The sequence below is a fragment of the Nocardioides sp. Z43_10 genome, assembly GCF_059766615.1.
Genome location: NZ_JCBAJY010000005.1, coordinates 1 through 112911 on the forward strand (window position 1 = coordinate 1; position 112911 = coordinate 112911).

Sequence of the window (112911 nt, forward strand, 5' to 3'; positions counted from 1 at the left end):
TAGCCGTTGGCACGCTCGACCACGCCCTTGGCTTCGGGATCGCGGGGCCGAGTCTGGTAGATCCGGGTGCCGAGGGTGCCGGCGAACCCACGGGCACCGACGGTGAGCTTGTGGTGCTGGCCGATCCCGGCCTCGTTGTCCCACACCAGCGTCTTGGGCACCGCCCCGAGCGAGCCGGACAGCAGGAGCCACATCCCGGCCAGCAGGTCGCCAGTGGTGCGGCTCGGCAGAAGCGTGGCCATGATGAAGCCCGACCACGCCGCGACCATCGTGAGCACCGGCGGAGCGGCCAGCACGCCGGGCGCCACCGGCACGACCTTCGGGGGGAACCACAGGTCGCACTGCACGATCTCACCAGGGGCGTACTGGGTGCGGTCCGCGGGATCTGCTGGGGCGTACAGCGGACGTAGCAGCGCGACCCTGGCGCGCAGCACTGACGCGGAATGGTGCCATCCGATCCGCTCGGCGATCACCGTGGCCGGCATCGCCGGGGTCTTTGCCAGCAGCGCCCGGATCGCAGGCTCGAACTCATCGACACGTGAGCCCCCCGCCCGACGCTCGTACTTGGGTGGCTCGTTCGCCGCCAAGGCCGCTCGCACCGTGTTGCGGGCAACTCCCAGCTCACGGGCGATCGCCTTGATCGCCATGCCCTCCGTTCGATGCAGCCTGCGGATCTCGGCCCAATGCTCCACGCTGATCACTCCCTCACTGTGTCGGAGGGGGGTCAACATTCATCCGGCACCAGGGGGTCAGTCTTCACGCGGCACTGACAGATGTCATGCCGCCAATGTCGCGGCGCCGGGACGGACTGCCAACGGGACATTCACACGTCTGTGGATAACGACCCGCCCATGTCCGCCGTACGGCGCGAGTTCACGCCGACTCGGCACCCGTACGGCGCGAGTTCACGCCGACTCGGCACCTGTACGGCGTGAGTTCACGCCGACTCGGCACCTGTCCGGCGTGAGTTCACGCCGACTCGGCACCTGTCCGGCGCGAGTTCACGCCGACTCGGCACCCGTACGGCGCGAGTTCACGCCGACTCGGCACCCGTACGGCGCGAGTTCACGCCGACTCGGCACCTGCGGGGGCTGCGGGAGTGGTGAGGTACCAGGTGGTCTCGTGGCGGCCTTGGACGGCTCGGGCGGGGATCTCGTGGGGGTCGCCGCCGGCCAGCGCACGGGCCACGGCGTCGGCCTTGGCCGCCCCGTCCACGACGAACCACACGGCGCGGGTTCGGTTGAGGCTCTCGAAGGTGAGCGAGATCCGTAGCGGGGGCGGCTTGGGGGAGTCCCGCACCCCCACGACCGTGCCGGTGGCGCCCAACCCCGGATGCCCGGGGAACAGCGAGGCCACGTGGCCGTCCGGTCCGAGTCCCAGCATCACCACGTCGAACTCGAAGCCGACGCCGTCCTCGCTCCCGCCGACAGCCTGGCCACGGCCGAGCGCCGCCAGCTCCCGCGCGTACGACGCCGCACCGGCGTCCACGTCTGGAACCTCGGCGCTCGACGGCATCCGGTGGACGCGGGCGGGGTCCAGCGGCAGCTGGTCGAGCATGGCCTCGTCGGCCTGGGCGTCGTTGCGGTCGGCGTCGCCCGGAGCCACGAACCGCTCGTCGCCCCACCACAGCTCCACGCGCGACCAGTCCACGCGCGAGTCCACCGCGCGGCGGGCGATCTCACGGTGGATCTCGACGGCGATCGAGCCACCGGTGAGCACCACCTGCGGCACCCGGCCGGCCTCCTGGACGGCCTCCAGGCGGGCCAGCAGCGTCGAGGCCACCTCACCGGCCAGCGTGGCAGGGTCGGGCAGCACCACGAGGCGGGGCTCGGTGCCGGCCATCTCAGGCCTCCGCCGCGGCGGCCAGGTGACGCACGGTGGCGGCGTACACGTCGTCCTCGTCCAGGCGCCGCAGCTCCTCGGCGAGCAGCTCGGCGAGTCCGCGGGTGCGCAGGGCCGCGGTTCGGTCCGGCTGGCCGGGCGTGCTCAGCGTGGCGGCGTGCTCGTCGCGGCGAGTGATCCGGACCGGGCCGCTGGCCGTCTCCAGGACCACCTCGTGGATCCCCGGCTGCTCGGCGTGGTGACGGGTCACCTCGACGCGCAGTCGATCGGAGAGCCAGGCGGCCAGGAGCTCCGCGCTCGGGTCGTGCCGGGGGGCGGTGACCTCCACAGCCAGCACGCGCTCCTGGTGCTGGTCGAGCGCACCGGCGAGCACGGCGCGCCACGGGGTGATCCGGGTCCAGGTCAGGTCGGTCGAGCCGGGTGCGTAGGAGCGGCACCGGGCCAGCAGCGCCCCGGCGCTGGCCGGGCCGCAGGTGAGGTCGGTGATCCGGCGCTGGGCGAGCCTGCCGATGGGGTCGGCACCGGGCTCGACGGGGGCCCGGCACGACCACCACACCACGACCGGGGAGTCCGGCAGCAGCAGCGGCAGCACGACCGACTCGGAGTGCGCGACGACCCGGCCGGTGAGCCGGATCAGCGCCACCTCCCCGGTCCAGCCCCCGCCGTTGCCGACCCGGGCGGACACCTTCGCCTTGCCGCGGCCGTCGCCGAGGACCACCACCAGCACCCGCGCCGGGTGCTCGTGGGTGGCCTCGCGCGCGGCGTCCATCGCGGTGTCGAGGCTGTCGTCGTCCGCGACCACGACGAGCGTCATCACCATCCCGATCGCGGGGGAGCCGGCGCGCACCCGGGCGCGGACCAGCTCGGCGGCGATCGACGTGGCGCTGGTGTCCTCGAGCTCGATCATGGGCGCCTCCAGGTGCGTCCGTCGCGGGCCAGCATCGCATCCGCCGACGGCGGGCCCCAGGTGCCGGCCGGGTAGGTGTCCGGCTTCCCGCTGCGTGCCCAGTAGTCGATGATCGGGTCGAGGATCTGCCAGGACAGCTCGACCTCCTGGTGCTGGGGGAACAGCGGCGGGTCACCGAGCAGCACGTCGAGGATCAGCCGCTCGTAGGCCTCCGGGCTGGCCTCGGTGAAGGCCTCGCCGTAGGCGAAGTCCATGCTCACGTCGCGGATCTCCATCTGGGTGCCCGGCACCTTGGCGCCGAACCGGATGGTGACGCCCTCGTCGGGCTGGACCCGGATCACCAGCGCGTTGCTGCCCAGGTCCTCGGTGGCGGTGTCGTGGAAGGGCAGGTGGGGTGCGCGCTTGAAGACGACCGCCACCTCGGTGACCCGGCGACCCAGGCGCTTGCCGGCGCGCAGGTAGAACGGCACGCCCGCCCAGCGCCTGTTCTCCACCGCCAGGGTGATCGCGGCGTAGGTCTCGGTGGTCGAGGAGGCCGGGATGTCCTCCTCGTCGGTGTAGCCGGCGACCAGGTGACCGCCCGCCCAGCCCTCGACGTACTGGCCGCGCGCGGTGGCCAGGTCGAGGCGCTTGGGCACCGTGACGGAGGAGAGCACCTTCTGCTTCTCCAGGCGCAGCGAGAGCGCGTCGAAGCTCGGCGGCTCCTCCATCGCGATCAGCGCCATCAGCTGCAGCAGGTGGTTCTGGATCACGTCGCGGGCGGCGCCGATCGCGTCGTAGTAGCCCGCGCGTCCACCGATCCCGATGTCCTCGGCCATGGTGATCTGCACGTGGTCCACGTAGTTCGCGTTCCACACCGGCTCGAACAGGGTGTTGGCGAAGCGCATCGCCAGGATGTTCTGGACGGTCTCCTTGCCCAGGTAGTGGTCGATGCGGAACACCGACTCGGCGGGGAAGACCTCCTCGACCATCGCGTTGAGCTCGCGGGCGGAGGCGAGGTCGTGGCCGAACGGCTTCTCCACGACCACCCGGTGCCAGGCGTCGCCCTTGGGCTCGGCCAGGCCGTGCTCCTTGAGCTGGCCGATCACGTCGCCGAAGAATCGCGGCGGGATCGACAGGTAGAAGGCGTGGTTGCCGCCGGTGCCGCGCTCCTCGTCCAGCGTCTCGAGGGTACGGCGCAGCTCGGCGAACGCCTCGTCGTCGGCGAAGTCGCCCTGCACGAAGCGGATGCCCTCGGCGAGCTGCTGCCAGGTCTCCTCACGAAACGGCGTGCGGGCGTTGTCGCGCACGGCGTCGTGGACGACCTGGGTGAAGTCCTGGTCGGCCCAGTCGCGCCGCGCGTAGCCCACCAGCGAGAACCCCGGCGGCAGCAGACCCCGGTTGGCGAGGTCGTAGACGGCCGGCATCAGCTTCTTGCGGGCCAGGTCGCCGGTCACCCCGAACAGCACCAGCGTGCACGGTCCCGCGACGCGCGGCAGCCGCCGGTCGTCGGGCGACCGCAGCGGGTTCGTGTACGTCGTCACGCGAGCGCCGCACGCACCGAGGCGAGGCCGGAGGGGTTCTCCACGTGCAGCCGGAGCACCGGACGACCTGCGGCGGCCAGCACCTGGCCGTCGCCGACGGCCTGCGCGGTCAGGAACTCGTGGAACGTGAACGGACGGTCGGGGACCGCCAGGTCGGCCTCCGGCTGGCCGGTGATCTGCAGGTAGACCCCGGTGGCCGGCCCACCCTTGTGGTACTGCCCGGTGGAGTGCAGGAAGCGTGGCCCCCACCCGAAGGTGACCGGGCGCCTGGTCCGCTCGGCGAGCGGGGCGCGGACCGCGGCCAGGGCCGCGTCGCGGTGCCGGTCGAGGTAGGCCTGCACCGACAGGTAGCCCCGCCGCTCGTCGAGCCGGCTCAGCAGGGCGGCCACGGCGTCGGCGACGGTGTCGGTGCCGGCCGGGAGCCACCCCTCGGAGGCGTACACGGTGACCGGGCCGTCTACGAACAGCGGCGTCGGGCCGGAGGCGCCCCCGCCGAGCATCTCGCGGGCGGCGGCCTTGGCGCTCTCCACGTCCGGCTGGTCGAAGGGGTTGATCCCGAGCACCCGTCCGGCGACCGCGGTGGCGTGCTCCCACAACAGCAGCTGCGCCCCCAGCGGGGCGTCGACGCGGACCGCGAAGCCGGAGGCGGGGGAGACGTCGGCGAAGACGTCGTCGGGGCCGAACGCGCACAGCACCTCGTCGGGGCGGCTGGGCTGGAAGTCGACGGCGTGGACGTCCTCGACGACCACGGGCAGCACGCCCTGGCCGTCCTTGCCGGTCGACTCGGCGACCAGCTGCTCGATCCAGTCGCCGAGGCCGGAGAACGCCGCGCCGGCGTTGGCGAGCACCAGCTTGTCGACGCCGGCCAGGTTGGCGGCCCCGAGCAGGGCGCCCAGCCGCAGGGACGGGTTGTCCGGCGAGTCGGCCTCGAGGGCGGGTCGAGCCGCCGCCGCCTCGTCGAGGAGCCGGCTGAGGTCGGCGCCGGCCAGGCCGCTGGGCACCAGGCCGAAGGCGGTCAGCGCGGAGAACCGCCCGCCCACCGCCGGGTCGGCGTGGAAGACGCGGTAGCCGGCGTCGGTGGCGCTCTCCGACAGCGGCGAGCCGGGGTCGGTGACGACCACGATGCGTCGGGTCGGGTCGATCCCGGCGTCGGCGAACGCCTTCTCGAAGGCGCGGCGCTGGCTGTCGGTCTCGACGGTGCCGCCGGACTTGCTGGAGACCACCACGACGGTCTCGGCGAGCCGGTCCTCCAGGGCGGTGCGCACGAAGTCGGGGTCGGAGGAGTCGAGCACGACCAGGTCGACGCCCTCCGCGGCGCAGATCACCTCCGGGGCGAGCGAGGAGCCGCCCATCCCGCACAGCGCGACCCGGGTCAGGCCCTCGGCGCGCAGCTCCTCACGCAGAGCCGCGATCTCGGCGAGGAGCGGGCGCGAGCTGTGCGGCAGGTCGATCCAGGCGAGCCGCTTGCCGGCCTCCGCCTCGGCCGCCGGACCCCACAGGGAGGGGTCCTGGTCGGCCAGGCGGGAGGCGACCCGGTCGCCGACCAGCTGCCCCACCACCGCGTCGTACGACGCGGGGTCGGGGCAGGTCAGGTGCAGGGTGGAGCCGGGGGCCGCTCCGGCCCCCTCGCTCTTCACGACGGTCCAGGCGGCCCCGCTCACGCGTCGGCCCCGGCCTGTGCGCCGCGGGCCTTGTCGAGCTGCCCGCTCACCGTCTCGACCAGCTCGGCCCAGGAGGCGTCGAACTTCTCGAGCCCCTCGCGCTCCAGGACGGCCAGGACGTCGTCGAAGTCGACGCCGACCGCGGCCAGGCCGGCCAGCACCTGCTCGGCCTCGCCGGCCCGGCCGGTGACCGTGTCGCCGGTCACCTCGCCGTGGTCGGCGAAGGCCGTCAGCGTCTTCTCCGGCATCGTGTTGACGCTGCCGGAGACGACCAGCTCGCTGACGTAGAGGTCGTCGCGGTAGGCCGGGTCCTTGACTCCGGTCGAGGCCCACAGCGGCCGCTGCGCTCGGGCGCCGTGGGCGGCGAGCGCCTCGAAGCGCGGCGAGGAGAAGACCTGGGCGTAGGCGGCGTGGGCCAGCCACGCGTTGGCCAGCGCGGCCTTGCCCTTGAGCACCTGAGCGGTGTCGGTGCCGATGGCGTCCAGGCGCTTGTCGACCTCGCTGTCCACCCGCGAGATGAAGAACGACGCCACCGAGCTGATCGAGGCCAGGTCACGGCCCTGGGCGTGGGCCTGCTCGAGGCCGGTGAGGTAGGCGTCCATCACCGCACGGTAGCGCTCGAGGCTGAAGATCAGGGTCACGTTGACGCTGATCCCCTCCGCGATCGCCGAGGTGATCGCGGGCAGCCCCTCGATGGTCGCGGGGATCTTGATCATCGCGTTGGGGCGGTCGACCGCGGCCCACAGCTCGTGGGCCGCCTTGGCCGTGCCGGCGGTGTCGCGGGCCAGGCCCGGCTCCACCTCGATGGAGACCCGGCCGTCGGCGGGGGTCTTCGCGAACACCGGGGCGAGGATGTCGCAGGCGTTGCGGACGTCCTCGGTGGTGAGCTCGAAGATCGCTCGGTCGGCGTCGGCGCCGTCGGCGACCAGCGCGCGGACCTGGGCGTCGTAGCGCTCGCCGTTGGCCAGTGCGGAGGCGAAGATCGTCGGGTTGGTGGTCACCCCGACCACCGACGAGTCGCGGACCAGGTCGGCCAGGTTGCCGCTCTCGATGCGCTCGCGGGACAGGTCGTCGAGCCAGATCGAGACTCCGGCGTCGGACAGGGCCTTCAGACGGTCAGACAATGTGCTTCCTCCCAGGTGGTGGAGCGGGGTCGTGGGTGTGACGGTTTCCCGTCGGGCGCTTCGTCAACGCCCCCGACGCTCAGCGGGTGACCGCGGCGATGCTGTCGCGGGCCGCGTCGACGACCGCCTGGGCGGTCACGCCGTACTCGGTGAAGATCCGGGCGTAGTCGGCGCTGGCGCCGTACTGCTCGATCGAGACCATCCGGCCGGCGTCGCCGACCAGGTCGCGCCAGCCCATCTTGATGCCGGCCTCGACCGAGACCCGCGCCTTGACCGACGGCGGGATCACGGTGTCGCGGTAGGCCTGCTCCTGCTCGGCGAACCACTCCAGGCACGGCATCGACACGACCCGGGCGCGGACGCCCTCTTCGGCGAGGAGCGCGTGCGCCTCGACGGCGAGCTGGACCTCGGAGCCGGTGGCGAGGAGCACCACGTCGGGCAGGCCGCCGTCGGTGTCGAGCAGCACGTAGCCGCCGCGGTGGACCTGGGAGGCGTCGCTGAAGCCCTCGGTGCCGCGCGGGAAGACCGGGACGTTCTGCCGGGTCAGGCACAGGCCGGCGGGGCGGTCAGTGTGCGCCATGATCGCGGCCCAGGCGGCGGAGACCTCGTTGGCGTCGGCGGGGCGGACCACGTCGAGGCCGGGGATCGCCCGTAGCGCCGCGAGGTGCTCGATCGGCTGGTGGGTCGGGCCGTCCTCGCCGAGGCCGATGGAGTCGTGGGTCCACACGTAGGTGACCGGCAGGCCCATCAGCGCCGCCAGGCGCACCGCGCCGCGCATGTAGTCGGAGAAGGTGAGGAAGGTGCCGCCGAAGACGCGGGTGCCGCCGTGCAGGGCGATGCCGTTCATGATCGCGCCCATCGCGTGCTCGCGGATGCCGAAGTGGAGCACCCGTCCGGCGAGCGGGTCACCCTGCCACTGGTCGGTGGACCGGTCGCCGGGGATGAAGGAGGGGGCGCCCTTGATCGTGGTGTTGTTGGACTCGGCGAGGTCGGCGGAGCCGCCCCACAGCTCGGGCATCAGCTCGGCCATCGCGTTGATCACGGCGCCGGAGGCCTTCCGGGTGGCGACGCCCTTGGGGTCGGCCTCGAAGGTCGGCAGCGCGTCGGTGAGCCCGACCGGCAGGGCTCGGGTCTGCAGCCGCTCCCAGAGCGCGAGGTCCGCGGACTCGTGCCACTTCTCGAAGGAGGCCTGCCACTCCTGCTGGGCCAGTTTGCCGCGCTCGACCAGGGAACGGGTGTAGGTGAGCACGTCGGCCGGCACCTCGAAGGTCCGGTCGGGGTCGAAGCCGAGGATCTCCTTGGTGGCCGCCACCTCGGCGTCACCGAGGGCCGAGCCGTGGGAGGCTCCGGTGCCCTGGGCGTTCGGCGCCGGCCAGGCGATCACGGTGCGCAGCACGATGAAGCTGGGCCGGTCGGTGACCTGCTCGGCGGCGCGGATCGCGTCGTAGAGCGCGGGCACGTCCTCGGTGTAGGCGGTGCCGTCGTGGGTCCAGTCGACGGTCTGGACGTGCCAGCCGTACGCCTCGTAGCGCTTGGCGACGTCCTCGGTGAACGCCACGTCGGTGTCGCCCTCGATCGAGATCCGGTTGGCGTCGTAGATCACGGTGAGGTTCCCGAGCTGCTGGGTCCCGGCGATCGAGGAGGCCTCGCCGCTCACGCCCTCCTGCAGGTCGCCGTCGCTGCACAGCGCGTAGACGCGGTGGTCGAACGGTGAGGTGCCGGCGGGAGCGTCCGGGTCGAGCAGCCCGCGCTCGCGGCGCGCGGCCATGGCCATGCCCACGGCGTTCGCGACGCCCTGGCCGAGCGGGCCGGTGGTCGTCTCCACACCGGCGGTGTGCCCGAACTCGGGGTGCCCGGGAGTCTTGCTGCCCCAGGTGCGCAGCGCCTTGAGGTCCTCCAGTTCGAGGCCGAACCCGCCGAGGAACAGCTGGGTGTAGAGCGTGATGGAGCTGTGCCCCAGGGAGAGCACGAAGCGGTCGCGTCCTGCCCAGTTGGGGTCTGCCGGGTTGTGCCGCATCACCTTCTGGAACAGCAGGTGGGCGACCGGGGCCAGGCTCATCGCGGTGCCGGGATGGCCGTTGCCGACCTTCTGGACCGCGTCCATGGCCAGCACGCGCGCCGTGTCCACCGCCCTCTGGTCAATTTCGCTCCAGTCCAGACGCGCGGTGTCGCTCACGGGGTTCCTCTCGTTCACGGGTTTGTCCGGCCGGGCCGGAGCACTGTTCTCGGCGTGGAGCCGAGATGGATGCCGGGGGAGTGCAGCCGCCTCTGAGCCTACTCACCCCGAGCGATAGACTCGACCCCGCACCAACCCCACCCCCGCGAGGATCTCTGTGACGTACGTCGGCCGCTCGGCCCCAGCTGCTCCTGACCCTCAGGAGCACCCTGCAGGGCATCTCCCGGGCGGCGCAGCGGGCGACACGGGAGCAACCCCGGAGGGACGGGCCAGCTTCCGCGACGTGGTCGGGGCCTACATCGGCCTGACCAAGCCGCGCGTGATCGAGCTGTTGCTGCTCACCACCGTCCCGGTGATGTTCTTCGCCGCGCGGGGGGTGCCCGGGCTCGGCCTGGTCGCAGCCACCGTCGTGGGCGGCACGCTCTCCGCGGGCTCGGCGTCGGTGCTGAACTGCGTCTACGACCGTGACATCGACGAGCAGATGCGTCGGACCCGTCGCCGTGCCCTGCCCCGCCACATGGTCTCGCCGCGCGCGGCCCTGGTGTTCGGGCTCGCCCTCGGGGTGATCTCGACGGTGATCCTGTGGCTGTGGGTCAACCCGCTCTCGGCGATGCTCTCCGTGGGCGCGAACGCGTTCTACGTGCTGATCTACACGATGGTGCTCAAGCGCCGGACCACCCAGAACATCGTGTGGGGCGGACTCGCCGGGTGCTTCCCGGCCCTGATCGGCTGGACGGCCGTCACCAACGAGCTCGCCTGGACGCCGGTCGTGCTGTTCCTGGTGGTGTTCTTCTGGACGCCGCCGCACACCTGGGCGCTGGCCCTGCGCTACCGCGAGGACTACGCGAACGTCGACGTGCCGATGCTGCCCGTGGTCGCGCCGGCCAACGTGGTGGGGCGCCAGATCGTGATCTACAGCTGGGTGCTGGTGGCCACCTCGCTGCTGCTGTGGCCGGTGGCGGACACCGGCTGGGTCTACCCCGTCGCCGCCACCGTGCTCGGCGCCTACTTCCTCTACGAGGCGCACGCCATGTGGCGGCGTACCCGGGCCAGCGACAACCTGACCGAGATCCGGCCGATGCGGCTCTTCCACAGCTCGAACCTGTACCTGTCGCTGCTGTTCGTCGCGGTCGCGCTCGATCCGCTGCTCACCCGCTGAGGGCCTGCGGCTGGGTGGTGCGCCTCCCAGGCTGCCGTTTGGTCCCCAACGGCGTGATTTCGCGGCCGAGAAGGTCCGTTTCTGACCAATCGGTGGCCCCGGAGGGCTGCCCACGCGAGTTGCGCGGGCCGTCGGGCGTGGCTGGGCGGTGCTGCGGCGTACGACGGCAGTCCCGAGCCGCTGGTAGCGGCCCAGGGGAGTGCGCCGAACGGCCGGATGGAGGCCGGCGCTGGGTCCGTGGCGTAGCCGGGGCCATCACCGCACGGTCAGATCCGGCCCACCGCTACCCGGCCTGGCGTCCCCGTCCCTTAGGACCACGGCGATGATGAGACCGCCGTTTGGTCCCCAACGGCGTGATTCTGCGGCCGAGAAGTCCGTTTCTGACCATTCGGCGGCCCCGGAGAGCTTGTCTTGCGAGCGAGCGGGGCGGGTGGGTTGGTCGTGGGGTGGTTTCGCACCGTACGACGGCAGGGTCGCGCCGTTGGCAGGGGGCCGAGGGGAGTGCGCCGTACCGGCCGGGAAGAAGTCGACGCTGGGTCACTGGAGGGGCCGGCGACCCTCATCGAATGGTCAGAAACGGCATGCCGATACCCGGAATGGCATCCGTTGGGGACCAAACGGCGGCGAGGCGGCGATGCGGTCGGAAAAATTCCGGCCCACCGGGCAACCATCTCGGTGTCCCACGCGTCAGAGACAGGCAGGCGGTGCGGGGCCGGGTCCGTCACGGGGGTGTGGACCCGGCCCCGCACGGCCTGACCACACCGCCCGACCGGACCGCCTGACCGAACGGCCTCGCGCCGCCAAACGCGCACCGCCGGCCTGGGCACGCCAGCCTGAATCCGTCGGTCCGGACTAATCGGCCCGGACTAGTCGGCTGACCCGGTCCACCCGGACCGGCCGAATCACCCGGCCCGGTCCACCCGGACCGGCCGAATCACCCGGCCCGGTCCACCCGGTCCACCCGGACCGGCCGAATCACCCGGTCGAAACCCGGCCAGTTCACCAGCCGGCCAGTCCACCAGCGGTCAGCTCGCCGAAGCCGGGGTCCCGTGTGCGCGCAGCAGCACCCAGGTGACCGCCGCCGAGAGGATCGCGGCGCCCAGCATGTGCAGCCCGACGAGGATCTCGGGGAGGTCGGTGAAGTACTGCACGAAGCCGAGCACCCCCTGGGCCAGCTCGAGGGCGAGGAGCACGCCCGCCGCGGAGGCCAGCGCCCGGGCGCCCTGCCGGTGTGCCAACCAGACCAGGGCCACGGTCAGCGCCAGCAGCAGGTAGACCGCCCAGGCGTGCACGTGGCTCATCGCCTGCGGGTCCAGGCCGTTGCGGCGCGCGTCCACGTCACCGGCGTGCGGGCCGCTGCCGGTCACCACGGTGCCGAGGTAGAGGACCACCCACATCACCGCGAAGACCGCCCAGGTCAGGCGTCGCAGGCCCAGCCCGGGGCGCGCGGTGGCCGGAGCCCGGTCCGCTGCGCTGGCGGGCCTGCCCAGCTCGTCGAGCAACATCACGCACACGCCGATGATCGCCATCGAGGCCAGCAGGTGCAGGGCGACGATCCAGGGGTTGAGCTCGGTGAGCACGGTGATGCCGCCGATCACGCCCTGCAGCGGGATGCCCAGCACCACCACCAGGGCGAGCCGGGTGGCGCGCTCGCGGCCCGAGCGCCAGACCAGGACCAGGCAGGAGACGGCGATCGCGACCAGCACCCAGGTGAGCATCCGGTTGCCGAACTCGATGGCGCCGTGGATGCCGAGCTCGGGGTGGGCGACGAAGGACTCCTCGCTGCACTTCGGCCACTCCGAGCAGCCCAGGCCCGAGGCCGTGAGTCGCACGGCGCCGCCGGTGACGACGATCGCGATGTTGGCGACCAGGTTGGCGATGGAGATGCCCCGCAGCCAGCGGTGGTCGGTGGGGATGAGGCGCTCGAGGGTGTCGGTGGTGTTCACGAAGGTCACTCCCACTTGAAGAAGCGTGAGGCGAGGGCGGTGCCGAGCAGGGCCCAGCCCAGCAGGATGAGCAGCGGCAGCACCGGGGTGGTGCCGTCCAGGAGAGAGGCGCGCATGGCGTCGCCGAGGGCAGCCGAGGGCAGGAACTGCAGGAGGTCGCCGACCGAGCCGTACGACGAGCGCGGCAGCACCACGGCGCCGCCGGCCATCAGCAGCAGGTAGACGAGGTTGGCCGCGGCCAGCGTCGCCTCGGCGCGCAGGCTGCCGGCCAGGGCGAGGGCCAGGCCGGCGAAGGCGGCCGTGCCGAGGGCGGCGCTGAGGATCGCCAGGGCGACCCCGGCCAGGCCGCCGCGGGGGCTCCAGTCCAGGGCCAGCGCGACCCCGCAGATCACGACCGCCTGCAGCACCTGGACGCCGAGCAGCGCGCCGACCTTGCCGGCCAGCAGCCCGCTGCGCGGCAGCGGGGAGGCCCCCAGCCGCTTGAGCAGGCCGTAGCGGCGCTCGAAGCCGGTGGCGATGGCCAGCGAGGTGAACGCGGTCGACATCACCGCGAGGGCGAGGACGCCCGGGGTGAGCACGTCGACGCCCGGGTGCGAGAAGGACAGGTCGAGGCGGCGCGCCGCCAGCACCCCGCCGACCAGGACGATCACCGGGATCACCACCGCGATCAGGATCTGCTCGCCGTTGCGCAGCAGCAGACGGGCCTCCATCGCGGTCTGGGCGCGCACCTGCTGGCGGTACGGCGCGGCGCCGGGTGCGGGGCTGAACGTGCCGGTGGGGGTGGTGCTCATCGCCCGGCCACCTCCTCGGTGCCGAGCTCGCGCCCGGTGAGCTGCAGGAAGACGTCCTCGAGGGTGCGCTGTCCCAGCGTCAGCGACTCGGGGACCACGTCGTGTCGCTGGCACCAGGCCGAGACGACGGCCAGCGTGGAGGCGTCGGCCGGGCCGGTGACCAGCAGGCTGTGCTCGTTGAGCGCGGTCACCTCGGTGTGCGCGCCCAGCGCGTCGGCCAGCGACGCCGGGGCGCCGGGCGGGAAGGGCTCGGTGAGGACCAGCCGGATGGTGGCCGCACCCCGGGTCCGGGTCAGCTCGAAGGGCGTCCCCGACACGATCGCGCGGCCGTGGTCGATCACGTGGACCAGGTCCGCGAGCCGCTCGGCCTCGTCCATGTAGTGGGTGGTGAGCACGATCGTCACGCCGTCGCCCTGCATCTCGCGCAGCAGCTCCCAGGTCGTGCGCCGCGCGGCGGGGTCCATCCCGGCGGTCGGCTCGTCGACGAAGAGCAGCTCGGGGCGCCCCACCACGGCCATCGCCAGGCTCAGCCGCTGCTGCTGCCCACCGGACAGGCGCCGGTACGGCGTGCGCCCGCACTCGTCGAGACCGAGCCGCTCGACGAGCAGCCCGACCGGGAGCGGGTGGGCGTGCAGCGCGGCCACGTGACGCAGCATCTCGTCGGCACGGGCCCCTGACCAGGCGCCGCCGTCCTGCAGCATCACGCCGATCCGGGGGAGCAGCTCGCGGCGCTGGCGGACGGGGTCGAGCCCGAGCACCCGCACCGAGCCGCCCTGGGGGGCGCGGAAGCCCTCGCAGGTCTCCAGAGTGGTGGTCTTCCCGGCGCCGTTCGGTCCGAGGACCGCGGTGATCGAGCCGCGCGGCACGCTCAGCGAGAGCCCGTCCACGGCGACCTTGGTGCCGTAGCGCATTTTGAGCCGGTCGACGACGACGGCGGCGTCGGGACCATCGTCGGGGGGAAGCACGCGCCCAGTCTAGGTACGCCGCCGCGCCGGGCCCGCGCCGGGCATCGCGGTTCGCGGCACTCAGCCGCGGCGTGCCAGCAGCTCGGCCAGCACGTGCGCCTCGTCGCTGATGATCCCGGTCACGCCGATCGCGAGCATCTCCTCGAGCCGGGGGACGTCGTTGATCGGCCAGGTCATCACCACCTCCACGTGCCGGTGCAGGCGGGCCACGACCGCGGCGTCGAGCAGCGAGCTGTGCACCGAGACCCCGTACGGCGCGGGCCGGGGCGACTCCAGACGGGTCAGCAGCCGGCGCAGCTCGGCCCGGTTGCGCGCGGAGAGCACCGGGTGCACGTAGGGCAGGTCGGACATCGCGTCGACCGAGGGCCACCAGCGCCCGCAGACCACCACCGGCTGATGGCGCCCGCTCTCGTGCAGCAGCCGGGCGGCGGCCCGGCCGGCCGTGTCGCGACGGCCCTTGAGGTCGAGCATGAAGAGCGTGCCGTGGCTGTCGGCCTCGAGCAGCTCCTCGAGGCCGAGCCGGGGCGCCGACGCGGAGGCGAGCTCCCAGCGGTCCCACAGGAACGGCAGGGGGCCGGCAGTCTTGAGGTGGCGCACCTCGAGCCGGCCCCGGTACTCGTGCACGTCACACTCGATCACGTCCACGCCCAGGGCGTTGGCGGCGTGCAGCCCGCTCAGCGAGTTGCCGGCGCGGTGGGCGATCGCCAGCGCGCTCATCGGGGCGGTGCCTGCATCTGTCCCGACGGCTGGACGGCCCAGGAGCCGCTACGGCGGCGTCGCTCCAGGGCGAGGGCCGCGAGGTGGGCGCACAGCACCAGCGTGATGCCCCCCACCACGTCGAGCACGTAGTGGTTGGCGGTCGCGACCACCGCGAGCGCCATCAGGATCGGCATCAGCCAGCCGAGCACCCGCAGCAGCACCGAGGAGGTGGCGGCGACGACGGCCATCCCCACCAGCAGGTTCCAGCCCACGTGCAGGCTGGGCATCGCGGCGTACTGGTTGACGAAGGCGGGCGGCTGCAGCACCCGGTAGGCGTGCGAGGTCTCGCTCACGGTGTCCACCAGACCGAGCCCGGCCAGCCGAGGGGGAGCGACCGGGTAGAGCGCGAAGATGAACATGCCGACCAGGCCGGAGATCAGCATCGCGTCGCGCAGTCGCTCGAACACGGGGCGATGCTTCCACAGCAGCCACACCATGGTCGCCACGATCACCGGCCAGTGGCCCCAGATGTAGATCCAGTTGGCGAGCGTCGCCAGCCAGGGCCACCGGGTGAACGGCTCCTGCACCTGCGACTCGACGTCGATGCCCAGCGCGCGCTCGAGGGCGACGAGGTCGTGGGCGTGGTCCACAGCGGTGTGCGGCGAGCCCTCGGTCAGGCCCCGCACGCCGAAGTAGACGACGATGCAGAGCACGATGAGCGCGGCCTGGCCCAGCGCCCAGGCTCCGCGGCCGTGCGCGAGCCGGCGGTCCGGCGCAATGTCCATGAACGGCTCCGGTCCGTGATCGCCCCGTCGAACCCTCCCACCCACTATGCGCGCCGACGGCGCGGCTGTCGTGGGCACTTGGCCCCTTGCCGGGTCAGGCCGCCACCGCGGAGGGCACGCTCTCGCCGGCGCGGCGCAGCTCGCGACGGGTCAGGATCAGGCTGGCGCCGCCGAGCAGCAGCGCCGGCGCCCAGGCGAGCGCCGCCTTGAGGCTCACCGCGGCCGCGGCCGCCGCCCACGGCACCCCGAGGGCGACCAGGGCCACGACGAGCGCGCCGTCGCGCGGGCTCGCGCCGTTCGGGCCGGGCACCGCGCCGGCGATCTGGCTGGCACCGAAGGCGCCGAGCACCGCGAGCGGGGACAGCGAGTAGCCGGTGGCCGCCACCGCGCCGAGCAGGAGCCCGGCGATGCTGAGCTGGTAGCCGGCGGACAGGAGCACGCCGTGCAGGAGCTGGCGGGGCCGCGGCAGCGGGCGGCGGGGCAGCCACTGCGGGCGCGTGCGGCGGATCACCAGAACCGCGGCCACGACGAGCACCCCGACGGCGAGTGCGGCCAGCAGCGTCCGAGGCGGCAGCGCAGTACCGGCGAACACGGTGAAAGCCGCCAGCCCCAGCGCGCCGACCAGGCGGTCCAGCCCCACGCTCATCACCGCGTCGGCGCGCGGCAGCCCGACCCGGACCAGCCGGTGCAGGCGCCACGCGTCCGCCCCCACGTGCCCCGGGGTGAGCAGCCCCAGCAGCTCCGACTCCGCGTAGGCACGCAGGTGCCAGCCCCGGCCGAGGCCGGCATCGGTGATCGCCTCCCAGCGCAGCGGGCACAGCACGTACTTGCCGATCACCCAGGGCAGCAGCCCCCACAGCAGCGGCCACAGGCTGACCTCGGGCAGCCGAGGCAGGGTGACGGCGGGGACGACGAGGCTGAGCGCGATGCCGAGCCAGAGCACGACGCGGGAGTGGAGTAGGGCTCTCAGCCGCACGAGGCCCTCCAGCGGGAGGTCGGGGGTGGGGCGCCACCCATGAAACAGCGCGGTATCCGGACGGGCAAAATTCATGCCCGCGCGGCCGCGGGCATGCGGAAAGCAGGCTTAGGTGACCCTTACTTGAATGCGCTCGGGCATTAACGTCACACTTGTGTTGTGGAATTCTCCCGGACCTCCCTCGCTGCCCCCACCGGGGACGCGTCGACGCGTGCGCGCGTGGGTCGGTCTATCCTCGAGAACGGGCCCTCCACCGCGGCCGCCCTGGCCGAGCGACTGCACTTGACCCCCGCCGCCGTGCGCCGCCACCTCGACCACCTCGTCAGCGAGGGGACGGTGGAGGCGGCCGACCAGCGGGTGCACGGCAGCCGCGGCCGCGGCCGCCCGGCGAAGGTCTTCGGCCTGACCCAGGCGGGGCGCGACTCGTTCGACCAGCAGTACGACGACCTGGCCGTCCAGGCGCTGCGCTTCCTCGCCGAGACCCAGGGTGAGGAAGCGGTCCTGGAGTTCGCCAAGCGGCGCGTCGCGTTCATCGAGCGCGACTACGCCGGCATGGCCGAGCGGCACCCGGAGCTCTCCGCGGCCCAGGTGCTCGCCACGGTGCTCACCGAGAACGGGTACGCCGCCGGTGTCCGCGAGCTGCCGATCGGCGACCAGCTGTGCCAGCAGCACTGCCCGGTCTCCCACGTGGCCCACGAGTTCCCCCAGCTGTGCGAGGCCGAGACCACGGCGATCAGCCAGGTCCTCGGCCGGCACGTCCAGCGCCTGGCGACGATCGCCCACGGCGACGGCGTGTGCACCACCTGCATTCCAGACCTCAACAAGAAGGACGGAGCGTCAGCATGACGACGATCGAAGAGCTCAACCCCGGACTCCAGGGCATCGGCCGCTACGAGTTCGGTTGGGCTGACCGCGACGACGCCGGCGCCATCGCCAAGCGGGGCCTGAGCGAGGAGGTCGTGCGCGACATCTCCGCCAAGAAGAGCGAGCCGCAGTGGATGCTCGACCAGCGTCTCAAGGGCCTCAAGCTCTTCCACCGCAAGCCGATGCCGCAGTGGGGCGCCGAGCTCGGCGACATCGACTTCGACAACATCAAGTACTTCGTGCGCTCCAGCGAGAAGCAGGCAGCCACCTGGGACGACCTCCCCGAGGACATCAAGAACACCTACGACAAGCTCGGCATCCCCGAGGCGGAGAAGCAGCGCCTGGTCTCCGGCGTCGCCGCGCAGTACGAGTCGGAGGTCGTCTACCACTCGATCCGCGAGGATCTCGAGGAGCAGGGCGTGATCTTCGTCGACACCGACACCGCGCTGCGCGAGCACGAGGAGCTCTTCAAGGAGTACTTCGGCACGGTCATCCCGGTCGGCGACAACAAGTTCTCCGCGCTCAACACCGCGACCTGGTCGGGCGGCTCGTTCATCTACGTCCCCAAGGGCGTTCACGTGGACATCCCGCTGCAGGCCTACTTCCGGATCAACACCGAGAACATGGGCCAGTTCGAGCGGACGCTGATCATCGTCGACGAGGACGCCTACGTGCACTACGTCGAGGGCTGCACCGCCCCGATCTACTCCTCGGACTCGCTGCACTCCGCGGTCGTGGAGATCATCGTGAAGAAGGGCGGTCGCTGCCGCTACACGACCATCCAGAACTGGTCGAACAACGTCTACAACCTGGTCACCAAGCGCGCCACCTGCGACGCCGGCGCCACCATGGAGTGGGTGGACGGCAACATCGGCTCCAAGGTGACCATGAAGTACCCGGCGATCTACCTGATGGGCGAGCACGCCAAGGGCGAGACCCTGTCCATCGCCTTCGCCGGCGAGGGCCAGCACCAGGACGCCGGCGCCAAGATGGTGCACGCGGCTCCGCACACCTCGAGCTCGATCCTGTCGAAGTCGGTCGCCCGCGGCGGCGGTCGCACGTCGTACCGCGGCCTGATCCAGATCAACGAGGGGGCCTACGGCTCCAAGTCCAACGTGCTGTGTGACGCTCTGCTGGTGGACCAGATCAGCCGGTCGGACACCTACCCCTACGTCGACATCCGCGAGGACGACGTCTCGATGGGCCACGAGGCCAGCGTCTCGAAGGTCTCCGACGACCAGCTGTTCTACCTCATGTCGCGTGGCATGGAGCAGGACGAGGCGATGGCGATGATCGTGCGCGGCTTCGTCGAGCCCATCGCCAAGGAGCTCCCCATGGAGTACGCCCTGGAGCTCAACCGGCTCATCGAGCTGCAGATGGAAGGCGCCGTCGGCTGATCCACGGCGCCGCGCGCGGCGCCGCCGGAGCCCCCGATCCCGAACCGAGAAAGCTGACGATTAGTGACTGTGACTGACACGCCCGCCGTCGCGGGCGCCCTGGAGACGACCGACAAGGTCTCCAGCCACCTCCACCCCGAAGGATCCTTCGCGGTCGCGGACCACGAGGTCCCGACCGGGCGCGAGGAGATCTGGCGCTTCACCCCGCTCAAGCGGCTGCACGGCCTGCACGACGCCGTGCCGTTCGCCGAGGGCGCGTGCACGCTCGACGTCCAGGCCGCACCCGGCGTGGTCGTCGAGCAGGTCGGCGCCGACCACGCCCTGCGCGGGGCCTCCGGGCTCGTGCCGCGCGACCGGGTCTCGGCTCGTGCCTGGGAGGCGGCCGCGGGGGCGACCGTCGTCCGGGTGCCGAGCGAGGCCGTCGTCGCGGGCGCCACGATCATCACCCACACCGGCACCGGCAGCGACGCTCCCGGCGCGGGCCACGCGGTGATCGTGGCGGAGAAGTTCTCCCGTTCCACCGTCGTGCTGCGCTTCGAGGGCTCGGCGGTCCTCGCCGACAACGTCGAGATCGTCGTGGAGGACGGCGCCGAGCTCACCGTGGTCTCCCTGCAGGACTGGGCCGACGACGCGGTGCACCTGTCCACCCAGCACGCCAAGATCGGGCGCGACGCGACGCTGCGCCACGTGTCGGTGTCGTTCGGCGGCGACGTGGTCCGCCACGACGCCACCGCGACGTACGACGGACCCGGCGGCTCGGTGGAGATGCTCGGCATGTACTTCGCTGACGAGGGCCAGCACATCGAGCACCGACTCTTCGTCGACCACAACGAGCCCAACACGCGCTCCAACGTGATCTACAAGGGCGCCCTGCAGGGCGACGGAGCGCACGCGGTCTGGATCGGCAACGTGCTGATCCGCAAGGTCGCCGAGGGCATCGAGACCTACGAGGAGAACCGCAACCTGGTGCTCACCGACGGCTGCCAGGCCGACTCGGTGCCGAACCTCGAGATCGAGACCGGCGAGATCCAGGGCGCCGGGCACGCCTCGGCCGTGGGCCGCTTCGACGACGAGCAGCTGTTCTACCTGCGGGCCCGCGGGATCGAGGAGGCCGAGGCGCGCCGCCTGGTCGTGCACGGCTTCTTCAACGACCTGATCCGCCGCATCGACGTGGCGGAGCTGGAGGAGAAGCTCACCGAGACCGTCGAGGCGGAGCTCGCGAAGAACGTCCTGAAGGGCCTCTGATGGCCCTCGTGCGTGCCTGCGCGACCGACGAGGTGCCTCACGACGAGGGCTTCGCGGTCGTGCTCGACGGCGTCGAGGTCGCGGTGGCGCGCGACGGCGAGGAGTTCTTCGCCGTGCACAACCTCTGCACGCACGCCGCCGTCGCGCTCGCCGAGGGCGAGGTCGCGGACTGCCAGATCGAGTGCTGGCTGCACGGCTCGCGCTTCGACCTGCGCACCGGCAAGCCGACCGGCCCGCCGGCCGTCGACCCGGTCGCGACCTTCCCGGTCGAGGTCCGCGGCGACGACGTCTTCGTCGACGTCTCCACGACCCTGAACGGCGTCACCCCGGGCTGAGCCCGGCCACCAGACTTCAACACAGAAGAGAGAGAAACCACACGATGAGCACCCTGGAGATCAACGACCTGCACGTCTCGGTCGAGACCGAGGACGGCGCCAAGGAGATCCTCAAGGGCGTCACGCTGACCATCAAGGACGGCGAGACCCACGCGATCATGGGGCCCAACGGCTCCGGCAAGAGCACCCTGGCGTACTCCATCGCCGGCCACCCGAAGTACACCGTCACCGGCGGCACCGTGACCCTCGACGGCGAGGACGTCCTCGCGATGTCCGTCGACGAGCGGGCGCGCGCCGGCCTGTTCCTGGCGATGCAGTACCCGGTCGAGGTCCCCGGCGTCTCGGTGTCGAACTTCCTGCGCACCGCCAAGACCGCCATCGACGGCGAGGCGCCCAAGCTGCGCACCTGGGTCAAGGACGTCAACGCCACCCTCGCCGCGCTCGACCTCGACCCCACGTTCGGGCAGCGCTCGGTCAACGAGGGCTTCTCCGGCGGTGAGAAGAAGCGCCACGAGATCGCCCAGCTCGAGCTGCTCGCCCCCAAGGTGGCCGTCCTCGACGAGACCGACTCGGGCCTCGACATTGACGCGCTCAAGGTCGTCTCCGACGGCGTCAACCGCTTCTCCGCCAACGGTGACAAGGGCGTGCTGCTGATCACGCACTACACGCGGATCCTGCGCTACATCAAGCCCGACTACGTGCACGTGTTCGTCAACGGCCGGATCGCCGAGCAGGGTGGCCCCGAGCTGGCCGACCAGCTCGAGGCCGAGGGCTACGACAAGTACGTCAAGGCAGGGGCCGGCGCCTGATGTCGTCCCCGGCGACCGTCGGTCGAGCCGGTCAGGTCGACGGCCTCCTCGACGGCCTCGACCTGATCCGCGCGGACTTCCCCATCCTCACCAGGACGCTCGCCGGGGACCGCCCGCTGGTCTACCTCGACAGCGCGAACACCTCGCAGAAGCCGCAGATCGTCATCGACACGATGGTCGACCACCTGGAGCGGCACAACGCCAACGTGGCCCGTGCCATGCACCAGCTCGGCGCCGAGTCCTCGGAGGCGTTCGAGAACGCGCGCGACCGGGTCGCGGCGTTCCTCAAGGCGCCCTCGCGTGACGAGGTGATCTTCACCAAGAACGCCTCCGAGGCGCTCAACCTGGTGGCGAACACGCTGGCCTGGGCCCGCGGGCCGCTCGAGGTCGGTGAGGGCGACGAGGTCGTCATCACCGAGATGGAGCACCACTCCAACATCGTGCCGTGGCAGATGCTCACCCAGCGCACGGGTGCCAAGCTGCGCTGGTTCGGCCTGACCGACGACGGCCGGCTGGACCTGTCGAACATCGACGAGCTGATCAACGAGCGGACCAAGGTCGTCTCGCTGACCTGGGTGTCGAACATGCTCGGCACGATCAACCCGGTCGCCGACATCGCCCGGCGCGCTCACGAGGTCGGGGCGATCGTCGTGGTCGACGCCTCCCAGGCGGCGCCGCAGCTGCCGATCGACGTGGTCGCCAGCGGCGCGGACCTGCTCGCCTTCACCGGCCACAAGGTGGTCGGGCCGACCGGCATCGGCGTGCTGTGGGGCCGACGCGAGATCCTCGAGCAGCTGCCCCCGTTCCTGGGCGGCGGCGAGATGATCGAGACCGTCACCATGGAGCGCTCGACGTACGCCGGGCTGCCGCACAAGTTCGAGGCCGGCACACCGCCGATCGTCGAGGCCGTGGGCCTGGGCGCGGCGCTGGACTACCTCGACCACGTCGGGCTGGACAACATCCACCGCCACGAGCAGGCGATCACCGGCTATGCCCTCGAGGGGCTGGCCACGATCCCCGGCCTGAAGGTGCTCGGCCCGCAGGACGCGCAGTCGCGTGGCGGCGCGATCTCCTTCGAGATCGACGGCGTCCACCCGCACGACGTGGCTCAGGTCCTGGACAGCCGGGGGATCGCGATCCGCGCCGGGCACCACTGCGCCAAGCCGGCACACAAGCGGTTCGGCGTGCAGTCCTCCTCGCGCGCCTCGTCGTACCTCTACACGACGCCGGGCGAGATCGACGCCCTCGTCGACGGGTTGGAATACACCCGCTCCTACTTCAAGTTGTCCCAGGGTTAGGAGGGGTGCAATGACCGCGGAGCTCGATGCGCTCTACCAGGAGATCATCCTGGACCACTACAAGAACCCTCACCACGCGGGTCTGCGTGACCCGTTCGAGGCAGAGGTGCACCACGTCAACCCCACCTGCGGTGACGAGGTGACCCTGCGCGTGCACCTGGACGGCGACGTCGTGCGCGACGTCTCCTACGACGCCGTCGGGTGCTCGATCTCCCAGGCGTCGGCATCGGTGATGGCGGACCTGGTGATCGGCAAGCGCGTCGACGACGCGCTGTCGGTGCACGAGGACTTCCTCGCGCTGATGCAGGGCAAGGGCACCGTCGTACCCGACGAGGAGGTGCTGGAGGACGGCATCGCCTTCGCCGGTGTCGCGAAGTTCCCGGCACGCGTCAAGTGCGCGCTGCTGGGTTGGATGGCCTGGAAGGACGCCACCGCAGCCGCCCTCCACGGGGCGGCCCAGACCGAGGAGAGCAAGTGAGCCAGAGCAACGAGACCATCGGGTCCACCGAGAGCGTCGACCACGGCGATCTGCCGGTCGTCGACGCCCCCGGAACGTCGACGGGTCCCAGCGTCGACGACGTCACCGAGGCGATGAAGGACGTCGTTGACCCCGAGCTCGGCATCAACGTCGTCGACCTCGGCCTGGTCTACGGCGTGCACGTCGACGAGGGCAACAACGCCGTGATCGACATGACGCTGACCTCGGCGGCCTGCCCGCTGACCGACGTGATCCAGGACCAGACCAACTCCGCCCTGGAGGGGCTGGTCAACGACGTCGCGATCAACTGGGTGTGGATGCCGCCGTGGGGCCCCGACAAGATCACCCCCGACGGCCGCGAGCAGCTGCGCGCCCTCGGCTTCAACGTCTGACCCGGGACACGTCCCGCACCGACCCGGCAGAGCCCCGACCAGGGGCGCTGCCGGGTCGTCGGCGTTCAGCAGTCGCCGCCGCCGCCGCCGCCGCCGTCGGAGCAGCCCCCGTCGAAGAAGCCCCCGCCACCGCCGCCGTCGGAGCGACCCAACCGGTTGCCGGCGTCGTCCCAGGCCGAGACCCGGCTGACGCGGCGGGCCGGGAAGCTCTCGCCCCGGGCTAGCGCCACGCCCCAGATCACCAGGGCCACCACCGCCATCAGCGCGAGCACCGATGCCGTCGCCACCAGGCCCGCCAGCAAGAACCCCGTCATCTCGTTTTCCCCCGTCTCTCCCGGTCAGGCCCGCCGGCGTCGGGTGCGCAACAGGAGCATGGCCGCGGCCAGCAGGGCGAGCACGCCGGCTCCGGCGGCGCCCACGGCGGCCAGTGAGATGCCGCCCTCGTCGTCGGCGCCCGCGACCGCGGTGTCCTTCGGCTCGTCCTGCTCGGGCGTGGCGCTCGGCTGCTCCGTCGGGGTCTCCTCGGTGCCGCCGATCGGGTTCTCCACGAACTCCGGCGCGCCGGAGGGCTCTCCGCTGACCGCGAGGTCGAGCTCGAACGGCACGGCGATCGAGGGGTTCTCGTCGGTGTCCTCCAGGTACAAGGTCACCGTGTAGGCGCCGGCCTCGGAGCCGGCGAAGTTGGTGACGCCGTCGAGGTTCGCCAGGCTGATGGCTCCGGTGGTGACCGCCGGCTCGGTGGAGCCGTCGGTGAGCAGCAGCACGTCGTCGTTGATCGGCTGGTCGGTGGACGCGGCCTGGGCCGGGGCCCGGCTGGGGGAGTACACGTCCATGATCGTGTGCGGCCCGCCCGCGGCCGCCTCGCCGAGCGGCCCGTCCAGGGCGGGGTAGTGCGCGACGGCGTCGATCTGCTGGCCCCAGTCAGCCTCGACCGCGAAGGTCAGGGTCTCGCCCGGGACGATGGTGCCCTGGTAGCTGCCGGGCGTGAGCACCTCGGCATCGCCGAAGGACGTGCCGCCGGTGACCTCGGTGCGGGCTCCCTTGCTGGGACGCACCCAGGTGGCGGTCTTGGGGGCGGGCTGCAGCGTGTCGACGTTGGTGACGTCGGGCAGCTCGGTGACCTTGACCTCCATCGGCACCTCCTGCGCCGTGCCGCGGTAGGTGGCGGTCAGGATGAGCTCCTCGCTGGTGACGCAGGGGTCGTCGGGACCGGCGAAGACCGAGGCCACAGCGGCCTGGCTCACCAGCCGGTTGCTGCTGCCCACGCTCGTCGCCGAGCCGCAGGTGGCGCCGTCCGGGGTGGTCAGCCGGACGTCGACGTAGTCGGGACCCTGGCGGCTGGTGCGGAAGGCGACGCTGGTGAAGACCGTGGAGCCCTCCAGGGTCCGCTGCACGCGGTAGTGCTTCTCCGGAGCGGCGAGCTCGCCGCGGTCGAGCCAGTCGCCGGGCTCGATCTCGGGAGCCTGCTCGGGGGTGGCCGCACCGGTGACCGGGGTCCCGATGGCGGCATAGGGACGCGCGGCCCGTCGCGCCACCCGGATCAGCGAGTCGGCGAGCTCGTCCGCGCCGTCGACGTCGTAGTAGGTGCCGTTGCCGGCGCCGGCGACGCACTGCAGCTGCTTGCGCGCGGCGTCGTTGACGTCGAGGCCGACGACGTCGATGCGGACGTCCACGCCGTCCTTGGTGAGCTGACGGGCGACCACGCAGGGGTCGGGGTCGCAGGTGGGCTCGCCGTCCGAGACGAGGATGATGTTGCGCTTCCCCTCGCTGCCCAGGTCCTTGCCCGCCTCCTGCAGGGCGTAGCCCGTCGGCGTCTCCCCGTACGGCTTGTAGGCGTTCACGGCCTTGTTGAGCTCGCCGCGGTTGTCGGTGGCCGGCTCGACCACGACCTGGGAGTCGGTGCAGGCGCCGGCGTCGCGGGCGGAGAAGACCTTGGCGCCGTAGACGCGTAGCCCCACCTCCTGGTCGGCCGGCAGATCGGCCACGACCTTGCGCAGCGCCTCCTTGGCCGCCTCGATCTTGCTCTGCCCGCCGGGGGTCGACTCCTTCATCGAGCCCGAGGAGTCGAGGACCAGCATCAGCCGGCCGGGGTCATCCTCGGCTGCGGGGGCTGCGGGGGCTGCAGGGGCTGCGACCGGTGCGGCGGCAGGGGTCTCGGCGAGGACCGGGGCCGTGGGCACGACCATCCAGCCACTGACGGTGAGGGTCGCGATCGCGAGCAGGCGGATGGCTCTCGGAGCAGGCACGGTGGCCCCTTTCGCAGAGTCGAGGCGATTTGCAATAGGAAACTACGGAGTACTGTTGGCTCGCGTCAACCCGTTGCGTGATGCCTCGCCGTCGGGTGACCATCTGGACCACCATCGAGAAGCCAACGAAGAGGTGCCTCATGAACGCGGATGCGGAGGACCATGCTTCCCGGAACCGTGCCGAGCAAACGCGGTTGTACGGCGCGCCGTTGGGGGAGGTGGTCGACTCCCTCACCCAGCGCCTGAGCATCACCCGCGCGGCGTTGGCGGCGCTGCTCGGACTCTCGGCGCCGATGCTCTCCCAGCTGGCATCGGCTCACCGGCTGAAGATCGGCAACCCGGCCGCGGTGCAGCGCCTGCAGTGGCTGATGGAGCTCTCCGAGGACGTGGTGCGGGGCGAGTTGACCGCGCAGCAGGCGATGGAGACGGTCTCGGCCGACACGCCGGGCGGGGTGCTCACCCGCAGCTCCCAGCGGCTGCGCCGCGAGGGCGCGGGCGAGGTGCAGCAGGTGCTGCGGTGGGCGGGCACCCCCGAGGAGCACGAACGCGCCGCAGCGCTTCTCGAGGGGGAGTTCCCGGCCGTCGCCGAGGTCCTGCGCGTCTACGGAGCAGGTACGTCGGCCGATGCGGTGGCGCACTTCGAGCGTCACTTCCCCGCCTGAGGTGCCCAGTAGGACATGTCGAGCTGTGCCAGGATCGGACCCCGATGACGCATGAGCGAGGCGGTGGGTGTGGCTGAGGTGGTGGCGGGACGCTACGAGCTCGTCGATGTTCTCGACCGGGGTGGCGTCGGAACGGTGTGGCGGGCGTGGGACCACCGGGCGGGCGAGTTCGTGGCGGCGAAGGTCCTGCGCGCCTCCGACTCCGACGCGCTGATCCGGTTCGTCCGCGAGGCCAAGCGGCTGGTGGAGCATCCGCACGTGCTCGCGCCGCGCAGCTGGACCGGTGAGGACGACTGGGTGCTCTTCGCGATGGATCTGGTGCGGGGCGGGTCGGTGTCCACCCTGATCGGCGACTTCGGTGCCCTGCCCGAGGGGTGGGTCGTCGAGCTGGCGCGGCAGACGTCCGAGGCGCTGGCGGCCGTGCACGCAGCGGGGTTCGCGCATCGCGACGTGAAGCCCGCCAACCTCCTCCTGGACGCCACCGGCTCCGCTCAGCCACACCTGCGACTGTCCGACTTCGGCACGGCGGGGTCCTTCGACGGGCCGCGGCTGACCTCCAGCACCGCGGTTCTGGGCACGCCGGGATATCTGTCGCCGGAGGCGCGGCGGGGGGCGGATCCGGCGCCCGCGCAGGACATCTACGCGCTGGGGATGGCCATGCGCCACATGCTGGCGGGGTCGCTGGAGCCCGCCCGGCTCCCCGGGAGAGGCGGCGGGGAGCTCGCCGGGCTGATCTCGGCCATGACCGACCCGGACCCCTCGCGTCGTCCGGCCTCCGCACGCGAGGTGGTCGAGCGGCTCCACGAGCTGCCGGCGGCCGGTCGGCTGTCGCTGGGCGCGGACCCCGCCGCCCCGGTGGAGGTCTTCGACCACGTGCCGCCGCTGCCGACGCGGTGGTCCCTGCCCGGGCCCGAGCCCGAGCGCGGGGGACCCGGAGCGGTCGTGGTGCCTGCGGTGGGGCACGCCGCGACGAGTGACCCGGAGTCCTCGGGGCCGAGCGCCGCCACGATCACCATGCCGCGGATCGCCGAGGCGCCACGGGTGACGAGCGGAGTGGGGCGCGACCTGATGTGGGCGGGCCTGTTGGCGCTTCTCGGTCTGTCCCTGCTCGTCGCCTCGCTTCTGCTGGCGTGAGATAGAGGCGTTTGGCGCGGCTTTCCGTGGGTACGCTTTCGCCCGTTTGACGGACTCGCACCGAGGTCGGTCTGGATGAGCGGCGGGGGAACAGGAACTTGGCATCTTTCACGGTAGTCGCGTGCGGCTTCGCGGCGGCGCCTCTCGAGGCTCATCCCGCGCACCGCAAGGTGCTGCTGCTGCCGGACCCCACCTCCGCCGACTTCGTGGAGCAGGGCCTGGCGCTGTTGGCCAGCATCGAGACCGATCAGCCGGTCCTGCTGCTCCACGCCGGACGCCACGAGCAGGTGCGCAAGACTCGGGTGCTGCGCGCGCTGGCGCGCACGGTGGCGGTCCTGGGGGTCCCGCTGCCGGTGCCGCCCACCGGGCTGGCCGCGACGGCGACCTGGATGGCCACCCTGGCCGAGCGCCGGGTCCCCGCCGCGGTCGCCGTCGTACACCTCGAGCGTCAGCCCGCCGTCCTCCCGACGTTGGTGGTGACCACCTCGGCCGCCGGCCTCGAGATCGCGTGCGTCAAGCTGCGCCACCATGCCGTGTCCTGGGTGCCCGGCGTCACCTTCGGCCTCTCCGTGGGCCTCGGTGGATCGCGCATCGCCATCAACGGCGCCCCGGAGGTCGACTTCGGCAAGGACCAGCTCGATCGAGTGGTCCAGGGCAACCCCCAGCTGGGGAGCCGGATCGACTTCTCGCTGCCGCCGGTCGGCGAGACGGTGGAGCTCCCGGCGGGCGACCCCGCCACCTCGTGGTGGGGTCGCAAGCAGTTCTTCGAACAGACCCTGTTGCCCCAGGAGTTCCTGCCGACCCTGCAGCGCCTCTCACGTGAGCGCTTCGGGCGGTGCCCCGAATGTGGCGGCGTGGCGTCCGTGTCCTGTCTCTTCTGCAGTGCCCGAGAGGAAGTCGTGGTCGTATGAACCCCCGTCAACGTAGGGGAGTCCTGTTCCTCGCCGCCGCCATCGTGGGCGCCGTGGCGGTCTTCTTCGCCATCATCAGCTATGTCAACGACGTGGAGAGCCAGGTGGGCAACCGGGTGCCCGCCTACGTCGTCGTCGAGGACGTGGCCGCCTACCAGGAGCTGAGCGAGACCGACTTCGAGAAGGTCGAGATCCCCCAACGGTGGCTGCCCGACGGCACCGTCACGGACCTGGCCGACCTGATCGGCCAGGTGTCCGCGGCGCCGCTCACCGAGGGCACCCTGCTGCAGAACGCGAACCTCGTGCCGCGGCCCGGCCTGGAGGCGGGGCAGCGCGAGATCGCGATCCTCGTGGACGCCGAGACGGGCGTCGCCGGCAAGGTGCAGCCGGGTGACCGGGTCGACATCTGGGCCACCTTCGACGAGGGCATCACCGGCGTCGGACCTCGGACCAAGGTCATCGCCCAGAACCTGCTGATCCTGGACGTCGGGCTCACCGTGGCCCGCGAGAAGGCCAACTCGGCGGGCGGGATGACCCAGAACGAGGCGCTGCCGGTCACGTTCGCCACGGCGGAGGGGCAGGTCAAGGCCCTGACCTTCGCCGAGGCGTTCGCGTCCCAGACCCGCCTGGTCCTGCGTCCTCCGGGCGATGGGTCCGAGGTCGCCCCGGACAGCAAGACCTATGTGGAGACCTTCGAGAAGGGTGCCAAGTCATGAGCGCACGGGTGCTGCTCGGCATCGGGCAGGAGGAGCTGCGCAGCCAGACGGTCGCCACCTTCGCCGAGCTGGGCGACGACGTCGACGTGCTCGGCGTGGCGGAGACCTCCTCGGACCTGCTGCTCGCGGTGGACGCGGCGCAGGACCTCGACGTCGTGGTCGTCCACGACCAGATCGGCACGCTGCCCTACCTGGCGCTGGTGCGGGAGATCGTCACCCGCTCGCCGGACACCGCGGTGATGGTGATGACGGCCAGCCCGACGCTGTCCACCTACCAGGCCGTGATGGATGCCGGAGGGCGGGCCGTCATCGACTCGCCGCCCTCGCACGACGAGCTGTCCGCCCGCCTGCCCGGCATCCTGGACTGGCAGCGCCGGCTGCGTGCCATCTCCGGGCCGCCCTTGGGACTGAGCGGAGCAGACCAGGCGGGACGCCTCATCGCCTTCACCGGGGCCAAGGGCGGGGTCGGGACCAGCACGGTCGCCCTGCACGCGGCGCTCCTCGCCGCGGTGAGCAACCCCGAGCGGCGCATCTGCCTGATCGACCTCGACCTGCAGCAGCGCGGACTGCGTCAGATGTTCGACGTTTCCGCGAAGCGCACGATCGTCGACCTGGTGACGATCTCCGACGCCCTGACCGGGCGCAACCTGGACGAGGCGGTGATCGTTCACAAGAGCGGGCTGCGGGTGCTGATGTCGCCGCAGCAGGGTGAGCAGTCCGAGGACGTCTCGGGACCGGTCGCGCGCCAGATCATCGGCGCCGCCAAGGGCCACTACGACCTGATCATCGTCGATGCCGGCTCCGTGGTCAGCGAGGCCAGCGCGGTGGGCATGGAGTTCGCCGACGCGCTGATCATGGTCGCCACACCCGACGTGGCGTGCATCCGCGCCGTCCAGGACAAGCTCGACATGCTCAACCGCCTGCAGGTGGCCAAGAGCGGCGACGTCCAGCTGCTCTTCAACAAGGTCAACCCGCGCAACGAGGTCCAGCCCGAGTTCGGGGCCCGGATGACCTCCGCGGAGTCCCTGTCGGCGAGCATCCCGGAGGACTGGCGCAAGCTGGAGCCGGCCGCCAACGCGATGGCGCCGCTGGACGTCGCGGACGGGCCCTTCCGCCGGGCGATCCTGGCCCTCGGCCGGGAGCTGAACCTCGCGCTGCCCGCCGTCGCCGCGCCGCCGGTGGCCGCGGCTGCCGCCCCGCGCGGGAAGCTGAAGGTGAAGCCGCGGCGTCGCCGTGGCGACGAGGACGGCCAGGTGACGATCGAGGCCGTGGTCGGCATCGTCGTGGCGATGCTCATCCTGCTCCTGCTCATGCAGACGACGCTGCTGGCGATCGCGACCGTGTCCAGCCGCCGAGCGGCGGACGAGGCCGCGCGCACGGCGGTGCGCGGCGGCACCATCGCGGAGGTGCAGGAGGCGGCCGCGGATGCCGTGCCCGGCTTCTACGACGTCGAGGTGACCAGGATCGACGACACGACCTACAAGGCGACGCTGGAGGGCCCCACGCTCTTCCCGCTCGTCAACCGGCCCATCGCGGCCGATGGCTCGGCATCGAAGGAGGGGTCATGAGACGCGGACGGACACGCGACGAGCGCGGCCAGGCGGTCATCGAGATGATCGGGATCATCCCGATCGTCGCGCTGATCGTCGGCGCCATCATCCAGCTCTTCCTGGTGGGGTACGGCGCGGTGGCCGCCGAGTCCGCCTCGCGGATGGCCGCCCGCGAGGCCAGCAAGGGAACGACCCACAACATCGCCGAGCAGATGGCCGAGGACGACGTCATCGACCTGCTCGGAGCCCGTACCGACGTCTCCTCGGGCAACCTGAGCGAAGCCGGGGACGAGCCGTCGGTCACCGGTGGCGGTGGCGGCGACCAGGTCTCGGCGCGGACCTCGGTCAAGGTGCCGTTCCTCGGCATCGGCGTGCGGGGCCTCGACTTCGAGATCACCCGCTACGCCGTCATGCCGAAGGTCGAGGACTGAGCGCGTGAGCCTGAGAGACCGCAAGGGCGAGGTCCAGATCGACTCGGTCGTCAACAACAACGGCGTGACCTACCTGAAGGGACTCCTGCTCGAGGAGGTCGACCTCGGCGAGCTGTCGGCGCTGACCGAGGAGCAGCGCCGGGCCCGCCTGGAGCGGGTGGTCGGCACCCTGCTGACCCGGGAAGGGCCGCTGCTCACCAACCGCGAGCGCAACATCCTGGTCCGTCGCGTCGTGGACGAGGCACTCGGGCTGGGCGTCCTCGAGCCGCTCCTGCGCGACGAGACCATCACCGAGATCATGGTCAACGGACACGAGAAGATCTTCGTGGAGCGGGCCGGCAACATCCAGCAGCTGCCGCTGAGCTTCTCCTCGGTCGAGCAGGTCTACCAGGCGATCGACCGGATCGTGGCCGGCGTCAACCGCCGCGTCGACGAGTCGAGCCCGATGGTGGACGCCCGGCTCCCCGGGGGTGAGCGCGTCAACGTCATCGTCCCCCCGCTGGCGGTCGACGGTCCCACCATCACCATCCGTCGCTTCCCGCGCCCGTTCTCGATCGCCCGGCTGATCGAGATGGATGCCCTGGACGAGCCCACGTCCCGCCTGCTGTCGGCGATGGTGAAGGCGGAGCTCAACATCGTGGTGTCGGGCGGCACCGGATCCGGCAAGACCACGATGCTGAACGCGCTCTCCTCCTTCATCCCCGCCGACGAGCGCATCGTCACCATCGAGGACGCCGCCGAGCTCGCGCTCCAGCAGAACCACGTCATCCGGCTGGAGACCCGCCCGCCGAACGTGGAGGGCAAGGGCGAGGTCACCATCCGTGACCTGGTGCGCAACTCGCTGCGGATGCGTCCCGACCGGATCATCGTCGGGGAGACCCGCGGCGGCGAGGCGCTCGACATGCTCCAGGCCATGAACACCGGTCACGAGGGCTCCCTGGCCACCATCCACGCCAACACCGCCGAGGACGCGTTGCTGCGCTTCGAGACGCTGTGCACCATGTCGGAGGTGCAGCTGCCCGACGCGACGCTGCGCGACCAGATCAACAGCGCCATCGACTGCGTGGTCCAGCTCAGCCGGCTGCCGGACGGCAGCCGGCGCCTCACCGAGGTGGTCCTGCTCGTCTCGCGTCACCGCGACGACTACAAGATGCACCCGGTGTTCAGCTTCGTGCCCGACCCGTGGCTCGGCGACGGCAAGGTCACCGGCACGTCGACCTACCACTCGCTGCCGCAGCGCTACGCCGAGCGGATCCGGCTGTCCGGCATCGCGGTCCCCGACGAGTTCACCTCGGCGCCGCCGCCTCCGGAGCACGACCGGTGACCATCCTCGGCATCGTCCTGATGCTCCTGGCGACCCTGACGCTCGTCGTGGTGGGCGTCGGCGTGCTGGTCAAGGAGCAGGACCGGCGACGCTCGCTGGCCTTCGTCGTGTCCCAGGACCGCTCCCCGGCCCTGGCACGGCTGCGGCGCGGCCTCGAGCGCCGGGTGCTGCGGACCCGGTTCGGCAAGCGGCTCCGTTGGGGTCTGGACAACGCCGACCTGAAGTGGCCGGTCGCGGACGCCGTCATCATCGGCACCCTCATCGCCGTGCTGGCAGGCGTGATCAGCTACGGAATGGGCGGGCCGGTCCTCACCGTCATCGTCCTGTCGTTGCTGGGGATGGGCGCGCGGGCGTGGCTGAAGCGTCGCGAGGAGGCGCGCTTCTCGAAGTTCATCGACCAGCTGCCCGACCTGGCGCGACTTCTCGCCAACGCGGCCAGCGCCGGGCTGTCGCTGCGGGCCGCCCTGGCCGTGGCCGCCCAGGAGACGGTGGAGCCGACGCGTGGCGAGCTGCACCGCGTCAACGAGGAGCTCGCCCTGGGGTCGTCGCTCGACGACGCCCTCGAGCGGATGGGCAGCCGGCTGCCCTCGCGGGAGCTGGCGGTGCTGGTCAACGTGCTGGTCATCCAGTCCCGGGCCGGCGGCAAGATCGTGACGGCCCTGCAGGGCATCACCGAGGCGCTGGAGATCCGCCGCGACCTCCGCCGTGAGGTCGCCACGCTCGTGGCCGGCTCCAAGGCCACCGTCCTCGCCGTCTCCGCGCTGGGGGGCGGGATGGTGCTCCTGGTGCACAACTCGGTCGAGGGCGGCCTGCGTGGACTCCTCGCGAACCCGGTCGGGCTCTTCCTGTTCGTCTTCAGCCTGGGCCTGTTCCTGTTCGGGATGGTCCTGGTCCGCAAGGCAGCCAAGGTGGAGATCTGATGGCGCTGCTGCTCGGCGCCGTGGGCCTGTGCCTCGTCGCGCTCGCCGCCCGCGGCTGGACCTTGATCCGTGAGCCCGGTGTGGACACCAGCGCCTTCAGCGCCTACGCGGACGCCGCTCCGCGGCGCGAGCGCACGAGCCTGGTGGGGAAGTTCCTGGTCTTCCTCGACCGCGCCATCGGCGGCCGGGTGCTGGGACAGATGCCCGCCGAGTCGCGTCGCAAGGTCAGAGGGGCGATCGCCCGGGCCGGATCCCCCGAAGGCTTCACGGTCGAGAGCCTGATCCAGCGCCAGGCGACCTGGGCGGCTCTGGGCCTGGTGGCCGGGATCATCCTGCTGCTGCAGGGGCAGGTGCTGGGGATGCTGATCCCGGTGCTCGGCTGGTTCTTCCCCCGACTCACCCTCTACACCGCGGCGCGGCGTCGCTCCTCGGCCATCGAGCGCGAGCTGCCCGACTTCCTCGACGTGCTCTCGGTGACCATCAGCGCCGGCCTGGGCTTCCGCTCCGCCCTGCGACGGGTCTCCTCGCTGGTCGAGGGCCCGGTCGCCGAGGAGATGCTGGTGACGCTGCGTCAGATCGACCTCGGGGCCAGCCGGCGGGCGGCTTTCACCGAGCTGCGCGAGCGGACCACGGCTCCGTCACTGCACAACTTCGTCACGGCCTTCCTGCAGGCGGAGGAGCTGGGCACGCCGATCACCGGATTCCTGGAGACCTACGCCAAGGAGCTGCGACGCACCGCGGGCCAACGCGCGCGCACCGCCGCGGCGCGCGCGAACCCGAAGATCAGCCTGATCCTGACGCTGATCATCATGCCGGCGCTCTCGATCTTCATGATCGGCTCCCTGGTGCTGATGGCGTTCTCGGAGGCCTGAGTCGTGGCCACCTTGCAGCTGATCCCGCACTCGGACGAGTTCGAGCGCGTCCAGACCCTCAGCGAGGTCGCCAAGATCCTGCTCGACATCCGGATCGTGTGCTGCCTGCTGGTCACGCTGTGGCTGGCGTGGATCCCCGAGCTGCACGCCGCAGCGCTCGCCCTGGTGGCTGCCAGCGCCTGGCTGCTGATGGTGCTGCTGCGCTGGGAGAGCTTCGGGCTGACGCTGTGCACCCACCCCTTCATCCTGGCCGTGGATGCGATCGTGTGTCTGTTCGTGCTGCACCTCACCGAGCCGGTGAGCCCGATGCTCCTGGTGCTGGGCTCAGGAGCAGTGCTCTCGGGGCTCTGCCTGGGCCGCAGGGGCGCCTGGGTGTTCGCGCCGGTGCTCGCCGGAGGGTGGTGGTTCGTCTTCTCCTTCAGCACCCCCGAGTCGCTGCGCGCCGAGGACTCCTTCAACGCGCTGGTGGTGGTGCCGGTGCTGCTGGTCGGCTCGCTCTTCCTCGGCACCGGCATCAGGGAGGTGATCCTGCGGGCCGCCGAGACCGAGCGCGATCGGCGGCGGCAGAACCACTTCGCCGGCGTGGCCGAGGAACGGGCCAGGTTGGCTCGCGAGATGCACGACTCCCTGGTCAAGACCCTGCACGGCGTGGCGCTGCTCGCGGACACGCTGCCGGCGTGGCTGGAGCGCAGCCCGGACCGGGCTCGTCAGCACGCGGCCGCGATCAGCGAGCAGCTGCTCCAGGCCTCCAAGGACTCGCGGGCCCTGATCCTCGCGATGCGCCGCGCCCGCGGTGAGTCGGGGGTCGCCGAGCAGGTGCCGGAGGCCGTCGAACGGTGGTCGCTGAGCACCGGTCGCCGGACGGCGGTGCAGGTCAGCGGCGAACCCGATCTGTCGACCGAGTCGACCTACGAGCTGGTGGCGCTGCTCAACGAGGCGCTGGAGAACGTCGCTCGGCACACCCCCCCGACCACCGGAGTGGAGGTCTGCCTGGCCGAGAGCCCGGGATGGGTCGAGCTGACGGTCAGCGACGACGGTCCGGGCACCGATCTCGATCTCAACGGTCCCGGCTCGCCACGCCCCGGGCACTTCGGGGTGACCGGGATGCGCGAGCGGGCCGCCCGGGTGGGCGGAGCCCTCAGTTTCACCAGCAGCTCGACCGGCCCCACGACGGTTCACGTGCGTCTGCCGGCTGCCCTGCCCGACGAGGAGGAGTGGTACTAGATGAGCGTTCGCGTGCTGATCGCCGATGACAATCCGGTGGTCCGGATGGGGCTCACCAGCCTCCTGGAGCTGGAGGACGACATCGAGGTGTGCGGCGAGGCCAGCTCCGGTCCCGAGGCGCTCGCGCTGGCCCAGGCGCAGCGGCCCGACGTGGTGCTGCTCGACGTACGGATGCCCGGCGGGAACGGGCTCGACGTCCTCGCCGACCTCCAGGAGGTCAGCCGGGTGCTCATGCTGACCTACTCCGACGAGCCGGCGATCGTGTCGCAGGCGCTGACGGGGGGAGCCACCGGCTACCTGGTCTACGGCACCTTCGACAGCGCCGAACTGGCGGTCGCGATCAAGGACACCGCCTGCGGGAGTGTCCGGCTCTCCCCACCGGCGGCCGCGGTGCTGCTCAGCGGGCCGCTTCGCCGCCCGGAGCCGGCCGCCGCCGACCCGGGCGGCACCGCGGTGGCCACCGTCCTCGATGCCGCGGTGATGCAGCGCTTCCACCTCTCCCGCCGGGAGCGGGAGATCGCCCAGGAGATGGTGTTGGGCAAGACCAACACCGAGATCGCCGCCTCGCTCTACATCGAGGAGAAGACGGTCAAGAACCACATCAACCGTCTCTTCGCGAAGCTGGGCGTCACCAACCGCTCGGCCGCCGTCTCGCTGCTGCTGGGGTTGCGCTCCGTCTAGGCCTCACCCACGGTCGGGGCCCGGATTGGGCCCGGGTGATTGGGCCCGGAATTGGGCCCGCGGGCCCGAGGCGATTCGGCCCTTCCTGCGTAGCGTTCAGGTCGTCAGCAAGGGACGGGCAGCGACTCGGACCACGACGACCCACATCTCTCTCACGACACCAGGAGCAACCATGAACCAGTTCGCAGCCACCCTGCAGGCCACGCTCTACGTCTTCGGCCAGAACCTCCAGGCCCGGCGCAACGAGGAGGGCCAGACCACCGCCGAGTACGTCGGCATCCTGGCGTTCGTCGCCCTGCTGGCCGTCGCGGTGATCGGTTTCGCCACCCCCATCGGCGGCAAGGCCAACGAGATCATCACCTCCGCCTTCGACAAGATCTCCGAAGAGCTCGGCTGATTCATGCGCACTCGCGCCACTGAGGAGGAGGGCCAGGTCTACCCGGCCCTCCTCCTCGCGGTCATCGGCGGGTTCGCCATTGCCGTGACGTTCGTGGCCCTGCAGAATCTTCTCGACCAGACCGGCCGAGCAGACACCGCGGCGGACGCGGCGGCCCTGGCAGTGGGAGCCGAGCACAAGGACCACGTCGAGTCGATGCTCAGGCTGGAGTCGGTCTTCGGCACCGGCGGGAGCCTCACCACCTTCCTCCAGAGCTTCGGATCCGCGCCCGCCGTTCAGGTTGCGGCGCGAGAGTACGCCGAGGCGAACGGTGCCGAGGTCGACGGCCTCGTCTCCTTCCGGGGCTACGACCCGGTGAAGCGCCAGTGGACCTACGAGGTGACCACCCGTCAGCTCGACACGGTCAAGGGCGGCGACGCCGAGGCCCGCTCCCGGAGCCGCTCGAAGGTCGCGGTCGCGATCTCGGGAGGCCTGTGCAGCGATCTGAGCGGCTTCATGATCGGCGGCTCCTGCATCGGGCTGACCGAGTACCTGGAGTCCTGCGTGGAACCACCTCCGCCACCGCCGCCACCTCCGCCGCCGCCGAGCCCCTCGGACCCCCCGGGCCCCGGCGGCCCGAAGGAGACCCAGAAGCCTGAGCCGGAGGAGCCCGAGGAGCCGGAGCCGTTCGAACCGGCCGGCTTCTGCGCCACGAACCTTGGTGATCTTCTGCAGTGGGACATCCACCTCATCCAGTGACACCGGCACCCCAGCGCCACACGGCACACCTAGTCAGGAGACGCACCATGTACCCATTCGGAGGCCGGAGGCGGCGCGGGGAAGACGGCGCGACCACCGCCGAGTACGTCGGCATCCTGGCCTTCGCGGCGCTCCTGGCGATCGCGGTGATCGGCTTCACGACCCCGATCTCGGGGCAGAGCAAGCAGATCATGTCGAGCGCCTTCTGCAAGATCGGCGGGACGCTGGGCGGTGCCGGCTGCTCCAACAGCGAGCTGCCCTCCTACGTCCCCACCAAGTGCACGGTGTCCTCCAACGGCAAGCAGTACGGCGGCTCGGTGTCGGTCATCGCCACCGTCGGCGGCGACAGCGGCTACACGCTGCTGAAGATCCGGGAGCGCCAGGACGACGGGTCCTTCAAGGACACCTATGTCGTGAAGACGTCCGGGGAGGTCAACGCGAACTACGAGTTCGGTCCCAAGGCGGGGGCTGACGTCAACACCGGCGAGGGCGGCGTCGACGCGAGCAAGGGCGCCAGCGTCAAGATCTCCGGGAGCATCAGCACCGGGAGCAACTTCAAGTTCGACTCGCTGGAGGAGGCGCGGGAGTTCGCCGAGAAGAACAAGGACAACTTCGGCGGGGCCATGGGCGGCGTCGAGGGCGGGCCCGAGGCGGAATCCACCTACTACCAGGCCGGCGGAGGCGCTGAGGTCTCGGGTGACGCGGGGCCCCTGAAGGGCTCGGCCGGCGGCAAGGCGGTCCTCGGTGTGGAGACGTTCAAGAACGGAAACACCAAGTTCAAGATGGCACTGACCGTTGACGCAGCTCTCAAGCTGGGCATCCCCGTCCCCTCGGAGATGATCGCGGCGAGCGCCTCGGGCAAGATGAGCCTCAGCGTGATGACGGACGTGACGTTCGACAAGGACGGCAAGCTCGTCTCGATGGCCGGCGAGATCTCGGGCCAGGCCAAGGGGTCGGCGAACGTCCAGCTCGGTCCCGGCCACGGCAAGCCGGAGCCCGGCACCACCAACGACGTGTTCAACCTGCCGAGCCTGACCCTGGGAGCCGGCGGCAAGGTCTCCCTCGGGTTCTCGACGACGTTCGACGACGAGGGACGCAGCCAGCTCTCCGACGCGGTGGGGAACTTCGTCACCGGCGGCGGGCTCGACGAGGACGCCCAGGCGGCGATCAACGACCAGTTCCGCAACCACTCGCAGTACACGTTCACGCAGGGCACGGTGGACGAGAGCCGAGAGGAGTGGGGCGGTAAGGTCAAGGTGATCGCAGTCACCGTCGGCGCCGAGGGGCACGTCGTGACCACCGACGAGACGACGACCGGCGGCTGGTACTACAACCCCGTCACCGGCACCTGGGAGGAGAACCTCGCATGCGGATGACCTCGAGGGCACGTGCGCTGCTCGGTGCGGCTCTCGCGTCGCTGGTGATGCTGACCGGTTGTGGTGGAGAGGACGTTGAGGTGTCGGACGCATTGGTCTCGACCGCCCCCGATGAGTTCCGGATCGTCGAGGAGGACGGAGCGTCCTACGCGGCGGGTCACGGGATCGTGGTCAAGATGGCCGATGACTGGGTCGACTACGACCCCGAGATCGAGAGCGTCGAGGGCACTACCTGGGAGTGGGCCGTCGGCCAGCCGATCGAGACGACGCCGTTCCCCGCCGGACTGCAGTTCTCGATGGGCCAGCCCGACAAGGGCGCTCAGCTGGATGCCGGGATGGCCACCGCGGCCGAGAAGATCGCCGAGCTCTCGTCCGGCTACGAGCTCCTGGACAAGGGCGAAGCGGACGTGCCGGGTGCCGAGGCAGCCGAGTTCCTCAGGTTCCGACGGAACCTGGACTACAACGGTGAGGAGTACCCGGTGGAGCAGGTGACGCTGATGATCCAGCTGTCGGACGACACCTCCTCCAGCATCCGCTTCATCGCCCCCGAGGGGGAGTGGGACTCGCTGATGAAGAAGGCCTACGACTCCGTGAAGGTCACCGCGGGATGATCACGCGCCCGATCGCGGTGACCCGTGGGGTGCTGGCGGCAGCCGCCATCGGCGTGGTCGGAGCCGGGATCGTCATCCTCGGCTTCTCCGTCGCCGGGGCGGATCGGACGATCAGCGACGTCCAGGGCGTCGGCTCCCGGGTGAACGTGCTGTGGTGGGGCTCCACCGCCTTCGTGGCCTGTGCCGCGATCCTGGCCGGTGTCATCGCCGGTGGGATGGCGTTGACGGGGGCGGGGCTGTCCTCGCCCGGACAGGCGGTGCTCACGGTGGCGACACCCCTGGCGCTGCTGACGGCGGCGAGCGTGGGGACCGCCTCCGGCCTCGGCTGGCTTGCCGACCGCACGGCGATGCCGGTCGGGGTGGGGTGCGCCATCGGCTTCGTGGGGGGCGCGCTCTACGTGATCCAGCGAGGCGTCATCGACCAGTCCTCGCAGTTCTCGACCCACCAGGAGCTTCCTCCCAGCAGAGCATGGGGAAGTCGCTGAGCGTGACGAGACGAACGTGCCGGTCACCGTGGCCGCGGTGAGCCGCCGAGACCGCCGGCGGCGCCTGCTCGTCTCGGTGCTTGCCGGCCTGCTGGTGGCGTTCGGGCTGGTCGCCCCGGGTCGGGCGAGCGCGCCGACCGACGCGGACCTGCGGGTGCTGGTCGTGCTGGACGTCTCGGGATCGATGCAACGCGACGGCGGGCACGGGCAGTCGCTGCTCGACGGCGCACGCCGGGCCCTCTCGGAGCTGGCGTTCTCGCTTCCTCGCGCCTCGAGCATGGGGCTGCGGGCCTACGGCTCGGACTACGCCGGCGACGACCGGGCCGAATCGTGCCGCGACTCGCGGCTGCTGGTGCCGCTGGCCCCGACCAGGCCGGCCCGGGTGGTCGCCGCGGCCGGTCGCCTGAGCCCCACCGGCGACACCCCGATCGGGTACGCCCTCACCCGGGCCGCCGACGACTTCACCCAGGGCGCCGGAGCGCGGGACGTGATCGTGCTGATCAGCGACGGCGAGGACAACTGCAGCACCCGTCCGCCGTGCGAGATCGTGAAGGACCTGAAGCGCAACGGCCTCGAGGTGCGCATCGAGACCGTCGGTGTCGCGCTCGGCCGGACCGGCAAGGCCCGCAGTCAGCTGCGCTGCATCGCCGACGCCACCGGCGGGGACTACTACGACGCCGAGAACTCCGACGCGCTCAGCGCGGCGCTGCGGCGGATCAGCCAGCAGGCGACGGGCCGGCTCGGGACCGGGCGTGCCGTCGAGGCGAGTCCGCGACGGGCGAAGGCCAGGATGATCACGCCCGGGGCCTACCGGATCACGCTGGCGCCGGGTGGCTCCGCCTGGTTCCGGTTCGACGCGCCGGTCGGCGCCCGGCCCCGGGTCCTCGCCACCATCGAGGGCGGTGAGCGGACGACGATGCCGCGAGAGCTCAGCAGGTGCCCGTCCTGGCGCGCCGAGCTGCGCAACCGGGCCGGCGAGGGCTACGTGTACCCGCCGTACGGCAACTCGGGAGTCTTCGACGGCGTGGACTTCGGCTCGACGGGAGCCTCCACCTCCCATCCGCTCGAGGAGAGCTCGACCGGCATCGACTACGCGGGCCCGTGGACCATCCGGCTGGCGCTGGGCGTCGACCGGGAGAACGAGCTTCTCGAGTGTGCCAAGTACCTCGCGCCGCGCCGGTACAACGTCCGGTTCTCGCTGGACTACGACGGCCTGGATCCGCAGTCCGAGCAGTCCGAGCAGCCGGTGGACCCGGGGGAGCCGGTGACGCCTCATCCCGACCCGAGCACCGCGCCCGTCCCCTCGCCGAGCGTCCCGCCGGCGTCACCGGGGCCCTCGGCTGCCGACAAGTACCGGCGGCCCGTCTCGGAGTCGGAGGCGCCGACGTGGCGCGCGCCGGTGCTCGCCGGCTTCCTGGCCGTCGGCACGATCGGGCTGGGGGTGCTGCTCTACCGGATCAGACGGCGTCGCGCGCGCGGCTGGTGAAGTCGATCCGGGACCCCTGGGTGAGACCCCAGGTCTCGAACGCCCCGGCCTCGGCCTCCAGGACGCCCTTGCTGCGCCATGACCACGGTCCGAGCCGTCCCGGCTGCATGGTGGCGACATGGATGGCGACGTGCTCCTTGTCCAGGTAGGCGACGTCGATCGCGAACTTCATCCGATAGGTGTGCACCTGCCGCGCCGGGGCCAGCCACAACGCGCCCTCCAGGCCGGTCCGGCCCAGGAGGCCCTTGCTGCGCGTGCGCGCGGTCGTGGCGAGCTCCACGAAAGCGACGTCACGCCCGTCGACGGTGAGGCGGTGCACGAAGAGTCCCCCTGCTTGGTGTTGGTCGGTTCCGGCTGGTCCTCTCGCTCACGGACCGCTGGTGTAGTCCGTGGTGCCGCCCGTCCAGTTGGCGGTGTCCGAGTGCGACGGATCGTGACGCCAGTCGGATTGGGGGCTGCGCCGCACCAGGTCTCCGCGGCGGATCCGCCGGAAGACCGAGACGAACAGCGCCAGCACGCAGCCGGCGACGACCACGAAGACCCCGGCGATCAGGCCCACGATCCCAACGACACTCAAGTCCATGGCCAGTCCTCTCGTCACGGGTCAGTGCGCACAGGCTACGGGCAACGCGCTACTTTCGGGCGGTGAGCGTCGAGGTGTTCGTGCCGGTCGAGCGGATCGGGCGGTGGGTGGCCAACTTCGGCCAACGGCACGGGACCACCGCGCTGGCCTGCTCCGACGGTGCTCTGCGGGGGGTGGCCGAGGACGGGTCCACGTTCGCGGCGCGCCTGCCCTTCGCCGCGCCGTACGACGGGGAGCCGGGGGCCGAGGGCCTCGCCGAGGCGTGGCGCCCTCCCGAGTCGTGGGGGATCCTGCTCGTCCGCAGGGGCGGATTCGCCGTCGCCCGACTGGCCGGGGACAGCATCGTCGCGTCCAAGGTGGGCCAGCGCCACGTCCAGGGGCGGACCAAGGCGGGCGGACAGAGCCAGCAGCGCTTCGCCCGCCGGCGCGACAACCAGGCCCGCCAGGCCTACGAGGCGGCGGCCGAGCATGCCGCGCGGCTGCTGGTCGCGGTGCCCATGCTGGTGACCGGAGGGGACCGTCCGGCAGTCCGGGAGGTGCTCGAGGACCCGCGCCTGGCGCACCTCGAGGTGGTGGCGCCCTGGCTCGCCGTACCCGACCCGCGGCGCGGCGTGCTGGAGAGCGCGGTGCGCGACGCCTGCGCGATCCGGGTCGAGGTCACCAACCGCGGCTGAGAGTGCCGGGACAGGCCGGCCTCCGTCGTGGAGATCTGCGGCGATCCGAGGCCGCGTTCTGTCAGGATGTGCCCATGTGGCAGCCCGAGCCCGGCTGGCGCCGCCTCCCGGCGGGCCCCTCCGCGTCGACGCAGGGAGTGTGGGCGTTCGACGAGGCGGGCCGGGAGCTGGTCGCCAAGCGGCTGCGCGCCCCGGGCCCCGACGACCCGGCTGAGCTCTCGGACCCGCGCCACCCCGCCTACTGGCGCCGCGAGGCCGACGCGGCCCTCGACCGGGGGACCGAGCGGACCCCCGGGCTGCGCAGCGCGGCGGCGCTCCGGGTGGACGAGGACCACGAGGGCGTCACGCTGGTCCACGAACTGGTCGAACTGGCGGACAACCCCGGCCTGTTCACGGCCCGCGCCCTGGGACGGTTCGCCGGTGCGCAGCTGGGGGAGCGGCCCTGGCTGAGCCGGGGACAGCTGCGCAGCCGGCTGCGTCCGGTGGAACGCCGCGGCGGTTGGACGGTCCTCGCCCGAACCACGGTCGCCGACGTGGCCCACCATCTGTGGTCGCGGCGCGAGGTGCTCCTCGCGCGCCTCGACGAGCTTCCGCAGGTGGCGCAGCACGGCGACCCGGTGCCGGCGAACCTGCGCGGGCGGCACGGTGACGACGTCATCGCCATCGACTGGTCGGCCCTGGGCCAGGGACCCGTCGGCGCCGACCTGGGCTACTTCGCTCTGTCCACCCGGGAGTCGCTCGAGCCGCTGCTCGCGGCGTACCTGGACGGGCTGCCGAGCGGGCTCGCCACCGCCGAGCAGGTGCTGCTGGCGGCGCGGGCGGTGTCGGTCTTCACGGTGCTCACCCGCGCCGACTGGGCGCTGTCCCGCGCGGCCGACGGCGAGGGCGCGCTGGCCGGGAAGTTCCGGCACCCCTCGGTGGCGCCGGCGCTCCAGGCCCTGCAACGGCAGGCGGCGCACATCGAGGCGCTGTTGTGAGGGGCGCCGTCCCTGTTGCTTTCACGAGTTAACTCGTGAAACCCGCACATCCCACGTGAAGGAACACGTGGGAAGTGCGGGTTTCGTGTGGCCAGTGGCCTCGAGCGGGAGGGTGCGGCGACTAAGGGGTGCGCACGGCCCAGGTGTCGCAGCTCTCGAGGGTGCCGCGCTCGTAGCCGGTGCGGAACCACTTCATCCGCGACGCCGCGGAGCCGTGGGTCCAGGACTCCTCGTTGGTCTGGCCCTGGGTCTTCTGCTGGATCCGGTCGTCGCCCACCGCCTCGGCCGCCTCGATCGCCAGGCGGACGTCCTCGTCGGTGACCTCGGCGAACAGCCGGGACCCGGCCGCGTCCTCGGTGGAGGTGGCGGCGGCGGTCCACATCCCGGCGTAGCAGTCGGCCTGCAGCTCCAGGCGTACGGCGTCGCTGCGCGGGCCCTGCTGGGTCCGGACCCGGCCCATCGTCCCGCTCAGGTTCTGCAGGTGGTGTCCGTACTCGTGGGCGAGCACGTACGCCTCGACGAAGCCGCCGTCCGGGCCGCCGAGCTGGCGCTCCAGGACGGTGTCGAAGAACGCGGAGTCGAGGTAGATGCCCTGGTCGGCGGGGCAGTAGAAGGGGCCGACCGCCGAATCGGCGCGACCGCACGCGGTGTCGACCGCGCCGGTGAACGTGGCCATCGTGGCGGGCCGGAAGGCCACGTCGCCCTGCCGGGGCAGCGTGTCGGCCCAGTAGTCGTAGAGCGAGTTCTCGATCGCCACCCGGGCACAGTCGGCGCTCTCGTTAGCGTCCGCGCCCGTGGTGCAGCCGGCGTAGCGCTCCCGGTCGGCCTGCGCGACCCGGCTGGTGTCGACGCCCGACGTCGCCGTACCGCCCCCACCCTCGCCGCCGCCGACCAGCTGCAGGACGACGAAGACGATGATCAGCACCACCACGCCGCCGATGCCGCCGCCGGCCACCCCGCCGGGGATCGGCAGTCCGCCGCTCGCGCGGGCGGAGCGGCCACCGCCGCCGCGGTTGGAGACGCGGCCGGTGTCGAGACGGGCCTTGGGGTTGAAGCGCATCTGCGCATGATCGCACCCCGCTCTGGCGATGCGGGACGGGCCCGCGCCAGCGCGTAGGGTGGAGACGATGATGCGCGCGGGCCGATCGGCCTCCCGATGGCCCCGCATCCCTTCCCAGCCTGCAGAAAGCTCACATGATCACGGCTCAGCAACTCGAGGTGCGCGCCGGTGCGCGCCTGCTCATGGAGAACGTCAGCTTCCGGGTCGCGGCCGGTGACAAGGTGGGTCTCGTCGGGCGCAACGGCGCCGGCAAGACCACCCTCACCAAGATCCTCGCCGGTGACGCGCTGCCCGCCTCCGGCCAGGTGCTGCGCTCGGGCGAGATCGGCTACCTGCCCCAGGACCCGCGCATCGGCGACCCCGAGGTGCTCGCGCGCGACCGGATCCTCTCGGCGCGCGGGCTCGACGACGCCGTACGGCGGATGCGCCAGTCCGAGGAGCAGATGGGCAGCGACGACCTGAAGGTCCGCGAGAAGGCGATGCGCCGCTACACCCGCGCGGAGGCCGACCTGCACGCCGGTGGCGGGTACGCCGCGGAGTCCGAGGCGGCCCAGATCGCGAAGAGCCTCGGCATCGAGGACCGGCTGCTCGGCCAGCCGCTGAAGACCCTGTCCGGTGGCCAGCGCCGCCGCGTCGAGCTGGCCCGGATCCTGTTCTCCGAGGCCGAGACGCTGCTGCTCGACGAGCCGACCAACCACCTCGACGCCGACTCCATCGTCTGGCTGCGTGAGTTCCTGCGCACCCACAAGGGCGGCCTGATCGTGATCAGCCACGACAACGGGCTGCTCGAGGCGACGGTCAACAAGGTCTTCCACCTGGACGCCAACCGGGCCGAGATCGACATCTACAACATGGGCTGGAAGGCCTACCTCACCCAGCGTGAGACCGACGAGCGACGTCGCAAGCGCGAGCGGCAGAACACCGAGCGCAAGGCCAGCACGCTGATGGACCAGGCGAACAAGATGCGGGCCAAGGCGACCAAGGCCACCGCCGCCCAGTCCATGCTCAAGCGCGCCGAGAAGATGATGGCCGGGCTCGAGGGCGAGCGTCAGGCCGACCGGGTGGCGAAGATCAAGTTCCCCTCGCCCGCCCCCTGTGGCAAGACCCCGCTGATGGGCACCGAGCTGTCGAAGTCCTACGGCTCGCTGGAGGTCTTCACCGACGTCGATCTGGCCATCGACAAGGGCTCGCGGGTCGTCATCCTCGGCCTCAACGGCGCCGGCAAGACCACGATGCTGCGGATCCTCGCCGGCGTCGACCAGCCCGACACCGGCAAGGTCGTCCCGGGCCACGGAGCGAAGCTGGGCTACTACGCCCAGGAGCACGAGACGCTGGACGTGAACCGGACGGTGCTGGAGAACCTGCGCACCGCCGCACCCCAGCTCGCGGACGCCGAGGCACGCTCGGTGCTGGGCTCCTTCCTCTTCTCCGGCGACGACGCCAACAAGCCGGCCGGTGTGCTGTCCGGTGGCGAGAAGACCCGTCTGGCCCTGGCCATCCTGGTCGTCTCCAGCGCCAACGTGCTGCTGCTCGACGAGCCCACCAACAACCTCGACCCCGCTTCGCGCGAGGAGGTGCTCGCCGCCATCCGCAGCTACGAGGGGGCGATCATCCTGGTCACCCACGACGAGGGTGCGGTGCGCGCCCTCGAGCCGGACCGGGTGCTGATCCTGCCCGACGGTGAAGAGGATCTCTGGAGCGACGAGTACGCCGACTTGGTCAGCCTCGCCTGAGCTGAGCCGGGCTGAGCTGAGCCGGGCGGGTGCGGCGCGGGCAAGGTGAGCCCAGCCTGACCTGCGGCCCGGTGAGGGGGCTTCCTAGACTGCGGCCCATGACTCCCGAACAGCTCACCTCCGCCGGCCTGCGTCTCGAGATCCAGGGGCCGGTGGCCACCCTGACGCTGAACCGGCCGGAGGCCCGCAACGCCCAGACGCCCACCATGTGGCGGGCGATGGCGCAGGTGGGGGAGTCGCTGCCCGAGGACGTCCGGGTGGTGGTCGTGCGCGGCGAGGGGCACAGCTTCTCCGCGGGTCTGGACCGCAAGATGCTCGACCCCGCGGGCGGGGACGGCGAGGAGACTGTGGCCTCGTTGCTGGCGCTGCCCGACGAGCAGATCTCGGCGACCATCGACGACTACCAGCGCGGCTTCACGTTCCTGCGCGACCCTCGCTTCGTCTCGATCGCCGCGGTGCAGGGATACGCCATCGGCGCCGGCTTCCAGCTGGCCCTCTCCTGCGACCTGAGGGTGCTCGCCGACGACGCGCAGCTGTGCATGAAGGAGTCCGCGCTGGGCCTGGTGCCGGACCTGACGGGAACAAAGCCGCTGGTCGAGAGCGTTGGCTACTCGCGAGCACTCGAGATCTGTGCCACCGCACGGATGGTGGGGGCCGCCGAGGCAGCGGCGATCGGGCTGGCGACGGCCGTCGTGCCGGCGTCCGAGCTGGACGCGGCGGTCGCGGACCTCACCGCCGCGCTGACCGCACCGATGGCGGGTGCGGTGCGTGAGACGAAGACCCTGCTGCAGGGGGCAGCGGACCGGAGCCTGGACGAGCAGCGCCGCCTCGAGCGTGAGGCGCAGGCCCGCAGGTTCCGTGAGCTGGCCCAGATGATGCAGGGATGACGACACCGGCCTGACCAGACCGGCTAGACGAAGCAGCAGGGCTGTTCGCGGCCCGGAGGAGGGGCCATGTCCGGCATGCAGGGGATGGGCCCGGCGTTCCGCAACCTGCGCACCGATCGCAGTGTGGCCAAGGCCAAGGTGGAGCGGGGCACGGTGCGCCGCATCCTGCAGTTCGCGCGCCCGCACCGGCGACTGATCGCGCTGTTCCTGTCGCTGACCGTCGTCGACGCCGGCCTGGTGGTGGTGACCCCGCTGCTGGTGCAGCGGATCATCGACGACGGGATCCTCGGCCACGACAGCACCCTGATCACCGTGCTGGCGCTGGCGATGGTGGCCACCGCGGTGCTCAGCGCCCTGCTGGCCGTGCTGTCGGGGTTCCTCTCGGCCAGGATCGGCGAGGGGCTCATCTACGACCTGCGCACCCAGGTCTTCGCGCACGTGCAGCGCCAGTCGCTGGCGTTCTTCACCCGCACGCAGACCGGCGCCCTGGTCTCGCGCCTGAACAACGACGTGATCGGGGCGCAGCGCGCCTTCACCTCCACCCTGTCCAGCACCGTGTCGAACACCATCTCGGTGTTCGTGGTGGGCATCGCGATGTTCGTGCTCAGCTGGCAGGTCACGCTGCTGTGCCTGGCGACGTTCCCGATCCTGCTGATCACCTCCCGCTGGGTCGGCAACCGGCTGGCCGGTCTGACGCGGCAGCAGATGGACGGCAACGCCGACCTCGGCAACGTCATGACCGAGCGGTTCAACGTGGGCGGCGCGATGCTGCTCAAGCTGTTCGGGCGTCGCGCCGACGAGGACGCGCTCTTCGCGCAGAAGGCCGGCCGGGTGCGCGACCTGGGCATCCGGATCTCGCTGATCACCCGGGTCTTCATGGCCACGATGATGGCGGTCCCGGCGCTGGCCACCGCGCTGGTGTACGGCGTGGGCGGGCATCTCGCGGTCCGCGACCAGCTCACCATCGGCACGCTCGGGGCGCTGGCCACGCTGCTGCTGCGCCTGCTCGGGCCGTTGCAGGGGCTGTCCAACGTGCGCATCGACGTGATGACCGCGCTGGTCAGCTTCGACCGGGTCTTCGAGGTGCTCGACCTGCCGTCCCTGGTCGCCGAGAAGCCGGACGCAGTCGCGCTGCCCGCCGGCGCCGCGCGCCTGGAGTTCGACCGCGTCGGCTTCCGCTACCCCGGCGCCGAGGAGGTCGGCATCGAGTCGCTCGAGGGCGTCGCGCGCCGCGACACCCGCGACAACGGGCCGGTGCTGCACGACGTCAGCTTCCGCGCCGAGCCCGGGCAGATGATCGCCCTGGTGGGCCCCTCGGGGGCCGGCAAGACCACCGTCACGCACCTGGTGGCGCGCCTGTACGACGTGACCGAGGGCGCCGTGCGTGTCGGTGGACACGACGTGCGTGACGTGACGCTGCAGTCGCTGGAGGACGCGGTCGGCTACGTCACCCAGGACGCGCACATGTTCCACGACACCATCCGCGCCAACCTGCTCTACGCCCGGCCCGGCGCCGACGACACCGAGATCTGGCGCGCCCTGGAGGCCGCCCAGGTGGCGTCGCTGGTGCGCAGCCTCCCCGACGGCCTGGACACGGTGGTCGGCGACCGCGGCTACCGGCTCTCCGGTGGTGAGCGCCAGCGGCTCGCCATCGCCCGGCTGCTGCTCAAGGCGCCGGCGATCGTCGTCCTCGACGAGGCGACCGCCCACCTCGACAGCGAGTCCGAGGCCGCCGTGCAGCGGGCCCTGGACGCCGCCCTGGAGGGGCGCACGTCGCTGGTGATCGCCCACCGGCTCTCCACCGTGCGCCACGCCGACCGGATCCTGGTGCTCGAGCAGGGCCGGATCGTCCAGTCCGGCACGCACACCGACCTGCTCGCCCAGGGTGGCCTGTACGCCGACCTGTACCGCACGCAGTTCGCCGTCCACGACGGCGACCGGGTGGGCTGAGCGGGTGGGCTGAGCGAGGCCCTGCGCCTCGACGGGGTGAGTAGGCTCCCCGGCATGGACCTCCAGCTGCGCGAGCGCGTGTACGTCGTCACCGGTGGAGCCCGCGGCCTGGGTCGCGCGAGCGCCGAGCGTCTGGTCGCCGAGGGCGCCCGGGTGGTGCTCTCGGGGCGCAGCGCCGACTCCCTCGACGAGGCCACGGCCGCGCTGGGCGAGGCGTCGCTCGGGGTCCGGGCGGACAACGCCGACCCGGACACGCCGGCGCGCCTGATCGCCGCCGCCCGGGAGCGCTGGGGGCGTCTGGACGGCGCGCTGATCAGCGTCGGCGGACCGCCCAAGGGCACGGTGGCCGACACCGGGGACGCGGCTTGGACCCGGTCGTTCGAGACCGTCTTCCTCGGTGCGGTCCGGCTGCTGCGCGAGATCGGCGCCGAGCTGTCCGACACCGGCGCGCTGGCCGTGGTGCTGTCCTCCAGCGTCCGCGCACCGCTCGCGGAGATGGCGCTGTCCAACGGGCTGCGCCCCGGGCTGGCGATGGTCGCCAAGACGCTGGCCGAGGAGCTGGGGCCACGGGGGATCCGGGTGAACGGACTGCTGCCCGGGCGGATCGCGACCGAGCGGGTCGCCGAGCTCGACGCCTCCGCACCCGACCCGGCCGCGGCCCGGGCCGCGGCGCTGGCCAGCATCCCGCTGGGACGCTACGGCGAGCCGGAGGAGTTCGGCCGGGCCGCGGCCTTCCTGCTCTCGCCCGCCGCGTCGTTCGTGAGCGGCGTGATGCTACCGGTCGACGGAGGCATGCTCCGCGCCCTGTGAGTCCTCGCCGGGGGACTCCTGGGCGGGCTCGTTCTTGCGCTTGGCCTTGCGCCACTCGTCGTAGCCCAGGTAGCAGAAGCCGAACACCGCGAGCACCCCGAAGAACCACCACTGCAGTCCGTAGAAGAAGTGTGGGCCGTCGCCGAGCTCGGGCAGGTCCGAGGGGGTGAGGGACTCGGCGGGCTCCGGGTCCTCCGAGGAGAGCTGCAGGAAGCCGCCGTACACCTCCCGGTCCAGGGCAGCACCGATCTCGGTGCTGGAGATGGCGCGCGTGGACTGGTTGGCGACCTTGGTGCTGTCGCCGGTGGCGTCGCCGCGGGCCCAGCCGGTCACCTCCACCTCGCCCGAGGGGGGCTGCGCAACCTCGGCGGCGTCGATGCCGCGGTTGTCGGTGGGCATCCAGCCGCGGTCCACCAGCAGGGCGGTGCCGTCCTCGGTGACCAGGGGGACGACGACGTTGATCCCGGACTTCCCGTCGCGGGTGCGGTAGCGCACGATCACGGTGTCGTCGGTGTCGTAGACCCCGGTCGCGGTGAGCCGGGCCCACTCGTCCTCGGAGCTGACGGCGCGACCCGGTGCCAGGACGTCCTGGACCGGGCGCGGGGTGGCGGTCTCGTTGCGCTCGACGACCTCGTTGCGGTCCTTGCGCTCCTCGAGCCGGTCGAACTGCCACCCGCCCAGCCACCACGCGCCGTAGGCGAGCAGCGCGACGGCGATGGCGAAGAGCGCCCACCGCCTGCTGAGGAACAACCGCATCCGATCCACCTCCCCGAGGGTAGTCGCGCGCGACGGGCGACTCGCGACCGGTCCCCGCCTACTGTGAGGTCCGCTTCACACCTAGACTGAGGCAATGAGCAGTGACCCCGTCACGACCTACGCGCTCGAGGACCGATTCGGCCGGGTGGCCACGGACCTGCGTGTCTCCCTGACCGACCGGTGCAACCTGCGGTGTTCCTACTGCATGCCGGCCGAGGGGCTGGACTGGCTACCCGACGAGTCGGTGTTGACCGACGACGAGATCGTGCGGCTGGTCCGGATCGGCGTGGAGAGACTCGGGGTCCAGGAGGTCCGCTTCACCGGCGGGGAGCCCCTGGTACGCCGCGGGCTGGTCGACATCGTGCGCCGCAGCCGTCTGGCGGGACCGGACCTGGAGCTGTCGGTGACCACCAACGCGCTCGGCCTGCGCCGTACCGCCCACACGCTCGCGGAGGCGGGGCTGAACCGGGTCAACGTGAGCCTGGACAGCGTGCGCGCCGAGACGTTCGCCGCGATCACCCGCCGCGACCGGCTCGACGACGTCCTCGCCGGCCTGGCCGCCGCGCGCGACGCCGGGCTCGGACCGGTCAAGGTGAACGCGGTCCTGCTGCGCGGGGTGAACCACGACCAGGCGCCCGAGCTGCTGCGCTGGGCGCTCGGCGAGGGTTACGAGTTGCGCTTCATCGAGCAGATGCCCCTGGACGCCCAGCACGGGTGGAGCCGGGAGCTGATGATCACCGCCGACGAGATCTTCGCGATGCTCGAGCGCGAGTTCGTGCTCACCGCCGCGGTGGAGCCGCGGGGGAGCGCACCGGCCGAGCTGTTCACCGTGGACGGCGGACCCGGCACGGTCGGGGTCATCGCCAGCGTGACGCGGCCCTTCTGCGGGGACTGCGACCGGGTCCGGCTCACCGCCGACGGCCAGATCCGCAACTGCCTGTTCGCGCGCGAGGAGTCCGACCTGCGGGCCTCCCTGCGCGGCGGAGCCTCCGACGACGAGATCGCCCGCCGCTGGGTCGCCGCGATGGCGGGCAAGCGGGCCGGGCACGGCATTGACGACCCGCTGTTCCTGCAGCCGGACCGCCCGATGTCGGCGATCGGCGGCTGAGCCGCCGGCCCGACCCTGCGCCGGCTCGGATCAGAGCGCCTCGACGTCGCGCAGGAACCCGCGCGCCTGGAGGAAGTCGCCCAGGGACGTGCGGTGCTGCGCGCACGCCAGCCAGGTCTTGCGGCGCTCGGGCGTGTGCAGCTTGGGGTTGTTCCACAGCAGGGCCCACACCGCGTCCTGCGGGCAGCCCTTCGCCGAGCAGGTCAGCGGTGCGTCCACCGGGGCGATCTCGGCAGCTTCGGTCTCGGGGGGCGCGCTCAGGGGATCGGGCATGGCGCCAGCCTAGAGACGGACGATGCCGGACAGCCACGGGGGAAGCTGTCCGGCATCGCGATTGCCGGCTCAGACGGGGGAGACCGAGCCGACGAGGGTAATTCTTGCACGGCCCTCAGCGGTTTTCTACCGCTGCGGGCCCAACGTGACGGGCCCCTCGTCGGCCCGCTCCGGGCCCGGAGAGGGGCCGGCTGCCGAGCGCGCGGACACGCCGGTCAGGGGCGCGGCGGGAGCTGTGTCGAGCCGGTGGTCCCGCTGCCCAGCTGGCGGTCGATCGGACCGCCCTCGGGGACCTGGAAGTCGTCGCGGCGACGGGGGGCAACGTTGGCCATCACCACCGCGACGTAGGGCAGCACCACCGCGCCCGCCACCAGGGTCCAGCGCAGCCAACCGTCGGCGACGACCGCCCCGATGAAGCAGACCGCGCGCAGCGACATCGAGTACAGGTAGCGGCGCTGGCGCGCGGCGATCTCGTCGGCGCGGTTCGTCCCCGCACTGGTGATGCGCACGGGCTCGGAGTCCCGGCGACGCTCGCGCTCGGCCATCGCACCATCGTACGTCGCTACGATCGTCGAGCCGCCCGGGACCAGCCTGGACCGACACCGCACGGAGGACCCCATGACCGACCGCACCTACCGCGTCACCGAGATCGTCGGCACCTCGCCCGACGGCATCGACCAGGCGGTCCGCAACGGCATCGCGCGCGCCTCCCAGACCCTGCGCCACCTCGACTGGTTCGAGGTCACCCAGGTCCGCGGGCAGGTCAAGGACGGCCAGGTGGAGCACTTCCAGGTGGGCATCCGGCTCGGCTTCCGCCTCGAGGACGACTGAGCCGGCGTCCCACGGCCCGGGCGGCGAGGTGTTTAGGGCTACGCGCGGGTAATCGCTAGCGTCGCTGGACGTGAGCAGATCAGTCCTCGTCACCGGCGGCAATCGCGGCATCGGCCGCGCCATCGCGGAAGCCTTCCTCGCCCAGGGCGACAAGGTCGCCGTCACGACCCGCAACGGGGGAGCCCCGCAGGGCGCCCTCGACGTGCGCTGCGACGTGACCGACCCCGCCGCGGTGGAGGCGGCCTTCCTGAGCGTCGAGCAGGCGCACGGTCCGGTCGAGGTGCTGGTGGCCAACGCCGGCATCACCTCCGACACCCTGCTGCTGCGGATGTCCGAGGACGCCTGGTCCTCGGTGATCGAGACGAACCTGACCGGCTCCTACCGGTTGGCCAAGCGCGCCGCCAAGGGCATGCTGCGCCAGCGCCGCGGCCGGATCATCTTCGTCTCCTCGGTGGTCGCGATGCTGGGCTCGGCGGGCCAGGTGAACTACGCCGCCTCCAAGGCCGGGCTGATCGGCATGGCGCGCTCCATCGCCCGCGAGCTGGGCAGCCGTTCCATCACCGCGAACGTGGTGGCTCCCGGCTTCGTGGAGACCGACATGACCGGGGTGCTCACCGACGAGCAGAAGACGCTCATCAAGACCCAGGTGCCGCTGGGCCGCTACGCCACCCCGGACGAGGTGGCGTCGGTCGTCGCCTTCCTCGCCTCCGACGCCGCGGCGTACGTCACCGGGGCCGTGATCCCGGTCGACGGCGGCCTGGGCATGGGGCACTGACCAGGCCGGACCCGGCCGACAGCCAAGGAGAGGGAGCAACACACATGGGCATACTCGAGGGCAAGCGCATCCTGGTCGCCGGAGTCACGATGGACTCCTCCATCGGCTTCGCGACCGCCCGGGTCGCACAGGAGCAGGGCGCGACCGTGCTGATCTCCAACTTCGGCAGGGCGCTGGGGATCACCCGGCGGATCGCCAAGCGGCTCCCCGTGGAGCCGCCGGTCCTCGAGCTCGACGTCACCGACGACGAGCACCTCGCCCGGCTGCCTGACCTGGTGCGCGAGCACGTCGACGGCCTGGACGGGGTGGTCCACTCGATCGCCTACGGCAACCCCGAGACGCTGCTGGGGGGCGACTTCATGCAGGGGCCCTGGCCCGACGTGGCGCAGGCGCTGCAGGTCTCGGCGTTCTCGTTGAAGTCGCTGACCGCCGCCTGCCTGCCGCTGATGCCGCAGGGCGGCTCGGTGGTCGGGCTGACCTTCGACGCGACGGTGGCCTGGCCCGCCTACGACTGGATGGGCGTGGCCAAGGCCGGGCTGGAGTCGTGCTCGCGCTACCTCGCCCGCGACCTCGGGCCCCAGGGGGTGCGCTGCAACCTGGTCGCCGCCGGACCGCTGAGGACGCTGGCGGCCAGGGCGATCCCCGGTTTCGAGGAGCTGGAGTCGATGTGGAGCACCCGCGCGCCGCTGGGCTGGGACGAGACCGACCAGACGCCGACCGCCAAGGCCGTCTGTGCGCTGCTCTCGGACTTCTTCCCCGCGACCACCGGTGAGATCGTGCACGTCGACGGCGGCTTCCACGCGATGGGCTCCTGAGCGAGCGCGCTGTCGCCACCGGCGCGGGTAGTGGCAGGATTCGGGGCGTGCCCGAGAACCGCAGTCTCGTCCTGATGCGACATGCCCAGGCCGAGGGCCACGCCGCCTCCGACGCCGCCCGCGACCTCACCGCGCGGGGGCGCGAGGACGCCGCCCGGGCGGCCGGCTGGCTGAGGTCGGCCGGCTTCGTGCCCGACCACGCCATGGTCTCGGCCGCGACCCGGACCCGGTCGACCTGGGCCGAGCTGGCCGAGACCGCAGGTTGGCACCTGGAGCCGGAGGTCGAGGCAGGGCTCTACTCAGCCGGACCCGAGACGGCGCTGGACCTGATCCGGCTGGCGCCGGCCTCGGCGCGCTCGGTGATCGTGGTGGGACACAACCCGACCATCGCCTACCTCGCCCAGATGCTCGACGACGGCGAGGGCGACGCGCAGGCCGGCGCGGCGATGGCGGGCGGCTACCCGACCGCCGCGGTGAGCGTCTTCGCCTACGACGGGGACTGGGCCGACCTCGGCTTCGCGACGGCGCGGCTGGCGGGGTTCCACGACGGGCGCGGCTGAGCCGCTTCGGGTCACCCGAGCGGGATCACACGGGGGGTGAGGGGGTCACGATGCCGGCCTCGGCGTCGGCGGCCTCGACCTCCTCGCGGGTGATCCCCAGCAGGTACATGATCGCGTCCAGGTAGGGCACGTTGACCGAGGTGTCGGCCGCCTCCCGCACCGCCGGCTTGGCGTTGTAGGCGATGCCGTGGCCCGCGGCGTTGAGCATGTCGAGGTCGTTGGCCCCGTCCCCGATCGCCACCACGCTGGACTCCGGCACGCCGACCTCGGCGGCGAACTCGCGCAGGGCCTGCGCCTTGCCGGCCCGGTCGACGACCTGGCCGACGATGCCGCCGGTGAGGCGGCCGTCGACGATCTCGAGCTCGTTGGCCCGGGAGAAGTGGATCCCGAGGTCGGCGGCGAGCCGGTCGGTGATCTGGCTGAAGCCGCCGGAGACGATGGCGAACCGGTAGCCCAGCCGGCTCAGCGTGCGCACCATCGTCCGGGCCCCGGGTGCGAGCTGGATCGCGTCGTACACCTGGTCGAGCGCCGAGGCGTCGACGCCGCGCAGCAGCGCCACCCGCGAGCGCAGCGACGCCTCGAAGTCGAGCTCCCCGCGCATCGCGGCCTCGGTGACGCGGGCGACCTCCGCCTCGCAGCCGGCGTGGGCGGCCAGCATCTCGATGACCTCGCCCTGCACCAGGGTGGAGTCCACGTCCATCACGATCAGCCGCATCCCGCGCCGGATCAGGCTGGCCGGCTGCACGGCGACGTCCACGCCTTGGCGCGACCCCTCGGGGGCGAGCACCGAGCGCAGGGTGGCCGGTGCGACGCCGGAGACGTGCAGGTCGATCGCGGTGACCGGGTAGCGGGCCATCCGCACGATCCGGTCGATGTTGCCCCCGACGTCGGCGATCCGCCCCGAGATGGCGGCCATCGCGTGCGCGTGCAGCGGGGCGCCGAGGACGGTCACGTGGGAGCGTCCCTGCTTGCGCGCCTGGTTGTCGCCGGTGCCGCGCTCGATCGAGACGTGCATCCCCAGGAAGGCGGCGCTCTCCTCGACGGCGGCGGCGAGGCGCTTCCAGTCCCGCGGGGCGGTGACCAGGACCCCGAGCACCAGCTGGCCGCGCAGCACGATCTGCTCGACGTCGACGACGTCGACGCCGGTGTGGGCGAGGGTGGAGAAGATCGTCGACGTCACTCCGGGCCGGTCGATGCCGGTGAGGGTGATCAGCAGGGTGTTGGGGGCGTCCTGGGTCATGGCAGGACGAGGCTATCGCGGCCCGGGGACTCAGCCCGGCGGCCACACCTCCGGTGAGCACGCCGCGACGAGCCCGCGGCGGGCGGCGCGCTCCAGGGGGCGCAGCGCCTCGCGGCGCAGCTCGATCTCGTGGGCGGTGACCGCGGCGCCGTCGTCCTCGAGCGCCAGCTCCACGATCCCCGCGGCGAGCAGGGCGCGGCCGGCGAGCTCGACGCAGCGCGGGGGCACCCCCGGCGGGGCGTCGGGCAGCCGGAGCCGGCGCAGGTTCATCAGCTCGTCGGCGACCTCCGGGCGCCAGCGGGCCACGTCGAGCGCGGCCAGCGACTCGGCGGCGGCGATGATGGCGGCGCGCAGCCCGCGGTCGGCCTCGCCGACGTCGGGGAGCTGTCGGCGCGCGGCCGGGTGGGCGACCCAGGTGACCACCCGACCCACTCGCTCGGGGACCAGCCCGAGGTCACCCGCGAGCACGGCCTCGCCCGCCTCCAGGGCGGCCGCGTTGAACGCGGCGGGCCCACCCAGACCCACCGGGTCGCCCTCCGCCGGCAACGCCAGGCCGAGCCCGTCGACGCCGCGGGCGCGCAGCCCGGCCAGGGACTCCAGGAGCGGGCGCGGCTGAGCGTCGTGGGGGAGGCCGGGCGCCGTCTCGCGGACCAGGTGGGCGGCGTCCTCCCCGCCGAGCACGACGTCGAGGAGCTGGTCGGCGACCACCTGGCCGCGCAGCCAGGCGGTGCCCCACCAGGCGAGGACGGCGGATTCGGGCAGCGAGGCGCTCACGGGCGAAGACCCTACGCGGGGCTCGGAGGGGGATGGATAGGGTGAGCCCCATGACCGCTGTCCTCGAGTTCGCCGATGTCACGGTCCGAAGGGGCAAGGCGACCCTTCTCGACCAGCTCTCCTGGACCGTCAACGAGGATGAGCGGTGGGTGATCCTCGGCCCGAACGGCGCCGGCAAGACCACGCTGCTGCAAGTAGCGTCCGCGCAGATGCACCCCACCAGCGGCGTGGTGGGCATCCTCGGCGAGGTGCTGGGCACCGTCGACGTCTTCGAGCTGCGCCCCCGGATCGGCCTGACCAGCGCCGCCCTGGCCGAGCGCATCCCCCGCCACGAGCTGGTGCCCGACGTGGTCGTCTCCGCGTCGTACGGCGTGCTGGGGCGCTGGCGCGAGGACTACGACAGCCTGGACCACGACCGGGCCGACGCGCTGCTCACCGAGGTCGGGGTGCAGCACCTGCGCGAGCGGACCTTCGGGACGCTCAGCGAGGGCGAGCGCAAGCGGGTGCAGGTGGCGCGCGCGCTGATGACCGATCCCGAGCTGCTGCTCCTCGACGAGCCGGCGGCCGGCCTGGACCTGGGAGGGCGCGAGGATCTGGTCTCGATCCTCTCCACGCTGGCCGTGGACCCCGACTCGCCGGCGACCGTGCTGGTCTCCCACCACGTGGAGGAGATCCCCCCGGGGTTCACCCACGTGCTGATGCTGCGTGAGGGGCGCGCCGTCGCGGCCGGCCCGATCCCCGAGACGCTCACCGAGCACAACCTCTCGGAGACGTTCGGGATGCCGCTGAGCCTGGCTCACGACGAGGGCCGCTGGTCGGCGCGTCGTCGAAGTGGGCACCGCGCTCAGTGAACAGTCGATAGGCTCTCGTCATGGACTGGCTCGACTGGCTCAGAGAGCACGCGTGGGAGTCCTGGCTCGGGCTGGCCATCGCCCTCGGTGTCGCGGAGATGCTCAGCCTCGATCTGGTGCTGGCGATGCTCGCGGCCGGGGCCCTGGTGGGCATGCTGGCCGCGGTGGTCGGGCTGCCCTTCGGGCTGCAGGTCCTGGGGGCGTTCCTGGCCTCGGCGGCGATGCTCGCGCTGGTACGTCCCTCGATCGTCAAGCGGATGCACCACGGGCCCGAGCTGGTGCTCGGGCACAGCAAGCTGCTGGGCACCCAGGGCAGGGTCACTGAGGAGATCACCGGCCTGCAGGCCGGCCGGGTGCGGCTGGCCGGCGAGATCTGGTCGGCACTGCCCTACGACGAGACCCTGATCATCGCGCCCGGAGAGACCGTGGAGGTCCTCGAGATCCGCGGCGCCATCGCCTACGTCCACCCCGTCCCATCCCTGGAGAGCTGAGAGGAGTCACCATGCCCGTTTTCCTGGCCCTGCTCGTTCTTCTGGGGCTGTTCGTCATCGTGCTGTTGGCCAAGACCGTGCGGATCATCCCGCAGGCGCGTGCCGGTGTCGTGGAGCGGTTCGGCAAGTACAAGGAGACCCTCCCCGCAGGGCTCAACATCCTGGTGCCGTTCATCGACCGGGTGCGCTACATGATCGACCTGCGCGAGCAGGTGGTGAGCTTCCCGCCGCAGCCGGTGATCACCGAGGACAACCTGGTGGTCTCCATCGACACCGTCATCTACTTCCAGGTCACCGACCCGGTCAGTGCGACGTACGAGATCGCCAACTACATCCAGGCCGTCGAGCAGCTCACGATGACCACGCTGCGCAACATCGTCGGCGGCATGGACCTGGAGGAGACGCTGACCAGCCGCGACGAGATCAACACCCGGCTGCGTGGCGTGCTGGACGAGGCGACCGGCAAGTGGGGCATCCGGGTGAACCGGGTCGAGCTCAAGGGCATCGACCCGCCGCCGTCGATCAAGGACTCGATGGAGAAGCAGATGCGCGCCGACCGCGACAAGCGCGCGCAGATCCTCACCGCCGAGGGTGGCCGGCAGGCCTCGATCCTCACCGCGGAGGGCCAGAAGCAGGCCGCGATCCTCTCCGCGGAGGGTGACCGCGAGTCGCAGATCCTGCGCGCCCAGGCGGATCGGGAGTCGCAGATCCTGCGTGCGCAGGGCGAGGGGCAGGCCATCCAGACGGTGTTCCAGGCGATCCACGACGGGCGCCCCGACCAGTCGCTGCTGGCCTACCAGTACCTGCAGATGATGCCGAAGATCGCCGAGGGTGACGCCAACAAGGTCTGGATCGTGCCCAGCGAGATCGGCAAGGCGCTGGAGGGGCTGGGCTCCACGATGAACAGCCTGCAGGGCATCCCCGACGAGGTCGAGGGACCGCGGGTCCGGGTGCCGATGGGCGAGGAGGCTCCGTCGCTGGCCGAGGACCTGGCCGAGGCCCATCAGCAGGTCTCCAGCGCCCAGGCCGAGGTCCAGCGCGCGATCGCGGAGGCCGAGGGCGCGGCCGCGCCCCGCCGCTCCGCCGGGAACGACATCGCCGGGCCCGACACCGAGGTGCCGCCGGCCCCGTGAGCATCCTGGAGATGGCCGCGGTCCTGCTCGCCGGGATCGCGGCCGGCACCATCAACACCGTGGTGGGGTCGGGAACGCTGGTGACGTTCCCGACCCTCATCGCGTTCGGCATCCCGCCCGTCACGGCCAACGTGTCCAACACGATCGGCCTGGTCCCCGGGTCGCTCTCGGGCGCCTGGGGCTACCGGCGCGAGCTCTCCGGCCAGCGCGCGCGCATCCTGCGCCTGGCCGGCGCCTCCCTGATCGGCGGCGTCCTCGGGGCGGTGCTGCTGCTGGCCCTGCCCGAGGGGGCCTTCTCCGCGATCGTGCCGGTGCTGATCGTGCTCGGCTGCGTGCTGGTCGTGCTGCAGCCCCGGATCTCCGCGTGGGTGGCGCGCCGCCACGAGCACCTGGGCGGTCTGCCCGAGACCGGTGCCTGGTGGGTGTGGCCGCTGGTCCTGCTCGCCGGCGTGTACGGCGGCTACTTCGGCGCCGCCCAGGGCGTCCTGCTGATGGCGGTGATGGGGATCGGCATCAACGAGACCCTCCAGCGGCTCAACGGCGTCAAGAACATCCTGGCCGCGGTCGTCAACGGCATCTCGGGGCTCATCTTCGCGGTGGTGGCCCACGTCGACTGGCGCATCGTGGCGCTGATCGGGGTCGGCTCGGTGATCGGCGGCCAGATCGGCGCCAGCGTCGGGCGCCGGCTGCCGGCGACCGGTCTGCGGGTGTTCATCGTCGTCGTCGGCGTGGTCGCGCTGGTGTCGTTCCTGCTCTGAGCCGCGCTCGGGGTGCGGATCGCGCCTGGCCGCGGCGGGGCGTGGGTGCGCTCGCCGCGTCGTACTCCCCACACGAAACCCGCACTTCCCACGTGTTCCTTCGCGTGGGAAGTGCGGGTTTCACGAGTTAACTCGTGGTTCTGACGCCCTCCCAGCCGCAACCACCGACCCCGCCCGAGCGCCCCACCCCGAGCCTCAGCCGTACTTCAGCACCTGCGTGCCCCCGGCGAGCCGGTCGTGCCAGGCCTGCCGGGAGACGGTGTCGGCGTTGATGCCCAGGGCGATCGTGATCCAGGCGGCGAGCTGGACCAGGCTGCCGATGGCGCCACCGACGAAGGGGACGAGGGAGAGCATCCCGGCCGCGTAGAAGAGGTTGCGACGCAGCGCCTGCTCCAGCGTCGGGTTGGTGCCGCGGGGACCCACGGTGCGCAGCTTCATCACCATCTTCCCGATGGTCTGGCCCTGGGCGGACTCGAGATAGCCGAAGTACGCCAGCTGCATCGCCACCAGCAGCACGGTCGAGATGGCGTTCTCCAGGAGCCAGCCGTCGACGGTGATGCGCACGACGAGGCTCAGCACCAGGTAGGGCAGCCCGACCACCACGGCGTCCAGGAGCCGGGCCACGAACCGGTCCAGCAGGGGTGCCGGCACTCCGGCGGACGGCGCGGCGGGGAAGTCGCGGGGGAAGGGCTGGTGGGTCATCTGGGCTCCTCTGGCAGGGTTAGGCGTCGGCGCCGAGGTCGGCCACCCCGACGGCGACCGCGCTGAGTGCCGGCAGACACAACAGCGCGCTGGTCGTCTTCCCAACGTAACCGCCGCGCCCGGCGAGCAGTGCCGCGACGGTGTCGGCGCCGTCGATCGCGACCCCGAGCTGGACCAGGCGCCGGCGCGCCGGGCCGCCGGCGAGCAGGGTGATCGCGCCCAGCCCGATCTCGCGCGAGCCGAACATCCGGCTCAGGTAGGGAAGCTGCGGGTTCGCCGCGGAGTCGAGGCGCAGCAGCCGGGCGGCGAGGCCGGGGGAGACGAAGGAGACGGTGCCCAGGGCGATGCGGCCCCAGGCCAGGCCGGTCACGGGATTCATGGGCGTGACCCTAACCACACCGAGCCCGCTCAGGCGGGCTCGACGTCCGCCAATGAGACGTACGCCGTGTGCCAGCGCTCGATCTCGGCGTACGCCCGGCTCCGCGCGGGCTGTCGGGAGAGCACCACGTCGTGCCGGGCCCCGTCCACGGCGACCGTGGTCACGTGCCTGCCCAGCGAGGTGGCCCAGCGGCGGATCTGGCCCACGTCGAGCACGATGTCGGTGCTGTGCACCTCCTCGCCCATCTCCAGCGGGGCGCCGGTGCGCGCCGAGCAGAGCACCAGCACCGGACAGCCGACCTCCAGCCCGGCGTGCACCCGCGCGTGCCCGCGCCGCACGGCGCGCAGCCAGCCGGCGTACACCGGCCAGGAGTCCATCGGCTTCCACGCCAGCTCGTAGTCGAACTCGCCCTCGTGGTCACGGTGCAGGCTGCGCCCGTAGAAGCCGCTCACCGTGCGGGGGATCTCGCGCAGGGGACGGTGCTGACCCACCCGGTCGACCAGTCGGGTGCCGACGGTGCGCATCAGGAACGAGCCGCGCAGGTCCAGCCAGGGGGAGTTGAGGACCATCCCGGTCGCCCCGGGGCGCCGCGCATCGGCCCACAGCGGCAGCGTGAGCCCGCCGGTGCTGTGGCCGCTGAGCAGGACGCGGTCGTGGCCGTCGCGCTCGGTCACCCGCTGCCAGGTGAGGTCGAGCTCCTCGAAGTACTCCTCGAGGTCGGCCACGTAGTTGGGTGTCTGGTGGGGGCGCAGCGACCGGCCGTACTTGCGCAGGTCGAGGGCGTAGAAGTCGTAGCCGCGGCTGGTCCACCACTCGGCGTACTCGGTGTGGAAGAAGTAGTCGGCGAAGCCGTGCACGTGCAGGACCGCGCCGGCCGAGGCCCCGGCGGGGCCGTCGGCGGGACGCCGCACCAGGGTCGCGACGACCTCGCCCTCGTCGTCGGGGCGCAGGGACAGGGTCTCGACGGTGTACGGCGCACCGAGTACGGCGTCGTGGGTGCTGCTGGTCACCGGCACATCCTCTCAGCCGCTCACCACGCTCGCGCGCGAATCCCCCACCTGGCGAGGACGGCGAGGGTCGCGGCGCGCAGCACCTCCGCGTCCGGCACGTGGGTGGGGTCGAGCCCGACCACCGACAGGGTGGCGACGTCGCCGTGGCGCGACCACCAGGTGCTGATCCCGCCGCGGGTGCCGCGCATCATGCCGCGGGTGACCCGCTGGGTCACCGAGCGCATCATCACCGAGGCCGGCGGCGTCCCGGTCGGCTGGGAGTACGACGTGGGCAGGCGCCCCAGGTTGGAGGCCAGGCACAGCGGGGCGGCGTTGTCGCGCGCCAGGCGGCGCAACAGCCGGTCCGGCATCATCTGCAGCAGCGGCTTGAGCGGCTCCACGGCGTCTCGCCGGGTCCCGGCTGCCAGCGACGAGAGCTCCGCGCGCACCGCGGTGCGGACCGCGGCGAGGTCGGTGACGCGGCCGACGCCGTCGACGACCTCGGTGGCGACGCTCACCGAGACCCCCGAGGTGGCGTTGGAGCGCAGATCGTCCTCGCCGCGCAGGCTGACCGGGACGGCCACCCGGACCGGGCGGCCGGCCTGCGCCCGCCCGAGCGCGAGGATCAGCTCGACTGAGATGGCCACCAGCAGCGTGTTGGCGGTGCCGCCGTGGCGACGGGCGACCTCCTCCCAGGCGTCGGCCGAGCAGTCGAGGACCACGGTCGGGATGGTGAAGGGCAGGTCGTCGTCGGCCGCCGGCGCGGGCATCGGGAGGTCGGAGGACTGCTGGGCGTCCAGGGCGGGTGCCGGGTCGCGGGCCAGGCGCCGCGCCTCGAGAAGCCCACGCCCGGAGCGGCGGGCCAGGTGCAGGGCGTCGCGCACGTCGTCGCGGCGACGGTGCTGGAGCAGGCCGGGGTCGTCGACGGGGAGGCGGCGACCGCGGGTGCCCTCGACCGCCGCGATCACCGCGCCCAGGTGGGCGCCGCCGTCGCAGAGCACGTGCGAGGTGAGGTAGGACAGCACGGAGCCACCGTCGTCGGTGCGGGCCAGAGCGAGCGCCCAGCCGGGCCCGTCCACCGGATCGACCTCGACGGCGGCCATCCGGTCCGCCCAGGCCAGGACCTGGTCGGCCGAGACCGGGTCGGGCTCGACGTGCAGCGCCGGGGCCACCGAGGAGCGCACCCACCGGGGCCGGGCGCAGGGGATCCTCGGCGCGGCCACCGTGCGGGCCAGCCGCCCGGTGGCGAGCCGAGCCCGGATCGCCTCCACCCCCGCCGGGTCCAGCTCGGTGTCGAAGCGCCACAGGGTCTGGTTGACCAGCGGGATGCCGAGCACCCGGCGGGCGCGCAGGAACAGGTCGTCGTCGTAGGTCAGTCGGTTGGCACGGGTGGCGGGTTCACGCAGGACGGGCACGTCGTACCTCCGGGTCAGGCGCTGCGCACGTAGGCGCGCACGGTCAGGGGAGCCATCACGGCGATCAGCAGCACCGCGCCCAGCAGGGACCACAGCACGGAGCCTGCGGCCGGGGTCCCCGCGGCGAGCTCGCGCACCGCCGAGACCATGTGGGTGATCGGGTTGACCTCGGCGACGGCCCGCATCCAGCCCGGCATCGTCTCCACCGGCACCAGGGCGTTGGACATGAACGACAGCGGCATCAGCACCAGCATCGAGGCGCCCTGCACCGCCGAGGCGCTGCGCATCATCACGCCCATCAACGCGAAGACCCAGCTCACCGCGAACGCGCAGCCGATCACCAGCAGGCCGCCGAGGATGAGCCCGGACCAGGACTGCGGCCGGTAGCCCATCGCCAGGCCCACCACCACGGTGAGGCCCACCGCGATCACGTAGCGCAGCACGTCGGCGAGCAGCGACCCGGCCAGTGGCGCGGTCCGGGCGATCGGCAGGGAGCGGAACCGGTCGAAGACGCCCCGCTCCATGTCGTCGCGCAGCTGGACGCCGGTGACGACCGAGGCGGTCACCGCGATCTGGACCATCACCCCCGGCACCAGCCGGGGCAGGTAGGCGTCGATGCCGCCGGCGACCGCGCCGCCGAAGACGTTGGCGAACATCACCGTCGCCACCACCGGCAGGGCCACCACGTCGAAGAGACGCTGGGGGTCGTGGCGCACGCGCAGCAGCCCGCGGTAGGCCATCGTCAGCGACTGGCTGACCGCGGCGCTCATGCCGCCCCCTCGTCCTGGCCGGCGCCGGTGTCCGGGCGCGGGTCGCCGGTGAGGGCGAAGAACACGTCGTCGAGCGAGGGCCGGTGCACCCCGATCTCCTGCACCGCGATGGCGTGCTCGCGCAGCGCCAGCACGACGTCGGCGGCCACGGCAGGGTCCTCCACCGCGGCGTGCAGGACCCCGGGCTCCCCGGGGTCGGCGGAGGCAGCGGCGCGCCGCCCGGTCACCTGCGAGACGAGCAGGGCGGCGCGGCCCTGCTCGGCGGCGGCGACCCGGACGGTCAGGGTCGAGCTGCCCACCGAGGACTTGAGCCGGTCGGGGGTGTCGTCGGCGACGATGCGTCCTCGGTCCACCACCGCGATCCGGTCCGCGAGCTGGTCGGCCTCCTCGAGGTACTGCGTGGTCAGCAGCACGGTGCTGCCCTGGGCGACCAGGTCGCGCACGGTGGCCCACATCTGGGTCCGGGTCCGCGGGTCGAGCCCGGTGGTGGGCTCGTCGAGGAAGATCACCGGGGGCCGCGCGACCAGGCTGGCGGCGATGTCGAGGCGCCGGCGCATGCCCCCGGAGAAGCCCGACACCGGACGGCGGGCCGCCTCGGTGAGGCCGAACTCCTCCAGCAGGTCCTCGGCCCGGCGACGGGCCCCGCGGCGCAGGCCCAGCAGCCGGCCGATCACCACCAGGTTCTCGGTCGCGGTCAGCGCCTCGTCGAGCGAGGCGTACTGGCCGGTCAGTCCGATCAGGGACCGTACGGCGGTCGCCTCGCGCACCACGTCGTGGCCCAGGATGCTGGCCCGGCCGGCGTCGGGGCGCACCAGCGTGGCCAGGATCCGCACCGCGGTGGTCTTGCCGGCGCCGTTCGGGCCGAGCAGCGCGCACACGCTCCCCGCCGGCACCCTCAGGTCCACCGCGTCGAGGGCCCGGTGGCCCGCGAAGGACTTCACCAGCCCCTGGGCGTGCACGGCGTAGGGCTCATCCATGTGCTCTCCCTCCCACCCGGGTCCGCGACCCGGTGGTTGCGTCTACGGTTGCCCCGTGAAGTTCGCGATGGCGCTGGCCGGCAGCCGCGGCGACGTCCAGCCCGGGCTGGCGCTGGCCCTGGAGCTGCAGGCGGCGGGACACGGGGTCGCGGTCGGCGTCGCGCCCAACCTGGTCCCGATGGCCGCGCGGCTCGGTCTCGCGCCGGTCGCGGTCGGCACCGACAGCCACGACCTGCTGGTCTCCGACTTGGTCCGCCGCGACATGCGCTCGCGTCACCCGGTGCGTCGCCAGCGTGCGCTGCGCGAGGTCGCGACGGCAGGCTGGGACCCGCTGTGCGCCGACCTGCTGGAGCTCAGCGAGGGCGCCGACGCGGTGGTGACGGGCCTGCTCGGCCAGGAGGTCGGCTCGGCGGTGGCCGAGTACCGCGACATCGGCTTCGCGGCGCTGCACTACTGCCCGGTGCGCGCCAACACGGTGGTCCCGCTGGTGTCGCTGGGCGCCGGGTCGGCAGGCGTGCGCCGGGCCACCTGGGCGCTGGGGGAGCAGGCCCGCTGGCGGCTCACCAAGGCGGCCGAGAACCGGGTGCGCGCGTCGCTGGGGCTGCGGCCGGCTCGGGTCCAGCTGCCCGAGCGCCTGCGCGAGCGCGGGGCGCTGGAGATCCAGGCCTACGACCGCGCGCTGGTGCCCGGGCTGGGTGAGGAGTGGACTCCGCGCCGACCGCTGGTGGGCTTCCTCGGCCTCGACGCCCGAGCCCGCGGCCTGCTCGAGGACGCCGACCCCAGCACGGACCCGGAGCTCGACCGGTGGCTCGACGCCGGGGACGCCCCCGTCTACGTCGGCTTCGGCAGCATGCCGGTGAGCGACCCCGCCCACCTGGTCGGCGCCGTCGAGGCCGCCTGCGCCGACCTCGGTCTGCGCGCGGTCATCAGCAGCGGCTGGAACGACTTCCCCGGACGCCGCGGCGACCGGGTGCGGGTCGTCGGCGCCGTCGACCATGCGGTCGTGCTGCCGCGCTGCCGGGTGGCGGTGCACCACGGTGGGGCCGGCACCGTCGCCGCGACCCTGCGGGCCGGGCTGCCCTCGGTGATCGGCTGGTACAGCGCCGACCAGCCGCTGTGGGGCAGGCTGCTGACCGAGCTCGGGGTCGCCACCTCGCTGCGGGCGGCCGACCTCGACCGGCGGCGCCTGCGGGGTGCGCTGGAGCGGGTGCTCGGAGAGGACACCCGGGAGCGCGCCCGCCGTCTCGGTGCGTCGATGGTCGGTCCCGACCAGGCGGTGCGCGAGGCCGCCCGCCTGCTCGCCGACGCCGGCTGAGCCGACCCGCCTCACCACAGGGTGGCCTCGAGACCCCAGCGGTCCAGCTCCTCGCGCACGAGACGCTCCAGCGTGGTGTCGTCGGGGATCCGATCGGGGTCCAGTGCGGCGATGCTCAGCGTGGTCACCTCACCGCGGGTGCAGGCCCACGCGGTCAGGCCGCCGCCCAGCAGCCGGATCTCGCCGGCCTGGGCGCCGACGTGATGGGCGATCGCGGCGACGCTGCGCGGCGTCGTACCGACGACGGAGCAGAAGGCCTGCGACAGCTCGCCCATGTGCGAGGCCAGCACGGCCGCGGCGGGGGGCTGGGGGATCCGGCCGATCACGGCGTCGGGCAGCATCTGGATCAGTGCCAGGGGCAGCGGCGCCGCACCTGGCGTGGCCGCGGCCAGCTCGGCGTACGCCCGCTTGCAGCCCGCCCGCACCCCGGCCAGGTCGCGCCCCTCTGTCTGCTCGGGGGTGACCTCGACGCGCGCGATCCGGGTGCTGTTGGAGCGCAGGTCGTCCGGGGTGCGGGTGCTCACCGGCAGCGCCACCGGCACGTGCGAGCCAGCGCCGATCCGCCCGCTGGCCCGCGAGAGCGCGGCCGTCACCGCGACGAACCAGCTGGTGGGGCTGCCCCCGTGGGCGGCGAGCGCCGCGGTCAGGGTGGCGGTGTCGACCTCCGCGACGACCAGCGGCATCGTCCAGGGACCGGGCGGCGCCGGTGTCGGCGCTGACATCGGGGCGGACGTCGGGTCGGGCGTCGGTGCGGGCACGGCGGTGTCGGGCCCAACCGCTTCCGCGGGATCCTTCGCGGGGTCGGCGGCGGCCGAGTCCCGGCCGGGCCGGGTCAGCCGCCCCAGAGCCCAGCGGCCCACCTCGGCGAGCTGCCCGGCACCGTCGCGCAGATCGGCCAGCACCGCCCGGCCCAGCGAGGGACTGGTGGGCAGCCGCGGCGCCGGTGCGCCGCGAACCGCGCGCTCGACCGCGTCCAGCATCGCCGCACCGTCGGCTACCGCGTGGGAGACCACGAGCGAGACGAGCGCGCCACCGCCGGCCACCTCGGCCACGGCGATCCGCCAGCCCCGGCCGAGGGCCGGCTCCAGCGCGGCCTGGCCCTGGGCACGCGCCCAGCGCAGGGCATCGGCGGGGGAGAGCGGGCCGGGGTGCCCGACGACGTCCGGCGTGTGGGAGCTGGCGGCCCACCGGTCGCGTGCGCCGGGGACCCGGACCCGCTCGGCACGGCGGGCCAGCGCCCCCGCGGCCAGCGCGTCGCGGAACAGGGCGACCCGCTGCATGTCGACCGGGTCGTCGAAGCGCCACACGAACTGGTTCACGATGGGGCTGGCCACGCCACGATGGCGGCGCAGGAAGAGGTCGTCGCCGAAGCTCAGGCGCAGCGGCGGCTGCTGCGGTGGACGGGTGGACAGGGGCATCGCGTCAGCCTTCGCGCGTGGGGGAGCGAACCCGGAGGTAGCCCTTCGGTCGATCGGGGAGCCGTCATGCAAGCCGATGTTTGTTACCGGAGCAAACGTGTCACTCAGTGTGTGAACATGAGTTATCTCACATCGCCTCCGGGGTGTAGGCAGGCAAGGATCGGGGTGTGGAGTACACGGAGCTGACTGACTACCCGTTCATCGCCGGTCGTCTGACGACCTGGCATCCCCACGTCGAGGAGGCGACGTGGGAGCCCGACCCGCGCGGGCTCTCCTGGGACCATGCCAACCAGCTGGCCCACGGCCAACGGGGGTCCTGGATCGGGTCGGTGCTGCGCGTCCCGGAGCCGTACGACGAGCAGGTGCTGCGTCGCGCGCTGCGCGCCTGGATCGCCCGCCACGAGGCGCTGCGGACCACGGTCGCGGCCACCGACGACGGCCACTGGCGCCGGCTGACCGCCCTCGGGGAGGGGGTGGACGTCCGCACGGTCGACCAGGGACACCACAGCGCGCAGGACGCCCGCGAGATGGTCGCCGGGCTCTTCGCGACGATCTCCGCCAGCGCCTGGCCGCACCTGCTGGTCGCGTCGGTGCACGAGGACGACGCCGACGGCTTCCTGCTCGTCTTCGGGGCCGACCACAGCGTGATGGACGCCTACTCGCAGCTGCTGTGGTTCGCCGAGATCGTCGAGCTCTACCGCCGCGTCGCGGCCGGCACCCCGGCCGGCGACCTCGTCGCCTGCGAGCTCGGCAGCCACGTCGACCACTCGGCGCTGGACCGCGCCCGCGGGGAGCGGCTCACCCCGGAGGCCCCGGCCGTGCGGCGGTGGCGAGAGTTCCTCTCCGCCGGCACCGGCACCCCCGAGCTCGGATTCCCGCACTTCCCCGACCCGCGCGTCACCGTGGCCGCCGTCAGCGATGAGGCGCTGCCGCAGCGCTCGTCCTCGACGCCGGTGGCCACCGCGGAGCAGGCCCGGGTGCTGGCGGACCTGTGTCGCGGCGCGGGCACCGGAGTGCAGTCGGGAGCGTTGGCCCTGCTCGCGCTGGCGATCCGCGCGCAGCGCGGCGTCGATCGGCTGGACTTCGTGCTGCCGCTGCACACCCGGCAGGACCCGGCGCACGCCACGTCCGTCGGCTGGTACGTCGGCTGCGCGCCGATCGCCCTCACCCTCGCCGGCGCCGACGCCCTCATCGACGTGATCGAGCGGGCGGCCGTCGCGGTCGCCCGCGATCGGGCCCTCGCCCTGCAGCCGCTGCCGCGGGTCGCGGAGCTGCTCGGCCTCGACGACCACCCGCACTTCGTGATCACGTACGTCGACACGCGAACCGTCCCGGGGTCCCGCGACTGGGAGGACTGGGGGGCGCGCGCGCTGCGCAGCCCGGTCCACGCCGACGACGAGGTCTACCTGTGGTTGATCCGCGACCACGACGGGATCAACGTCTCGGCGCGCTACCCGCGCGCAGGCGAGGCCGACCAGGTCATCGGCGAGGTGCTGCGCGAGCTGGCCCGGCTCTTCGAGAGCCTGCCCGCGCAGGCGAGCCAGGAGGTGAGCGCATGATCCTCGCGGAGATGTCGCAGTGGCGACCCGCGCCGGGGCGGCTGGCCTCCCTGCGTCCCAGCGCGGCCTGCCTGGCTGCGGCCGAGGCCGCCCCGGTCGACCCGGGACCGCCCTCGTTCCTGCAGCAGGACCACCTGCGCGCGTATGCGGCCGTGGCTCGTCGCGGCGGCCTCCACCGCGCCTGGACGGGGGTGGCCACCGAGATCGACGGGCCGCTGGACCGTGCGGCGCTGACCCGGGCCCTGCGCCGCTTCGTGGTCCGCCACGAGGGGATGCGCACCTGGTTCGACCTGAGCGGCCCCGAGCCGGTGCGCCACCTGGTGCCGGTGGCGGACGTGGACTTCGAGATCGTGGACGGCGCGCCCACCGCTGGCACCGAGGAAGCCGCCACCGAGGACGCCGCGGACGCCACCGCGGGGGAGGCGTGGCACCAGCGCCTGCAGGAGCACCTGACCGAGCGCTTCGACGCGGCCTGCCGCCCGGACTCCTGGCCGGGCTTCGCCCTCGAGGTGGTGGAGGGCCCCGACGGCTTCGGCCTGGCCTGGGGCTGCGACCACGCCTTCACCGACGGCGTCTCGCAGATCCTGCTCGCCTCCGAGCTGGCCGACCTCTATGCCGAGGAGGCCGCGCGCAGCGGGTCGGACGAGCCGGCAGGAGACGAGGACCCGGCAGGGGACGAGGAGCCGGTCGAGGGCTTCCTGGGCTACGTGGGCGCCGAGCGCCGGGCCGCGGCGGCGTACGACGCGTCGTCGCCCGAGGTCCGGGAGTGGGTCGAGATCGTGGCCACCCACGGCGGCCGGCTGCCGACGTTCCCCCTCGACCTCGGGCTGGAGCCGGGGGAGAGCGCGCCGGTCCGGATCCGGCACACCGATCTGCTCGACGCCGAGGACCTGGCCCGGCTCGACGCCGTCTGCAGGGCCGGCGGAGCGCGGCTCACCGCCGGCGTGTTCGCCGCCCTGGCCGAGACCGAGCGGCAGCTGACCGGCGCCGAGGACTACTTCGGCGTCACCGTGCTGAGCACCCGCGGCACCGGGCCCTGGACCACCGCGCAGGGCTGGTTCTGCACGTTCGCGCCGGTGGCCTTCGGGCTCGGCGGCGCCACCTCGTTCGCCGACGCGGTCGCGGCGGCACACGCGGGGTTCGAGCGGGCCAAGCGGCTCGCGGCGACCCCGGTGCACGTGGTGCTCGAGACGCTGGTGACCTCGGGGACCACCCCGCCGGAGTCGTTGGGGAGTCCGCAGCTGGTCTCCTACATCGACCTGCGCTGGTTCCCCGGCGTCGCGAGCCCGGCGCACGCGCGAGGGGTGCACTTCACCGGCGCCGGCCGCACCGCCAACGCGTCGATGTGGGTCAACCGGGACGCCGACCGGCTCTACGTGGTGGCGCAGACCCCGGACACCCCGTTCGCCCAGGAGGCGGTCACGACGTACCACGAGACGCTGCGCGCGGTGCTGCGCGCGGCGGCGGACGGTCGGCTGCTCGAGGGGGCCCATGCACGTCACCAGCGCTGAGCACTGGTCACCGGCCCCGGGCACGGTGACCACCTGGCGGGCCAGCCCCGCCGCCGGATCCGCCACTGTCGCGGTGCCGCTGTCGCTGAACCAGCGCAACCACCTGGCCGCCGCCGCCGCGGGGGAGCCGTCGGTGTGGCTCGCGGCGTCCTTCGACGTACCCGGCCCCCTCGACCCGGTCGCGCTGCAGGGCGCGATCGGCGACCTGGTCGCCCGGCACGGCACGCTCCAGTGCGAGGCGACAGTGAGCCCCGACGGCATCACCGGGCGCCGACACGAGCCGTCCGCGCTGGTGTGGGAGCCGCGGGTGGAGGCGAGCACCGCCGACCCGGCGCAGACGCGCGCGCTCCTGCGCGCCTGCTTCGACCGGGGCTGCGAGCCGTTCGGCTACCCGGCGTTCGTGCCGGCGGCGATCTCACGCCCGGAGGGCTCCACCGTGCTGCTCGCCCTCGACCACCTCCATGCCGACGCGCACTCGCTGCCGGTGGTGATCGAGGACCTCCATGCGCTGTACGACGCGCGCCGGACCGGCGGCCCCGCGGCGCTCCCCGAGGCGGGGTGCTTCGTCTCCTGGAACCGGGAGGGAGCGCCGCCGCCCGTCCCCGGTGACGACCCGCGGCTGCGCGCCTGGCACGACTTCCTCGCGGCGAGGTCGTACACGCTGCCGGTCTTCCCGCTCGCGCTGGGCGTGGCGGCCGGTGAGCGGGTGCCCCAGGAGACCGTGCTGCGCGGTCTCGCCGACGCCGAGGAGGCGGAGGCGCTGACCCGGATCGGGCGAAGGCAGGGGGCCTCGACGTTCGCGGTGCTGCTGACGGCGCTGAGCCGGGCGCTGGGCCGGATGGGTGGTGCGCACCCGCTCCAGCTGCTGGTGCCGGTCGGGCTGCGGCGCCGCGAGGACGAGCGGCGCGCGGTCGGCTGGTTCACCACCTCGGTGCCGCTGGAGGTGCCGACCGACGGCGCCGCCTCCCTGGCGGTGACCGGCGAGCGGCTGCGCCGGGCGCAGGACCTGGCGCAGGTGCCGCTGGACCAGGTGATCGCGACCCTGCCCCAGCCCTTGGTCCGCACTCGCGGCGACGTGTTCATGGTGTCCTGGCTGGACTATCGCCACACTCCCGGGCACGCGCGCGCCGGGGCTCGCCGGGCGCAGCACATCTCCGCGCCCACCCTGGCCGACGACGTGCAGCTGTGGCTGTCGCGGACCGCGGACGGCGTCGCCCTGCGGGTGCGCCTGCCCGGGACGCCCACGGCACGGCGTGCGGTGGGCGGGCTGCACGACGGATGGCGCGCGGAGCTGCGCTCTCTGCTGGCCGCGCGCTAGGTGCCGGCCCGCTGGCGCCCACAAGGGGGCGGCCCGGAACGCCAACGCCCGCGAGGGGCACCCGGCACGTGCCGGATGCCCCTCGCGGGTGGTGCTGGTGGTGCTGAGGGTGAGGCTAGGACTCAGTCCTCGCCCATGCCCGTGACGGCGTGCGCGTCACCGTCGTGGGAGAGCACCTTGACCTCGATGCGCTTGCCGATCTCGGCGTCGACGCTCTTCCAGTAGTCGAACGCCCGCTGGCGGATGCCGAGGTGCTCGACACTGCCGAGGGCACCGGCCACCGTGTTGACGAACCGCTCGCGCTGCTCGTCGTTGAAGACCTCGCGGACCATCGTGCCGGCCTGCCCGAAGTCGTCGTCCTCGGCGTGCAGCATGTAGGCGCTGCGCACCAGCTCGGCGTCGACGGCCCAGGTCTCCTCCGGGGTCGCGGCGTCGTCGGCCCAGCCGCGGTCGAACGAGTTCGGCGCGTAGACCGGAGCGGCACCCGAGTGGTCGAAGGCCATCTGGCCGTCGAACTGGTAGGTGTTCACGGCCGTCTTGGGACGGTTCACCGGCAGCTGCATGAAGTTGGTGCCGATGCGGTTGCGCTGCGCGTCGTTGTAGGCGAACGAGCGGCCCAGCAGCATCTTGTCGGGGGACATGCCGATGCCGGGGACCGTGTTGCCCGGCGAGAACGCCGCCTGCTCGATCTGGGCGAAGTGGTTCTCGGGGTTGCGGTTCAGCGTCATCCGGCCGACCTTCACCAGCGGGTAGTCCGAGTGCGGCCACACCTTGGTCAGGTCGAAGGGGTTGAAGCGGTAGTTGGCCGCGTCGGCGTACGGCATGATCTGCACGCTCAGCGTCCAGCTCGGGTAGTCGCCCTCGGCGATGGAGTCGAACAGGTCGCGGCGGTGGTACTCCGCGTCCGCCCCGGCCATCTCCTGGGCCTCCTCGTCGGTGAAGAACTCCATGCCCTGCTCGGTGTGGAAGTGGTACTTCACGAAGAACTTCTCGCCACCCTCGTTGACCCACATGTAGGTGTGCGAGCCGTAGCCGTTCATGTGGCGCCAGGTGCGGGGCAGGCCGCGCTCACCCATCAGGTAGGTGACCTGGTGGGCCGACTCGGGGTTGAGGGTCCAGAAGTCCCACTGCATGTTGGCGTCACGCAGGCCGGAGTCGGGCAGACGCTTCTGGCTGCGGATGAAGTGGGGGAACTTCATCGGGTCGCGCAGGAAGAACACCGGGGTGTTGTTGCCGACGATGTCGTAGTTGCCCTCGGTCGTGTAGAACTTCAGCGCGAAACCGCGCACGTCGCGCCACGTGTCGGGCGAGCCGAGCTCGCCGGCGACCGTGGAGAAGCGGATCAGCAGCTCGGTGTTCGCGCCCTTCTGGAACATCGCCGCCTTGGTGTAGGCCGACATGTCCTCGGTGGTGACGAACTCGCCGAAGGCGCCCGAGCCCTTGGCGTGCGGGCGACGCTCGGGGATGTTCTCCCGGTTGAAGTGCGCCATCTGCTCGATGAAGTGGACGTCGTGGAGCAGGAGCGGGCCGTTGGCGCCGACGCTCAGCGTGTTGCGGTCGCTCGGGGCGGGGCTGCCGAAAGCGGTCGTGGAACCGCCGTGCGGTCGGGTGTCACTCATCAGGTGTGTCTCCTTGTTGTCGCCGGGCGTCGGATGCCGGTGGGGCGAAGTGTGGGTGTGTCAGTCGGTGGAGCCGGACCGCGCGGCGGCCTGGCAGGTGGGGCAGAGTCCCCAGAAGGTCACCTCGGCCTCGTCCACGACGAAGCCACCATCGGTCAGCTGTGCCGGGTCCAGGCACGGGGCCGCGCCGGTGGCGCAGTCGACGTCGGTGACCGCGCCGCACGCGCGGCAGACCAGGTGGTGGTGGTTGTCGCCGGTGCTGAGCTCGTAGCGAGCCACGGAACCGGCCGGGTGGAACTTGCGGAGCACACCCTTCTCGGTGAGCGTGTTGAGCACGTCGTAGACCGCCTGCGTGGAGACCTCGAACTCACGCCGTACGGCGGTGAGCACGGCGTCGGCTCCGGAGTGGGGCGTCGCGGCGAGGGCGCTGAGGACTGCCAGTCGGGGCTTCGTGACGCGAAGACCGGCCGTCCGCAACACCGTCTCGGGCGAGGCGGTGGGGTGGTGGTGCACGACGCAGACTCAACCACCTTTTCTGGAACGAGTCAAGAAAAGGCTTGAGCTGGGCGTGGCGCGGACCACGCTGGAGAAGGGGTAACTCCGTGTTCGCCGCGTCGTTGGGGTCTGCGGAGCGAACGCGCAGGGTCGAGACGCGAGGAAGAGACGCATGGTGGACAAGGCAGGCAAGGTGGCGCCGGGACGGGTGACGCCGGGACGAGCAGTGGCGGCGGTGGCGTTGGCGGCGTTGGCGGCGACGCTGGTTGGCGCCGGGGCGCTGCCCGCGGCGGGGGTCTCCGGGGACGCCGATCGCTCTGCCCGGGCCGGTGCGGCCGCGTCTCGCGACGGTGGGCACGGCGGCGGGCCCGGCGGTGGGCACGGCGACTCGGGCGGCTCGCGCGGGCGCGGCGGTGACGGTCACGGTGGGCGCGGCGGCGGCGACCACGGTGGCCGCGGCAGTGACGGTGGGCGCGGTAATGACGGTGGGCGCGACACCGGAGGCGGGCGCGACGGCGGGGACGGTGGTCACGACCACGGCGGTGGACCGGGCCGCGGGGGCGAACCGGGCCGCGGGAACGAACCGGGCCGCGGGAACGAACCGGGCCGCGGGAACGAGCCCGGTCGCGGGAACGAACCGGGCCGCGGCAACGAGCCCGGCCGCGGGAACGAACCGGGCCGGGGGAACGAGCCCGGCCGCGGGAGCCAGCCGGGCCGCGGGAACGAGCCCGGGACCGGAGGGGGACGGCCACCCGGCGGCGCTCTTCCCGGGGCCGGCTCCCCGACCCGAGGGCCCGGTCCGAGCGGGGGCGCCGAAGGCCCTGCGGGCGGTCCGCGCCCGGGCGCCACGCTCGGCGGTGGGGGCGGCGTGCCCACCGCGACCGGTGGCGGTCAGGGCAGGCCGGGCGGCTCGTCGGGCACGCGCGCGGAGGGCGCCGGGCGCGCGCGGGTCGGGCCGGGCGCGGGCGCTGAGCGTCCCGCCGGCGAGTCCAGCGGTCCCGATGTGCAGGGCTCGACGCAGGACCGGGTCGTCGGCACTCGGGTGCTCGGCGCCTCGCGGGTGACGACGACGACGGTGCAGTCCGTGGTCGATCGGGTGTTCCCGGGAGCGGAGCGGTCCTGGGCCGGCATGGCGGCGGCCGGCGCGCTGCTCCTGCTCGGCGCCGGCGTCGCCGTCGCCGCCCTGGCCCGTCAGCGCCGCGCGTCGTCGTAGCTGGGAGGAGCTGGGGGACTCGAGGGAATAGCGCGACCGCACAGATGGTTGGACGGCTAGTTAGCTTTTCAACCATCGGAAGCGGTGAGCAGCGATGCAGTTCGGCATCTTCACGGTCGGCGACGTCACGACCGACCCGACCACGGGTCGCACCCCGACCGAGCACGAGCGGATCAAGGCCACGGTCGCCATCGCCAGGAAGGCGGAGGAGGTCGGACTCGACGTCTTCGCGACCGGGCAGCACCACAATCCGCCGTTCATCCCCTCGGCGCCGACCACGACGCTGGCCTACATCGCCGCCCAGACCGAGCGGATCATCCTCTCGACCTCCACGACGCTGATCACGACCACCGACCCCGTGCGGATCGCGGAGGACTACGCCACGCTGCAGCACCTCTCCGACGGCCGGATGGACCTGATGATGGGGCGCGGCAACACCGGGCCGGTGTATCCCTGGTTCGGCAAGGACATCCGTCGGGGCATCGAGCTGGCGGTGGAGAACTACGCGCTGCTGCACCGGCTGTGGCGTGAGGATGTCGTCGACTGGGAGGGGCGGTTCCGCACCCCACTGCAGGGCTTCACCGCCACGCCGCGCCCGCTGGACGGCGTACCGCCGTTCGTCTGGCACGGGTCGATCCGCAGCCCCGAGATCGCCGAGCAGGCCGCCTACTACGGGGACGGCTTCTTCTCCAACCACATCTTCTGGCCCGCCTCGCACACCCGGCAGATGGTCGAGCTCTATCGCCGTCGCTTCGAGGACTACGGGCACGGCAGCGCGGACCAGGCCATCGTCGGCCTGGGCGGCCAGGTGTTCATGCGCCGCAACAGCCAGGACGCGGTGCGCGAGTTCCGGCCGTACTTCGACAACGCCCCGGTCTACGGGCACGGGCCCTCGCTGGAGGACTTCACCGCGCAGACGCCGCTGACCGTGGGCTCGCCTCAGGAGGTCATCGAGAAGACCCTCGGCTTCCGCGACTACGTCGGCGACTACCAGCGCCAGCTGTTCCTGATGGACCACGCCGGACTGCCGCTGAAGACGGTGCTCGAGCAGCTCGACCTGCTCGGTGAGGAGGTCGTGCCGGTGCTGCGCAAGGAGTTCGCGGCGTTGCGCCCCGCTCACGTGCCGGATGCGCCGACCCATGCGAGCCTGCTCGCCGAGACCCGTCGAGCCGGGGACGAGCGAGGACTCGCCGCCGGCGACCTCGCGGCGATCGCGCCGAGGCAGGACGCATGAGCCGCCGAATCGTCGTCGTCTCGGCGGGGCTGAGCGTCCCGTCCTCGACCCGGCTGCTCGCCGACCAGCTGGCCGGTGCCACCGCGTCCGCACTGGGCGAGGCGGGGGAGGAGCTCTCGCTCGACGTCGTCGAGCTGCGCGAGCTGGCCCATCCCCTGGTCGACAACCTGCTGACGCGGTTCCCCTCGGGGGAGCTCGCGGAGGCGATCGAGCAGGTGCGCCGTGCGGATGCGCTGATCGCGGTCACGCCGGTCTTCTCGGCCTCCTACAGCGGGCTGTTCAAGACGTTCTTCGACGTGCTGGAGCCCGACCTGCTGCGCGGCAAGCCGGTGCTGATCGGCGCCACCGCGGGAACGGCCCGGCATTCGCTGGTGCTCGAGCACGCGCTGCGCCCGCTCTTCGCCTACCTCGGCGCGGTCGTGGTGCCGACCGGGGTCTTCGCCGCCAGCGAGGACTTCGGCAGCAGCGACGCCGGCCACCTCGACGCGCGGGTACGGCGCGCCGCCGGCGAGTTGGCCACCCTGGTCCTGGGCCCCCACCGCGCCCGCCCCAACCCCGACGCCACCCCCACCAACCCCCAACCCTTCCCCCACCTCGTCCCCTTCGAGCAACTCCTCCACCGCACCTGAGCGACCCGTCACTCCCTCGACGTGACACGCCGTGTCCGGCGGAGGCATTGACGGGTCGGCGCAGGTAGGTAGGGGGTGGCCGGCCAGTGGCGTGGCGCGCACGGGGTCGCCCGAGTGCCGCCGTACGTCGTGGCGCCGGCTGGCGACGTGGCATGGGTCCCGCCGGTTCCCGCCATCCGGGCGGTGGGCGAGTGGGCCGGCGGGTGAGGCGTGCCCCACGCCGTACGCCGTACACCGGCGTGGTGCGGTCGTCGCCGGCTGGCGGCCGGGGCGACCCGTCATTCGCTCCGCGGGACACGGCGTGTTTGGTCGAGGGAGTGACGGGTCGCGGGGTGCTGGTGTGGGGTCTGGCTGCAGTTGAGGGGGCTGGTTGCTGGGTCTGGGCTGGAGGGGGGCTGGGCTGGAGGGGGTGGGCTCACAGGGAGGGCACAGGCTCGGCATGGGTGGGGCAGAGGCGCCGGCGTCACGGTGGAGCCATGACTACCACCGTGTTGCCCACCAGCTCTGTCCCGTCCGCACCGCCCGCTACCGCACGGGCGCCCGGTCACCGTCCCGGGCGCCGGTACGGCGTCGCGCTCGCCGCGCTGCTGCTCGGCACGGCGGCCCTCTACCTGTGGGGCCTGTCCGAGTCGGGCTGGGCGAACAGCTTCTACTCCGCAGCCGCTCAGGCGGGGGCGGAGTCGTGGAAGGCGTTCTTCTTCGGCTCCTCCGATGCCGCCAACAGCATCACCGTCGACAAGACCCCGCTCTCGGTGTGGCCGATGGCGCTGGCGGTGCGGATCTTCGGCCTGTCGTCCTGGGCGATCCTGGTACCCCAGGCCATCGCCGGTGTGCTGGCCGTCTGGCTGCTCACCGCCACAGTGCGGCGCAGCACGGGCTCGGCGGGGGCCGCGCTGCTCGCCGGCGCCACGCTGGCGCTGACCCCGGTGGCGGCGCTGATGTTCCGCTTCAACAACCCCGACGCCCTGCTCGTGCTGCTGCTCGTCGCCGCGGCGTACGCCGTGCTGCGCGCAATCGAGGCCGGCTCAGGCGGCGCCGACGCCCCGGCCGGACATCCGGTGCGCTGGCTGGCGCTCGCCGGCGCCCTGGTCGGCCTGGCGTTCCTCGCCAAGATGCTCCAGGCGTTCCTGGTACTGCCGGCCTTCGCGCTGGTCTACCTGATCGCAGGTCGGCCGCGGCTGCTCAAGCGGTTGAGCCACCTGCTCGTCGCGTTCGCGTCGATGGTCCTGGCCGGCGGTTGGTGGGTCGCGATCGTCGAGCTGTGGCCGGCCTCCAGCCGGCCCTACATCGGCGGCTCGCAGAACAACTCGATCCTTGAGCTCACCCTGGGCTACAACGGCTTCGGCCGGCTCAACGGCAACGAGACCGGTGCCGTGGGCGGTGGCGGCCCCGGCGGCCCCGGCGGCGCCGGCGGCGGGATGTGGGGCGAGGCCGGCCTGGGCCGGATGTTCGGCGGCGAGATCGGCGGACAGATCGCCTGGCTCTTGCCGGCTGCGCTGATCCTGCTGCTGGCCGGGCTGTGGTTCACCCGGCACCGCGGCCGCACCGACCTGACCCGCGCCGCGCTGGTGCTGTGGGGTGGCTGGCTGCTGGTCACCGGCCTGACCTTCAGCCTGATGGCCGGCATCTTCCACGCCTACTACACCGTCGCCCTGGCACCGGCCATCGCCGCCCTGGTCGGCATCGGCGCCGCCCTGATCTGGCAGCACCGGCACACGGTCGAGGCCGGCGGGGTCGCCGCCGTGAGCGTCGCGGCCACCGTGGTGACCGCGTTCGTGCTGCTCAGCCGCAGCCCCGACTTCCTGCCCTGGCTGCGCTGGTCGGTCCTCGTGGTCGGCCTGCTGGCCGCGATGGCGCTCGCCGCGCTCGCCTGGCTGCCGCGCCGCGCCACGGCCGTCGCCGGACTGCTCGCGCTGGTCGCCTGCCTGGCCGGCCCGACGGCGTACGCCGTGCAGACCGCGAGCACGCCGCACACCGGCTCGCTGCCGACCGCCGGTCCGAGCGTGGCCGGCGGCGGCCCCGGCGGCGGCCCCGGCGCAGCCCCCGGCGGCGCCCCCGGTGGCGGACAGGACGGCGGACAGGACGGCGCGTTCGGTGGGTTCGGTGCACCGCCCGGACAGGGCCAGCTCCCCGGCCAGGGCCAGATGCAGCCGCCGAGCCAGGGCCAGGCGCCCGGCCAGGGTGGCGGCGCCGGAGGGCTGCTGCACGGCAGCGACCCGAGCGCGGAGCTGACCGAAATGCTCGAGCAGGACGCCGAGGACTACACCTGGGTCGCGGCCGCCGTCGGCTCCAACAGCGCGGCCGGCTACCAGCTCGCCACCGAGGAGCCGGTGATGGCGATCGGCGGGTTCAACGGCTCCGACCCGAGTCCCACCCTCGAGCAGTTCCAGCAGTACGTCGCGGATGGAGAGATCCACTACTTCATCGGCGGGGACGGCTTCGGCCCCTCGATGGGCGGCAGCGATGCCAGTAGCGAGATCGCCGCGTGGGTGGAGGAGAGCTTCTCCTCGACCACCGTCGACGGCGTCACCGTCTACGACCTGACCAGCCCGATCAGGGACAACGGGGGTGCGGCATGAGCGCCCTGCTCCCCATCTCGCCCGTCCGTGAGCCGGCTGCGGCCGTGACCACGTTGGAGGTGGTGATCCCGGTCTACAACGAGGAGCGCGACCTCACCCGCTCGGTCGAGCGGGTCCGCGAGCACCTCGCCACGCTGCCGTGGTCGAGCCGGGTGACGATCGCCGACAACGCCAGCACCGACGGCACCGCGGTGCTCGCGCGCCGGCTGGCGCGCGACTACGACGACGTCCGCGTGGTGCACCTGGCCGAGAAGGGCCGCGGCCGTGCGCTGAAGCGGGTCTGGTCGACCTCGGACGCCGCCGTGCTGGTGTACATGGACGTCGACCTGTCCACCGACCTGACCGCTCTGCTCCCGCTGGTGGCGCCGCTGATCAGCGGCCACTCCGACGTCGCCATCGGCACCCGGCTCGCCCGCAGCGCCCGGGTGCAGCGCGGGCCCAAGCGGGAGCTGATCTCGCGCTGCTACAACCTGCTGCTGCGCGGGACGCTGCACGCGAGGTTCTCCGACGCCCAGTGCGGGTTCAAGGCGATCCGGTCGGACGTCGCCCGGGAGCTGCTGCCCCTGGTCCAGGACGACGGCTGGTTCTTCGACACCGAGCTGCTGGTGCTCGCCGAGCGGGCCGGCCTGCGCATCCACGAGGTCCCGGTGGACTGGGTCGACGACCCGGACAGCCGGGTGGACATCGTCCGCACCGCCCTCGACGACGTCCGCGGGATCCTCCGCGTCGGGAGCGGTCTGGTGACCGGCCGGCTGCCGGTCTCGCAGGTCGCCGCCCGGCTGGGCCGGGCGTCGGCGGACGCGGGAGGGGGGCGACTCGGCATGCAGGTCGTCCTGTTCGCGCTGGTCGGGGTCGCCTCGACCGCGGCGTACGCCGTGCTGTTCCTGCTGCTGCGGGGGGTGACCTCGCCGTTCCTGGCGAACCTGCTGGCGCTGTTGCTGACCGCGATCGCCAACACCGCGGCGAACGGGCGATTGACCTTCGGCGTGCGCGGGCGAGACGGCGCCCTGCGGCACCAGTTGCGCGGGCTGGTGGTCTTCGGCGTCGGGCTCGCGGTGACCAGTGGTGCGCTGTGGCTGCTGCAGGGCGCCGGGGTCGAGGACCAGCGCGTCGAGGTGGCGGTGCTCACCGTGGCCAACCTGGTGGTGACCCTGCTGCGCTTCGTGGCGATGCGGGTCTGGGTCTTCCGCCGGCAGGCCGCGGACGGCAGCATCAGTGCTGGTAGGTCCCGTGGAGGATGGCGCGGCCGAGCGTCTTGAACGCCAGGTTGAACGACACCACCGCGGGGGAGGCCTCGGCGTCCACGCCGAGGGTCTCCTCGCCTACCGCGTGCACCACGAAGAAGTAGCGGTGCACCTGGTCGCCGGGCGGGGGAGCGGCACCCATGAACCCCCGGTCGCCGCCGTCGTTGCGGACGTGGAACGCCTCGCCGGGCAGGTCACCGGCCGCCGCGCCGGTGTCGAGCGAGGTGACGTCGGCGGGCAGGTCGACCAGCACCCAGTGCCAGAAGCCGCTGGGCGTCGGCGCGTCGGGGTCGAAGCAGGTGACCACGTAGGACTTCGTGCCCGCGGGCGCGCCCTCCCAGCTCAGCTGCGGTGAGGTGTTGCCCTTGTCGGCGACCTGGTCGTCCTTGAGCGGCCGGCCGTCGGTGACGTCGGTGCTGGTCACCGTGAACGACGCGGTCGGCGGAAGCAGGTCGTAGGGGTTGGGGGCGACGGGACGCTCGATGCTCATGGCCGAGACGTTAGTGGACGGGTGGCAAGACGCCGAGCCTCCTCGGGGAGAATGTCGGGGTGAACCGCGACCTCATCGCCCAGACCCTGGCCAGCATCCAGCCGCCCGACTCCGCGGCTCTGACGCAGGCCCGCGAGCGGCAGGCGCAGCTGACCAAGCCCGCCGGAGCCCTCGGTGTGCTCGAGGACGTCTCGGTGCAGCTGGCGGGGATCAGCCGCAGCTGCCCGCCCCCGGTGCCCGCTCGCCCGGCGGTGGCGGTCTTCGCCGGCGACCACGGCGTGCTGGCCCAGGGGGTCTCGCCGTGGCCCCAGGAGGTCACCCGCGCGATGGTGGAGACGTTCCGGGCGGGCGGCGCGGCGGTCAACGTGCTCGCGCGCAGCGTCGGCGCCGAGGTGGTCGTGGTGGACGTGGGGGTGGCCGGCGAGGTCGCCGCGGACGACACCGTCCTGGTCCGCAAGGTCCGCGCCGGCACCGCCGACCTCGCGGTCGGGCCGGCGATGACGCGCGCCGAGGCCGAGCAGGCCGTCGGCGTGGGCATCGAGATCGCGCGCCGCCTCGTCGACGCCGGGCACGACCTGCTGATCACCGGCGACATGGGCATCGGCAACACCACCCCCTCGGCCTGCCTGGTCGCCGCCCTGGGCGGGGTCGACGCCGGCACGGCCACCGGCCGCGGCACCGGCATCGACGACGAGACCCTGGCCCTGAAGACCCGGGTGGTCGAGGCCGCCGTGGCCCGGTTGGGCGCCGCTCCCGACCCGCTCGACGTGCTCGCCGAGGTGGGCGGCCTCGAGCACGCCGCGATCGCGGGCTTCGTGCTGGGCGCCGCCGCCGCCAGGGTCCCGGTGATCCTGGACGGCATCATCGCCGGGTCCGCCGCGCTGGTCGCCCAGGCCCTCGCCCCCCAGGTCACGGCGTACTGCCTGGCCGGGCATCGCTCGCTGGAGTCCGGCCACGCCGCTGCCCTGGCCGCGCTGGGTCTGCGCCCCCTGGTCGACCTCGACCTGCGCCTGGGCGAGGGCAGCGGCGCGGTACTGGCCTTCCCGCTGGTCCGCTCGGCCGCGCTGATCCTCGACGAGATGGCCACCTTCGACTCCGCGGGCGTCGCCCGCAAGGAGGGATGATGGAGCCGCGCCACCCGGCCCCCGACCTCGACGAGCACCCGCCGTACCCGGTCGGCCTGCGCCTGCACGGGCGTCGCGTCGTGGTGGTCGGTGGCGGGCACGTCGCCCAGCGCCGGGTGCCGGCGCTGATCGCCGCCGGCGCGGACGTGGTGCTGGTCTCCCCGGAGGTCACGCCCGCGCTCGAAGGGCTGGCCCCGGAGATCACCTGGCACCGGCGCCGCTTCGAGACCGGCGACCTCGAGGAGAGCTGGTACGTGATCGCCGCCACCGACTCACCCGAGGTCAACGCCGCGGTGGCGGCGGCCGCCGAGGAACGGCGGATCTTCTGCGTCCGCGCCGACGACGCCCGCTCGGCCACCGCCTGGACGCCCGCGGTCGGGCGCCACGGCTCGATGACGGTGGCGGTGCTCGGCAACCGCGAGCCGCGCAAGTCCTCCGGCGTGCGCGACGAGATCATGGCCGCGCTGGGGGACGGCCGGATCACCGCCCGCGGCGCACAGGACCGTACGCCGGGAGTCGTGCTGGTCGGGGGCGGGCCGGGTGACCCCGAGCTGGTCACCGTCGCCGCCCGGCACGCGCTGGCCTCCGCCGACGTGGTGGTGGCCGACCGGCTCGCCCCGCGCGAGCTGCTCGACGAGCTCTCCCCGGAGGTGGAGCTGATCGACGTCGCCAAGCTGCCGCGCGGTCGCTCGGCGGCTCAGGAGGAGATCAACCGGGTGATCGTGGAGCGCGCGCTGGCCGGCAAGCGGGTGGTGCGCTTCAAGGGAGGCGACAACTTCGTCTTCGGCCGCGGCTACGAGGAGCTCCTCGCCTGCGAGGCGGCCGGCGTGCCGGTCAGCGTCATCCCCGGCCTCTCCTCGGCCATCTCGGTGCCGGCCCGCGCCGGGATCCCGGTCACCCACCGCGGCATCACCCACGAGTTCACGGTCATCTCCGGGCACCTCCCGCCCGGACACGAGGAGTCGCTGGTCGACTGGTCGGCGGTGGCCCGGATGCGCGGGACGGTGGTGCTGCTGATGGCCGTGCAGAACGCCGCGCCGATCGCCGCGGCACTGACAGCCGGCGGTCGTGACCCGAAGACCCCGGTCGCGGTGATCATCGAGGGCACGATGCCCGAGGAGCGCACGGTGCTGTCCACGCTCGGCGAGCTGGCCGACGACATCGTCGCCCACCAGGTCCGCCCACCGGCGATCATCGTGGTCGGCGAGGTCGTCGCCGTCGCCCGACCGGAGCGCTACAGCCGTGGCTGAGCTCGTCACGATCACCGACCCCGGCGACCCGCGGCTGGCCGACTACCGCGACCTGCGCGACGTCGAGCTGCGCAAGCACCTGGAGGCCGAGCACGGGCTCTTCCTCGCCGAGGGCGAGAAGGTGGTGCGCCGGGCCGTGGAGGGCGGCTTCACCCCACGGTCCTTCCTGATGGCCGAGCGCTGGCTGGAAGGGCTCAGCGACGTGCTGGCGACCACCGACGCCCCGTGCTACGTGGTCACCGAGGCGCTCGCCGAGGAGGTCACCGGCTTCCACGTGCACCGCGGCGCGCTCGCCTCCCTGGAGCGCCGCCCGCTGCCGTCCCTGGAGGAGGTGCTCGCCGGCGCCCGGTCGGTGCTGGTGCTGGAGGACATCGTCGACCACACCAACGTCGGCGCCATCTTCCGCTCCGGGGCCGCGCTGGGCTTCGACGCCGTACTGCTCTCCCCGCGCTGCGCCGACCCGCTCTACCGGCGCGCGATCAAGGTGGCGATGGGCGCGGTGTTCACCGTCCCCTGGACCCGCCTCGACGACTGGTACGACGCGCTGCCGCGGCTCGCGTCGTACGGCTTCACGACGGTGGCGCTCACCCTGGCCGACGACGCCACCGACATCGAGGCCGCCGTCGCGGGCGTCGACAAGGTGGCCCTGGTCCTCGGCTCCGAGGGGCCGGGACTCTCGCCGCGCTGGGAGCAGGCCGCCGATCGCCGGGCGATCATCCCGATGCGCGAGGGCATCGACTCCCTCAACGTCGCTGCCGCGACCGCCGTCGCCTGCTACGTCACCGCACGCCGGGCCCCGGCCGGGCCCGGCCGCGGCTGAGGTCTAGGTGCCTCTCGTGACGCGCACGACCTCCCGCCCGCCGGGCCCGCTGGCTCCGCCCTACCGCGCCCTGACCGTGGGCATGGTGGTGCTGATCGTGCTCAACGCCTTCGAGGCGCTCGCGGTCACCACCGCGATGCCCACGATCAGCGACGAGCTCGGCGGGCTGCGGATGTACGCGCTGGCGTTCGCGGGACCGATGGCCACCGGCGTCCTGGCGATGGTCGTGGTCGGCACCTGGTGCGACCGGATCGGCCCACGGACCCCGTTGCTCGCCACGGTGGTGATGTTCACCGCCGGCCTGGTCCTCGCCGGAGTGGCGGGGTCGATGGGTGTCCTCGTGGTCGGCCGGATCGTGCAGGGCTTCGGCGCCGGGATGGTGGTCGCGCTCTACGTGGTGGTGGCCCGGATCTACCCCGCCGAGCTGCACCCGCGGATCTTCGCGGCGTTCGCGGCGGCCTGGGTGGTGCCCTCGCTGGTCGGGCCGCTGGCCGCCGGGCTGGTCACCGAGCACCTCGGCTGGCGCTGGGTCTTCCTCGGCGTCGGCGCCCTCATCCTGCCCACGGTGCTGCTGCTGCGCGCCGGCCTCGCCGACCCCCGCCTGGCGCAGGGAGCCGGCGACGCCGCGCCGTGGAGCGCGCGCCGGCTGGTGGCCGGCGTGGTCATCGCGGTCTCGGTGCTCGTCCTGCACGTGGGGTCCGGCGAGGGAGCCGAGCACTCCTGGCAGCTGGTCGTGGTGGCGGTGGTCGTCACCGTGGTAGCCCTGCCGCTCGCGCTGCGCCGGCTGGTCCCGGCCGGGACCCTGCACGCGGCGCGCGGCCTGCCGGCGGTGGTGGCGATGCGCGGACTGCTCGGGGCCAGCTACTTCACCGCAGAGGTGTACCTCCCGCTGGTGCTGACCGAGCGCTACGACCTGGCCCCCAGCGCCGCCGGCCTGGTGCTCACCACCGGTGCGCTGACCTGGTCGGGTGCCTCGTGGCTGCAGTCGCGGCTGGGCAACGGGGCCCGTGAGGCGGCGGTCCTGCGGGCCGGCCCGATCCTGATCGGCGTCGGTGTGCTGGCGGCGCTGGTGGTGGTGGTCCTCGACCTGCACCCCGCGCTCGCGATCGTCACCTGGACGCTGGCCGGTGCCGGGATGGGGCTGTCCTACCCCCGGCTCTCGGTGCTGCTGCTGCGTTACTCCCAGGGCCCGGACCAGGGCGCCAACTCCTCGGCGGGACAGATCATGGAGTACGTCGGGATCGCCGTCGGGCTGGCCGCGGCCGGGGCCCTGTTCACGACGCTGGTCAGCGACCGGGCCACCACGGCGTACGCGGTGCCGTTCGTGCTGGCCCTCGTGCTGGCGGTGGGCGCCGTGCTCGTCGCCGGCCGGGCCCTGGCCGTTTCGACGGCCCCGAGCCGGGTGCGGCCGGGAGAGGGCCCGAGGGAGGGCCCGGGCGCGGTGCCCGCGCCCTGATCGGCTCACCGCCGCCGCGCTCCGAGAGCGTCGGACTGCACGAGCTCAGGGGTCGTGGGATGACCAAGCGACCGTTTGGAAGGAAAACGCGTCGCCCGTTCGGGTGTTCCACGCTCAGCAGCCGGCTCGGCGGCCCGCGTTCTCCTTCCGAACGGTCGCCCTGCCCGCCATCCGGTGCTCCCTCACAGGTGCCGCACCATCGCGCCATGGTCAGCTCCATGCAGCCATCCCCTCACGCTGTGCGGCAGGACGTCTCAGCCGAGCGCCAGCTCCCAGGCGGACTCTCCACCGAACCGCTGGAAGCCCACCCGCCGCAGCACCGGTGAGGACGTGTCGACGCGCGCCTTGACCAGCGCGAAGTCGGCGCCGTGGGCCGCGAGGTCGCGGCAGCGTGCGGCCAGCAGCGCGCGGTAGACGCCCCGTCCGCGCACCCCCTCCTCCACGGCCGCACCCCACAGCCGTCCCGAGTCCGCGACCCGGGTGAGCCCACCCGTGCCCACCAGCGGCCCGTCCGGCGCGCCCCATCGGGCCAGGTAGCGCCGAGCCACCGGCGCCCGGCCGTCCAGGGGGAGGGCCAGCTGGTCCAGCTCACCGCGCAGCTGCGCCGGCGTCGGCGCATAGTCGTCGAAGATCCGCGCGGCGAGCAGCGCGGCCTCGGAGATGCTGTCGGCGTCCGTGGGGATCGTGACGTGGACGTCGCCGGGGACGTCGAGGGAGGCGAGCAGCGCGTCGGGCTCGCTCAGGTCGAGCGCGAGCACGTCGAGCACCTCGGCCTGCCGGAAGCCGAGCTCGCGCAGGGTGCTCGCGGTGTCGGGCGGCACCGTGGCCTCGGTGACCCACCAGCGCACGAGCGGGCTGCCGGCCTCCTCGGCGCGCGCCAGCACCGACGCGACCACCTCGCTGACCGGACGCGTGGTCACCGAGTACTGCACGCTGGTGGCCCAGCCCGGATAGATCGTCAGCCGGTAGTCGTCGGTGAGCACGTCCTGGGCGTCGGGAGGCACCCACACCCAGTCACGGGCGGCGGCGCGCACGCGGTCCGCGTCGAGCGCGCTCACCGGGCGTCCTGCGCGACGTCGATCTCCAGGATCAGCTCGACCCCGTCCTCCTCGTCCCACTGTTCGCCGATCGGGAAGAAGCCGAACTCGCGGACCAGCGCCAGGGACGCGTCGTTGTCGGGGGAGACACAGGCCCGGACCCGTCGTACGGCGGGGTCATGGCGGGCCCGATCGACCATCAGCGCCAGCGCCGCACGCGCGTAGCCGCGCCGACGGCGGGCGGGGTCGACGCCGTAGCCGATCTCCACCAGCCCTGCCGGATCGGGCGCGGCGTGGAAGCCGGCGCGCCCGACAGCCTCGCCGGTGGCCTCGTCCACCAGGACGCCGGTCACCCAGTCCGCGTCCTCGGGATGCTCGGGGAGCTGGGCGGCGCGCATCCGCCAGATGCTCGTGCAGTCGGTGCCGGCGAGCCACTCGGTGAGCGCGACCGGAGAGCTCTCCTGCGCCGCGGCCAGGTCGCCGTCGGCGAGCGCCCGGAGGGTGGCCAGCGGCAGCCGCTCGATGCGCACCGGGGGCGCCGGCGCCGGCTCGGTGCGTCGCCGGGCAGGGGCGCTCACGCGGGCCAACCCTCGCCGAACTCCTCGGCCGCCTTGTCGTGCTGCTTGGCCAGCCGCTTGCGCTGCTTGGTGGCCAGCCGGTCACCGAAGACGGTGCCCAGGGTGTGGTCGGTCTCGTGCTGCAGGCACCGGGCCAGCAGCCCGTCGCCGGAGTACTCCACCGGCTCGCCGTCGAGGCCGGTGCCGGTGACGCTCGCGAAGTCGGGGCGCGCGCACGGCACGAAGGCGCCGGGGTAGGACAGGCAGCCCTCGAGGTCCTCGTCGAGGTGGCGGTCCTTGCCCTCGGGCAGGGTCAGCACGGGGTTGCAGACCACCCCGGCGGTGCGCTGGCCGCTCTCGTCGGGGCAGTCGAAGACGAACACCGCGAGATCCACGCCGATCTGGCAGGCGGCCAGGCCGACGCCGTCCGCGGCGTACATCGTGGCCACCATGTCCGCCACCAGCGTGCGCAGCTCCTCGTCGTACGACGTGACGCGCGCCTGCGGGCGGTGCATCACCGGGGCGCCCCAGCGGGTCATCGGGCGCACGGTGCCGCCCTCGGGCAGCGGGCCGTACGGGGTCAGGACGGAGGACTCGGACTCGGGGGACATGGTGCCCGATCCTACGCCGCAGCCCACCGCGTGAGCGAAGCCACCGGCGTGAGCGTGGCGCGGAGTGTAACTGCGAGTTACAGTCAGCGCATGTCACTCACCACCAGCCCCCGGCCTGGTCGCCGGCACGGCTTATCGTCACGCGAGAAGCGCGACCCGATCGGCTACGCGGTCGCCGCCCTGAACGTGGTCGCCCAGAGCGATCTCATCGACCGGCTCGGACTGCGCAAGCAGACCGAGCAGGCCGTCTTCACCGCCACCCGCAGCGGCTTCCGGACGGTCGGCGCGGCCAGCCGCACCTTCGCGGCCCGGGGGCGCAAGGGCGCCAGCGGTGTCCGGGTCCCGGCTGCGCCGCGGCCCGGCGTCTTCGACCTCACGCCCACCGAGGACGAGCAGATGCTCGTCGACGTGGTGGGGGAGTTCGCCGCCGAGGTCGTCCGCCCGGCCGCCGCCGCGGCCGACGAGGCCTGTGCGGCGCCCGCGGACCTGCTCGCCTCCAGCCTCGAGATCGGGCTGCCGATCCTCGGGGTGCCGGAGTCGCTGGGCGGCATCTCCGAGGAGCGCTCCGCGATGGCCGGAGCCCTGGTCGCCGAGGCGCTCGCGCGCGGCGACATGGGCCTGGCCGTGGCCGCGCTCGCGCCGGGGGCGGTCGCCACCGCGCTGTCGCTGTGGGGCACCGACGCGCAGCAGCAGACCTACCTGCCGGCGTTCACCGGCGACGAGGTGCCGGCCGCGGCGCTGGCCCTGGCCGAGCCCACGGTCCTCTTCGACGCCCTGGCGCCGAGCACCACGGCGCGTCGGGTCGGCGACGGCTACGTCCTGGACGGCGTGAAGTCGATGGTCCCGCGCGGCGCCGAGGCCGAGCTGCTGGTCGTCGGCGCGCAGCTGGACGGGCAGCCGGTCCTGTTCCTGGTCGAGTCCTCGACGACCGGGCTGAGCGTGGAGGCGGACCCCTCGATGGGCCTGCGCGCCGCCTCGCTGGCCCGGGTCGGCCTGGAAGGCGTCCGAGTGCCGGCCGACGCGGTCCTCGGCAGCACCGACGGCACCACGTACACCGAGTGCGTGCGGCTCTCCCGCCTGGCGTGGTGCGCGCTGGCGGTCGGCACCGGGCAGGCGGTGCTCGACTACGTCACGCCGTACGTGAACGAGCGCGAGGCCTTCGGGGAGCCGATCAGCCACCGCCAGTCGGTGGCCTTCATGGTCGCCAACATCGCCATCGAGCTGCAGTCGATGCGGCTGCTCACCTGGAAGGCCGCCTCGCGCGCCGCCCAGGGCAAGGACTTCGCCCGCGAGGTTGCCCTCGCGCGGCGGCTCTGTGCCGACAAGGGCATGCAGATCGGCCTCGACGGCGTCCAGCTGCTCGGCGGCCACGGCTTCGTCAAGGAGCACCCGGTGGAGCGGTGGTACCGCGACCTGCGAGCGATCGGCCTAGCGGAAGGAGGTGTCCTGGTCTGAGGACCGGGACCACATCATGATCAGTCTCGAGAACCCCAAGAAGTTCCGTCCGCTGGCCGGCCAGGCCCACCAGGTCGCGATGAACATGCTGCGCCCCATCTCGCGCAGGTACGACCGGGCCGAGCATGCCTACCCCAAGGAGCTCGACATGCTCGCCGCGATGATCGACGGGCTGTCGGAGTCCGGCGCCTCGGAGGGCGCGGGCGCGGCCGGCGTACGACGCGACGAATCCGCACCCGTCGACGCGGGCGTGAAGAACGGCGCCAACCTCGCCTCGGTGCTCTCCGTGCAGGAGATGTGCTGGGGCGACGTCGGCCTGCTGCTCTCGATGCCGCGTCAGGGCCTCGGCAACTCCGCGATCGCCTCGGTCGCCAACGACGAGCAGGCCGCGCGCTTCGCCGACGTCTGGGCCGGCATGGCGATCACCGAGCCCGGCACCGGCTCCGACTCGGCCAACATCAAGACCACCGCGGTGCTGGACGGCGACGAGTACGTCATCAACGGCGAGAAGATCTTCGTCACCGCCGGTGGGCGCTGCGACGCCGTGGTCGTCTGGGCGACGCTCGACCGCGAGCTGGGCCGGGCGGCGATCAAGTCGTTCGTCGTTCCCAAGGACACCCCGGGGATGCGCGTGGAGCGTCTCGAGCACAAGCTCGGGATCCGCTCCTCCGACACCGCCACGATCATCTTCGACGACTGCCGGGTGCCGGCCGAGAACCTGCTGGGCAGTCCGGACATCGACCCCAAGCAGGGGTTCGCCGGCGCGATGGCGACGTTCGACAACACCCGGCCGCTGGTGGCCGCGATGGCGGTCGGGTGTGCGCGCGCCGCCCTGGACCTGACCCGGGAGCTGCTCGAGCGGGCAGGGGTGGTCGTCGACTACGACCGGCCCAGCGCCGTCCAGTCCGCCGCCGCGGCGAAGTTCCTGCAGATGGAGGCCGACTGGGAGGCGGCGCACCTGCTCACCCTGCAGGCGGCGTGGATGGCCGACAACCGCAAGCCGAACTCCCTCGAGGCGTCGATGGCCAAGGCCAAGGCGGGGCGCGTCGGCTCCGACATCACGCTGAGCTGTGTGGAGCTGTGCGGCTCGCTGGGCTACAGCGAGAACGAGCTGCTCGAGAAGTGGGCACGAGACTCGAAGATCCTGGACATCTTCGAGGGCACCCAGCAGATCCAGCAGCTGATCGTGGCGCGGCGGATCCTCGGCCTGACCAGCGCCGAGCTGCGGTAGCCCGGTCCCGGACACGAAAGAAGGGGCGCTCGCGCATCTGCGCGAGCGCCCCTTCTCGTCGGGCTGGCCGGGTGTTCAGCCCTTGTCGGGCTCGGCCGCCTGCGACAGCGTCGCCTGCTCGCTGCGGACCGCCTTCGCGGTGGCCGGATCGATCAGGGGCTCGGCGCTCGACGGGGAGCCGGCGTCCTTGCGGGCGCTGTCGCTACTGCCACCGCTGCTGCCGCCGCTGCTCGCAGGGCTGGACGGGGTCGGCGTAGCGCTCTTCGAGGCCGTCTTGGCGGGGGCCTTCTTGGCGGCCGTCGGGGCAGCTGGGCTGGCTTTCTTGGCGGCGGTCTTCGTGGCCGGCGCCTTCTTGGCGGTCTTGGCCGGGGTGTCGCTGCCCGAGTCGGCCTTCTTGGTCGGCAGCTTGTCGCCCGGGGCGGAGTCCGGCTTGGGGGCGGGCTGCGCGACGCTCGCCGCCGCCTGGGTGGCGGCGGCCTTCTCAGCGGCCGGCTTCTGCTCGACCACCTTGGCGATGTCCGCCGGGGTGACGTCGACCTCGGGAGCGCTCGAGCTCGAGCTGGCTGCCTTCTTCGTCGCCTTCGCCGGCGCCTTCTTCGTGGTCTTCGTGGCCGACTTCTTGGCGGCCTTCTTCGCCAGCGGGGTGGCGAGATCCGGCTCCGTGGGCGGCTTGGTGACCGTCGGCTTCGCGTCGGGCGCCTTCGGGGCAGGTGCCTTGGCGGCCGGTGCCTTGGCCGCTGGTGCCTTGGCCGCGGGTGCCTTCGAGGCAGGGGCCTTCTTCGCCGCCTTCTTCGCCGCCTTCTTCACCGGGGCGGTGGGCGGCGTCTCTGCCAGCGCATCGCCGTGCGGCCTGGGCCGCTCAGACTCCACAGGCGCGGCCTTGGCAGCCGGGGCGCCTGCCCCAGCGGCACCGGAGGCGGGCTTGCTCACCGGCGCCGAAGGCGTCACCGGCCTGCGGGCGCCGACGGTGAACTGGGTGACGGTCTCGGTCGCGATCGAGGCCGCGGTACGGGTGACCTGGGTGGCCACCGAGACCCCGAAGGCCGCTGTGTCACGGGCTTGGCCGACCGCCTTCTCGGCGGCGCCGAATGGGTCCTTGATCGTGTCGAACGCTGCGTCCTTGATCTTGCCGAGCGGGCTCTTGCGCGCCACGTGACATCCCTTCGGTAGGTCTGGCCTTGGTGCGATTCAAGCACGGCGTCTGCCGAGCAGGTCGGGTTTCCCATTCCCGAGAACACGTTCTACCAATCGGGATCGAAACGTTGTGTTGGTCACATCGCCCCGTCTGGGCGGGAGGGCGCGCCGGATCGGGGAGGACGGGCTCGGCGGCCGTCAGGACACGGCCCGGAACGGGTCGTGCTCGGCCAGGATCCGATCCACCCGGGCCTGGTCGAGGCGGGCCACGACGTACTGGTTCTCCTGGGCGTCGCGCACGCACTTGGCGAGGGTGAAGCACGAGGTGGTCAGGAACAGCGTGCCCAGACCGAGGAAGGAGCGGATCCACGGGTCCACGGGCAGGTAGAGGATCGCGACGATCATGGTGAGCAGCGCGGCACCGAAGGCGATGGCGGCCTGGGCGAAGAAGGCGTTGGTGTTGCGGGCCTGGGGCTTGGTGTTGTTGTCCATGGCCCAGAGCCTGCCGTCGCCCGCGACGTGGCGAATCCGTGCGGCTACCCGATCCGACTGAGTAGGACTACCCAGTGGACGGTGCTCGACTCAGCTGCCCGGGGCTGATCGGATGGGGGCCATGAAGCTGTACGCCGACACCGGCTCCCGTCGTACCCGACAGATCGTCGCCGACCTCCTCTTCGTGGCCTGGGTCGTGGGCTGGGTCTGGTTCGGGGTCACCGTGCACGACAAGACGTTGGCGCTCGCCGGACCGGGGCGCGACGCCGCGAGCGCCGGCTCCAGCCTCGCGGACGGCCTCGGCGACGCCGGTGACCTGCTGGACGGTGTCCCGCTGGTCGGCGGGGGGATCAAGGACACCTTCGAGAAGGCCGAGAAGGCCTCCACGAGCCTCGCCAAGGCGGGTCTGCAGGAGGTCGAGGCGGTCGAGGACCTGGCCCTGTGGCTGGGGGTGGCCGTGGTCGCGATCCCGGTGATGGCAGCCATGCCGTTCCACCTGCCGGGCCGCGTGCGCTACGTGCGCGAGGCCACCGCGACCTCGCGGCTGCTCGAGGTGCACTACGACCGGGACCTGCTGGCCTTGCGCGCGCTCGCCCGGCTGCCGCTGGCGCAGATCACCAGTCTCGGACCGGACCCAGCCGACGCCTGGCGCCGGCGTGATCCGCGCGCCGTGGACGCGCTGGCAGCAGCAGAGCTGCGCAGCCTCGGACTGAGGGCGCCCTCGGCGACCCGCCGGACGACGGCCAACCACCAGGCGCAGGCGTGAGCCGATGACCGACGAGGGCGTGCGCACCGACCTGATCATCGAGGTCATCACTGATGCCTTCGCGGCGCTGATGGAGGCGGATCCGGTCGCGTTCCGCGGGAAGTTCCGCACGATGTCGCGCGATCCGCACGCCTTCTACCGGGGCACCGCGTGCCTGTTCTACGCGGACGTGACCGGCTATCGCGGCGAGACGCGATGGGCCGAGGATCCCTACGCCGACGAGCGCAGCGGGCGGATCTGGGTGCACGGCGACCTGCACGTGGAGAACTTCGGGACGTACCTCAACTCCGACGGACGCCTGGTCTTCGACGTCAACGACTTCGATGAGGCCTACATCGGCCGGTTCACCTGGGACCTCCAACGCTTCGCGGCGTCGCTGGCGCTGGTCTGCTGGCAGAAGGCGCTGCCCGACGCCGACATCCGCTCCCTGGTCGCCCGGTTCGTGCGCGCCTACCTGGCACAGGTCGACCACTACCGGAGCGCCGAGAGCGACGAGGACTTCGCCCTGCACCTCGACAACACCGAGGGCCCGGTGCTCGATGCTCTGCGCCGCGCGCGACTCCGGCGGCGTGCGGACTTCCTGGACGGTGCCACCGAGCTGCGCGAGGGGACGCGACGCTTCCGGGAGGACGCGAGCGTGCGGCACCTGGGGGGCGAGGAGCGGCGCGCGGTGGGAGCGGCGTTCGAGGGCTACCTGGAGACGATCCCGGCGTCGAAGCGCTTCGACCGGGACCTGTTCTACGAGCTTCGCGACGTGGTGGGCAAGAGCGGGTTCGGCATCGGCAGCGCCGGGCTCCCGGCGTACAGCCTGCTAGTGGAGGGGTACAGCCAGGCCCTCGACAACGACGTGGTGCTCTCCATGAAGCAGGCGAACGTGCCGGCGCTGAGCCGCTTCGTGGACACCGAGGCCGTCGACCGGTACTTCGCGCACGAGGCCCATCGCACCGCGGTCAGCCAGCGGGCGTTGCAGGTCCACACCGACCCGCTGCTCGGCCACACCGAGCTCGACGGTGTCGGCTACATCGTGTCGGAGGTCTCGCCCTACGAGCTCGACCTGGACTGGGGCTCGATCACCGAGCCGGAGGACATGGCGGCGGTGGTCGACCTGCTCGGGCGCGCCACCGCGAAGATCCACTGCGCCTCCGACGAGGACAGCGACCAGGACCTCGTCGACTTCCAGGTGGAGGAGGCGGTGGCCGCATCCGTCGAGCGCCGACGCCGCGCGTTCACCGACTGGGTGGTCGACTTCGGCGTCGCCTACGCCGGCCAGGTCCGCACCGACCACGCCCTCTTCGTCGAGGCCTTCCGCGAAGGCCGCATAGGCGTCAGCTCCACCTGACCCACCCCGCCGAGTCGGCGCAACTTCGCACGCTGAGCCCGCCCAGTCGGCGCAAGTTCAGGAGTTCACGCCGACTCGGCGGGGTGGGGGCGCGAGTTCACGCCGACTCGGCGGGGGTTAGAGGGTTTGGGCGCGGGGGGAGGGGACGGCGCGGAGGTAGGTGGGGCGGGCCCAGCCCTCGGCTACGAACGCCACGTCCAGCGCGCGGACCGTCGCCTCGAGGCGTTCCTGGGGCACCAGCGCCACGGCGGAGCCGCCGAACCCGCCACCGGTCATCCGGGCGCCGAGGGCGCCGGCCTCCAGCGCGGTGTGCACCGCCACGTCCAGCTCCGGGCAGGAGACCTCGAAGTCGTCGCGCAGCGAGAGGTGGGAGCCCCTCAGGGCCTGGCCGACCGCCGCCCAGTCGCGCTCCCGAAGAGCCGCCGACGTCGCCTCGACCCGGGCGTTCTCGGTGACCACGTGACGGGCCCGGCGCTGCAGCCGCTCGTGGGTCAGCCGCGCCAGGTCGGGCTCGGAGGCCTGGCGCAGCGTTGCGACGCCGAGCGCGCGGGCCGCCTCCTCGCAGTCGGCTCGCCGGGCGGCGTACCCGCCGTCGACGAGGGCGTGCGAGACCCCCGTGTCGACGACCAGCAGGGCGAGGCCGGCCTCCTCCAGTGGCAGCGGAACGTCGCGGGTCGAGCCGTCCTCGAAGTCGATCAGCAGCGCGCCGCCGTCCGTGGCCATCAGCGACACGGTCTGGTCCATGCCGCCGGTCGGGGCGCCGGCCACCTCCGCCTCGGCCCGGATGCAGGCGTCGATCAACCTGCGCCGCAGCGCGTCGTCCAGGGGCAGCCCGAGCAGGTCCACGACGGCGACCGCCACGGCGCACTCCAGCGCCGCAGAGCTGGACAGGCCCGCTCCCACCGGCACGGTGCTCTCCACGTGCACGTCCAGGCCCGGCACCGCCAGCCCGTCCTCGGCGAGCGCCCACAGCACCCCGGTCACGTACGCCGCCCAGCCCTGGTCACCGCCGGGTCCGCAGGTGGCGAGGGTTCCCGTCCACGGCTGCTCCACCTGGGCGCTGGTGACCTGCACCCGGTCGTCGTCGCGAGGCGCGAGTGCGGCGTACGTCGCGTGCGGCAGCGCCAGCGGCAGGCAGAGGCCGGCGTTGTAGTCGGTGTGCTCCCCGATCAGGTTCACCCGGCCGGGGGCGCGGCCCACCACCTGGGCCTCGCGTCCGTTCCTGGCGAGGAAGCCGGCGCGGACGCCCGTCGTCAGGTCCTCGGGTGTGCCGGGCTCCACGAAGCTCATGGGGCCAGCCTAGGCGCCGGGGTCCGCGGGCCGAGTGCCAGACTCGGGGTCATGGCGGACGACGACAGCACGACAGGTGGGACGACCCCGGACGAGCCCGGCTCCGGCGCTCCGGCGGGTGGGACGGACCAGACCGGCCAGGCGAGCGCGGAGCTGATCGCCCTGGCCCATCAGCTCTTCGACTGGGTGCGCGCCGGGGACTCCGACCGGGTCCTGGCCTACGTGGACGCCGGTGTCCCGGTGGACCTTGCGGACCCGACCGGCAACACGCTGCTGATGCTGGCCGCCTACCACGGGCATGCGGCCCTCGTGGACGGCCTGGCGCAGCGCGGCGCCGACGTGAACCGGCTCAACGACCGGGGCCAGTCGCCCCTGGCCGGCGCCGTGTTCAAGGGCGAGGACGACGTCATCGCCTCGCTGCTCGCGCACGGTGCGGACCTGGACGCCGGCACGCCGTCGGCCCGCGCCACGGCGGCGATGTTCGGCCGGGACCTCTGAGCGCCTGCCGCCCCGACGCATCGTGCGTCGGGGCGGCAGCCTGACTCACTCCGCGACAGCGTTCCTGCGGACCTCGGCGGTCGGGTCCTCGGCGGTCGGGTCTGCGGCAGCCGCGTCTGCGGCAGTCCCCGCGGACGGGCTCGCGGACGGGCTCGCGGGCTTGACCGCGAGGTCGGAGCTCACCCCCGCGTCCGGATCCTTGTCGACCTTGATCACGAAGTCGTCACCGTGCTCGGTGACGCCCTTGACGACGGCCTGCTCGATGGCCTCGATGGCGTAGGCGCGCCGGATCATCAGGGGGTCGGAGCGCAGGTCCTTCACCAGCGACACCGACAGCCCGATCATCACCAGCACGAACGGCAGCGCGGCGACGATCGTCACCGTCTGCAGGCCGTTGAGCGCGTCCTCACCGCCGACCAGCAGCATCACCGCGGCCACCGCGCCGGTGGCGACGCCCCAGAAGACCACGACCGCGCGGGAGGGCTCGAGCGCTCCGTGCTCGGAGAGCGAGCCCATCACCAGGGCGGCGGCGTCGGCACCGGAGATGAAGAAGATCGCCACCAACACCATCACCAGCACGCTGGTCACGGTGGCGAACGGGAAGGACTCCAGGGTGGTGAACAGCTGGGACTCGATCCCTCCGGCGCTGGCGATGTCGACGCCGTTGCTCTGCAGGTCGATCGCGGCGCCACCGAAGATGCAGAACCAGACCAGGCTGACCAGGCTGGGCACGAGCAGCACCCCGCTGACGAACTGGCGGATCGTGCGGCCGCGGGAGATCCGGGCGATGAACATTCCGACGAACGGCGTCCAGGACAGCCACCAGGCCCAGTAGAAGACCGTCCAGGTCTCCAGCCACTCGGTGGCCGCGGCGCCCTGGGTGGAGGTGCGCGCGGACATCATCGCGACGTCCTGGATGTAGGCGCCGATCGAGGTAGGGATCAGGTTGAGGATGAACACCGTCGGCCCGACCACGAACACGAACAGGGCCAGGCAGACCGCCAGGACCATGTTGGTGTTGGACAGCCACTGGATGCCCTTGCTCACCCCGGAGACGGCGGAGAGCACGAAGGCCGCGGTCAGCGCGGCGATGATCATCACCAGCACACCGTTGCCGATGGTGCCGATGCCGGCGACGATCTCCAGCCCGCTGCGGATCTGCAGGGCGCCCAGGCCCAGCGAGGCGGCCGAGCCGAACAGCGTGGCGAAGATGGCCAGCATGTCGATGACCTTGCCGCCGGGGCCGTGCGCGTGACGGCCCAGCAGGGGCTCGAAGGCCGCGCTGATCAGCTGCATGCGGCCCTTGCGGTAGACGCCGTACGCCACCGCCAGGCCGACCACGGCGTAGATCGCCCACGGGTGCAGCGACCAGTGGAAGAGCGTGGTCGCCATGGCGTTCTGGGCGGCCTCGGGGTTGCCCGCCTCACCGGTCCCCGGCGGTGGGGTGACGAAGTGCGTGACCGGCTCGCTGACGCCGTAGAACATCAGGCCGATGCCCATGCCGGCGCTGAACATCATCGCGACCCATGAGGCGGTCCGGAACTCCGGGCCCTCGTCGTCACGGCCCAGCGGGATGTTGCCGAAGCGGCTCAGCGCGAGCCAGATCACGAACACCACGAACGCGCTCGAGGTCAGCACGAAGAGCCAGCCGGTGTTGGACATCGTCCAGCCCAGCGCCGTGTCGGACGCCGCCGCCATCGAGCTGGTGCTGACGAACCCCCAGATCAGGAACGCGATGGCGATCACCGCGGTGACGCCGAAGACGACGCGGTCGAGGCCCGGCGAGCGTTGCTGCGGCGGCACGTTGAGGTGCGCGTCGAGGGCGGGGTGGGGGACAGGGGCTTGCTTCTTCACGGTGTCGGCGCACGGGTGCGCCGCCTCCCATCGGGTGAGATGTGGATGGACTCAACCCTGGTCGGTTCCCCCCAGGGGAGGCGACAAACCCGAGCGCGCACTAGCGTGTTGCCCGTGCAGACGTTGCGTGCGGACCGGGTCCTGGTGGTGTCGGCGACGGCCGAGGAGGCGGCGTACGTCCCCGACGGCGTGGCGGTGGAGATCACCGGCATCGGCAAGACGCAGGCGGCGGTGGCCACCACCCTGGCCCTGCTGGCACGCGCCGGCGCGGTGGACACGGTCGTCAACCTGGGCACCGCGGGCGCCCTGCGCGACGGGCTCAGCGGCGTCTTCGAGCCGGGCGCCGTGCTCAACCACGACCTCGCCGCCGACGCGATCCGTGCGCTCGGCCACGACCCGCACGACCGGCTCAGCCTCGAGGGCGGGGACGACACCGTGCTGGCCACCGGCGACATGTTCGTCAGCGACCCCGCGGTGCGCGCGCGGCTGGCCACCCGGGCCGACCTCGTCGACATGGAGGGGTACGCCGTGGCGTGGGCCTGCCGGCAGGTCGGGGTCCCGGTGCGGATGCTCAAGCACGTCTCGGACAACGCCGACGCCGGCGCCCTCGACTGGCCGTCGCTGGTGGACGCCAGTGCCCGGGTGCTCGGCGCCCGGTTGTCCGAGCTGCTCGCCTGAGCGGACCGGCCGGAGCGAGCCGCCGGAACGAGCCCACCGGAGCGGGCGGCGGCTCAGCCCCGGGAGCTGCGCTCGGTGCGCCCGCGCACGATGCCGATGAACTCCTGGACCCGCTCGTCCTCGTTGTCGATCAGCCAGGCCAGTCCGATCTGGGTCTCGGGGACCCCGGCGACGGGCACGTAGACCACGTCCTTGCGCTGGTGCAGGCGGGCCACCGACATCGGCACCACCACGATCCCGGTGCCGGAGGCCACCACCTCGATGGCGTCCTTGAGGCTCATCTGCGGCCAGTCCAGCCGCTCGGCTCGCGCCACCTCGCTCCAGCCGGGCACGTCCTCGGGCGGCTGGACCAGCTGCTCGTCGGCCAGGTCCGCGAGGTCCACCTCGTCGAAGGCGCTGACCACGTGGTCCTTGGCGACCACCACGACCGGGCGCTCGTGGTAGAGCGGGATCAGGTGCAGCCCGTCCCGGTCCACGGGCAGCCGCACCAGGCACATGTCGAGGGTCCCGTCGCGCAGCCCGGTCTCCTGCTCGGCCTGCTCCACCGGGACCAGCTCCAGCGTGTCGCGTCGACGACGTCGCCACACGCCGGCCCACTTGTCGGGGGTCGCTCCGGTGACGAAGCCGACTCGGAAGGGGCGCTGCGCGGTGGACACCGGCTCAGGCTAGTGCGTGGCGCCCGCTCGGCCGCACTCGCGAGCGCCCTAGGGTGGCGGGCGTGACGAAGCCCCTGTCATCCGCCGACAGCGCAACTGGCCCCGACAGCGCAGCGCCGAGCCTGCGGTCGCTGCGCCGCGGCTGGTCCGGCCTGCCGGCCCCCGAGCTCGAGGAGCTGGTCGGCGACCTCGCCGCCTCCTTCCTGGCGCCGCTGGGACGGGTGGCCCCGGCCGGGCTCGGGCTCATCGGTCTGCCCCGGTGGTGGGGCAAGCGCTTCGGCGCCGCCGACGGCGAGACGCTGGCCGGGGTGAACCTGGTGCGTCCCCGGCACGGCGTACCCTCGGCCGGCGAAGCCGTGCTCGATCCCCGGCGGCTCCTCGAGACCCTGCCGATGACCGCCCGGCTGGGGTCGTCGCTGGCCGACGGGCGCCCGGCGGTCGTGGTGTCGTACGCCGCCGACGGTCCCCGGCCCTGGCGGTGGGTGCGCGACGAGGTACGACGCGGCGCGGGCGGGGAGCTCGTCGCGATGACCTACCTCGACGTGCCGGGCGCGCGGCGCGCCGGCGGCACGCCGTTCCTGCTGCGACGTCACCCCGCCCCGGACTGACCGGGGCCGGGTGCGGGGCGGTGGGGGCCTAGGGTCCTTGTCACTGGCCTGGTGAACTGCTGGGCTGACGTCAGGACGTCCCCGCCCCCGAGGAGTGAGCCCCGATGACCATCCAGCCCACGCCCGTGCGCCGTCCCGTCCGCGGGGCGGTCGACGTGCTGCTCGCCGACGGCCGGGTCGCGACCGTGCGGCCGCTGATGAGCACCGACCGTGAGGCCCTGCTGGAGCTGCACGACCAGGTCTCCGAGGACAGCTACCGGTTCCGCTTCTTCACCGCCGGGCGCGCCGCGGGACACAACTACGTCGAGCACCTGATGACCGCGGAGTCCTCCCAGGAGGCCGACCGCCCGATCGTGCTGCTGCTGCTGGTGGCCGACGAGCTCATCGGCGTGGCCACGGCCGAGCCCACCGAGCCGGCGACCGCGGAGATCTCCTTCCTGGTCGCCGACCAGGCGCACGGGATGGGGGCGGGCACGCTGCTGCTCGAGCACCTCGCCGCGCACGCCCGCGACCGCGGGATCCGGCGGTTCACCGCCGACGTGCTGCCCGAGAACCTCCAGATGCTGCGGGTGCTCAGCGACACCGGCTTCGCGGCCGAGCGCCAGCGCGAGCCGGGCACCGTGGTGATGACCCTGGACACCGCCGCCACCGCCGAGGCGGTGGCCGCGGCCGACCGGCGCGAGCGGCTCTCCGAGGCGCACTCGCTCGCCCCGCTGCTGCGGCCCCGCTCGGTGGCCGTGGTCGGGGTACGACGCGACGGCAGCGGCGTGGGGCGCGCCGTCCTGGACGCGATCCGCAAGGACGACTTCACCGGCCGCCTGGTGGTGGTGCACCCGAGCGCCGAGGAGATCGACGCGGTGCCGGCCTGCCGCAGCCTGGAGGACCTCGACGAGCCGGTGGACCTGGTGGTGGTGGCCGTCCCGGCGGCGCAGGTCCTCGCGGTGATCCAGCAGGCCGCCAGAGCCGGGGTGCGCGCGGCGGTCGTGCTCTCCGGCGGCTTCAGCGAGATGGGAGCGGCCGGGCGGGCGATGCAGCACCAGATGCTGGCCGTGGCCCGGCGACACAGCCTGCGCCTGGTCGGCCCGAACTGCCTCGGGGTGATGGCCAACCAGCCGGGCGTGCGGCTCAACGCCACCTTCACCCGCGGTCTGCCGCCCCGCGGCGGTCTCGCGGTGGCCACCCAGTCCGGAGGAGTGGGGATCGGCCTGCTCGACCGGGCCCGCGAGTCGGGCCTGGGCATCTCGTCGTTCGTCTCGCTGGGCAACAAGGCCGACGTCTCGGGCAACGACCTGCTCTCGGCGTGGCTCGAGGACGCCGAGGTCTCGGCGGCCGTGCTCTACCTGGAGTCCTTCGGCAACGCCCAGAAGTTCGCCCGGGTCGCCCGCAGCTTCGCCGAGCGCAAGCCGCTGCTCGCGGTCGTCGGCGGCCGGTCGACCGGGGGCCGGCGCGCCGGCGCCTCCCACACCGCCGCCGCGGCCGTCCCCTCCGTCGGCGTGGATGCGCTGTTCGCGCAGTCGGGGGTGATCGGCTGCCGGGGTCTGGACGACCTGGCGGCCACCGCGCTGCTGCTCACCACCCAGCCGGTGCCCCGTGGCCCGCGGGTGGGCATCGTCGGCAACGCCGGCGGCCTCGGCGTCCTGGCGGCGGACGCCGCCTCGCGCGTCGGCATCGTCGTACCGGAGCTGTCGGGGGAGGACCAGCACCAGATGGAGTCCTACCTCTCGGGCACGATCGGTGCGAGCAACCCCGTGGACCTCGGTGCCAGCGTCGCCAGTGAGGACTTCTTGGCGGCGGTGCGCGGGATGCTCACCTCCGCCGAGGTCGACAGCGTGCTGGTCACGATCACGGCGACCGCGGTGAGCGACGCCGAGGGCGTCCTCGCCGGGCTCGCCCAGACGCGCACGGCGGCCCCGCACAAGCCCCTGCTGCTGGTGGCGATCGGCGACGTCGAGGTGCCGCGGCACCAGGGGCCCGGGCGGGCGCCGTACGCGGCGTTCCGCTCCATCGACGAGGCGATCCAGTCCCTTGCCCACGCCGCCCGGTACGCCGCCTGGCTGGCGGCGCCGCCCACCGAGCTGCCCGGCGAGGACCCGGCGGTGGCCGAGCGTGCGCGCGCGCTGGCGACGACACAGCTGGGGCCCGCCACCGGCGGGGGCGACTCCGGCTGGCTCAGCCCGGCCGAGGTGCGCCGACTGCTCGGCCTCTACGGCATCGACGCCCCGGTGGGCCGCGTCGCCACCGGCGTCGAGGAGTGCCTCGCGCTGGCCGAGGAGATCGGCTTCCCGGTCGCGCTCAAGGTGGCCGACCCGGCGGTCGTGCACAAGTCCGACCGCGGGCTGGTCCGGGTCGGGGTGCACGGTCGTGACGCGGTGGTGGACTGCCTGGCCGACTTCGCCGCGGAGATGGGGCGACCCGACGTGCCCGTGCTGGTCCAGCCGATGGTGCTGGGCGGGGTCGAGCTGGCGCTCGGCGTCGTCCGGGACCCGGGCTTCGGGCCCCTGGTGATGGTCGCCAGCGGAGGGGTCGCCGTGGACGTCTGGGCCGACCACGTCTTCTCGATGCCCCCGCTGAGCCAGGGCGACGCGAAGCGGTCGCTGCGGGCACTGCGCATCTGGCCGCTGCTCGCCGGGCACCGGGGGGCGCGGCCCGCCGACGTGGAGGCCGTCGAGCGGATCGCGGTCGCCCTGGGCCGGTTGAGCCTCGATGTGCCGGAGATCGCCGAGATCGACCTCAACCCGGTGATGGTGCTGGCCGACGGGGCCGTCTGCGTGGACGCCAAGGTGCGCCTGGCCACCCCGACCACTCATCTCGACGCCGGGATCCCGCGCCGCCTCCGGCCCCCCGCGGTGGCGCCCGACTGAACGCGTTCCCTTGCCCTGTCAGGGTGGTCGAGCCAGGCTGGAGGCGGATACCAACAGCGGAGGTCTGCCCATGTCCCCCTCACACGACCAGGCGATCGTCGTCGGGATCGACGGCGACGACACCGGGCTGGGGGCGCTGCGCTTCGCCGTGCGCGAGGCCCGCAGCGCCGACGCCTCCCTGCGGCTGGTGCACGTGCGCCCCGACCACATCGCGGCGATGCCGGTGGACCTCGCGGTCCGGATGGCGATGGAGCGCACCGGCAACCAGATCCTCGCCACGGCCACCGCTGCGGCGCAGGAGCTGGCCCCCGAGCTCAGCATCTCCCAGGAGCTCTACGACGGTCGCCGGGCGCTGACGCTCACCCGAGTCGCCGAGCACGCCCGGATGATCGTCCTGGGCCGCACGGACCGCTCGCTGCTCGAGCGGGCGCTGGGGATGGCCACCACGGCCGGGGTGGCGGCACGGGCGACCTGTCCGGTGGTCTGCGTCCCGGCCGCCTGGCCACCCGCCACGGAGCAGGAGGAGGTGGTGGTCGGCTTCAAGTCGCCGCACCACGCGCCGGAGCTGTTCCGCGCGGCCTTCGCCGAGGCCTCCTCGCGGCAGGCGCGGCTGGTCGTCCTGCATGCCTGGAAGCTGCCCGCCGCCTACGACGACCTGATCGTGGACCGCGTCGGCCGGCAGCGCTTCGCCGAACAGGCCAGGGAGGTCGTCGAGCCGCTGATCGAGCAGGCCCGTGGCGAGTATCCGGAGGTGCCTGTCGAGGTGACCGTGGTGCACGAGCCGCCCGGTCGCGCCCTGGTGGAGGCATCGCGCCGCGCAGACCTGCTGGTGCTGGTGCGCCGCGCCCACGGCGTCCCCGCGGCGACGCACCTGGGTGCCACCGCCCGCACGCTGCTGCGCGAGGCGGACTGCCCGGTGATGGTGGTCGCTCCCCAGGAGACGAACACGGACGCCGCGGCCGCCGCCGAGGTCACTGAGCGCGCGAGCGGTTGAACGCCGACCGGGCCTCGGACAGGGCCCCGTTGAAGCGCTGCAGCGCCTCGCCCAGGCCGGTGCGCGCGTCGTCGAGGTCGTCGTCCTTGCTCTCCGTCTGAGCCTGGGTGAGCCGGGAGCGGGCGGCGAGCCAGGCGTTCTCCGCGGCGCCCAGCAGCCGGGTGGTGTCCTCCTGCAGGTCCTTGCGCCCCAGAGACGTGCGCACCCACATCTCGTCGAGCGCGCCGCGGCTGGCGTCGAGTCGGCGCCGCGCCTCGCTGAGGTAGTCCGCGCGACGCCCGCTGGTGCTGGCGTCGAGCTCGGCGAGCACGTGGCTGGCGTCCGCGCGCAGCTGGCGCAGCGTGGCGCCGAGCTCCTCGCGCACCGTGCTGCTCCCGGTGGCGGCGTGCTCACGCATCCGCGCGAGCGCCTCGTCGGCCCCCTTGAGGTCGTCACGCAGGTCCTGGATCAGCTGCTGGATGGCGGTGGGAGCGGCGTCGTCGCTCATGGGGGCCTCCTCGGTTGGCTGGATCCCCACCCTCGCGCGACACGCCGTCCAAGGCAATGGCCGGTGGGCGCCGACCGTTCGGGCCGGTGCACACTTCAGGGGTGTCCGGCGACCCGATCCAGCGACTGCTCAGCGCACCGCCGGCCCTGCCGGTGGTCGAGGGGCTGGAGGCTCTCGCCGCGGCGCTCGCCGAGCACGGGGTCGCGGTCGTGCAGGCGCCGCCAGGGACCGGCAAGACCACGATGGTGCCGCCGGCGGTCGCCGCCCTGCGGCCCGGGCGGGTGGTCGTCACCCAGCCGCGCCGCATCGCCGTACGGGCGGCGGCCCGGCGGCTGGCCGGGCTGCTGGGAGAGACGGTGGGCCGCAGCGTCGGGTACGCCGTGCGCGGTGAGCGCCGCACCGGTCCGCAGACCCGGATCGAGGTGGTCACCACGGGGATCCTGCTGCGGCGTCTGCAGCGCGACCCGGAGCTGCCCGGCGTGAGCGCGGTGGTGCTCGACGAGGTCCACGAGCGCCAGCTCGACGTCGACCTGGCCCTGGCGCTGCTCGTCGACGTCCGCGCCCACCTGCGCGAGGATCTGATGGTGGTGGCGATGTCGGCCACCGTGGAGGCCGAGCGGACGGCGCGGCTGCTGGGCGACGGCTCCCCGGCTCCGGTCATCGCCGTGCCGGGCGCCCTGCACCCGGTGGAGCAGGTGTGGAGCCCGCCGCCGCCGGGGGTGCGGCGCCTCGACGAGCGCGGGGTGACCCCGGCGTACCTCGACCACGTCGCCGGGTGCGTACGTCAGGCCCTGGCTCGCCACGACGGTGACGTGCTGGTCTTCCTGCCCGGTGCCGGCGAGGTCGCGGGGGTGGTCCGGCGGCTGTCCGGCGCCGGCGCCGAGGTCCATGCCCTGCACGGGCGGGTGCCCTCCGCGGCGCAGGACCGGGCCCTCACCCCGGGGCCGGGGCGCCGGGTGGTGGTGTCGACCGCCGTGGCGGAGTCGTCGCTGACCGTGCCCGGCGTGCGGGTCGTCGTCGACGCCGGGCTCTCCCGCCAGCCGCGCACCGACCACCGCAGCGGACTGGCCGGGCTGGTCACCGTCAACGTGAGCCGGGCCGCCGCCGAGCAGCGGGCCGGACGAGCGGGCCGCGAGGGCCCGGGTGTGGTGTACCGCTGCTGGTCACAGTCCGAGCACGCCCACCTGGCGGCTCATCCGGAGCCCGAGATCGCCACCGCGGACCTGACCGGGTTCACCCTCGAGGCGGCGGTCTGGGGCAGCCCGGACCCGGCGGAGCTGGCTCTCCTGGACCAGCCGCCGCCCGCAGCGCTGGCCGCGGCCCGGGCCACCCTGCTGGCGCTGGGCGCCCTCGCCGACGACGGATCGCCGACCGCGCGCGGCCGGGCGATGGCCGACCTGGCCGTGGACCCGCCCCTGGCGCGGGCGCTGCTGGACGGTGCCCGGCTGGTCGGCGCCCGGCGGGCGGCGGAGGTCGTGGCGCTGATCTCCTCGGACCTGCGGGTGCCGGACGGTGACCTGGTCGCCGGTCTGCGCACCATGCGCCGCGGTGGAGCCGCCACCACGCTGTGGGCGAGCACGGTCCGACAGCTGCGCGCCTCGCTGCCCGCCGCGCTGCGCGAGCACCCGGGCGAGGCGGGGACCGACGACGACCTCGCCGTCGGCCTGGTCGCGGCGCTCGCCCACCCGGGCCGCATCGCCCGGCGCCGCGCCGGCTCCTCGTCGTACCTGATGACGTCGGGGACCGGCGCCGTGCTCGCCCCCGGGGCGTCCGCCCTGGCCGGACACGCCTGGCTGGCGGTCGCGGACGTCGAGCGACGCCCCGGGCAGCGCGACGCCACCATCCGGGCGGCCGCGCCGATCGGCGAGGACTCCGCGCTCGAGGCGGCGCCGGCCCTGTGGCGCGAGACGGAGGAGGTGGCGTGGGTGGCCGGGCAGGTGGTCGCCCGGCGGCGTACCTGGTTGGGGGCCGTCGAGCTCACCTCGGCGCCCTTCGAGCCGCCCGCCGACCTGGTGGCCGACGCGATCCGCGAGGGGCTGCGCACCGAGGGCTTGTCGCTGCTGCCCTGGACCGAGGCGGCCACGTCGCTGCGCCGCCGGGTCGGCTTCCTGCACGAGGTGCTGGGGGAGCCGTGGCCCGACCTGTCCGACGACGCGTTGCGGGCGGCCGTCGACGTCTGGCTCGCTCCCGAGCTGCACCGGCTGCGCGGCGCCCGCGACCTGAGGCGGGTCGACGTGCTGGCGGCGCTGCGCCGGCTGCTGCCCTGGCCCGAGGCCGGGCGCCTCGACGAGCTCGCCCCCGAACGGGTGAAGGTCCCCAGCGGCGCCTCGCACCGGATCGACTACACCGGCGCGCAGCCGGTGCTCGCGGTGCGCCTGCAGGAGGTGTTCGGCTGGACGGCGACGCCGCGGGTGGCCGAGGGCCGGGTCCCGCTCCTGCTGCACCTGCTCTCGCCGGCCGGCCGCCCGGCCGCGGTCACCGCCGACCTGGAGTCGTTCTGGGACGGCGGCTATGCGCAGGTCCGCGCCGACCTGCGCGGGCGCTACCCCCGCCACGCCTGGCCTGAGGACCCGCGCACCGCCACCGCTACCGCGCGGGCGCGGCCGCGTTCGAGGTAGCCCCCCGGAGCGCTCAGGCCATCAGGCGGGTGGCGAGCACCGCTGCCTGGGTACGGCGCTGGAGGCCGAGCTTGGTGAGGATCGTCGACACGTAGTTCTTGACCGTCTTCTCGGCGAGGAAGAGGCGCTCGCCGATCTGGCGGTTGGTGAGTCCCTCGGCGACCAGGGCCAGGATCCGGTGCTCCTGCTCGGTCAGCGAGGCCAGCTCGCTGTGGGTGCTCTGCCCGGTGCGTACCCGCTCGAGCACGCGCAGCGTCAGCGCGGGATCGATGAGCGACTGCCCCCGGGCCACCTGGCGGATGCCCTGGACCAGCGCATCCCCGCCGATCTGCTTGAGGAGGTAGCCCGCAGCCCCGGCGACGATGGCGGCGAACAGCGCCTCGTCATCGTCGTAGGAGGTGAGGATCAGACCCTGGATCGACGGGTCGATCGAGCGGACGTGTCGGCACACGTCGATGCCGCTGCCATCGGGCAGCCTGCCGTCCAGCACCGCGACGTCCGGTCGCAGGGCCGGGATGCGTGCCATCGCCTCGGCTGCCGTGGCGGACTCCCCGACGACCTCGATGTCGTCGTACTCGTCGAGGAGGTCACACAGACCGCGGCGGACCAGCTCGTGGTCGTCGACCAGGTAGACCCGGACAGGAGGCGTGGCACCGGCGGATGGCTGCTCCTGCGTGAGGAGGGCCGCCTCGGCGGCGACGTCGGCGGGTGCGTGGGACATGGTGCCTCCGGATGATCGGTCTGCGTGCTGCCCTCATGCTCGCCGTCCCCTTCGCGTGCGGGCAGGGCCTTCCCGTCCGCATGGCGAGGACCAACGTCCCGCAGGGCGCACGCCGATGCTCCGGACGCCGACAGACCGGACCTTGGGCGCGCAGAGTCGGGACCTTGGTCCTTAGGATCTGGCGCCTCGACTCTGCAGGATTGCCGAGTGAACCCCATCCAGCGACTCGTCGTCGCCCGCGCCGAGGCGCCCTGGTTTCGACGTCGCCCCGCCATGGCGGTGGTGCTCGCCGGGGTCCTCTTCGCCGCGGTCTTCGGGCTGCGCCTCGCCTTCGGCGCGGACACCAGCGAGGGCATCACGATGCTCTACGCGCTCCCGGTCACCCTGCTGGCCCTGGCCCTCGGCGTACGCGGGGGAGTCGCGGCCGGGCTGATCGCGGTGGCACTCGTGGCCTCCTGGGTGGTGGTCGACTCCGTCGACCTCAGTGCGCTCGGGTGGGCCTCGCGCACCCTGCCTCACCTCCTGGTCGGGATCCTCCTGGGCGACGCCTCCGATCGGCTGCAGCACTCGGAGCGCCAGCGCCAGGCCCACGAGATCGCCGCGATGCGCCACCGGCAGGCGGTCGAGATCAACGACACCCTCGTTCAGGGGATGGCCGCGGCCAAGTGGGCGATGGAGGCCGGGCGCCACGAGCGCGCCCTGGAGACCCTCGACGAGACCCTGGAGACGGGGCAGCGCCTGGTCTCCGAGCTGATGCGGGACGCCGATATGGGGATGACCGGCAACCGCGCCACGTCCGTCCCTACCGCGCAGTCCGGCTCGACCACGCAGCAGGGCTCCACCAGCGTCGGCGCCTGACCGCACGGCCAAGGGCGAGTACGGCGGGCACGACCGGCGCGCAACCGACACGCAACTGCGCCGCAGAACCTCTTGCCAAACCGAACCGGCGCGGGGTTTCCTGAGGCGCGGCCCTCCAGCCGCTCGGGAACCCGGGAGCGCTCGGGGCCGTTGGCCGGCCACGCGTGTGAACGTCGACCCGCCACCTGTCCGCGCCGGTCACCGACGCGGGCGTCGTTCTCAGGAGGCGTCTTGCACCGTATTCGTATGATCGCGACAGGTGGGGCCAGCGCCCTGGTCCTGTCGCTGGTACCCGTGGCCACCACCCAGGCCGCAGCGCCACCCGGCGAGCCGACCGCTCGCACGTCCCTGGCGGAGGCTGCCCAGCGGCCCGCCAAGCGGGTCAGCAGCAAGGCCCTGCGCAAGGCGGTGACCACCCGCGGGGTGATGGAGCACGCACGCGCCTTCCAGCGCATCGCGGACCGCAACGACGGCAACCGCGCCTCCGGCACTCCCGGGTACGACGCGTCGGCGGCCTACGTGATGCGCACGCTGAAGCGAGCCGGCTACCGGGTGCGCCAGCAGTACTTCACGTTCCCGTTCTTCCAGGAGCTCTCCGCTCCGGTGCTGGAGCAGACCGCGCCCACCGCGACCACCTACACGACCGCCACCTACCAGTTCTCCGGCGCCGGCGATGTCACCGGGACGGTCGTCCCCATCGACCTCACCCTGCCGCCCACCCCGGAGCCCTCGTCCACGTCCGGCTGCGAGGACGAGGACTTCCCCGCCGCTCCCGCCACGCCGTCCATCGCCCTGATGCAGCGCGGCACCTGCCCGTTCGGTGACAAGGCCCAGAACGCGGCGGACGCCGGCTACGAGGCGGCGATCATCTTCAACGAGGGCCAGCCGGGGCGCACCGACCTGAGCACCGGCACGCTCGGGGCCCCGGTCACCATCCCGGTCGTCGGCCTGTCCTTCGCAGACGGCTCCGCGCTGGCCGCCCAGGCGGGAGCCGGCGAGGTCACCATGCACGTCACCACCGACACCCGCACCGATGCCGCCGCCCGCACCAGCAACATCATCGCCCGCACCAAGAAGGGCAACCCCAACCGGGCACTGGTGGTCGGCGCCCACCTCGACTCGGTGCTCGAGGGTCCCGGCCTCAACGACAACGGCAGCGGCAGCGCGGCGCTCCTCGAGATCGCTCAGCAGATGTCGCGGCTGAAGGTCAAGCCGCGCCAGCAGGTGCGGTTCGCCTTCTGGGGTGCCGAGGAGGCGGGGCTGCTCGGCTCCGAGCACTACGTCTCCACCCTCAGCACGCAGGCCCGCCGGCAGATCATGGCCAACCTGAACTTCGACATGGTGGGCTCGCCCAACTACGCCCGCTTCGTGTACGACGGTGACGGCTCCGCCACCGAGGTGGCCGGGCCCGCCGGGTCGGGTCGCATCGAGCAGGTCTTCACCAGGTACTTCCGCAGCCAGAAGCTGGCCAGCGCGCCCACGGAGTTCAGCGGCCGCTCGGACTACGGGCCGTTCATCGCGGTGGGCATCCCGGCAGGGGGTCTGTTCACCGGCGCCGAGGGAATCAAGACGGCGCAGGAGGCTCGCCTCTTCGGCGGCCGGGCCGGGCGTCCCTACGACAAGTGCTACCACAGCGCCTGCGACGACATCAGCAACGTCAGCCGCAAGGCGATCGGCGAGATGACCGACGCGGCGGCGCACGCCGTACTGACGTTGGCCAACGCCAAGCGCGGCTTCCTCGCCGAGCCCCGCGCCGAGCGCTCGCAGCGCTCGGCTCCCGGCGCGCCCTTCGAGGACGAGCACCTGCCCGTGCGCTGATCCGCAGCACCGCAGCACCGCAGCACCGCAGCACTGAAAGCACCGCAGCACAATGAGACGGCGGCACCCGCTCGGCTGGGCGGGTGCCGCCGTCGTACGTCTCGGACCAGCCAGGGGCTCTGGGCGCTGCACTTCAGGGTGTCGAGGAAGCTCGGCCAGGGGCGTCAGCCGAGGGCCGAACGTCCCGGTTCGGGCCTGGATTGCGGCCTTCTGGGAGGTCGCCGGCCGCTAACCTCCGGTCATGACGCGCGAGGGTGGGTACGACGCGGATGTGGTGGTCGTCGGCAGTGGGTTCGGGGGCGCGGTCACCGCGCTGCGGCTGACCGAGGCCGGGCACCGGGTGCTGGTCCTGGAGCGCGGGCGGCGGCTCTCCGACGCGGACCTGGTGCGCGCCAGGCGCGACCCCCGCGACTACCTGTGGCAGCCCTCGCTGGGGCTGCGCGGGTTCTTCTGGCAGCGGATCTTCCGGCACATGGCGATCATCGGCGGCACCGGCGTGGGCGGGGGCTCGATCGTCTGGGCGGGCGTGCTGCTCGAGCCGGGCGAGGACTTCTACGCCGCCCCCGCGATGAGCGGCCTGGGCGTCGAGTGGCGCGCCGAGCTGGAGCCCCACCTGGCCCGGGCGGCGCGGATGCTGGGCCGGGTGACCAGCCCTCACCACGGGCCGATGGACGATCATCTGCGGGCGGCCGCGCGTGCGGTCGGCGCCGAGGCGACGTTCGGGCCCGTCCCGCTGGCCATCCACTTCGGACGCGAGGGCGAGCGCGAGCCTGACCCGTTCTTCGGTGGGGAGGGGCCCGAGCACACCGGCTGCCGGCTGTGCGGGGAGTGCCTGCTCGGCTGCCCGTACGGCGCGAAGAACCAGCTGACCCGCAACTACCTGCACCTCGCCGAGCGCTACGGCGCCCGGATCCGCGCCGAGCAGGAGGTGCACCGCGTCGAGCCGTTGGCCGAGGGCGGCTACCTGGTGGGGGTGCGCCACCCGTGGCGGCGCGGCGAGACCGGCACGGTGCGCGCGCGGCAGGTGGTGCTCGCCGGCGGCGTGCTGGGCACCGTGGAGCTGCTCTACCGCTGCCGCGACGAGCTGGGCACCCTGCCGAGGGTCTCGCCGCGTCTGGGCCAGCACGTGCGGACGAACTCCGAGGCGCTGACGGCGGTGCTGCAGCCGCCCGGCCAGGACCTGTCCCGCGGGCCGACGATCTCGAGCGACTTCCACCCCGACGAGCGCACCCACACCACCCTGAACCGCTACATCGGCGGCTGGCACATGCGTTTCCAGGTCGGGCCGATGGTGGACGACGCGCGGCCCGCCCGCCGGGCACGTCGGGTGCTGGGCCAGCTGATCACCCGCCCGGGGGCCCAGGCCCGGCTGCTGTCCGCGCGCGGGCTGCTGCGGCGTCTGACCGTGCTGACCACGATGCAGCACCATGACAGCGAGCTCGCCCTGGACCTGCGTGCGGCGCCGCTGCGGCCCTGGCGCCGGGTGCTGCGCTCCCGGCTGACCGGTGGGGAGCGGCCGCCCAGCTACCTGCCGATCGCCAACGAGGTGACCCGGGCGTTCGCGGCCGCGTCCGGTGGGCGCGCGCTGAACCTGCTGGGGGAGTCGGTCGGCGGGCTATCGATCACCGCGCACATCCTCGGCGGCGCGGTGATGGGCACCGATGCCA

General features: G+C 72.9%; 110 protein-coding genes (1 of these 110 only partly in view). 67 read left to right on the forward strand and 43 right to left on the reverse strand.

The window, feature by feature from the left end:
• From AC6EI4_RS10285 to tkt, 7 genes are all read right to left on the reverse strand, one after another.
• A partial coding sequence (locus tag AC6EI4_RS10285; RefSeq protein WP_498451390.1) for a helix-turn-helix domain-containing protein occupies positions 1-701 on the reverse strand: 701 nt, incomplete at its 3' end.
• 364 nt (positions 702-1065) lie between these two features.
• A complete protein-coding gene (pgl, locus tag AC6EI4_RS10290; protein ID WP_498451391.1) occupies positions 1066-1842 on the reverse strand; it encodes a 6-phosphogluconolactonase in 777 nt (258 codons plus the stop codon).
• A 1-nt stretch (position 1843) separates the two neighbouring features.
• Complete coding sequence (locus AC6EI4_RS10295) at positions 1844-2749, reverse strand: glucose-6-phosphate dehydrogenase assembly protein OpcA (RefSeq protein ID WP_498423003.1); 906 nt, start codon at positions 2747-2749, stop codon at positions 1844-1846.
• A complete protein-coding gene (gene zwf, locus AC6EI4_RS10300; RefSeq protein WP_498423000.1) occupies positions 2746-4272 on the reverse strand; it encodes a glucose-6-phosphate dehydrogenase in 1527 nt (508 codons plus the stop codon). The genes AC6EI4_RS10295 and zwf overlap by 4 nt, the downstream gene beginning before the upstream one ends.
• Positions 4269-5933 carry a phosphoglucose isomerase-related protein gene (locus tag AC6EI4_RS10305; protein ID WP_498451392.1) on the reverse strand — a complete coding sequence of 555 codons (1665 nt, stop codon included), beginning with the start codon at positions 5931-5933 and terminating at the stop codon, positions 4269-4271. Before AC6EI4_RS10305 ends, zwf begins: the two co-directional genes overlap by 4 nt.
• Positions 5930-7057: a transaldolase gene (tal, locus tag AC6EI4_RS10310; protein ID WP_498451393.1), complete on the reverse strand. Its 1128-nt coding sequence runs from the start codon at positions 7055-7057 to the stop codon at positions 5930-5932. Before tal ends, AC6EI4_RS10305 begins: the two co-directional genes overlap by 4 nt.
• A 79-nt stretch (positions 7058-7136) precedes the next feature.
• Positions 7137-9161, reverse strand: coding sequence for a transketolase (tkt, locus tag AC6EI4_RS10315; protein ID WP_498451599.1), 2025 nt, complete (start codon positions 9159-9161; stop codon positions 7137-7139).
• A gap of 223 nt (positions 9162-9384) precedes the next feature.
• Between tkt and AC6EI4_RS10320 the strand changes: the two genes are divergently transcribed.
• The gene (locus tag AC6EI4_RS10320) at positions 9385-10392 is read left to right on the forward strand and encodes a heme o synthase (protein ID WP_498423136.1); all 1008 of its coding nucleotides are present in this window, start codon (positions 9385-9387) and stop codon (positions 10390-10392) included.
• Between the two features lie 1025 nt (positions 10393-11417).
• On the opposite strand, the gene AC6EI4_RS10325 is transcribed toward AC6EI4_RS10320, so the two are convergent.
• The 6 genes from AC6EI4_RS10325 to AC6EI4_RS10350 all read right to left on the reverse strand — a co-directional run bounded on the left by AC6EI4_RS10325 (position 11418) and on the right by AC6EI4_RS10350 (position 16521).
• Positions 11418-12338 carry a COX15/CtaA family protein gene (locus AC6EI4_RS10325; protein ID WP_498451394.1) on the reverse strand — a complete coding sequence of 307 codons (921 nt, stop codon included), beginning with the start codon at positions 12336-12338 and terminating at the stop codon, positions 11418-11420.
• A gap of 5 nt (positions 12339-12343) precedes the next feature.
• Positions 12344-13129, reverse strand: coding sequence for an ABC transporter permease (locus AC6EI4_RS10330; protein ID WP_498422990.1), 786 nt, complete (start codon positions 13127-13129; stop codon positions 12344-12346).
• Positions 13126-14094, reverse strand: coding sequence for an ABC transporter ATP-binding protein (locus AC6EI4_RS10335; RefSeq protein WP_498451395.1), 969 nt, complete (start codon positions 14092-14094; stop codon positions 13126-13128). The genes AC6EI4_RS10330 and AC6EI4_RS10335 overlap by 4 nt, the downstream gene beginning before the upstream one ends.
• A 60-nt stretch (positions 14095-14154) precedes the next feature.
• Complete coding sequence (locus AC6EI4_RS10340) at positions 14155-14811, reverse strand: glycerophosphodiester phosphodiesterase (protein WP_498422986.1); 657 nt, start codon at positions 14809-14811, stop codon at positions 14155-14157.
• Positions 14808-15578 (reverse strand): phosphatase PAP2 family protein, encoded by a 771-nt coding sequence (locus tag AC6EI4_RS10345; protein ID WP_498451396.1) that lies wholly within the window; start codon positions 15576-15578, stop codon positions 14808-14810. The genes AC6EI4_RS10340 and AC6EI4_RS10345 overlap by 4 nt, the downstream gene beginning before the upstream one ends.
• A gap of 94 nt (positions 15579-15672) precedes the next feature.
• A complete protein-coding gene (locus tag AC6EI4_RS10350) occupies positions 15673-16521 on the reverse strand; it encodes a lysylphosphatidylglycerol synthase domain-containing protein (protein WP_498451397.1) in 849 nt (282 codons plus the stop codon).
• 252 nt (positions 16522-16773) lie between these two features.
• Here AC6EI4_RS10350 and AC6EI4_RS10355 point away from each other — a divergent pair, with 252 nt between their 5' ends.
• The 8 genes from AC6EI4_RS10355 to AC6EI4_RS10390 all read left to right on the forward strand — a co-directional run bounded on the left by AC6EI4_RS10355 (position 16774) and on the right by AC6EI4_RS10390 (position 23372).
• Positions 16774-17400: a helix-turn-helix transcriptional regulator gene (locus AC6EI4_RS10355; RefSeq protein ID WP_498422983.1), complete on the forward strand. Its 627-nt coding sequence runs from the start codon at positions 16774-16776 to the stop codon at positions 17398-17400.
• Positions 17397-18815: a Fe-S cluster assembly protein SufB gene (gene sufB / locus AC6EI4_RS10360; RefSeq protein ID WP_498451398.1), complete on the forward strand. Its 1419-nt coding sequence runs from the start codon at positions 17397-17399 to the stop codon at positions 18813-18815. Before AC6EI4_RS10355 ends, sufB begins: the two co-directional genes overlap by 4 nt.
• A 69-nt stretch (positions 18816-18884) precedes the next feature.
• Positions 18885-20060, forward strand: a complete 1176-nt coding sequence (gene sufD / locus AC6EI4_RS10365) for a Fe-S cluster assembly protein SufD (protein ID WP_498422979.1) — start codon at positions 18885-18887, stop codon at positions 20058-20060.
• Complete coding sequence (locus AC6EI4_RS10370; protein WP_498422977.1) at positions 20060-20395, forward strand: non-heme iron oxygenase ferredoxin subunit; 336 nt, start codon at positions 20060-20062, stop codon at positions 20393-20395. Before sufD ends, AC6EI4_RS10370 begins: the two co-directional genes overlap by 1 nt.
• 44 nt (positions 20396-20439) lie before the next feature.
• On the forward strand, positions 20440-21204 hold the full coding sequence (gene sufC, locus AC6EI4_RS10375) for a Fe-S cluster assembly ATPase SufC (protein ID WP_498422975.1): 765 nt from the start codon (positions 20440-20442) through the stop codon (positions 21202-21204).
• Entirely contained in the window at positions 21204-22502 is a 1299-nt protein-coding gene (locus AC6EI4_RS10380) for a cysteine desulfurase (protein ID WP_498422972.1), read from the forward strand. The genes sufC and AC6EI4_RS10380 overlap by 1 nt, the downstream gene beginning before the upstream one ends.
• A gap of 10 nt (positions 22503-22512) precedes the next feature.
• A complete protein-coding gene (sufU, locus tag AC6EI4_RS10385; protein ID WP_498422970.1) occupies positions 22513-22980 on the forward strand; it encodes a Fe-S cluster assembly sulfur transfer protein SufU in 468 nt (155 codons plus the stop codon).
• Positions 22981-23030: 50 nt separating this feature from the next.
• The gene (locus AC6EI4_RS10390) at positions 23031-23372 is read left to right on the forward strand and encodes a metal-sulfur cluster assembly factor (RefSeq protein ID WP_498423134.1); all 342 of its coding nucleotides are present in this window, start codon (positions 23031-23033) and stop codon (positions 23370-23372) included.
• A 65-nt stretch (positions 23373-23437) separates the two neighbouring features.
• Here the strand turns inward: AC6EI4_RS10390 and AC6EI4_RS10395 are convergent, their stop codons facing one another.
• Positions 23438-23686: a hypothetical protein gene (locus AC6EI4_RS10395; RefSeq protein ID WP_498451399.1), complete on the reverse strand. Its 249-nt coding sequence runs from the start codon at positions 23684-23686 to the stop codon at positions 23438-23440.
• Between the two features lie 24 nt (positions 23687-23710).
• A complete protein-coding gene (locus AC6EI4_RS10400; RefSeq protein ID WP_498422968.1) occupies positions 23711-25618 on the reverse strand; it encodes a vWA domain-containing protein in 1908 nt (635 codons plus the stop codon).
• A gap of 218 nt (positions 25619-25836) precedes the next feature.
• Between AC6EI4_RS10400 and AC6EI4_RS10405 the strand changes: the two genes are divergently transcribed.
• From AC6EI4_RS10405 to AC6EI4_RS10485, 17 genes are all read left to right on the forward strand, one after another.
• Positions 25837-26280 (forward strand): DNA-binding protein, encoded by a 444-nt coding sequence (locus AC6EI4_RS10405; RefSeq protein WP_498422966.1) that lies wholly within the window; start codon positions 25837-25839, stop codon positions 26278-26280.
• Positions 26281-26349: 69 nt separating this feature from the next.
• The gene (locus AC6EI4_RS10410; protein ID WP_498422964.1) at positions 26350-27414 is read left to right on the forward strand and encodes a serine/threonine-protein kinase; all 1065 of its coding nucleotides are present in this window, start codon (positions 26350-26352) and stop codon (positions 27412-27414) included.
• A 98-nt stretch (positions 27415-27512) separates the two neighbouring features.
• The gene (locus AC6EI4_RS10415; protein ID WP_498422963.1) at positions 27513-28325 is read left to right on the forward strand and encodes a hypothetical protein; all 813 of its coding nucleotides are present in this window, start codon (positions 27513-27515) and stop codon (positions 28323-28325) included.
• On the forward strand, positions 28322-29041 hold the full coding sequence (gene cpaB / locus AC6EI4_RS10420; RefSeq protein ID WP_498422962.1) for a Flp pilus assembly protein CpaB: 720 nt from the start codon (positions 28322-28324) through the stop codon (positions 29039-29041). Before AC6EI4_RS10415 ends, cpaB begins: the two co-directional genes overlap by 4 nt.
• Positions 29038-30609 carry a CpaE/TadZ family protein gene (locus tag AC6EI4_RS10425; RefSeq protein ID WP_498422959.1) on the forward strand — a complete coding sequence of 524 codons (1572 nt, stop codon included), beginning with the start codon at positions 29038-29040 and terminating at the stop codon, positions 30607-30609. Before cpaB ends, AC6EI4_RS10425 begins: the two co-directional genes overlap by 4 nt.
• On the forward strand, positions 30606-31022 hold the full coding sequence (locus AC6EI4_RS10430; protein ID WP_498422957.1) for a TadE/TadG family type IV pilus assembly protein: 417 nt from the start codon (positions 30606-30608) through the stop codon (positions 31020-31022). The genes AC6EI4_RS10425 and AC6EI4_RS10430 overlap by 4 nt, the downstream gene beginning before the upstream one ends.
• A 4-nt stretch (positions 31023-31026) precedes the next feature.
• Positions 31027-32346 carry a TadA family conjugal transfer-associated ATPase gene (locus AC6EI4_RS10435; RefSeq protein WP_498451400.1) on the forward strand — a complete coding sequence of 440 codons (1320 nt, stop codon included), beginning with the start codon at positions 31027-31029 and terminating at the stop codon, positions 32344-32346.
• Positions 32343-33266 carry a type II secretion system F family protein gene (locus tag AC6EI4_RS10440; RefSeq protein WP_498451401.1) on the forward strand — a complete coding sequence of 308 codons (924 nt, stop codon included), beginning with the start codon at positions 32343-32345 and terminating at the stop codon, positions 33264-33266. Before AC6EI4_RS10435 ends, AC6EI4_RS10440 begins: the two co-directional genes overlap by 4 nt.
• The gene (locus AC6EI4_RS10445) at positions 33266-34138 is read left to right on the forward strand and encodes a type II secretion system F family protein (protein WP_498451402.1); all 873 of its coding nucleotides are present in this window, start codon (positions 33266-33268) and stop codon (positions 34136-34138) included. Before AC6EI4_RS10440 ends, AC6EI4_RS10445 begins: the two co-directional genes overlap by 1 nt.
• A gap of 3 nt (positions 34139-34141) precedes the next feature.
• Positions 34142-35362 (forward strand): sensor histidine kinase, encoded by a 1221-nt coding sequence (locus tag AC6EI4_RS10450; RefSeq protein WP_498451403.1) that lies wholly within the window; start codon positions 34142-34144, stop codon positions 35360-35362.
• Positions 35363-36043 carry a response regulator gene (locus AC6EI4_RS10455; protein ID WP_498451404.1) on the forward strand — a complete coding sequence of 227 codons (681 nt, stop codon included), beginning with the start codon at positions 35363-35365 and terminating at the stop codon, positions 36041-36043.
• A 172-nt stretch (positions 36044-36215) separates the two neighbouring features.
• Positions 36216-36440, forward strand: a complete 225-nt coding sequence (locus AC6EI4_RS10460) for a Flp family type IVb pilin (protein ID WP_498451405.1) — start codon at positions 36216-36218, stop codon at positions 36438-36440.
• A 3-nt stretch (positions 36441-36443) separates the two neighbouring features.
• Positions 36444-37178, forward strand: coding sequence for a hypothetical protein (locus tag AC6EI4_RS10465; RefSeq protein WP_498451406.1), 735 nt, complete (start codon positions 36444-36446; stop codon positions 37176-37178).
• A gap of 47 nt (positions 37179-37225) precedes the next feature.
• Positions 37226-38554, forward strand: coding sequence for a hypothetical protein (locus AC6EI4_RS10470; RefSeq protein WP_498451407.1), 1329 nt, complete (start codon positions 37226-37228; stop codon positions 38552-38554).
• Positions 38545-39165, forward strand: coding sequence for a hypothetical protein (locus tag AC6EI4_RS10475; protein ID WP_498451408.1), 621 nt, complete (start codon positions 38545-38547; stop codon positions 39163-39165). Before AC6EI4_RS10470 ends, AC6EI4_RS10475 begins: the two co-directional genes overlap by 10 nt.
• Positions 39162-39650 (forward strand): hypothetical protein, encoded by a 489-nt coding sequence (locus AC6EI4_RS10480; protein WP_498422945.1) that lies wholly within the window; start codon positions 39162-39164, stop codon positions 39648-39650. Before AC6EI4_RS10475 ends, AC6EI4_RS10480 begins: the two co-directional genes overlap by 4 nt.
• Before the next feature lie 37 nt (positions 39651-39687).
• Entirely contained in the window at positions 39688-41136 is a 1449-nt protein-coding gene (locus tag AC6EI4_RS10485) for a vWA domain-containing protein (RefSeq protein ID WP_498451409.1), read from the forward strand.
• On the opposite strand, the gene AC6EI4_RS10490 is transcribed toward AC6EI4_RS10485, so the two are convergent.
• Positions 41108-41455 carry a DUF192 domain-containing protein gene (locus AC6EI4_RS10490; RefSeq protein WP_498451410.1) on the reverse strand — a complete coding sequence of 116 codons (348 nt, stop codon included), beginning with the start codon at positions 41453-41455 and terminating at the stop codon, positions 41108-41110. The genes AC6EI4_RS10485 and AC6EI4_RS10490 overlap by 29 nt on opposite strands.
• A gap of 48 nt (positions 41456-41503) precedes the next feature.
• Positions 41504-41719 (reverse strand): hypothetical protein, encoded by a 216-nt coding sequence (locus AC6EI4_RS10495; RefSeq protein ID WP_498451411.1) that lies wholly within the window; start codon positions 41717-41719, stop codon positions 41504-41506.
• A 62-nt stretch (positions 41720-41781) separates the two neighbouring features.
• Here AC6EI4_RS10495 and AC6EI4_RS10500 point away from each other — a divergent pair, with 62 nt between their 5' ends.
• Positions 41782-42393 (forward strand): acVLRF1 family peptidyl-tRNA hydrolase, encoded by a 612-nt coding sequence (locus AC6EI4_RS10500; protein ID WP_498451412.1) that lies wholly within the window; start codon positions 41782-41784, stop codon positions 42391-42393.
• A 74-nt stretch (positions 42394-42467) separates the two neighbouring features.
• The gene (locus AC6EI4_RS10505) at positions 42468-43370 is read left to right on the forward strand and encodes a phosphotransferase (protein ID WP_498451413.1); all 903 of its coding nucleotides are present in this window, start codon (positions 42468-42470) and stop codon (positions 43368-43370) included.
• A gap of 121 nt (positions 43371-43491) precedes the next feature.
• Here the strand turns inward: AC6EI4_RS10505 and ypfJ are convergent, their stop codons facing one another.
• Positions 43492-44430: a KPN_02809 family neutral zinc metallopeptidase gene (gene ypfJ, locus AC6EI4_RS10510; RefSeq protein ID WP_498422937.1), complete on the reverse strand. Its 939-nt coding sequence runs from the start codon at positions 44428-44430 to the stop codon at positions 43492-43494.
• 134 nt (positions 44431-44564) lie between these two features.
• On the opposite strand from ypfJ, the gene AC6EI4_RS10515 reads away from it, so the two are divergent.
• From AC6EI4_RS10515 to AC6EI4_RS10530, 4 genes are all read left to right on the forward strand, one after another.
• Positions 44565-46163, forward strand: a complete 1599-nt coding sequence (locus AC6EI4_RS10515; RefSeq protein WP_498422936.1) for an ABC-F family ATP-binding cassette domain-containing protein — start codon at positions 44565-44567, stop codon at positions 46161-46163.
• A 98-nt stretch (positions 46164-46261) separates the two neighbouring features.
• Positions 46262-47050 carry an enoyl-CoA hydratase/isomerase family protein gene (locus tag AC6EI4_RS10520; protein ID WP_498422935.1) on the forward strand — a complete coding sequence of 263 codons (789 nt, stop codon included), beginning with the start codon at positions 46262-46264 and terminating at the stop codon, positions 47048-47050.
• A 66-nt stretch (positions 47051-47116) separates the two neighbouring features.
• Positions 47117-49000 carry an ABC transporter ATP-binding protein gene (locus AC6EI4_RS10525; protein WP_498451414.1) on the forward strand — a complete coding sequence of 628 codons (1884 nt, stop codon included), beginning with the start codon at positions 47117-47119 and terminating at the stop codon, positions 48998-49000.
• A 54-nt stretch (positions 49001-49054) separates the two neighbouring features.
• On the forward strand, positions 49055-49810 hold the full coding sequence (locus AC6EI4_RS10530; RefSeq protein WP_498422932.1) for an SDR family oxidoreductase: 756 nt from the start codon (positions 49055-49057) through the stop codon (positions 49808-49810).
• Here AC6EI4_RS10530 and AC6EI4_RS10535 read toward each other — a convergent pair.
• On the reverse strand, positions 49775-50566 hold the full coding sequence (locus tag AC6EI4_RS10535) for an SURF1 family cytochrome oxidase biogenesis protein (RefSeq protein ID WP_498451415.1): 792 nt from the start codon (positions 50564-50566) through the stop codon (positions 49775-49777). The two genes, AC6EI4_RS10530 and AC6EI4_RS10535, sit on opposite strands and share 36 nt — an antisense overlap.
• Positions 50567-50660: 94 nt before the next feature.
• On the opposite strand from AC6EI4_RS10535, the gene moaA reads away from it, so the two are divergent.
• Positions 50661-51674 (forward strand): GTP 3',8-cyclase MoaA, encoded by a 1014-nt coding sequence (gene moaA / locus AC6EI4_RS10540; RefSeq protein ID WP_498422930.1) that lies wholly within the window; start codon positions 50661-50663, stop codon positions 51672-51674.
• A 30-nt stretch (positions 51675-51704) separates the two neighbouring features.
• On the opposite strand, the gene AC6EI4_RS10545 is transcribed toward moaA, so the two are convergent.
• Both AC6EI4_RS10545 and AC6EI4_RS10550 read right to left on the reverse strand, forming a co-directional pair.
• Complete coding sequence (locus AC6EI4_RS10545) at positions 51705-51947, reverse strand: hypothetical protein (protein WP_498422929.1); 243 nt, start codon at positions 51945-51947, stop codon at positions 51705-51707.
• A 215-nt stretch (positions 51948-52162) separates the two neighbouring features.
• Positions 52163-52492, reverse strand: coding sequence for a DUF3099 domain-containing protein (locus AC6EI4_RS10550; protein WP_498451416.1), 330 nt, complete (start codon positions 52490-52492; stop codon positions 52163-52165).
• Positions 52493-52565: 73 nt separating this feature from the next.
• On the opposite strand from AC6EI4_RS10550, the gene AC6EI4_RS10555 reads away from it, so the two are divergent.
• From AC6EI4_RS10555 to AC6EI4_RS10570, 4 genes are all read left to right on the forward strand, one after another.
• Positions 52566-52778 (forward strand): dodecin, encoded by a 213-nt coding sequence (locus AC6EI4_RS10555; protein ID WP_498422927.1) that lies wholly within the window; start codon positions 52566-52568, stop codon positions 52776-52778.
• A gap of 70 nt (positions 52779-52848) precedes the next feature.
• A complete protein-coding gene (gene fabG / locus AC6EI4_RS10560; protein ID WP_498422926.1) occupies positions 52849-53553 on the forward strand; it encodes a 3-oxoacyl-ACP reductase FabG in 705 nt (234 codons plus the stop codon).
• Positions 53554-53597: 44 nt separating this feature from the next.
• Positions 53598-54368 carry an enoyl-ACP reductase FabI gene (gene fabI, locus AC6EI4_RS10565; protein ID WP_498422924.1) on the forward strand — a complete coding sequence of 257 codons (771 nt, stop codon included), beginning with the start codon at positions 53598-53600 and terminating at the stop codon, positions 54366-54368.
• 47 nt (positions 54369-54415) lie between these two features.
• Complete coding sequence (locus AC6EI4_RS10570) at positions 54416-54928, forward strand: SixA phosphatase family protein (RefSeq protein ID WP_498422923.1); 513 nt, start codon at positions 54416-54418, stop codon at positions 54926-54928.
• Between the two features lie 25 nt (positions 54929-54953).
• On the opposite strand, the gene serB is transcribed toward AC6EI4_RS10570, so the two are convergent.
• Positions 54954-56168: a phosphoserine phosphatase SerB gene (serB, locus tag AC6EI4_RS10575; RefSeq protein WP_498451417.1), complete on the reverse strand. Its 1215-nt coding sequence runs from the start codon at positions 56166-56168 to the stop codon at positions 54954-54956.
• A gap of 30 nt (positions 56169-56198) precedes the next feature.
• Positions 56199-56942 (reverse strand): Rv1486c family protein, encoded by a 744-nt coding sequence (locus AC6EI4_RS10580; protein ID WP_498422920.1) that lies wholly within the window; start codon positions 56940-56942, stop codon positions 56199-56201.
• Positions 56943-56992: 50 nt separating this feature from the next.
• Here AC6EI4_RS10580 and AC6EI4_RS10585 point away from each other — a divergent pair, with 50 nt between their 5' ends.
• The 4 genes from AC6EI4_RS10585 to AC6EI4_RS10600 are packed head-to-tail and all read left to right on the forward strand — an operon-like array spanning position 56993 to position 60175.
• Positions 56993-57793, forward strand: coding sequence for an ABC transporter ATP-binding protein (locus tag AC6EI4_RS10585; protein WP_498422919.1), 801 nt, complete (start codon positions 56993-56995; stop codon positions 57791-57793).
• A 20-nt stretch (positions 57794-57813) separates the two neighbouring features.
• Positions 57814-58284 carry an NfeD family protein gene (locus AC6EI4_RS10590; protein ID WP_498422917.1) on the forward strand — a complete coding sequence of 157 codons (471 nt, stop codon included), beginning with the start codon at positions 57814-57816 and terminating at the stop codon, positions 58282-58284.
• Positions 58285-58295: 11 nt separating this feature from the next.
• Entirely contained in the window at positions 58296-59417 is a 1122-nt protein-coding gene (locus AC6EI4_RS10595; RefSeq protein WP_498422915.1) for an SPFH domain-containing protein, read from the forward strand.
• Positions 59414-60175, forward strand: a complete 762-nt coding sequence (locus AC6EI4_RS10600; RefSeq protein WP_498422912.1) for a sulfite exporter TauE/SafE family protein — start codon at positions 59414-59416, stop codon at positions 60173-60175. The genes AC6EI4_RS10595 and AC6EI4_RS10600 overlap by 4 nt, the downstream gene beginning before the upstream one ends.
• A 195-nt stretch (positions 60176-60370) precedes the next feature.
• Here the strand turns inward: AC6EI4_RS10600 and AC6EI4_RS10605 are convergent, their stop codons facing one another.
• Genes AC6EI4_RS10605 through AC6EI4_RS10630 form a run of 6 tightly spaced genes read right to left on the reverse strand, consistent with a single transcriptional unit; the run spans position 60371 to position 65407 of the window.
• Positions 60371-60877, reverse strand: coding sequence for an RDD family protein (locus AC6EI4_RS10605; protein WP_498451418.1), 507 nt, complete (start codon positions 60875-60877; stop codon positions 60371-60373).
• 19 nt (positions 60878-60896) lie between these two features.
• A complete protein-coding gene (locus AC6EI4_RS10610) occupies positions 60897-61256 on the reverse strand; it encodes a hypothetical protein (RefSeq protein ID WP_498451419.1) in 360 nt (119 codons plus the stop codon).
• Positions 61257-61285: 29 nt separating this feature from the next.
• Positions 61286-62266, reverse strand: a complete 981-nt coding sequence (locus AC6EI4_RS10615) for an alpha/beta hydrolase (RefSeq protein ID WP_498451420.1) — start codon at positions 62264-62266, stop codon at positions 61286-61288.
• 20 nt (positions 62267-62286) lie between these two features.
• On the reverse strand, positions 62287-63660 hold the full coding sequence (locus AC6EI4_RS10620) for a hypothetical protein (RefSeq protein ID WP_498451421.1): 1374 nt from the start codon (positions 63658-63660) through the stop codon (positions 62287-62289).
• 14 nt (positions 63661-63674) lie between these two features.
• The gene (locus tag AC6EI4_RS10625) at positions 63675-64430 is read right to left on the reverse strand and encodes an ABC transporter permease (RefSeq protein ID WP_498422903.1); all 756 of its coding nucleotides are present in this window, start codon (positions 64428-64430) and stop codon (positions 63675-63677) included.
• Complete coding sequence (locus AC6EI4_RS10630; protein ID WP_498451422.1) at positions 64427-65407, reverse strand: ATP-binding cassette domain-containing protein; 981 nt, start codon at positions 65405-65407, stop codon at positions 64427-64429. Before AC6EI4_RS10630 ends, AC6EI4_RS10625 begins: the two co-directional genes overlap by 4 nt.
• 55 nt (positions 65408-65462) lie before the next feature.
• Here AC6EI4_RS10630 and AC6EI4_RS10635 point away from each other — a divergent pair, with 55 nt between their 5' ends.
• On the forward strand, positions 65463-66722 hold the full coding sequence (locus AC6EI4_RS10635; RefSeq protein WP_498451423.1) for a glycosyltransferase: 1260 nt from the start codon (positions 65463-65465) through the stop codon (positions 66720-66722).
• A gap of 11 nt (positions 66723-66733) precedes the next feature.
• On the opposite strand, the gene AC6EI4_RS10640 is transcribed toward AC6EI4_RS10635, so the two are convergent.
• Positions 66734-68140, reverse strand: coding sequence for a hypothetical protein (locus AC6EI4_RS10640; RefSeq protein ID WP_498451424.1), 1407 nt, complete (start codon positions 68138-68140; stop codon positions 66734-66736).
• Between the two features lie 167 nt (positions 68141-68307).
• Here AC6EI4_RS10640 and AC6EI4_RS10645 point away from each other — a divergent pair, with 167 nt between their 5' ends.
• The 3 genes from AC6EI4_RS10645 to AC6EI4_RS10655 are packed head-to-tail and all read left to right on the forward strand — an operon-like array spanning position 68308 to position 72528.
• Positions 68308-69699 carry a condensation domain-containing protein gene (locus AC6EI4_RS10645; RefSeq protein ID WP_498422895.1) on the forward strand — a complete coding sequence of 464 codons (1392 nt, stop codon included), beginning with the start codon at positions 68308-68310 and terminating at the stop codon, positions 69697-69699.
• The gene (locus AC6EI4_RS10650; RefSeq protein ID WP_498422894.1) at positions 69696-71210 is read left to right on the forward strand and encodes a condensation domain-containing protein; all 1515 of its coding nucleotides are present in this window, start codon (positions 69696-69698) and stop codon (positions 71208-71210) included. Before AC6EI4_RS10645 ends, AC6EI4_RS10650 begins: the two co-directional genes overlap by 4 nt.
• On the forward strand, positions 71191-72528 hold the full coding sequence (locus AC6EI4_RS10655) for a condensation domain-containing protein (protein ID WP_498422893.1): 1338 nt from the start codon (positions 71191-71193) through the stop codon (positions 72526-72528). Before AC6EI4_RS10650 ends, AC6EI4_RS10655 begins: the two co-directional genes overlap by 20 nt.
• Before the next feature lie 122 nt (positions 72529-72650).
• Here the strand turns inward: AC6EI4_RS10655 and AC6EI4_RS10660 are convergent, their stop codons facing one another.
• Positions 72651-74147, reverse strand: coding sequence for a catalase (locus tag AC6EI4_RS10660; protein ID WP_498451425.1), 1497 nt, complete (start codon positions 74145-74147; stop codon positions 72651-72653).
• Between the two features lie 60 nt (positions 74148-74207).
• Positions 74208-74660 (reverse strand): Fur family transcriptional regulator, encoded by a 453-nt coding sequence (locus AC6EI4_RS10665; protein ID WP_498422889.1) that lies wholly within the window; start codon positions 74658-74660, stop codon positions 74208-74210.
• A gap of 850 nt (positions 74661-75510) precedes the next feature.
• On the opposite strand from AC6EI4_RS10665, the gene AC6EI4_RS10670 reads away from it, so the two are divergent.
• From AC6EI4_RS10670 to AC6EI4_RS10690, 5 genes are all read left to right on the forward strand, one after another.
• The gene (locus tag AC6EI4_RS10670) at positions 75511-75855 is read left to right on the forward strand and encodes a hypothetical protein (protein ID WP_498451426.1); all 345 of its coding nucleotides are present in this window, start codon (positions 75511-75513) and stop codon (positions 75853-75855) included.
• Positions 75856-75949: 94 nt separating this feature from the next.
• Positions 75950-77089 (forward strand): LLM class flavin-dependent oxidoreductase, encoded by a 1140-nt coding sequence (locus AC6EI4_RS10675; RefSeq protein WP_498451427.1) that lies wholly within the window; start codon positions 75950-75952, stop codon positions 77087-77089.
• On the forward strand, positions 77086-77718 hold the full coding sequence (locus AC6EI4_RS10680) for an FMN reductase (protein ID WP_498451428.1): 633 nt from the start codon (positions 77086-77088) through the stop codon (positions 77716-77718). The genes AC6EI4_RS10675 and AC6EI4_RS10680 overlap by 4 nt, the downstream gene beginning before the upstream one ends.
• A 476-nt stretch (positions 77719-78194) precedes the next feature.
• Entirely contained in the window at positions 78195-80297 is a 2103-nt protein-coding gene (locus tag AC6EI4_RS10685) for a glycosyltransferase family 39 protein (RefSeq protein ID WP_498451429.1), read from the forward strand.
• Positions 80294-81556, forward strand: a complete 1263-nt coding sequence (locus AC6EI4_RS10690; protein WP_498451430.1) for a bifunctional glycosyltransferase family 2/GtrA family protein — start codon at positions 80294-80296, stop codon at positions 81554-81556. Before AC6EI4_RS10685 ends, AC6EI4_RS10690 begins: the two co-directional genes overlap by 4 nt.
• On the opposite strand, the gene AC6EI4_RS10695 is transcribed toward AC6EI4_RS10690, so the two are convergent.
• Entirely contained in the window at positions 81510-82031 is a 522-nt protein-coding gene (locus AC6EI4_RS10695; protein WP_498422875.1) for a YbhB/YbcL family Raf kinase inhibitor-like protein, read from the reverse strand. The genes AC6EI4_RS10690 and AC6EI4_RS10695 overlap by 47 nt on opposite strands.
• A gap of 59 nt (positions 82032-82090) precedes the next feature.
• Here AC6EI4_RS10695 and cobT point away from each other — a divergent pair, with 59 nt between their 5' ends.
• Genes cobT through AC6EI4_RS10715 form a run of 4 tightly spaced genes read left to right on the forward strand, consistent with a single transcriptional unit; the run spans position 82091 to position 86681 of the window.
• Positions 82091-83155: a nicotinate-nucleotide--dimethylbenzimidazole phosphoribosyltransferase gene (gene cobT, locus AC6EI4_RS10700; RefSeq protein ID WP_498451431.1), complete on the forward strand. Its 1065-nt coding sequence runs from the start codon at positions 82091-82093 to the stop codon at positions 83153-83155.
• The gene (cobA, locus tag AC6EI4_RS10705; RefSeq protein WP_498451432.1) at positions 83155-84405 is read left to right on the forward strand and encodes a uroporphyrinogen-III C-methyltransferase; all 1251 of its coding nucleotides are present in this window, start codon (positions 83155-83157) and stop codon (positions 84403-84405) included. The genes cobT and cobA overlap by 1 nt, the downstream gene beginning before the upstream one ends.
• Entirely contained in the window at positions 84398-85225 is an 828-nt protein-coding gene (locus AC6EI4_RS10710) for a TrmH family RNA methyltransferase (protein ID WP_498422869.1), read from the forward strand. The genes cobA and AC6EI4_RS10710 overlap by 8 nt, the downstream gene beginning before the upstream one ends.
• A gap of 16 nt (positions 85226-85241) precedes the next feature.
• Positions 85242-86681 carry an MFS transporter gene (locus tag AC6EI4_RS10715; protein WP_498451433.1) on the forward strand — a complete coding sequence of 480 codons (1440 nt, stop codon included), beginning with the start codon at positions 85242-85244 and terminating at the stop codon, positions 86679-86681.
• A 254-nt stretch (positions 86682-86935) separates the two neighbouring features.
• Here AC6EI4_RS10715 and AC6EI4_RS10720 read toward each other — a convergent pair whose 3' ends face one another.
• The 3 genes from AC6EI4_RS10720 to def are packed head-to-tail and all read right to left on the reverse strand — an operon-like array spanning position 86936 to position 88886.
• Complete coding sequence (locus AC6EI4_RS10720) at positions 86936-87739, reverse strand: GNAT family N-acetyltransferase (protein ID WP_498451434.1); 804 nt, start codon at positions 87737-87739, stop codon at positions 86936-86938.
• The gene (locus tag AC6EI4_RS10725) at positions 87736-88296 is read right to left on the reverse strand and encodes a GNAT family N-acetyltransferase (protein WP_498451435.1); all 561 of its coding nucleotides are present in this window, start codon (positions 88294-88296) and stop codon (positions 87736-87738) included. Before AC6EI4_RS10725 ends, AC6EI4_RS10720 begins: the two co-directional genes overlap by 4 nt.
• Positions 88293-88886, reverse strand: coding sequence for a peptide deformylase (def, locus tag AC6EI4_RS10730; protein WP_498422860.1), 594 nt, complete (start codon positions 88884-88886; stop codon positions 88293-88295). The genes AC6EI4_RS10725 and def overlap by 4 nt, the downstream gene beginning before the upstream one ends.
• Positions 88887-88976: 90 nt before the next feature.
• On the opposite strand from def, the gene AC6EI4_RS10735 reads away from it, so the two are divergent.
• Both AC6EI4_RS10735 and AC6EI4_RS10740 read left to right on the forward strand, forming a co-directional pair.
• Positions 88977-90341, forward strand: coding sequence for an acyl-CoA dehydrogenase family protein (locus AC6EI4_RS10735; RefSeq protein ID WP_498422857.1), 1365 nt, complete (start codon positions 88977-88979; stop codon positions 90339-90341).
• Positions 90342-90357: 16 nt separating this feature from the next.
• Positions 90358-91572: an acyl-CoA dehydrogenase family protein gene (locus AC6EI4_RS10740; protein ID WP_498422856.1), complete on the forward strand. Its 1215-nt coding sequence runs from the start codon at positions 90358-90360 to the stop codon at positions 91570-91572.
• Positions 91573-91647: 75 nt separating this feature from the next.
• Here AC6EI4_RS10740 and AC6EI4_RS10745 read toward each other — a convergent pair whose 3' ends face one another.
• The gene (locus tag AC6EI4_RS10745; RefSeq protein WP_498451436.1) at positions 91648-92724 is read right to left on the reverse strand and encodes a hypothetical protein; all 1077 of its coding nucleotides are present in this window, start codon (positions 92722-92724) and stop codon (positions 91648-91650) included.
• A gap of 180 nt (positions 92725-92904) precedes the next feature.
• Positions 92905-93198: a YiaA/YiaB family inner membrane protein gene (locus AC6EI4_RS10750; RefSeq protein WP_498422852.1), complete on the reverse strand. Its 294-nt coding sequence runs from the start codon at positions 93196-93198 to the stop codon at positions 92905-92907.
• A gap of 121 nt (positions 93199-93319) precedes the next feature.
• On the opposite strand from AC6EI4_RS10750, the gene AC6EI4_RS10755 reads away from it, so the two are divergent.
• Together AC6EI4_RS10755 and AC6EI4_RS10760 are read left to right on the forward strand one after the other, a co-directional pair.
• On the forward strand, positions 93320-93964 hold the full coding sequence (locus AC6EI4_RS10755) for a hypothetical protein (RefSeq protein WP_498422850.1): 645 nt from the start codon (positions 93320-93322) through the stop codon (positions 93962-93964).
• Between the two features lie 4 nt (positions 93965-93968).
• Positions 93969-95303, forward strand: a complete 1335-nt coding sequence (locus tag AC6EI4_RS10760) for a DUF2252 domain-containing protein (protein WP_498422848.1) — start codon at positions 93969-93971, stop codon at positions 95301-95303.
• 117 nt (positions 95304-95420) lie between these two features.
• On the opposite strand, the gene galK is transcribed toward AC6EI4_RS10760, so the two are convergent.
• Complete coding sequence (gene galK / locus AC6EI4_RS10765) at positions 95421-96593, reverse strand: galactokinase (RefSeq protein ID WP_498451437.1); 1173 nt, start codon at positions 96591-96593, stop codon at positions 95421-95423.
• A 51-nt stretch (positions 96594-96644) separates the two neighbouring features.
• On the opposite strand from galK, the gene AC6EI4_RS10770 reads away from it, so the two are divergent.
• A complete protein-coding gene (locus tag AC6EI4_RS10770) occupies positions 96645-97091 on the forward strand; it encodes an ankyrin repeat domain-containing protein (RefSeq protein WP_498451438.1) in 447 nt (148 codons plus the stop codon).
• 45 nt (positions 97092-97136) lie between these two features.
• Here the strand turns inward: AC6EI4_RS10770 and AC6EI4_RS10775 are convergent, their stop codons facing one another.
• Positions 97137-98945: a BCCT family transporter gene (locus AC6EI4_RS10775; protein ID WP_498451439.1), complete on the reverse strand. Its 1809-nt coding sequence runs from the start codon at positions 98943-98945 to the stop codon at positions 97137-97139.
• Positions 98946-99059: 114 nt separating this feature from the next.
• Between AC6EI4_RS10775 and AC6EI4_RS10780 the strand changes: the two genes are divergently transcribed.
• Entirely contained in the window at positions 99060-99623 is a 564-nt protein-coding gene (locus AC6EI4_RS10780) for a nucleosidase (protein WP_498451440.1), read from the forward strand.
• A gap of 53 nt (positions 99624-99676) precedes the next feature.
• Here AC6EI4_RS10780 and AC6EI4_RS10785 read toward each other — a convergent pair whose 3' ends face one another.
• Entirely contained in the window at positions 99677-100279 is a 603-nt protein-coding gene (locus AC6EI4_RS10785) for a LysR substrate-binding domain-containing protein (RefSeq protein ID WP_498451441.1), read from the reverse strand.
• Between the two features lie 62 nt (positions 100280-100341).
• Between AC6EI4_RS10785 and AC6EI4_RS10790 the strand changes: the two genes are divergently transcribed.
• The 3 genes from AC6EI4_RS10790 (at position 100342) to AC6EI4_RS10800 (ending at position 104742) form a co-directional block, all read left to right on the forward strand.
• Positions 100342-100887 carry a hypothetical protein gene (locus AC6EI4_RS10790; protein ID WP_498422834.1) on the forward strand — a complete coding sequence of 182 codons (546 nt, stop codon included), beginning with the start codon at positions 100342-100344 and terminating at the stop codon, positions 100885-100887.
• A 104-nt stretch (positions 100888-100991) separates the two neighbouring features.
• Complete coding sequence (locus AC6EI4_RS10795) at positions 100992-103748, forward strand: bifunctional acetate--CoA ligase family protein/GNAT family N-acetyltransferase (RefSeq protein ID WP_498422832.1); 2757 nt, start codon at positions 100992-100994, stop codon at positions 103746-103748.
• Between the two features lie 70 nt (positions 103749-103818).
• Positions 103819-104742, forward strand: coding sequence for a universal stress protein (locus AC6EI4_RS10800; protein ID WP_498422831.1), 924 nt, complete (start codon positions 103819-103821; stop codon positions 104740-104742).
• Here AC6EI4_RS10800 and AC6EI4_RS10805 read toward each other — a convergent pair.
• Entirely contained in the window at positions 104720-105229 is a 510-nt protein-coding gene (locus AC6EI4_RS10805; protein ID WP_498451442.1) for a hypothetical protein, read from the reverse strand. The genes AC6EI4_RS10800 and AC6EI4_RS10805 overlap by 23 nt on opposite strands.
• Before the next feature lie 101 nt (positions 105230-105330).
• Here AC6EI4_RS10805 and hrpB point away from each other — a divergent pair, with 101 nt between their 5' ends.
• Positions 105331-107847, forward strand: a complete 2517-nt coding sequence (hrpB, locus tag AC6EI4_RS10810; RefSeq protein WP_498451443.1) for an ATP-dependent helicase HrpB — start codon at positions 105331-105333, stop codon at positions 107845-107847.
• Positions 107848-107860: 13 nt separating this feature from the next.
• On the opposite strand, the gene AC6EI4_RS10815 is transcribed toward hrpB, so the two are convergent.
• Entirely contained in the window at positions 107861-108568 is a 708-nt protein-coding gene (locus AC6EI4_RS10815; protein WP_498451444.1) for a response regulator, read from the reverse strand.
• A gap of 207 nt (positions 108569-108775) precedes the next feature.
• Between AC6EI4_RS10815 and AC6EI4_RS10820 the strand changes: the two genes are divergently transcribed.
• From AC6EI4_RS10820 to AC6EI4_RS10830, 3 genes are all read left to right on the forward strand, one after another.
• Entirely contained in the window at positions 108776-109426 is a 651-nt protein-coding gene (locus AC6EI4_RS10820) for a hypothetical protein (protein WP_498422824.1), read from the forward strand.
• Between the two features lie 246 nt (positions 109427-109672).
• Positions 109673-111244, forward strand: a complete 1572-nt coding sequence (locus tag AC6EI4_RS10825; RefSeq protein WP_498451445.1) for a M28 family metallopeptidase — start codon at positions 109673-109675, stop codon at positions 111242-111244.
• Positions 111245-111485: 241 nt separating this feature from the next.
• On the forward strand, positions 111486-112911 hold the 5' portion of the coding sequence (locus tag AC6EI4_RS10830; protein ID WP_498451446.1) for an FAD-dependent oxidoreductase. It continues 251 nt past the right edge of the window; the window shows 1426 of its 1677 coding nt (coding positions 1-1426); the start codon lies at positions 111486-111488; its stop codon lies off the right edge, out of view.

Bases quoted from the DNA above. Each gene is read 5' to 3' on its own strand.
- AC6EI4_RS10370 (WP_498422977.1), top strand. From the start codon at position 20,060: ATGGCCCTCGTGCGTGCCTGCGCGACCGACGAGGTGCCTCACGACGAG.
- AC6EI4_RS10695 (WP_498422875.1), bottom strand. From the start codon at position 82,031: ATGAGCATCGAGCGTCCCGTCGCCCCCAACCCCTACGACCTGCTTCCG.
- def (WP_498422860.1), bottom strand. From the start codon at position 88,886: ATGTCCCCCGAGTCCGAGTCCTCCGTCCTGACCCCGTACGGCCCGCTG.
- sufB (WP_498451398.1), top strand. From the start codon at position 17,397: ATGACGACGATCGAAGAGCTCAACCCCGGACTCCAGGGCATCGGCCGC.
- AC6EI4_RS10605 (WP_498451418.1), bottom strand. From the start codon at position 60,877: ATGACCCACCAGCCCTTCCCCCGCGACTTCCCCGCCGCGCCGTCCGCC.
- fabI (WP_498422924.1), top strand. From the start codon at position 53,598: ATGGGCATACTCGAGGGCAAGCGCATCCTGGTCGCCGGAGTCACGATG.
- AC6EI4_RS10800 (WP_498422831.1), top strand. From the start codon at position 103,819: ATGTCCCCCTCACACGACCAGGCGATCGTCGTCGGGATCGACGGCGAC.
- cobA (WP_498451432.1), top strand. From the start codon at position 83,155: ATGGAGCCGCGCCACCCGGCCCCCGACCTCGACGAGCACCCGCCGTAC.
- AC6EI4_RS10655 (WP_498422893.1), top strand. From the start codon at position 71,191: ATGCACGTCACCAGCGCTGAGCACTGGTCACCGGCCCCGGGCACGGTG.
- AC6EI4_RS10530 (WP_498422932.1), top strand. From the start codon at position 49,055: ATGGACCTCCAGCTGCGCGAGCGCGTGTACGTCGTCACCGGTGGAGCC.
- tkt (WP_498451599.1), bottom strand. From the start codon at position 9,161: ATGGACGCGGTCCAGAAGGTCGGCAACGGCCATCCCGGCACCGCGATG.
- AC6EI4_RS10815 (WP_498451444.1), bottom strand. From the start codon at position 108,568: ATGTCCCACGCACCCGCCGACGTCGCCGCCGAGGCGGCCCTCCTCACG.
- AC6EI4_RS10640 (WP_498451424.1), bottom strand. From the start codon at position 68,140: ATGCCCCTGTCCACCCGTCCACCGCAGCAGCCGCCGCTGCGCCTGAGC.
- AC6EI4_RS10555 (WP_498422927.1), top strand. From the start codon at position 52,566: ATGACCGACCGCACCTACCGCGTCACCGAGATCGTCGGCACCTCGCCC.
- AC6EI4_RS10770 (WP_498451438.1), top strand. From the start codon at position 96,645: ATGGCGGACGACGACAGCACGACAGGTGGGACGACCCCGGACGAGCCC.
- ypfJ (WP_498422937.1), bottom strand. From the start codon at position 44,430: ATGCGCTTCAACCCCAAGGCCCGTCTCGACACCGGCCGCGTCTCCAAC.
- AC6EI4_RS10795 (WP_498422832.1), top strand. From the start codon at position 100,992: ATGACCATCCAGCCCACGCCCGTGCGCCGTCCCGTCCGCGGGGCGGTC.
- AC6EI4_RS10550 (WP_498451416.1), bottom strand. From the start codon at position 52,492: ATGGCCGAGCGCGAGCGTCGCCGGGACTCCGAGCCCGTGCGCATCACC.
- AC6EI4_RS10340 (WP_498422986.1), bottom strand. From the start codon at position 14,811: ATGAGCGCGCTGGCGATCGCCCACCGCGCCGGCAACTCGCTGAGCGGG.
- AC6EI4_RS10430 (WP_498422957.1), top strand. From the start codon at position 30,606: ATGAGACGCGGACGGACACGCGACGAGCGCGGCCAGGCGGTCATCGAG.
- AC6EI4_RS10465 (WP_498451406.1), top strand. From the start codon at position 36,444: ATGCGCACTCGCGCCACTGAGGAGGAGGGCCAGGTCTACCCGGCCCTC.
- AC6EI4_RS10470 (WP_498451407.1), top strand. From the start codon at position 37,226: ATGTACCCATTCGGAGGCCGGAGGCGGCGCGGGGAAGACGGCGCGACC.
- AC6EI4_RS10750 (WP_498422852.1), bottom strand. From the start codon at position 93,198: ATGGACAACAACACCAAGCCCCAGGCCCGCAACACCAACGCCTTCTTC.
- AC6EI4_RS10445 (WP_498451402.1), top strand. From the start codon at position 33,266: ATGGCGCTGCTGCTCGGCGCCGTGGGCCTGTGCCTCGTCGCGCTCGCC.
- sufU (WP_498422970.1), top strand. From the start codon at position 22,513: ATGACCGCGGAGCTCGATGCGCTCTACCAGGAGATCATCCTGGACCAC.
- AC6EI4_RS10735 (WP_498422857.1), top strand. From the start codon at position 88,977: ATGTCACTCACCACCAGCCCCCGGCCTGGTCGCCGGCACGGCTTATCG.
- AC6EI4_RS10685 (WP_498451429.1), top strand. From the start codon at position 78,195: ATGACTACCACCGTGTTGCCCACCAGCTCTGTCCCGTCCGCACCGCCC.
- AC6EI4_RS10630 (WP_498451422.1), bottom strand. From the start codon at position 65,407: ATGGATGAGCCCTACGCCGTGCACGCCCAGGGGCTGGTGAAGTCCTTC.
- AC6EI4_RS10475 (WP_498451408.1), top strand. From the start codon at position 38,545: ATGCGGATGACCTCGAGGGCACGTGCGCTGCTCGGTGCGGCTCTCGCG.
- AC6EI4_RS10825 (WP_498451445.1), top strand. From the start codon at position 109,673: ATGATCGCGACAGGTGGGGCCAGCGCCCTGGTCCTGTCGCTGGTACCC.
- moaA (WP_498422930.1), top strand. From the start codon at position 50,661: ATGAGCAGTGACCCCGTCACGACCTACGCGCTCGAGGACCGATTCGGC.
- AC6EI4_RS10680 (WP_498451428.1), top strand. From the start codon at position 77,086: ATGAGCCGCCGAATCGTCGTCGTCTCGGCGGGGCTGAGCGTCCCGTCC.
- AC6EI4_RS10660 (WP_498451425.1), bottom strand. From the start codon at position 74,147: ATGAGTGACACCCGACCGCACGGCGGTTCCACGACCGCTTTCGGCAGC.
- AC6EI4_RS10610 (WP_498451419.1), bottom strand. From the start codon at position 61,256: ATGAATCCCGTGACCGGCCTGGCCTGGGGCCGCATCGCCCTGGGCACC.
- AC6EI4_RS10535 (WP_498451415.1), bottom strand. From the start codon at position 50,566: ATGCGGTTGTTCCTCAGCAGGCGGTGGGCGCTCTTCGCCATCGCCGTC.
- AC6EI4_RS10625 (WP_498422903.1), bottom strand. From the start codon at position 64,430: ATGAGCGCCGCGGTCAGCCAGTCGCTGACGATGGCCTACCGCGGGCTG.
- AC6EI4_RS10675 (WP_498451427.1), top strand. From the start codon at position 75,950: ATGCAGTTCGGCATCTTCACGGTCGGCGACGTCACGACCGACCCGACC.
- AC6EI4_RS10755 (WP_498422850.1), top strand. From the start codon at position 93,320: ATGAAGCTGTACGCCGACACCGGCTCCCGTCGTACCCGACAGATCGTC.
- AC6EI4_RS10760 (WP_498422848.1), top strand. From the start codon at position 93,969: ATGACCGACGAGGGCGTGCGCACCGACCTGATCATCGAGGTCATCACT.
- pgl (WP_498451391.1), bottom strand. From the start codon at position 1,842: ATGGCCGGCACCGAGCCCCGCCTCGTGGTGCTGCCCGACCCTGCCACG.
- serB (WP_498451417.1), bottom strand. From the start codon at position 56,168: ATGACCCAGGACGCCCCCAACACCCTGCTGATCACCCTCACCGGCATC.
- AC6EI4_RS10805 (WP_498451442.1), bottom strand. From the start codon at position 105,229: ATGAGCGACGACGCCGCTCCCACCGCCATCCAGCAGCTGATCCAGGAC.
- galK (WP_498451437.1), bottom strand. From the start codon at position 96,593: ATGAGCTTCGTGGAGCCCGGCACACCCGAGGACCTGACGACGGGCGTC.
- AC6EI4_RS10425 (WP_498422959.1), top strand. From the start codon at position 29,038: ATGAGCGCACGGGTGCTGCTCGGCATCGGGCAGGAGGAGCTGCGCAGC.
- AC6EI4_RS10585 (WP_498422919.1), top strand. From the start codon at position 56,993: ATGACCGCTGTCCTCGAGTTCGCCGATGTCACGGTCCGAAGGGGCAAG.
- AC6EI4_RS10740 (WP_498422856.1), top strand. From the start codon at position 90,358: ATGATCAGTCTCGAGAACCCCAAGAAGTTCCGTCCGCTGGCCGGCCAG.
- AC6EI4_RS10690 (WP_498451430.1), top strand. From the start codon at position 80,294: ATGAGCGCCCTGCTCCCCATCTCGCCCGTCCGTGAGCCGGCTGCGGCC.
- AC6EI4_RS10480 (WP_498422945.1), top strand. From the start codon at position 39,162: ATGATCACGCGCCCGATCGCGGTGACCCGTGGGGTGCTGGCGGCAGCC.
- AC6EI4_RS10460 (WP_498451405.1), top strand. From the start codon at position 36,216: ATGAACCAGTTCGCAGCCACCCTGCAGGCCACGCTCTACGTCTTCGGC.
- AC6EI4_RS10525 (WP_498451414.1), top strand. From the start codon at position 47,117: ATGTCCGGCATGCAGGGGATGGGCCCGGCGTTCCGCAACCTGCGCACC.
- AC6EI4_RS10295 (WP_498423003.1), bottom strand. From the start codon at position 2,749: ATGATCGAGCTCGAGGACACCAGCGCCACGTCGATCGCCGCCGAGCTG.
- sufC (WP_498422975.1), top strand. From the start codon at position 20,440: ATGAGCACCCTGGAGATCAACGACCTGCACGTCTCGGTCGAGACCGAG.
- AC6EI4_RS10545 (WP_498422929.1), bottom strand. From the start codon at position 51,947: ATGCCCGATCCCCTGAGCGCGCCCCCCGAGACCGAAGCTGCCGAGATC.
- AC6EI4_RS10455 (WP_498451404.1), top strand. From the start codon at position 35,363: ATGAGCGTTCGCGTGCTGATCGCCGATGACAATCCGGTGGTCCGGATG.
- AC6EI4_RS10330 (WP_498422990.1), bottom strand. From the start codon at position 13,129: ATGAGCACCACCCCCACCGGCACGTTCAGCCCCGCACCCGGCGCCGCG.
- AC6EI4_RS10590 (WP_498422917.1), top strand. From the start codon at position 57,814: ATGGACTGGCTCGACTGGCTCAGAGAGCACGCGTGGGAGTCCTGGCTC.
- AC6EI4_RS10505 (WP_498451413.1), top strand. From the start codon at position 42,468: ATGTGGCAGCCCGAGCCCGGCTGGCGCCGCCTCCCGGCGGGCCCCTCC.
- AC6EI4_RS10595 (WP_498422915.1), top strand. From the start codon at position 58,296: ATGCCCGTTTTCCTGGCCCTGCTCGTTCTTCTGGGGCTGTTCGTCATC.
- AC6EI4_RS10515 (WP_498422936.1), top strand. From the start codon at position 44,565: ATGATCACGGCTCAGCAACTCGAGGTGCGCGCCGGTGCGCGCCTGCTC.
- AC6EI4_RS10520 (WP_498422935.1), top strand. From the start codon at position 46,262: ATGACTCCCGAACAGCTCACCTCCGCCGGCCTGCGTCTCGAGATCCAG.
- AC6EI4_RS10345 (WP_498451396.1), bottom strand. From the start codon at position 15,578: ATGGACATTGCGCCGGACCGCCGGCTCGCGCACGGCCGCGGAGCCTGG.
- AC6EI4_RS10495 (WP_498451411.1), bottom strand. From the start codon at position 41,719: ATGGACTTGAGTGTCGTTGGGATCGTGGGCCTGATCGCCGGGGTCTTC.
- AC6EI4_RS10380 (WP_498422972.1), top strand. From the start codon at position 21,204: ATGTCGTCCCCGGCGACCGTCGGTCGAGCCGGTCAGGTCGACGGCCTC.
- AC6EI4_RS10650 (WP_498422894.1), top strand. From the start codon at position 69,696: ATGATCCTCGCGGAGATGTCGCAGTGGCGACCCGCGCCGGGGCGGCTG.
- AC6EI4_RS10395 (WP_498451399.1), bottom strand. From the start codon at position 23,686: ATGACGGGGTTCTTGCTGGCGGGCCTGGTGGCGACGGCATCGGTGCTC.
- cpaB (WP_498422962.1), top strand. From the start codon at position 28,322: ATGAACCCCCGTCAACGTAGGGGAGTCCTGTTCCTCGCCGCCGCCATC.